This window comes from Sphingopyxis witflariensis (genome assembly GCF_002205635.1).
In the GTDB taxonomy this organism is placed as follows: Bacteria; Pseudomonadota; Alphaproteobacteria; order Sphingomonadales; family Sphingomonadaceae; genus Sphingopyxis; species Sphingopyxis witflariensis.
Genome location: NZ_NISJ01000004.1, coordinates 224,570 through 327,953, shown reverse-complemented (window position 1 = coordinate 327,953; position 103,384 = coordinate 224,570). Strand labels below are relative to the sequence as shown.

Below are 103,384 nucleotides of genomic sequence, written 5' to 3'. Positions count from 1 at the left end.
ACACCACCATGCCGATCTCTGGTGACTGGGGCCGCACGCCAATAGCCCACAGCCCCAGCAATGCGATCTGACAGCCGATCATCACGGCGCCCACCCGCCGCGATCCGCCACGGTTCACGGCTATCCCGATGCCGCCCACCACCAGCGTGGAGATGAGCAGCATCGGGTATATCGCAACCGCTATGGCGTAGGCTTCCGAGAACATGGGGTCACTTTGACGGCGGCGGGGGAGGCGGCGGATCGGTGCCGAAGCCCTGAACCTGCGGGTTCATTGCATCCGCGATGCTCTCCAATGCGACCGCAATACGCTCAAGCAGTTCGTCTTCTTTCTTCATGGCTTTTCTCCTTTTCGATTGCTTCACCCCGATGTCCGAAGGATCGCCCATCATTCCACGACCTCGATGGAGAACCACGACAGGCCCGCCGCGACGGTAATCGAGGTGTCGGCCTGCATCTGGAAATTCGCTTCGAAGTAATCGCCAGCGGTAACGGTCAAAACGCCCGTCCCGACACTGACACTTCCCGCGCCCGTGGGGCTGGCGACAACCTGATAGGCTTGGCCGTCGTAGCCCGCGCCGTTCTTGTTGATCGCAAGCGCCGCGAATTCATTGTTCGTGCCGTTGGAATAGCGAACCTGCGCGCTCAGGCGGACTTTGGTCACACCAGAAGGAACGGTCAGGCGGGTGTTGTTCGTGACATTATCGTGGAATGCATCGGTGTCGTAGACCTCTGCATCCCAAGCGACATTAGCGCCCCCTGCATAGTTTGCCGTCGTTTGGTCCGCGTTTTTCTTCACCAACGCGCCACGGAACGGAGGGAGCGTCGGGGCGGCGACTGGATCTTCCGCAGTGATCGGGTCGATGGGGTCCAGCCCGAGCGATAGCGAAGCACGATCGATGTCAACCACACTCGCCGGGGAGAATGCTGCCTCCGCCGAGTAAACGTTGACGACAAGAGATGTCGCCGCAGCATCAACAAGGTGCGTCACCGTGAACACAGCGAAGCCATCGCCCCTTACCGGCCCTTGGCTGACCGTCGTGCTGCCGCTGTCTACAATCTCGATACGGCCCGCGTTTGTCTCGGAAGCCACCGGAATGTGCATCCACACCGCAAAAGTGACGTAGCGCCCGCGCAGGGCTGGCATATCGGCAGCAGAAGCTGCGGTGATATAGATATACCCCAGCCCTGCGGTGCTCGTGATCGTGGCTGTAGCTGCGTCGGGGCGCGTCTCGAAACGCCCCGCCGTAGTCTGCTGGGTCAGGGTGATGTTGCCCTTGGACCATGTGTTGAAATCGGCGTAGCTGCGCCAAGCCTTCATCAACCGACCGGGAACAACCCCGCCAGCGTCCTGTGCGCCCCGGCTTGCCCGCATCACGCCCCACACGACATCGGCCCACAACTGCGATCCAGCCGCGTTCGGGTGCGTGCTATCGACGAGCAAGTTAGCCAGAGGCGTGGAGGATTGCAGAAAAGCATCGTGGACGTTGATGACGCCCCATCCGCGACGAGCCGCCAGCGGGAACAGCAGTTCAAGACGGCGGCGCATGAAGCCGTCATCGGTCCCGGCTGGGTTGGAGCCGTTGTTGTTGATCGTTGGGTTCTGCCCGATCATTACGACCGGCACGTTGGGAAGCCCCTTGTCGAGACGGTCAGCAATGGCGTTGAACCACGACAACTGGCGGATAGTGGCAGAGGTGTACGGCCCTACCCCCTGAATGTCCGCATTGTGGCCGTAGGACAGCATAACAGCATCAGGCGTCGGAGTGACCACCGCAGCCGTGAAGTCAGTACCGGCAAAGCGGTTGGCGATCGATCCCGCGACAGCCGCAGCCCAAACCGTCAGCGTGCGTGTGCCAGTGCCCGTTTGAATCGTCGTTGCAGCGGCATAGCTCGACTCCGACCAATAAAGAATCTTGATCGTCCATTCCGGGTACGCCGCAGCCACACTCCCGCTGAACAGCAGGTAAATCCATTCGCTGGTTTCGTCCCCGGTGCTGTCGGTGAGGATAACAAGGTTCGCGTCTGCGCTTTGGCTGTCGAGCTTGGAAAGGATGCGATTGAACTGCCCAAGGGCAATTGCGCTGCCAACGCTGCCCTGTAGTGCGTCAATCGCGTCCTGAATGGGGCCAAGTTCGCTGCCGGTGACAAAATCGTCATACGGGTCATCATCGGAGATGACTTCGCCGCGGTCTGACACGACCCGAACGCGGATATCCTCCGGATCCTGCGCGAAGTAGATCGGGATCACCTCTGCGCCAGCCGGGACGATATGGGGGTTAGCAATCGGCGTCGAAAGATCGTCGGTGCTGTAGATCGAAATCTTGGTGGTGGTGCCCGACAGGTAAAAGAAGATCGACGCGCCATCGGAGATGCCGTTGGTGTCGATGACCCGGTTGGGGATGTAGTTATATCGTGCCATGATTGCCCCATAAAAAAAGGCCCCCGAAGGAGCCTTGAGTGTGGTAAGTGGTGGGAATGCGTTACGCCGTCTCGCGCGCCGCCATGCTGGCGCTCATCTGGTACAAGTTTGAATCAGTTATCTTTATTCTGACCTTGGGGCACAGCCACGGCTACGTTGGGTGAGACGTCGTTTGCTGCGTTCAGGAATTGCGCAAAGCGACTTATCTCGCCCGACAATGCGGGTTCCGCCGCCGCAACCGTGCGGAGCCGATCGACATAGGCCTTCGTTTGTTGTGGTGACGCCTGCTTCGGCGCGCGAGCCAACCACGCCGCGAAGCGCGGTGAGGCAAGCAACTTGCCGGTCAAGTACGTTGCGCCGGTCGTCAAGATGAGGCCGGGAAGATTGCCAACCCCATATCCACCCGCCCCGATCAGACCTTGTGCAGCGATGGCGCCGCCCGTGTTAGACGTATTGGCAAAGCCAGCCGAATCCTTGACGCTCTCGGAAATGCGAGAAAGGCGATCAAGGGACTGCCGAAGCTCGGTGTTGCCGAACATCAGCGCCTTGGCCTTTTTGCTCATCCCGTTCCAATTGGTCAGGAACACGTTTGGCGAAAAAACGTCTCCCTCTGCGTTCTGGGCGCCTTTGCGCGCGTGCCCCATGCGATCGATGAGGGTCGCAACCATATCGCCACGTTCGCTTGGAGAAGCCCCAGACAGGACGGTTTTTAGCCGCGCAAAGCCGCCCTTTCCGCCAGCTGCCATCGTCTCAATGGATTTAACAATGTCCTCGCCTGATTTCCCGGAACCGATGATTGGCTCCCACGCGCCGTCGATATCATCGATACGGGCTTTCCACAGGCCATCAGCGCGCTTGAATAGCGTTGCTGCCTTGCCCTTACCGGCTGCGCGCAATCCTCCTTCGAAGTCTGTAGCAAGAGCGTCGAACACGCGCGTCATGGTCGCCTTTGCCGGGGTAGCGCGCAACTCAACATTGCTTGCAGCCTTGCCCGCAAAGGACCGAGCCGTTTTGAGGCCATCGATCGACATGGCTGTGTTCTGTTGAAGGCTGGCTTTCAGCTTGGTCAATTCGTTGATAAGCGGCTGATTGATCTCCGCTGTCTCCGAGAGCTTCGCAATCTCCTCGTCGATCTGTCGAATGCCCTGGTTAGGCTTGATCTTGACGCCTGACGCCTCTTTTTTTGCGGCGTCATAAATTCGACCAATGCGCTGGCCATCGCGCTCGATACCCGCCCGCGCGGACTGCCGGAACGCTTCCCCGGCTTCGTCGGCTGGCATTGCGCGGCCAGAGCGCGCGGCTACACCCTCTACAGCCGATCCGAATGTCGCCCCTTGCTCTTTCGCAGCGGCGCGGATCGGGGCGCTCCCAATGGGAGATTGTGCCATGCCGCTCGTCATGCGATTGGTCACGGTACCCCCGACGTTCGCGGGGAGGGCGCGCACTTGCTCCTGCTGGAAGTCTTGCAGCAGGGCATTGCGCTCTGCCTGCCTTGCCGATGGCGCACCGCGAGCGGGAATGGCCCCCACAATCTTGCCAGTCCCAGCTCCAGCCAGTGCGCCAACACCCGAGCTAAGGAGCGCGTTCGTTGCAGAATCGCGTAGCCCTCGCCCTTCACCCGCGCCAGCTACACCGCCGATAACGGCGCCCTGCTGCGCGAATTGACGCACATTCTTTGCCTGCCCCAAAACACCGGCAGGGGCGAGAATACCACCCGCCAACTCGGGCAACACGCCAGCTTGCTCGCGGCTGATCTTTTGAGCGGCGCGCTCGATATCACGTTCTTTTTTGTAGCCCTCCGAAAAGTCTCCGCCGGTCAGAAGGCTGTGAACGCCAGCGCCAAGCCCTGCGATTTCATCCGACAGCCCGAGCGATATACCGCGGTACAAGCCCGCTTCCCCGCCGGTAGCGTAATCCATGCCGCCTTGGTCTTTGAGAGCCTGTTCCGCTTCCCGCTCGCTGACGTTATCGACGATCTCTGAATAGCCGCTGTTCCAGCTTCCATCAGCGTTCAGGATGCCAATGCGCTGGCCTTGCTCATCATAGGCCCATTTCTGGCCATCTGGCAGGGGGCGAATTGGCCGACCATTGCCGTCAGCGGCAGGATTTAGGACACTGGCCATAGCGCCGCCCTGCTGATCTTCCGTATCTGAAAGACCCGCCTCAGCGAGTGCCGTGTCGATCATTGGGGCGGCGGAACCCGCTTTTAGACGGGCCGCCTGTAAAAGCACCTTCAATTTGCGCGACTTTTCCGCAACCACAGCGTCACTATCGCCAAGGACCGGAAAGTAGCTTTTGCGATACCCCTCAAGCTGCTCCTTGGTATAGGCAGCGCCAGTGCCAAGGGTCAGCGCTGAATCCAGCACATCGAGCTGGTTCGCTTCCACAATCTGCCGGTCGTCGCCTGTCAGGTAATTTGCGGCCGTATCGCCAGCGATCGTGCGCACCGCTTCAACCCCAAATGTGGGACGCGAGCCTTTATGCTGCCCGAGAGCGCGGACGCCATCGGCAAGCCGGGTGGTGAGGAACGCCGCTGTTTTTTCATCGCCGCTCGCATCAACGCCACCGGTTGCTGCAAGCTTGGCTTGCTCAAGGTCAAATTTTGCCTGATCTCGCGCTGCAGCGGCGTCTGCCCTTGCATCATCCCGAGCCGCGTTGGCGTCAGCGACAGCATCACGCTCCAAAGTTCGGGCGTCAGGCACCTTCGGGCGCCCCACGATGATACCCGGCGTGGTCGGCTGCATCGGACGCGGAGCGGCTACCTGCCCGCCGCCGTTAAGCTGCGCCAGCAATGCCGGGTCGGTGACTTTCTGCATTATTGATTGCCCCCAGCTTCATACCATTCGCCATTGCGCTGCACGTAGGTCTTGCCGCCGATTTGCTTGCCGACCTGAATACCCTGTTGCCGCATCCACTGTTGCGCCGCCTGCTGCCCGTTCGGGCCGAGTGACGATTGAATGCGCGCCAAATCCTCAGGGGCGATCACCTTGCTTGTCATCGCCTGTTGGATGATCGGGGCGGCCTGCTCTTCGGAAACGCCGCCCTGTGCGGGCTGCTGGAGAGGTGCCGGCCCACCAGCACCGACCTGTGCCAAAGCTTGGGGGTCGCGCGTGTTGACGAGCATCCCACCTTCGGGAATCACCTGGTACTTCGGCTGGTTTATGTCGATGAATTCCTTCGCCAGCTTCGCCTTGGACACCACGCCCTCGCGAAGGTCGAAGCGTCCCATATATTGCGCGAACTCAGGGCCAAGCTGCTGAACAGTCGCGTCCCACTTTTCCGGCGTGTCAGCCATCAAAGCGGCCTGCCCGATAACCTCGATGCCCTTTTCAACGCCCTTGCGGGTCTGTTCATCAAACCTGAAATATTCATCCGGGGCGACGCCAGCCAAGTCCATCAGGGCTTGCGCGTCACCGCCCGCCGCTGCTCGACGGGTCTGCACAAGCTGTTGCTGTTGCGCCTGCTGTGACTGCTGCTGCTGGACCTGCATCGCCATGCGCGGGTCATACTGCGCGAGGTTCTGAACGACGTTCGGGTCATTGGGATTGGCAACCAATGCCCGCAAGGCGTTGTCGGTTTCCTGCTCACGACGGCGCTGTTGCCCCGCCTGCATACCCTGATTGAACGCCCCGCCGATGTCGAAGCTTTGCAGCGCGTTCCAGTTAATCTGCGTCATTTTCAAGCTCCGCGATGCGATCTTCGATTGCCTTGGCGCTCTTGGCCCAGCCGGGATTATCTTTGCGGGCGGCCAACTTCCGTTTCAGGATAGCCAGCTCCTCTTTCTGGTCGTCGGTCATCAGTAGATCTGCCCTGCTCTGAGGCCGTAAGCGTTGGTCCCGCCACCGCCGAAGCTGCTCCCAAAGATATTGCCGACCGCCCCGCCGATGCTGTTCCCGATGCCCGACCACATATTGCCCGTGGCATTGCCCTGCGCGATCGCCGCGTTTGCGGCTGCTGACGACGCGCTGTTGTTGTTGGCGGTGGTCTGATTGACAAAGTTTGTGGAAACGCCCGCCTGAGCGCTTGCAGCGCCAACGCCGACGCCCTGCTGTGCCATAAGTGCGTTCAGGTAATTGCCGAACTCACCGCTGGCGATGTTCTGGCCGTAATTGAGAGCGGCCTTCGCGGCAGCCCCCGACTGTCCGACGCCCCGGCTGGCATAGCTGTTATCTAGCGCCCGTGTGCCTTCACCAAGGCGGAACTGGTAGCCAGTCGAATTGCGGTAATTGTCGAAAGCGTTCTGATATTGCTGCTGCTGGTTCTGCGGTGCCGCCTGCGTCGTGACGTTTGCCGCCGCGTATTGGGGTTGCGGCGCGTATTGCTGACCATCGCTCCACGAGAGATCGCTGATAGGCTCGCCGTTCCACATCCCGTTCTGACCACGGAAAAGAGCATTTTGGACAGGCTGGCCAGCGCCATTAACAGGGCCGCCATAAGTTGGAGCGGGGGACTGGCCGACGACGGGAGCCGGACCACCAAGGCCAAGCAATGCGTTGATCGCTCCGCTCGCCTGCGTCCCCGTGTTGACGAAGGGAGCAAGCGTCGCCTTGTTCTGTCCGTAGATATCCGCAGCGAGCGCATTGTTCGCCGCGGTTGTGTCGGCTGCTGTCTGTGCCGCTTTATTCGCCGCCTTCTTCTGAGCCTTGGCTCCGATAGCAGCTCCGCCGATCCCGGCAGCCGCAGAGACGCCCGCCGCAATGGCTAGGCCAGTTGCAATCGCCATATCAAAACACCTTCATGTAACTATGCTCAAGCACTCGGAAGCCCTTGCGAGCGTAAAGCTTGCCCGTCGTTTCGGGATTGACCGCCTCAAGGGTGATCATCGTCAAGGAATGCGCCCCAGCTTCGCGGACAGCCGTTTCCAGCGCATCGAGAAGTCGCAGACCATTCCGTCCCTCACTCCACCAGAAAAGCTCCTGCGCCGCCTTGTGAGAGCGATTGAAAGGGTGATCGAACAACACCGCCCCCGCCATGCAGTTCTCACCGACCAGACAGATTCCATTCTCGATCAACCCCGCAAGCAGCGAGGCAACGCTGTCGGGGCAGAAACCAACTTCGACCCCGGACCTGTCAGCAAACTTCCGCCCCATCTCGACCATCACCGGAATGTCGTCGAGCGTGGCGGGGCGGATCACGGTATCGGGTTCGCGTAGCCGGGAGGACGGACAGGCCCACCGTTGTTTGACCCTGCTGCGGGAATCGTGACGGCACCCACAGAATGAATGTCACCGCCCTGAACCGGAGGCGCAGCCGGATCGATGGTGAACGCATATGTCACCGCGCCGCCCGCCCTTGAGGGATCGCTGTAATACACCCGGATAATGTCACCGGAGACGCCGCCGCTGACGTTAGTGTCGCCAACCACGGGAACAGTCGGGTTCAGCGTCGGATCGCCATAAATACGGTCGTGATCTGCGATCGTCACCAAGCCCGTATTGTCCGCCGTGATAAGCGTGCCGACCGGATTGGCCGGATAGCTATTCACCAGCGACGTTTCCGCGCGGGTTTCATCGGTTGCCGCTTGCGCATCGCTCGCCGCCGCATCTGCTGCATCTGCTGCCGTCTGAGCATTATCAGCAGCGGTTTGCGCTGCCGTGGCTGCTGTCTGTGCCGCCCCTACAGTATCGATCGAGGCGAACAGCTCCTTGACCGTCTGCTGCCAGTCGGTTTGAAACTGGATCGTGGGGACGCCCCTTTCGTCCACAATAGGAACCCCGCGCTGGAATAGGTTGATCCGCCTCATCGCGAACGCCCTCCCCCTGCTGCGTTCGCCTCAACTGCCGACAGACGGAAGCCCACCGGATCGGTAACCCGAAACTCGAACAGCATCCCCGGATCGTCGAACATGCCCAAAGCGCGCCATTCTACACGCTCGCGATATCCGCCCTGTTCACCAAGGCTGGTTTCCTCCCAATCCCCCCAGGTGTTGCCAGCATCCCGGCTGTCTCGCATTTCAATCAGCGGATCCGCGTAATCGCCCGACAGATATTCGGTGGTCCCAACCTCCGCAGAAAGCCGCAGGTTGTTGATAATGGCAGTGGCAGCGAGGCGCGAACCGGCACGGAAACGGCGTTCGAACACGCCCCCCGCATCGATATAGCCTTCCAGCTTCCATATCTTGCCCGTCTCGTCGTCGCCAAGTCCCGGCCCTGCCCGCCAGTTGGCCCGACCATATGATTGACGTTCGTTCCATTCGTTGGTCGTGACATCGAGCAGCATCGTATTTTCGTCGTGACGCTGGCAAACGAACTTGTGGCGCTCATCTTCGATCAAAAACAGCCGGTGCGTCGTCGAAGCATTCGACCGCTCGACAATGCCGTCATCAGATACCGCCTGCGGCACATCGGCTAGACGGTATGTGATAGCGTCCCTGCCGATCATGAAAATGGTGTTATCGGTGCGAACGACGCAACCTGTGGCAATTACCCCCTGCTCGTAAACGCGCTGCTGAATTGGCGTATAGGGCAAATCGGGATCGTTAGCCGGCGCCCAAGGCTCGATGCTTTCCGACCCGAAGAAATAGATGACACCGTCCATAACGGTCACATCGCGAAGGGAATCCGGTTCACTCTCTGCCGTAGCAAAATCGAGAGGATCGATAGTCCGCGCATCACCGATGGCCGAGAACCACCAACTATCGCTATCAACCCGCAGGAATATCCAATACCCCGCCGTATAAGCCACCGTGACGACGCCAGCGCCATCAGGAAAGGCGATTGGCTGGTAATCGGTCCCGTTGTAGCTGTAGGCCGTCTGTCCGCGCCCACAGACCACTTCCGTGTCGGACGCGACGATGTAGGCAACACCCGAACCGTCAACGATCCCGATCAGCGTCGAATTGCGATAGAAGCCGCTGCCGCTGATGACGAAGCGGTCACCGCTAAAAACGCCGTCTTTCTGGAGGACTGCCCGAACCGGACCCGTCCCCACTTCGGCGACCTCAACCAGCGCCTTGTGCGACTGCATCACAATGCCATCGGGGCCGGATTGCTCGACGAACATATTGATGACGGGAAGCTCAGGCAGATTGCCGCGCTTCCGGCTATAGGCGCCCTTGCCGTAGTCTAGCGCAGGCATCAGTAATAGCTCGGAGCGGTGGCATCCTGTGTGGAGCCAAGTTTCAGGGAGAGGCTGCTTTCGAAGCGAGCAGCACGCTTAGCCGTTTGCGGCCCGATTTCACCACCGAAGCCTTCGGCAAGATATGCGGCAAGGGCAGCGGCTAGGCCCTCGCGGTCACGGCCAGCTAATGGTGCATCGTCGTCAAGGGTCAGCGCCGTGAGATTGACCCATGCGCCATCCCATATCCAGTTGACCCAACCGCCATTGTAAACCGATATCACCGCAAGATCGCGCGGCGTCTCCGTCTCATCCTCAACCGTAAGCGGGAGGGTGACGGTAAATCCATCAGCAAAAACGCGCTCGCCGGGGTTGGCGTCGTAATCGCTGTCCTGATAAACATCCTTGAGGCGGCCGAACATGCTGCCGGAAACCCAGCCCTCATACATGCCCTGCAAGGCGGACAGGCCTGCGTCTGCCTCTTTCGAGGACGGCATACGGCCCAACGGCACAATGCGCGCCTGTTGCAAGGCGCGGGTGATGATATCTCGACAAGTTACCATCACCCGTCCCCTACTTATTCAGGCTTTTCGGCCGCTGGGGCCTCTTCGTCCTTCGGCTCTTCTTTGGCCTTCGGATCGGGCTTCGGAGCCTTGGCCGGCTCCTTACCGTCGCCAGTCGTGTCGAAATGCGAGTTGCCAGCGAACTTCGCTTCCAACCCTTCCGGCACGGTGACAGACTTGCCCTTGGGGAAAATCACCCCGAACGCTTCGAACTCATCAGGGATGATTTCGTTCGGGTTGTTCTGATCGCCAATGAACTTAGCTTTCACGTCCGTTCTCCTCAGACTGCGGCGACGAACGGATAGGCAACGCCCGGCTCTTCCACGACGTAGCGAACGATGAGGTTCATCGTGCCCGCCGTGCCTGCGCCGGTCGCGAGGCCGGTGACTGCCACCGGACCCATGCCCACGTTCTTGCCCATGATCGTCGAAAGGGCCGTGCGCTGCGGGACATTGGCGACGGTGGTGATACCGTCGAACAGCCCGTCACCGTCACCAGTGATGCCGATGTCACCCACGAACACAGCCGTGTGGATGACCTCGGCGCCAGTCACCACGGCATAGTCGGGCAGATACCCGAACTCGATGGTGTCGGCGTTTGCGGTGATCGGCAACGTGACCTGGAACCGCATGACCTTTTCGTCATTCCCTTCGCCATGGGAGGCGATGGGAGTTTTCTGCGTGATTGCGAAACCTTGGATGTTAGCCATCTGTCAGTTCCCTTCCTTAACTGTCGGCGCTGGCGGAAACGTAGCCGGTGACCACGCTGCGCTGCTTGCCGTTCTGGTGGATCTTCTTGACGCCCAGCAGCTCCTCGATGCCGACGCCCTTGCGGAAGTCGTAATCGGTGAGACGCGTCTTGCTCTGCGGCATCTGGCCCCATGCGATTGCAATGGCGCCGCCACCGGCAAGGTAAGCAGGCTCGACATCCGAAGGACCGGCACCGACACCAGCAAGGACAGGGATTTCCTTTTCCTCGCGGATGATGACGCCGCGGACCAAGAGGTCACCGCCCTGAAACAGCGGGTTGCCCTTGCCGACGCCGCGCTCGCGCGCATCGCGGTCGATCTGCGAAATCGTCGCGTCGTTTTCCAGATCGCGGAAGGTCCGCGAACCGACGAACAGCACGAACCATTCTTCACCAGCCATCTGGTCGTCTTTGTACGGCGTGATGTCGGCGTCGCCGGCAATGCGCTTCATCTTGGTGACCCAAGCATAATTCGCCTTGTCGTTGGTCGTGTCGATGTTGGCGAGCGATGCCGAGTGATCGTTCGTCGAACGGTTCGACAGATCCTTGCCGAACAGCACGCGATCGGTGTTCAGACCAAGCCATGCGTCCTTTTCTGCTTCCGTTGCGGTCGCATAGGGGACGCTCGACAGTGCTGCGTCGTTCTGGGTCATCGCGCCAAATTCGCGGATGATGTCAGCGCGAAGCAGAACCGATTCCCATTCCTTGAGAGCCGGTTTCGCGGCGTCGAGAAGATCGATGTCGGTCTTGAACTGCGTGGACTTCGGAACGATCACAGCGTTACGGCGCCAGTCGATCGACACCGGCATATTGCCGCTGCCCAGATCCTCTTCGTTGCCTTCAAGAACCTGCGAACCCGAGACGCCCGAACCCGTCAGCTTGCCGACGAACGGAACGATGATCGTCTTGCCCGCTTCGCTCTGGAGTTCATACATCGTGACGATGATGTTATCCATGCCGTTGCCCATGTAGGGCGAAAAGCGCGAGGCGCGGGTATATTCACGGAAATACTTTTTCCGCCACCGGGTGATTTCCAGCCCGGAGTTGATGAGAGTTTCCATCGCTTATTTCCTTGCGAATGTCTCCGCAAAGATCTCCTCATCCGATTGAACAGGCTCGGTCGCGGCAGGCCCTGCGGACGGCGCGCTAGCGAGGCTTCGGGGAGGAGGCTTTGCAGGAGATGGATTGTCGGACGGCGTGGGCGCGGGCGTCAGCCCTGCTTGCGCCTGTTTCCACGCCATGAATTGGGTGAAGTCGTCCTGAGTGACGTTGGAAGCGATCTGGTCGCGCTGGTATTCCTTCACGGCATATCCCACGGGATCGCCGCTCTCTCGGACCTTCGCGTTGAAATGGGGGTCTTGGTTGCACTTCTCGAACGCCCACTGTTTTGCAGCGGTCGTCAATTCTTCCCCATATTGGTTCTGCGCGAACCGGTCAGACATCTGGAGCTGCGTCTGGTAAATACGCTGCTCGAAAGTCTGAGCGAGAGCGGATGTATACCCTTCCGGATCCTCGAACATGTCGGGGATCGGCTGGGGCTGAGCGGCGGGCTGCGCTTGGCGCATCCGTTCGATTTCCGCTTGCAGCTCTTTCCGCTTGTCGCGCTCGTCAAGGACGGCCGCGAACGGGACGAATCCCGGTTCAGGCTTTGCAGGCTCGGGTGCGGGTTCAACCGCAACAGGTTCCGGTGCTACTTCTGCGGGCGTTTCAACAACTGGCTCTGCCGGTTGCTCGATCGTTGCCGCGTCGTCGTCCTTGCCGATTTCGGCCAGAAAATCTTCGTCTTCCATGGTTACTCCGTGCCTATTACGCTGGCATAGCGAAGCGCCCGGGCAGCGGCGGCCTGGTCAATGATGCGTTCAATGACAAACGAATCGCCCGTTCCTTAAAAGGCCCCGGCGGCGGGGATGACTGCGCCAAACTGGAATGCGTTGGCGGCGTTCTCTAGCTGCTGCCCCTCTGCCTTCGCCTTGTTGAGCGCGGCGGTCGCGGCCTTGTTTGCGGTGTCGGCTTCCTTCTCTGCCATCTCGGCGGAAAAGGCGGCTTCCTGCATCTGTGCTTGCGGTGCCTGGCCCTGCGCGGCTTCCTGCTTGCGGGCTTCGCGCTTCTCGATAAGCTCGCGCTTCTTTGGCAGGTTGCTGGCTTCCAGAAGGTCGTCGAACGGCACTTCCTGCGGGCCGTAGGTCTGCGCCAGCTTCACAAGCTCGGTGAACTGTTCCTGCTGGACGTTCGCCGTATCGGCTACAGCGTCAATGATGATGTCCATATCCATCGCGGCGGGGCGATTCTTTACCTCAGTCACGATCTGCTGCATCCCAACAGTCGGCCGACCGTCAGGACCCATCACGATGCCCTGGACCTCTTGCACGACAGGCTCGTTCACCGTCATGAACTTGGCAGCGCCAACGTCATCAGTAACGCGGATCGTCTTTTGCTCGGTCCAGAACTGCTTGATGCGGCACCAGAAGCCGCGATAGACGCGAAGTTCCAAGTCCTCGATCCCGCCCAATGCCGGGGTAAGCTCAGTCAATCCCGCCTGCTGGCGAACCAACTGAGCGCGACCACTGGCATCACTGGTACCCTGACCAAGCACAGCGGGGTTCGGCCCCATGCGCTCCAGTTCGGACTTCGATTCCTGCAAGAGATTGATCTGACCCATCTGCATTTCGGCAGTGGAGGTGGGTTCATATCCCATCGGGATGACACCATCAGGTTTTGCGGCTTCCTGACGGGCCACATCAGCGGCGACGTCGGCAGAAAGGTCCGTCTGTCGGATCTGGCGGCTGTTGACCATGTGCAGCAACCGCGAGCGGCGCATGTTGATCTCGTCCTGGATCGGCAGCATAGACTTGACGATGCCGTAGCGGGCATTGTCGCGATCGACGAAACAGCTTTGCGCTATGATCGGATTGCTCGGGGCGCCTTTCTCGTCATGATACGGGCTCGGCCCTTCCTCAAGGATACCGCCGCCCCAGAACACGACACGCTGCCATCCCGGCGCCTGAATATATAGCTCGCAGACAAGAACGCGGTTGCGCTTCTCGTCGCCCCACATGTTCGTGGGCTTGTCCTCATCATCCCACTGCATACCAGCGGGCGAGATGGCTTTCGGGTCGATGTCAGCATCAGGGTAAAGCCCCTTCACCGCATCGACATACATCCACTTGGCGACGCCCATGTATCGGGCGTCCTCGAAATCAGGGTCGCGGCTGTGCGGATCGTAGATAAATTCGCCGTGACGGATGATGCGCGCGATCGGGTCTAGGTCTTGATCAACCTCAATGATGACAGCGGCAACGCCGGTAATCAGATATGTCTTAGCCGCGGCAAGGCGGGTTCGCTGCCACCGGGCCTTCTCTGCGCTATACCGCAATGCGTCGGTGGCAACCTCTGAGGCGTCCTGATCCTCTGCATTGCGCGGGAAGGCTCGGGGATCGGTCTGCCCCTGCTCCAGCACACCCAACACACCATTCACAGCCGGGGCAATGCGGTTGATGTAAATTTCCGGCTGTTTGCGCTGGCGGAGAACTTTTACCTGTTGGCTCGTCAGCTGCTTGCTGTCGTAATAGTCCTGCGCGGTGTCCGCTGCCTTGCGCGCTTCGTCCGTCGCATCACGCGATTCACGATAGAGGCGCTTGACGCGTTCCAATTCCATCAGAGCCACCCCTGCGAACTGGCAATGCCGCTATCGATGACGAAACGAGCCATGGCGCGCTTCAATGCGAGGCGCTCGCCTTCGGATGGGGTTGGCGTGTCAGCGTCATCTACCTGCCCCTCGAAGAATGCTGCGGAATTGATGATGATCGTCTGCGCTGCGGGAGCAAGGCGCTCGAACTCGTCATTGGCGGCGGATTTGATATGATCGCGGCGATAGGCACTGGTCATGTCTATCTCCTACGCCGTGCGCCAATCGCCTTCGGTGCGGTCTGGTGTTGCCCACATGTCTTTGGGTTTCGGCGGGCCGTCTGCTTTTGGCTTCCAACCCGACCGCCGTAATTCCTCGACCGCGTATCTCAGCGCATCGATCGTGTGGTTGTTCTTGTCCTCAAGGACCGACATCACTTCTTCGGTCTGCGGATCAACCTTGTAGCTGTAATCGCGAAGCTCGGCGGCGACGTGCCTGCAACGAGGGTGAACCACGATGTCGAACATCTTGAGGAACTGGACGCCATCCTCCAGCGACCCCGGCCCCTTGACCGCCTCGGTGATCTTGAACCCCTGCCGCTTCATGTAGCTGACCGTCTCGGGCCGTGCATTGTCGGCACGGATGAGGCTGGTCAGTGCTCCAGCGATGCCGGGGCGGCGGTTGTCATTGCTCCAGCGCGGGTTGCCGTATTGATCCTTGTAATCAGCAGGACAGTCGCCAGCGAACAGCGCGGGCGTCTCGTCGATCTCGCAACCAACCTCAACCGCCTCGGCATCAACGAACAGATTGCGACCCACGATGTAGCAACGAACCAAGGCTGTCGGATCTTGAGCAAAGCCCCAGTCAGCGCCAAACCTGTACAGCGCATCCTTGGGCGTCTCGAACTTCTCGACCTTCCAGTCGCGAAACACGCGAGCCACCGAGTTGTGGCTGTAATCGCCGCCCCATACGTGATTATACTTCTCGATGTCGCGGTCGCGGTCATCTTCCATGTCCGCCGTAAGCTCTGGCGGCATCCACGGATTGGCGTCGTAATTCACTTCGACGATAGTGCTGTTCGATGGCGGGTTCGGCCCTCGCAGCAATGCATCAACGGGATCGGTGGGCTTGTTCGGGTTCCAGCTGAACCACAATTCGCTTCCCGGCTTGCGGATCGTCGGGCGGAGCAGGTCAAGCGAGCGCTGACTTAGCGACTGTGCTTCCTCAACCCAAGCAACGTCAAAACCCTCAAGCGACTTGATGCTGTCCGCCGTGTGGTTGAGCATCCCCTGGAATATGATGATGCCGCCGCCGGGCGTCCGTATCTCCGCTTCAAGCACCTCAAACCGATCGCTCAACCCGTGCTTGCGTATCTTGTCCTCGACCAGCAGCTTGACGCTGTTCTTGAGCGACTTCTGCACCTCACGAAGGCAGGCGGCGCGAAACCCTAACTGCGAGTTGGCCCGTGCTACCAGCATCTCCGCGAAGAAGTGGGACTTGCCGGAGCCGCGGCCACCATGCGCGCCCTTGTAGCGGGCAGGCGCCAGCAGCGGTGCGAACTTACGTCCCGCCTTCAGCGCTAGTGTCAACGATTGTCCATTCTGCCTTCTCGGCCTTCACAGCGACAGGGCCACCGTCCTTGCCGGTAAGCTCAGTGCCCTTGATCTCGCGCCAGTCATCAGGGAAGCGCGCAGCCATCGAGCGCGACCAGACAGACGAATTGAACTTGTCCGCGGTCAGCCCGACTTGGCCTTCATCTTCCCACCAACGCTGCGAAAGTTCCTTCGCTCGCGTCATGGCGTCCAAAAACTCTATGTGTTCTGCCATCCAGTTGTGGATCGTCTGCTTGACGACACCTAACTCTGTGGCGATCCATGTAAGCGACTTACCAGCTTTGCCGTATTCGATAACGGCGTCACAATACTCGGGATCGTAAGCGGTCGGTCGGCCACCTGCCATAACGACCTCCATGAATATGACCCGCCGCGATCAGTGCCGACCTGTTTGCCGTGAGGCTTGGTGTGTGTGTCGGTTGATGCGGCGGGAACCGGCTGCGGAAAGGAGCAACGCGCCGGAATCAAAAAAGCCCCAGCGCGATTGCCGGGGCCTTGTGACGCAAAGCGCCATGTTGGTTTTCATGCGCTAACCGGTTTTGTCGATAAGTTCAAGTCTTTTTTGCCACCCTATCGATCACCGCGATTGCCAATTCGATCTTCTCCTGATCGCCAGTCCGTGGGCTGTGAGCGAGCAGGCGATCGAGCCACACGGGGCCTTCGTCAAAGTGACCGTCAAGCACCAGCTCATCAAATGCGCTTCTTTCGCTAGTCCCCTGCAGTCCGATGATATCCATCTGGCGCTTGAGCCATTGTTCGGATTTCAGGTTTCCATCGCCTGACGACCCGCTGCTATCTCCCAAGGTGCATCCGATGCGGCCAACACCAAGCATCGGCCAATAGGCTCGGTACAAAGCGCGGGCCATGTCGAGGCGAAGGCGGGCGGCCTGCGACGGGCGCCCATCCTCTCCCCGGCCCAGCAAACCTGTTTCGAACGCCCTCCCTACAGGGTCATGCCCGTTCGACCGGTAGCGGCGGGCCCGTTCTACCGCCTTGTCATTGCCTGCGGTGCGGGTCGGAACCTTTCCCGCCCTTGAAATCTGACCTGATGGCGTCCGTTTAACTGCCTTACGCGGCCTGCCCTTGCCCATAAACCCAACCTCTGTTATTGAGAATGCGTCCAGCCGGACAGCAGGAATTGAACAGCGCGCCCTACCGCCGTGGGGCGCGCTTTTTCATGCGTAGGCTTTCGACACTTTCGCCAGTTCGGTCCGCAGCGATGCGATTTGTTCGACCATCAGGCTTTCGAGCGTGGAGATATCCGAACGCAGCGCCGATATCTCGGAAGGCTCTTTCAGTTCCCCGAACGCCTCGGCACGGACGGCAGACACCATTGCCGGGGATGCCCCGGATTCATCAGCCACCTTTTTGTCTGACCAACCTTTGGCATAATGCCCTGTTTCGGCATCGAAGTGTTGCGACAAGAGGGTGAACATCTTGGCCTGCGATTTAACAGCTGCGGTTGACGGCTCTGATGCCATGATATTTCCTTTCGATGGTTTGCGGATGCAGTCAGGGCAGACATGCGGATCCAGTCGCCACCCCGATTGTTTGAATTTCTTGTCTATGGCCTCGGGCGGCATGTTGACCCGCAGCCCCAGTTGGCCACTCTTGCGGCATCCTGAGCAAATCAGGTGCGCCGTGATCGTCGGACCGCCGATGCCTGGGCGCGACACCATCGACCTACCGTGCGCGCCTTGCCGATAGCTGTGCTGTGCGTGTCTCAATCGTCATCCTCCACGATCGACACTCGCCCCTCGTCCAGCCACATCAAATCCCACGGCTTGCCGTCAGCGTCGCAGCCATCACGGGCAACGGCCACCTCGGGCGAGCGCCAAAGCCATTCTGTGCGGGCGACGATCTGGCCGATGACGCCGGAGGTTCCGCATTTTACGCGGGCGCCGATTTCCTTAAGCTCCATTATGGATAACCCTCCCTGCTTCGATCATGGCGCGGTAGATATTCTCAGTGGCCAGCGACCATGCTTCCGGCGTCGGCTGATCGTGGCGCTCGATAATCCCGGCGCTGATCATGTCCTGCGTCGGTTCGATGGGTACGATAGCGTAACCCGCATCTGCGAGGGCGGAGATGATGGGCGCGGCGAGGTCCTGCAGGTCGAACAAGCCGCCATCCACGATGCACTTGCGGAGATCATTACTCACATAGACGGCGTTGCTTTTCAGGCCGTCAGCGATTGCCCGCGCGATTGTTTCGGTGATGGTCATGCGAAGAATCCGCCGGGGATGAGCAGGAACAGGATCAGCGCGCATTGGACGAGCGAGATAGGAAAACTAATGTTAGGCTCATTGCGGGGCTTTCCGTGCATCACGGCGCCGAGGCATAGTTTGAGGATCAGCCAGACAGCCGCGACCCATTGTGGCCATTGCCAACTTTCGGTGAAGTCCATCTTCAATTCTCCTCTCGGTAATGGGTCATGGATACGAAACGAAAATCTTGTCGGAGCCGGGGAGGCGGTATTGATAGGACCATCCACACCGTCGGCGTTCATATCGCTCCAGCCAAATCCATGTTTCTTCGAACTGCATCGGAATCCATGCGATCTTGCTCTTCCAAGGGCCGTCGCGGTCATGGGTCACTTTCATTCCTCAATCCTCCAGTGGGTCAGTCGGTGTAGCCGGGGTGGCGGTCAGGGTGCATCGCTCGAGCGCAGTTTTGACATCAGGTCGCGCATCATCGCGGCGACCTCGAGCTGTTCGTCGTCCGGCTCCTCACGGTAAGGAGCGGGCAGGGCTTTGCGTTCGCCGGGGTCCGCTGCTGACTGGTTGCGCCGGATCGCCGCGGTAAGTTCCTGGCTGTCGCGAATGATTGCCGGGACAATCTTGGCCGGATGGTCGCAAATCTTGCGGGCCGTGTTGCAGGCGCTCAGGAATGGGCCGATCGGGATATCCTTGATCTCGGCCCAAGCGGCGATCAGCCAAGTCCTGCGCTCATCGCTCCCCATGCCCGATGGCGCGCATAGCGTCAGACACCGGCCCAGCTCCTCGAGAGCCGTATCCATGTCCAGCGGCTGCCGATGCGAGAAGCTCCCGAGCGCCAGCGACTGCATCGCGGGTCGAAGGGGAATGATGTTGTCCTTGTCGTCCATGTCCGGGGTGCCATTTCTCTGCGTTTTCGATCCATTTGCGGAAAGCTGCCTGCCAGTCCCTCGAGGTCCGGCCCTTGTCGGCAGCGTGGTCGCGGAAGGTTGCTATCTCCCGCTCGAGGCGACCGGGGGGCCAACCATCGACGACGCGCTGCGCTGCCGGGGTGAGCAGGGGCTGCCAATCTTCAGGAAGGGATTTGAGCGGAGCGCTTTTCCGGGCTTTGGGCGCACAAGAAGCTTCAGCTTCTTGTATGGTTCCATGGTTCAATGGTTCTTTTATGTCCCGCTGCTGTCCCGCTGGTGTCTCGGCTGCTGTCCCGCTGGTGTCTCGGGCCATGCTTTCCAAGTCCTGATATTTGTTGTAATTGCAGACGGTTATGACAAGTCGTCCGTGTCCCGCTTCCGTTTCGACCATTGTCTCGGTTTTCAACCGGGCAACGAACCGCTCAACGGCGCTTTTTGACATGTTCCATGCCTCTGCGAGCTGCCGAACAGATGCACAGAGTTGCCCGCGCTGGAGGGTGATGACCTTGCCGCCAACATCGAAAGGTGTGGGTCTCCATGCTGCTCGAGCGACCAGCCAGAAGAACGCGCGAAAACGATCCCCGTCCTTTAAAAGAGGGTGCTCGAGCGCCTCGCGTTGCATGGTGATGAAGCCGCTCACGCCCACCCCCACGCTTCAAGCGTCTCGGCGACGTCTTCAATAGATCGGCAGACAGACACCTTGTGGCCAAGGACGATCAGCCATTCATGACAAGCCTTCTGGTCATCAGAGACGCGACCGCTCTCCGACTTCACTTCGATAAATCCAATCTGCCCCTTAGGCGCAAAAGCGATCAGGTCAGGGAAGCCAAGCTTAAGCCCCTGTCCCTTGAGTGTGTTCATCTGCTGACCGCGGGCTTTGCTATCCCCAGCGAGGACGGCGCCGTTCGGAACGTGCACACTCTCAATCCCGCGCACGGCGAGATATTGGCGTATCATTCGCTGGACGCCGGCCTCTTTTATCATGCTGCCACCGCAAGCAATTCCCGCCGCTCGCGGTGTGCGCGGGCCTTCTCTTCCATCTCGTCATGCGTGATGGCCTGGCCTGCCCAATACCAGTATGCACCGATAGGAGCGGGAGTGCCGTCCTTGTGGCAGCGATAGATAGGGCCGTAGGCTTGCAGATATGCGGCCTCACCGGAATGGCCCGCGGCGATCGCAGTGCCAGCGGTGCGGGGCGAGAGATTCCAGCCAGGCTTGCGCGCAGACTGGATTCCGAGCTTTTGCGCCCGAGCCTTTGCTGCATCACAGGATCGGCCAAGGTGGGCGCCGATCTCGGTGAAGGCCATCGTGCCGTAGTTCGCACGAAGAAACGCGTCATCCTCTGGCGACCATGGGGTGCGGCGGCCTATGACCATCGCCAGTTCTCGGCGCCAGCGCGCTATCGTTTCCCGGCATACCTTGTACTGGACCATCAACTGACGCTCGGAGCGTTCAGAGCCGTAGGTGGCGAAGTCGGCGGGGATCGGGATAGGAAGTGTCATCCTCCGACGCCCTCCCGCATACGGTCCAAACGCCAGTCGCGACGGGACATGAAACGCCCGTCAGGTGCGCGCGGGTTGGCCGGGGCCTTGGGGAATCTCCACATGCGGAGGCGGAAGATGAGGCGGGCGATCATGCTGCCCTCCGAGCCACAGCGACCAAGCCGCCGCGAATTTCATGCAACTTCGCCGCTTCCTGCGGAACGATCGCGACGCCGCCTGGGCTGGCAGGGTGACGGGCCTTTTGATATTCGTGCGCGAAGTCGCCAGCGTGGGAGGCCACCGCATCAAGGTCGCCCTCTTCGGGGCCATTCGTGCCGACATGCTTGCCCGACGGCTCAGTGCAAAGGCTTGTCAGGCTGTCGGGGATGACCCGGCAGACCAGCACGAAATCTGCCAGTGCCATTGCGACCGGCGGCGACCGGCGCCAGCTCTGAATTGTCGGGACAGGGATGCCAGTCTCGGCCGCGATAACCTTGGCGGTGAGGCCGTGGTCACGCTCAGCAAGGCGCAACATGCGCTCTTGGTTTGACAGAACATCTTGTTTTGTTCCGTCACGGTCACGCAAGATCATGTCGCGCTCCTTGGCTATCAGGGTGGGCATGGAAAGGCAGATGGAAGAAGGGGCGGGCAACGCCGTTCACCCCGATGAGGACCAAGCGCGGCTGATTGGCGAGATACTCGCGGAGTTCATCGCCGGGCTGGGGCGCGATCGGGCCATGTTTCCCGGCGCGCTGGTTGTGATTACCCCTGCCGACCGGGGGGGATTGGTCGGCAGGGGCGCTCAGGGGCGACCCAGAGCAACCGGAGGTCATGTGAGAAGCGGGGACGCATTGACGCGCCCCCGCCCTCCGTTCATCGTGCGGTTGTCAACACCAGCACGAGGGGAAGAAGAATGGCCGATCAATCGGTGCGCGTCATCGGAGACAGCGGAAGCCCAGAGGCCGTCGCTTACAGGCTTTGGGAGAGGTTGCGGATCGACCATGACCGCCGGAATTCGCTTGAGCAGGACCTTGGCCTGTTCACGAACTGCCTCAAAGCGGCTAAATCCCAGAGCTACGACGTCAGCCAACCTACTTGACCCCCGCCCGGTCCAGCGCCGCGTTGATCTGATCGCGCGGCGTCTGGCCGGTCACAAAGGCGAAGAAGGCTTCGGCCCGCTCCACCACTTGCGCGTCGTCCGCGTTCGGGCTGTTGGCGAGAGTCAGGCAGGCGAGGGCAATCTCGCGATCCTCATGGGTGCGCATAGTCTTTTCTCCAGTGGTGTGTTGATCCCGCGTAGTCATGGCTATGCGGCCAATGCTTGTGTGCGAGGCCAGAGCAGCGTCGGGCGATCCGTGGCAGGGACGAAGCCCGCCCAATCGAGAGGAAGCGTCGGGTCAATCTTGTGGACGCGCGACAGAACGGAATTGGCCCAATGGTAGCCAAGCGCGTTCGGGCATATCGTGAAGTTCAGGTCGGGCGCGCATTCGGCGACGCGATCAACGACGCGCGCGGCTTTGAAGTGGGCGTGATGGTCATCGACCGGGATGAACCACTCACCGGCGTCATGGTAGCTACCGAGCAGGGCCAGAAGCTCGCGCGTCGGATAACGCCATTCGCCTTTGATTTTGCGGTCATCGGTCGCCGCGAGCATTTCACGTTCGCGCTCGTCTCCCCGAAAGGTGATGCCGACCATGCGGGCAGCGCATGGGGTTGCGGCGCTGAACGTCTGCAATCGGGTGCGCGGGCTTCCAGACTGGCCAATCTTGATCGGCCCGCCGGGAAGGTCGAGTTGCACAACGTAGCCGAAGCGAAAGCCCTTCATGCCGACGCCCTCGCGTCAGCAACAACCTCGCTGATCGAGGACGCATCAATTTTGCCATCCGTCGCGGCCTCAACCTTGAGGGCCAAGTGCGGCGGCCATTTTCCGCTGCTCTTGATCTGGGAGAGGCGGGCCTTGGAGACGCCGACCGCGGCACTAAGCGCCGTAAGGTTCATGGCGTCAGGGCGAGCTAGGTAATCTTCAAGCGTCATGGATATTCGTTTAGACCATCTAAACGTCAGCCACAAGCATTTTTGTTTAGGCAGGCGAAACGACATTGAGCGCGAAGGCGATTATCCTTGGTGGATGACCGCCCCATTCCACGACTGGTATTTGAAAGAATGGCTTGCCACCCTGCGCAAGAAGCAGGCCGACATCGCGCGCGATCTCGATTGGAACAAGGCGCGGGTGAGCCTCATGCTTCGAGGCGAGCAGCAATACACGCGGGACTCGATCAACGAGCTGGCAGCCTATCTAAACATCCGCCCGCATGAGCTGTTGATGCACCCCGACGACGCTATGGCCCTTCGCCGGCTGCGCGAGGATGCCATCAAGATCGCGTCCGAAGCACCCCGCGACGATGCAACGGAAGTGTCGAGCGGCCAGCGCAAGCGCGCCGGATGACCCCAGACAACCACGAAGAGAACGAACAGCGCCCTGGCTATGAAGGCCACTGGGAAAAAATCTTCAATGAGCACCCGGACATGTCTTCGGATTCACGAAGGATAAGGGCGCTTATTCAGGCCGATCACAATACGCAGCGATCGATTGCCGAGCTTCGCAGAAAGCTGGGGGCGGCCCAGTGGAAAATTCACAGGCTAAGGAACGCCACGACTTCCTTGCTTGGCCCAGTGTTATTAGGCGGCATATGGGCGTTCTTCACTGCCCTTGAGCGTGCCGAAGGGGTGTGGTCAAATCTGTTTGTTTGGGGCGCCGGGGCATTTGGGTTCTACTGGCTACGTGAGATTGGCAAAGAGTTTGATGACGTGACCCGCGATTAGCCTCGCTCAACCTCGCGAGAAACTGCTTTCCTACAATATACCAGTGCCCCACACCCGACGAGCCGAGCGCGTCGGGCAAGCCATTGATTCGCAAGCGCCGATCAATTTTGTTTCGTTGATCTAAACTTTTCTCTTGCGCATTTCGTTTAGTGTGTCTAAACATACTCCATCAGCCGAACACCGGCACCGATGGAGCATCAAGATGTCACACAAGGTTGTCCGCACCGCCACGATGGAAGGTTCTTACGGAACCGAACAGGCGGTCGTCACTGTTCAGACCGCTGGCCGCTGGAAAGGCCGCTTCTTCACTCGCGGCTCGGGCTACGCTGGTCGCGTTGCCTATGCGACCCAAGAGCGCGCTGAGCGCACCGTCGAAACCAACCGGATGTTCCGTGGGTGGGCAGCGTGAGCGCCCGCCCCGACATCGATTGGCTGCTTGGCGCGACCGATGAGACTTTTGGCGTCCAAGTTTGGATCGCCCGTATCGAAAACCTGAAAGCCCATTTCAGCCTCATCCAGAGCTGCCTGCCTAACGATAACGCGTGGCTCATTAATCAGGTCGGTGCCGCGATGGCAGAGGCTGATCGCTACATAGCGAGCGCCATTCCCGCCGACGATAAAGCTGAGGAGTTGGCAGCATGAACGCTCCCATCACCCGCATCACCCCTGAACTGACCAAGGCATACGCAGTCAACCGTGCGGCGATCGACCGTTCGCTGAGCTACGAGCGCGCCCGCCAGTCGGCAGCATCGCTCAGCCATGACGAGCAGATCGCGCTTGCCATCCACCTGATCGACTATCTCGATGGCGTTGACGACGACGCTCGCAATGCCGCGGTTGATGCGATGGGGCAGTTGGCGTGAGCGCCCCGGCATCATGGAGCGCTGGCGTACCTTTCCCCCGCGCGACCTACGAGGGTGGCGGCTGGAGTGATGGCCGCCTCGGGCAGGCCTATGACCTCATTGCTGCGGTGATTGAGGATCGCGGCGAGAAGTCTTTCGGCCACCCGCTGCTGTCGGAAATCGAAGCAATGGACGCGGAAAGGGCGATCGCATGACCGCGCAGCACACCCCCGGGCCGTGGGTCATCGAAGATGGCTGGCTCCAGAACGAGCGCGGCCCCTTCATAGACGGTCAATATCTCAGCGTGTGCATGTCAGCGACGCGGTTGGCCGATGGCAACCTGATCACCGCCGCACCGGACATGAAGGCCGCGCTGGAGCATATTTTGGCCGGCGCTCTGTGGCTTCCCCGGTTCGCCGAGGAGGAGGCCCGCGCAGCCCTCGCAAAGGCTCGCGGAGAGGTCGCATGAACGGCGGCGCCTCACAGTTCGCGCGCGTTCTCGCAACGCTTCCTTACGACACACCTCTTGCTGATCGCTGGCACCAGCTTGGCGAGGATATCGAACAGCATGGTCGTGACATTGATGAAGCTCGTTCCGCCCACCGTTCCGACTGTCTTGCTCGGTATGGGGAAGATATCTTTGGAGACGGGAAGTGACGGGCGCTACCCTAAAGGGTCGGGCTGGCGGGCTTCGCCCTGAGCCTGCTGCGCAGTCTCAGCCAGAGGCGCTCATCCCTAGCGCGGTGCATGTTGCTGCCGCCAAGGTGATTTGCCGTTCGGGCAGGTTCGAGACTGGCCAAGGAACGTGCGCGATGCTGTGCATGGAGTTCCTTGGCGACCCTCGCAGGAACGGCTGCCCGCACGCTCTGAAAATCCACGGGAAGCTTGCTCTCGCCGTTCTGGAGTGCTCTCAATGACTATCCTCGCGCTTGATCATCTGATCTTCGGCAGCGGCCATGGTATGCGGTCGCCCTTCTGGGACAACCGTTTCTACTGGCTTGGCGGGGAGCTTTACACCTTCTCGGCTGGTCTGGGGGCGCAGCTTCACAGCGTTCAGTGGACCCACCCGAAACCGGGCGAGCGCCGCAAGATATGCGGGCAGGAATTCCGCCCGTTCTCCAGCTATCGGCGCTGGGGTCGGGTCATGGTGTCGTGGGCGTGGATGGGGCAGCCGAAAGACATGGGCGAGGCCCAGATTGCGATCCGCGCATTGGGGCAGGCTCTCGGCAATCCGGACGCGTTCTATTGGCCGCCTGCAAAAGCGATGAGCGCTCGGCAGAGCCAAGACCGGAACGGGCTTGGTCCGAAGGACGCCAGCGCGGTCGTCGCAGACGATTTACCCAACACCCCCGACCTTAGCACCCCTCTTTCATCAGGGAGTATTGAACGATGAGCGATCTTCTGCCGTGTCCGTTTTGCGGTGCCCCCGCTGAGCGCTTCACCCTAGGCGAAGGCGAGCCAGACAATGCTGGCGGCGATGTCATCACCTGCACCCGCTGCCAAGCCTCCAGCCATGTTGAGTTCGGCCGCAAGGAGAACCTTGTGGACTGCTGGAATACGCGCGCAACTGCCGTGACTAGCGATCTTCGCGAGGCATTGGAAGGCATCATCCATTTCTCCGACGCGGTTGCCTATCGCGATGACACTCTCTCGGTGTCGCTGCGGCAGTGGATCAACCGCGCGGAAACGCTCCTTTCGGAGCAACCGGCATGACCGCTTACACCGACGCGCTCGAAGCATGGAACCGCCAGTGCCATTCCGACGCCCTGCGCGAGATGCAGATCGTTCCCGCAGAGGAAATGCAGCCTGAGACGATTGTCGGCGTCCACGTCGGCTGGGTCGTTCCGATGGCCTTCCTGCTGGCGATTACGCTTGTGGTGATTTGGGCATGATATGCGCTCAAGCACTCCATACGCGGACGGTAGCGACTTTACCACGACGGGCCAGCCGATCGATTGGCTTGACGAGGGCTATTACAAGGTCCGGCTGCACGGCGGAGGCCCCTGGGTTCCCTGCTACGTCACGCTCGAAGACGGCGACCGCGATCCCGACACTTGGGAATTGCTCAGCGACCAATGGCTTTCGGCCATCTGGCACCCGCGCACCGACTCCCCCGACGCCTTTTCAATCAATCCGCGCCGCTTGTTCAACCGCGCGCGCCGCATAACCCGTGAGGAATATTTATGGCTGATCTCACTCCGAACTATCCCCCGGCTGTCGCTAGCGCCGTGATTGCCGTCATGCGTTCGCTCGGCACGCTCGCCAAGGGCAACGAGAACAAGTTCGACAAATACGATTACGCCAGCATCGACGACTTCATCCACTTTGTGCGCGGGCATTGCATCGCCGCTGGCCTGTTTATCGAGCCGAACGAGGCAGCCGAGGCGAAGCTGGTTGATGTAGCCAAGAAAGACGGCAAGCCGATGGCTATGTGGTGGTCGCGCTTCGCTTTCTATCTCGTCCACGAAAGCGGCGAGCGCGCGGGGCCGATATTCAAGACCGTGATGGTTCAGGCCAACGGCGCGCAAGCTGCCGGGTCAGCGCAGTCATACGCGATGAAGCAATTCATGCGCGGTCAGTTCATGATCCCTACCGGCGACGCCGACGACCCCGACAAGATCAGCGTCGATATCAGCGCGCAAGGTCAATCCGAGACCGATTTGCAGCGACAGGCTGGCCGCATCCGCCGCTCGATCCTGACCGCTCAAGACCTCAATGAGCTGGGGCTGGCATGGTCGGACAACAGCGTCAACATCGACCATATCCGGCGCGTCTCTGACACCGCCTATGACTTCCTCGTCAGTGAGTATGAAAAGCGCAAAACCGTTCTGGAAGCGGACGCATGACCGAGGCAGAAGCCAGCACCGAGAAGCTATGGCGACGCGCCTACAACATGGCGCGCTCCCAGCAACGTCGCGCGCTTTACGCGACCGATCCCGTCTGGCGGCTCACCAAGCTAAAGGACAATTGGGAGCGCCGCGAGCGCAAGCGCCGGGGTCTGGCCTGATGGGCGCGCCGGTCAAACACCTTCGCATGAAGCCGAAATACTCGCCCGTGATGAACGCGGCGGAGAAGCGGCACAAGGCGTGGATCAAGTCGCTGGCCTGCATTGGCTGCGGCGTGGTTGGCCGGTCGGACGCTCACCATACCCTGCTTTCCGTCCCCGGCAAGCGCTGGCGGCGAGATCATGAATACCTGATCCCGGTCTGTCCTGACTGCCACCAAGGCAAGAACGGCATCCACGGGATCGGCAACGAGCTGACATGGTGCGAGCGGAATAACGTGGACATTCGCGCCGCGTCAAACCTTCGCGCCGAGAGCATCGAATTGGGGATTTTGACATGCCTCACCGCATAATCAACAGCCAGGATGATCTTGACGATTTCACTCGTCTCGCGAGCAACCTTGCCAGACCCTTCACAGTCGAATGGCAGTTAGGCCGCGACCGCTCGCTTGACCAGAACCGCCTTCAATTCCTGTGGGCGCGTGAAGCTGCCGAGCAACGCGGCGACATGACCGCCGACGAGGTTCGGTGCGAGTGGAAGCTGATTCACGGGGTTCCGATCCTGCGCGAAGAAAGCGCAGAGTTTCGCGAGATATACGACGCCGCGATCAAGCCCCTGCCATACGACAGGAAGATCAAAGCCATGCGCTTCATCCCGGTCACCAGCGAAATGAAGGTGCCGCAGATGGTCCGGTATCTCGACACGATACAGCGCGAGTGCGCCCAGCAAGGCGTCCGCCTGACCGATCCAGACCCCGACCTGAACACATATCACGCGCGCTACCGCGCCAAGGAAGCCGCCTAGTTTCAACCCCGCCGCGTGCGCGGAAACCCGTCGGCGAGGCACGCAGCCCCCACTCGCCGACGGTAGAAAGATTTGACCATGACGTTTTTATCCATGCTCGGCCTGATGAAGATCGAGGACCACAGCCGGATCAAGCTCAAGAACGACGGCCTCGAAGCCGACAAGCGCCGGCTGAACGCGAAGATCGAGGAACTGACGACGAAGAACGGCAAGCAGGCGGTCGAGATTGCCCGGCTGCTCCCCGACGCCGAAGCCCACCGCGCAAAGAAGGCGAAGGACGCGGCGTATGAAGCGACGCGCGTTCGTCCGTCGCGCGCGAAGTCATCGGCGCAGGCATCCAACGATGCTGCACCCAAGGCGAAGAAGGGGGTGCGGTCGTGAGCGCGCAGCACACTCCGGGGCCTTGGCTGGTGTCAAGCGGAAGCCCGCAGCTCGTCGGTTGCGACGGCTTCTGGATCGCCTCGACCATGGGAATCAAAGGGCCTGAGGGCGAAGCCAATGCCCGCCTTATCGCTGCCGCACCTGAATTGCTTCAAGCTACTGCCGCGTGTTTCGCGCTTCTTGCGACCGACGCTCGATATGATGGCAGCGAATGTTTGGAACTGGCGCGCACCGCCATCGCGAACGCGACGGGAATTCCGTCATGACCCGCGGCCCCCAACCCGGTCACGCCGTCATCAGCGGCGGCAAGTCCTATCACATCACAAGCTCGGGAGATTACGTGCCCTATGATCCGGTGAAGTATCATGCGGGGAGGGAACGCAGCCGGTGGGAGCGAAATGGCGTGCGGGCCGACAAGCGGGAGCAGGTTTTGTGATCCGGGGCGGGCAGGGCCTTGCTCTCGCGACGGCGCTTCTAGTGTTGTCCGGATGCGCGCCGAGCGATGCGCGGGACGTCATCATCACCTATGATCGCAATGTCGAGGCGGTGGCGTTCAAGGAATGCATGGCGGCGCTTCCAGAAGGCCCGACGGCGACCCAATACAACGACTGGGACGAGGTGGTCGATAAGTGCAGGGACTATGCCTACGGGCAGGCGAAGCGTTGCGTCGGCACGGTCGAGGGCTGCGGGTTCTACGGCATGACGCCGGACGCCCCACAATCCCCGGACTCTCCCCATGGATAGCCCCCATCTCCTATCGCTGGCGGGGGAAGGCACGCGCCCTTTTGGTGGCTCACCAAGGACGGGGACTTGTGCGTCCGCGATCACTATCGACGGCATTACAGCTCGCGCAAATCGAAGCGAACGCGAGACCTCGTTATCGGTCCCGGTGACAAAATCGTTCTTCGGACAGCCGAAGGAGACGCTGTTTTCGCTTGGCGGCTTTCCCGATACCGCCGAGACGGACAGCAGGGCGTCGAATGCAGCCTCTTCCGAAACGAAGGCCCGATCCTCTCGTCAGTCCTTATCCGACAGGCTGACGCCATCGCTGATTTCGTCTGGCCTGGTATGCGGCATTACACCTTCGTCGATCCGCAAAGCGTCCAATCAGCCAATCCGGGGGCTTGCTTTCGTCATGCCGGTTGGCGGCGATGTCCCGAAACCACGAAGCGCGGGCTACTTATCTTCGAGCGCTTGCCCGCCTGATGCCCGCGCCTCTCAATCCCACAGTCAGACAGAGAGGGGGGAGGCGTGAGCAAGCGCCCGAAGATCACCAGCGCCTATGCCATCGTGGACGTGATGAAGGGCCGTAAAGCCCTTGCCCGCCACCTCGCCAAGCATGGCCCGGTCCGCGTGACCATCGTTGCGGAACTGACCGAACCCTACGGATCCGACGACGGCACCAGCATCGAATTCAACGCCAACGTCATTTCCATCACACCGGAGACCCCCGCATGACCCATTCTGACAAAGCGCCCACCGCTGAGGCGAACGAAGAGCGCGGCGTGTCCATATTGTCCCTACGGGCAATGCTGGAATATGATCCAACTACTGGGCTTTTCATCTGGCGCGAGCGAGGGGAGGGCCTCATTTCCCACGAGGCATCTCGCCTTGGCTGGAATGGCCGATGGGCTGGCAGCGCGGCATTTTTGACAGCCACGCGTCAAGGATATTTGAGCGGGTCGTTGGCAAGCAGGCGCTTCTTCGCGCACCGCGTGGCGTGGGCAATCCATCACGGCACATGGCCCAATGGCCAGATAGATCACATCAATGGCGACAAGGCCGACAATCGTATCGCGAATCTGAGGGTCGTTGATTCAGTTGAAAACCAGAGGAATGCCAAGCTTCGTTCCACCAACACGTCGGGAGTCATGGGCGTGTCGTGGTCAAGGAGAGATCGACGTTGGAACGCCCGGATAACCATTGCGGGTGTTGGCCGTCACTGTGGCGCATTCGTCAATTATGAAGATGCGGTTGCAGCTCGTCTGGCGGCAGAGAAGAGGGTTGGTTTTCACCCAAATCATGGTCGCATCCACTCAATTAAGGACGCCAACAATGGGAACTGACGATCAAATTGCGATGGCGCGGCGTTGCGCTGCGAAATATTGGCAGACCGGAGACCCCAGTGACGAGGCTGCGGCGCGCTCGATCCTGTCCGGTGAATGGGACGATCAGGCTTACACGCAAGCCGCCCTCGCCGCGATCATCGAGACGCAAGAAGCGGACGCGAAGCTGGCCGAGTGGGCGCACATGGTTCCTCCCGACGGAGGAACGCCGACGCCAGAAGAATGCGCGCTCGCCGAAACTATCGCCACTGCCATCCGCGATGGCCTCCACTACGGAAGGATTTCCCATGACTAAACCGCCCGAACCCGTGGTGACGGGGGAGTTGAAGCCGTGTCCGTTTTGTGGCGGGCCTGCGCAAATCCAGCTCGATCATGGTCGGAACACGATTGGCGTCGGGTGCACGAAATGCACCTGCTGTCTCGTTCCGTCGTGGGGTGGCGACGATGCCGAATATTGGGCCGTCAAAACATGGAACACCCGGACAGCCCACTCCCTCCCCGGAGACGTCGGGACAGGCTGGGTCGTCGGAAACAGCAGCGGGACGAAATGGAGGTGCTGGGGCAGCGTTGGCCCCGACTGGACTGACGACCGCGACAAGGCCACCCGCTATGCTCGCCGGATCGACGCCGAGCGCGTTCACGCCGAGGACGACGATGCTTGGCGGGTTGAACCTTTTGCCACCCTCGCACCTTCGTCACCCCGCCTCAGGGAAGTGTTGGAAGATATCAAGGGATATGCTTTCCATATACCGGGATGCGCGCACTTTCGCCTTGAGAACGGCCCGCATGGACTGCGGCACAGCGTTTGCGACTGCGGATTTGTCGAGACCAGCAACGCCGCCGCCGCTCTCACCCCTTCGGCGCTACCGGAGTGCCCGCACGAAGCATGGGAAGATCGCGGAGGCGCAAATTGCTGTGTCGATTGCGGCATATGGTTCGAGGATGCCACCCCTTCGGCGCTGTCCGGCGATGCGCGAGAGGCGCTAGACTGCGAGGGCCTTGGGGATGCGCTGGGCGTCCTTTCGCACAAGCTGCGTATGTCGGGCTTCCTCGCGACCGAAGATGGACACGCTGCCTACGAAAAGGTCGTGGCGGAATTTCAGGCGCTCTCGTCGAAGAAAGGCCCGCGCCATGGATAAGCAGCAAACGAAGCCCGCAGAACTGGAGCGCCTGCAAGAGTGGGCGCGCGTCGGCTTGGCCCTGCATATCGCAGGCAACGCGGTGATCACCATGCGGTATCCAGAAGTCGCCCTCGCCGCCGCCCTCCCTTCCCATCAAGGAGCCGGTGATGAGTGATATCGTCGAACGTCTCGTTGATCCTCGATACTGCGGGCAAGAGGCCATGCGATCCGAAGCCGCCGAAACCATCGTCGCCCTCCGCGCCGAGGTCGAAGCTGCGAAAGCCGATGCCGCACTGGCGCGACAAGGTTACGCGACCGCATACGCTGAGTTCGACAAGAAATGCCGCACGATCAACCGACTGGGTTGCGAAAAGTCAGCGATGAAAAAGGCGTTGGAGAAGATCGCAGAGAACGACGCAGATGGGCTGCACATGTACACGCCGCAAGCGATGCAGGCCGTTGCGGTCGCCGCCCTCTCAACGACGGAGGCGAAATGACCAACCTCGCACAGCAATGGACAGGGGAGGGGGTATGACCTTTCAGTCGATCGCCTCGAAATTCCGCCGGGCGCTGCGCAACGAAACTGGCGTCAGCTTCACCAACGACCAGCTTCGCCTTATGGCTGAGGCCGGATTTCTCGAACATGCTGCCCGACTGGAGGCTCAAGAACTGTGTCCCGTGAAACATCGCCCTTCGAATTTGGCGGCTTCTGGCTCGACAAGAGGCGAGATGGCGCGTCCCCCCATATCTGGCAAATTGCCCGCTACGATGGATCCACTATCCTTTATCGCAGCACTCGGAAGCGCGAACTAGAGGATGCGAAAGCGATCCTCATTGCTCACGCCGCCAAAGCGCAGGCCAAGGGCAAGCAGGACACCGACACGGCCATGGTTGCCCCGCTGCTGCACCTCTATTGGGAGGAGCACGGCAAAGGCGTCATTCGCCCCGGCCAGATTGCCAGCTCGATCCGCCAGTTCATCGGCTTCATGCTGCAAGACGAGATCGGCGCCATGGCAACCGTGAGCCAGTTGACCCCGCAGACGCTCAAGCGCTTCCGCGAATGGCGGATGGGGCCGCACGAATATGCGGTGCCGTGGGATGGCGAGGTCATCAGCCACAAGTCGAAAGGCGTGAAGGGCGAGAGCGTCCAGCGCAACATCGACGATATCCGAGCGGCGATGCACCACCATGAGAATGAGAACCGCATCACGGCGCCGCGGATTCAGTCGGTGCCGGATGAACTGCGAAGCCAGCCGCGCGACCTGCTGCTTGATCTGCAACAACTTGGCGCGATGATCGGCTTTGCGCGAATGCTGCCAGACAAGGATCTATACCGCTTCATCCTGCTGATGATGGCGACGTGCGCGCGGTCCGAGGTGGCGGCGCTGTTCGATCCTGGCACCCAATATAGCCCCAAGACGGGCATCATCGACCTGCACCCTGCGAACCGGCTGCGCTCGCACAAGCGCAATACGCTGGTCCCGGCGATCGATCCGTTCAAGGTCGTTCTCGACGAGTGGGTGGCCGCAGGAGCGACGCCGGCGAAGTCGCGCAAGAAGACATGGAACACGATGCGCGCCGCGCTTGATCTGCCCGAAGAGATACTGCCGACGACGATCCGGCACACGGTCGCGACCATGCTTCGCAACGATCCCAAGACGCCGACAAACCTGATTGACGAGTTCATGGGGCATGTCGATCTGGACCCGACGACGCTGCGCTATGCGAAGCTCAGCACAAAATATCTCGCCGAAATAAAACCGGGGCTGGCCAAAATCTGGAAAGGCGCTATGCGGGAGGCTGACCGATGGGCCTCTGACCATTCTCTGACCATCCCGCAGCGCGGCGTTAAACTTTCTGTTGTGACGCGAGGCAGGAAATGCTAGGAAATGTAGGCAGGGAACCCAATTCGGGGGCGCTTAGCTCAGTTGGTAGAGCATCTCGTTTACACCGAGAGGGTCGGCGGTTCGAGCCCGTCAGCGCCCACCACCGGGAAGCTGCCACGCGGCGGTGACAATGCCGTCACCAGCCTTGGCCTCTTCCGTCAGATTTGCCACAACGCCGTCGGGAGCCAAGGCCTGTTGCAGCGTCGTCGCGCCTGCGCCGCTGAGGCTGATTGGCAATGGGCCGCGCCGCGCCGCCCAGCGTAGCAGCTGGTAATTGGCGGTTGAGCTCTCAGCAATCTTGCCGTCGGCAATTGTCACCGATGGCAGCGGCAGCGTCGGCGGAACAAGTTCGATCGCCCAGCCGGGCCGGGCGGCGCGCATCCGCTCCTCAAGGGCGCGATAGGCGCCGAGACCGGCGTCGGGCAGGCGCACCGCGCGCACCGTTGCGCGCTTCTTTTCATTGTCGACCGTCACGGCTTTCGCATCGACCCCGGCGAGCAGGGCAAGGTCGCGGCTGATGTCGGCATTGTCGCGCTCGGCGCGCGCGGCGACGTCACGCAACCGCGCCATGTCGTTGCGTGCTGCGGCGAGGTCGACCGCCGAGCCGATCAGATATTGGTCGAGCGTCACCTGCGCGTCGCGCTTCAACCGGCGTTCGAGCGCCGCCTCGACCTTGGAATCGGCGCCGGGTTGGGCGGAGCGGGTCAGGATGGCGGCTTGGACGATCACCGGGGTTGCAGTCGCATCGACGTTGAGGTCGGTGATGCGGGCGGAGGCGGGGAAGACGTCGCCGACGGCGGCGCGCGCCTGCGCCTGCACGGTCGCTTCCCACGCGATCTGGCGCAGCGATATGCCAAGTGGAATCGCCAGCAACAGGAAGGAGACGACGATCATCAGCGTCTGCCGCCGCGTCTGGTCGGGCGAGAGGCTGGCCGAAAAACCGTAAGCGCGCGCTACGATCGCCGCTGACAGCGCGATCGTCATGAAGTTGGTGAAGAACAGCATCAGCGCGCCGCCGAAGATGCTCCATTGCCCGGTCGCAAGTCCGAAGCCGACGACCGCGAGCGGCGGCATCAGCGCGGTGGCGATGGCGACGCCGATGATCGTGCCCTCGCGCCCGCGTACCACGGCATAGGCCCCGGCGAGCGCCGAGAAGAGCGCGACGCCCAAGTCGAAGAGCGTCGGCTGGGTGCGCGCGGCAATCTCGCTTGTCACGGCCTGGATCGGCGAGATGGTGACCACGATGACGACGAGCAACAGCGCCAGCAGTACCCCGCCGAGCAGGGTGCGCACGCTTTCCTTCATCCACGCAAAGTCGCCAGTCGCGATGGCAAAGCCCAGCGCCATGATTGGCCCCATCAGCGGTGCGATCAACATCGCGCCGATGATCACCGCGACGCTGTTCTGGAGCAGGCCGAGGATAGCGATCCCCGCCGCCATGCTCGACATGAAGGCGAAACGCGGCGACCAGGCGCCGTCGGGACGGATTTTGGCGATCACTGCGGCCTGATCGATGTTCGCGACCTCTTCGGCCCAGGTTTCGCGGAAATGCACGATACGGCGTAGCAGCGTCCAGCGCCAGTGCCGCGCTGTTCCGGCGACGGTGGCGGGTTGTATGTTTTCGCTTGGTGTCGATGGCATCGGGCCGGTTCCTGTCATCGTGAAATGTGCTTGCGCGATCAGCGCAGCGTCTGTTCCAACGTCTCCACCGCGTTCTTGGCTTCGGCGAGCCGCATTCCGGTGAGGTCGCGCATCCGCTTGATCGCCTCGATCTTGCGGCCGCGGCGAATCAGGTCAAGAAGTTCGGTGTCTTCGATAGTTTCGCTGTTGATGTGGACGCGCGTCCACGACGCGTCAGCCTGCGTCTGGCCCGGTGGGCGTATGGCCGATGGCGGGGCGATGCGCGGGGGACCGGTGAGGTCGCGCGCTTCGCCGCCACGGCGCCGCGCCAGCATCAGGCCGGCACCGCAAAGAAAGCCGAGGGCGAAGAGAAGAAGTCCGCTCATCGCCCTCGTTTAGCATCAGGCCGCGAGTTTGCGCAGCACGTAATGCAGGATGCCGCCGTTCATATAATATTCGACTTCGTTCGCGGTATCGATGCGGCAAAGCGTCTCGAAGCTGAAGGTCGAACCATCGGCGCGGGTGACATTCACTGTGACCGACTGGCGCGGTTTCAGGTCCGCGACGCCGGTGATGGTGAAGGTGTCGTCACCGGTCAGGCCCAGCGTTTCGCGGGTCTGGCCATCGACGAACTGCAACGGCAGCACGCCCATGCCGACGAGGTTCGAACGGTGGATACGCTCGAAGCTTTCGACGATGACGGTACGGACGCCGAGCAGGTTGGTGCCCTTTGCCGCCCAGTCGCGCGACGATCCGGTGCCATATTCCTTGCCCGCGATGACGACGAGCGGGGTACCGTCGGCCTTGTGACGCATCGCGGCGTCATAGATCGGCATGACGTCGGCGCCATAGCGCGACATGCCGCCCTCGATGCCGGGGACCATTTCATTCTTGATGCGGATATTGGCGAAGGTGCCGCGCATCATGACGTCGTGGTGGCCACGGCGCGCGCCATAGCTGTTGAAGTCGGCCTTGTTGACCTGATGCTCCATCAGCCACTTGCCAGCGGGCGAGTCGGCCTTGATCGAGCCGGCGGGCGAGATGTGATCGGTGGTGATCGAATCGCCGAGGATCGCGAGCGGCTTGGCGTCGATGATGTCCTTCACCGGCGCCGGGGTCATGCTCATGCCCTCGAAATAGGGCGGGTTGGCGACATAGGTCGAACCGGCGCGCCACTGGTAAGTGTCCGAACCTTCGACCTCAATCTTCTGCCAATGTTCGTCGCCGCGATAGACATGCTCGTAGCGCGCCTCGAACATGTCGCGATCGATGCACGCTGCCATCGTGTCGGCGACTTCCTGGTTGGTCGGCCAGATGTCCTTGAGGAACACGTCCTTGCCCTGCTGGTCCTGCCCGATCGGGGTGGTGGTGAAATCTTCGGTGACGGTGCCCTTGAGCGCATAGGCGACGACGAGCGGCGGCGAGGCGAGGAAGTTGGCGCGCACGTCGGGCGACACGCGGCCTTCGAAGTTGCGATTGCCCGAGATGACCGAGGCAGCGACGATGTCATTGCCGTTGATCGCTTCCGAAATCGGTCCGGCGAGCGGGCCCGAGTTGCCGATGCAGGTGGTGCAGCCATAGCCAACGAGGTTGAAGCCGACCGCGTCGAGATCGGCGGTGAGGCCGGCGCGATCGAAATAGTCGGTGACGACCTGCGACCCCGGGGCCAGCGATGTCTTGACCCACGGCTTGGGCTTCAGGCCCAGGGCGTTGGCCTTGCGTGCGACGAGGCCCGCAGCGACCATGACGCCGGGGTTCGAGGTGTTGGTGCAGCTGGTGATCGCGGCGATCACGACGTCACCGTCGCCGATGTCATGGCTGGCGCCTTCGACCGCGACGCGCTTGATGCCGTCATGCTTGTAGACGCTGGCGAGATCGGCGTTGAACACATCGTCGACTTCGGTGAGGATAACCTTGTCCTGCGGGCGCTTGGGGCCCGCGAGCGACGGGACGACGGTGCTCATGTCGAGGGTTAGCGTGTCGGTGAACACGGGGTCGGCCATATCTTCGGTCAGCCACAGGCCCTGCGCTTTCGCATAGGCTTCGACCAGCGCGATATTTTCCGCGGTACGACCGGTCAGGCGCATATAGTCGAGCGTCTTGTCGTCGATGCCGAAGAAGCCGCAGGTCGCGCCATATTCGGGTGCCATATTGGCGAGCGTCGCGCGATCGGCGAGCGACAGCGACGACAGGCCGGGGCCGAAATATTCGACGAAGCGGCCGACGACGCCCTTGGCGCGCAGCATCTGGGTCGCGGTGAGCACGAGGTCGGTCGCGGTGACGCCTTCGTTGAGCTTGCCGGTGAGCTTGAAGCCGACGACTTCGGGGATGAGCATCGAGACGGGCTGACCCAGCATCGCGGCTTCAGCCTCGATCCCGCCGACGCCCCAACCGAGCACGCCCAGGCCGTTGATCATCGTCGTGTGGCTGTCGGTGCCGACGCAGGTGTCGGGATAGGCGACCGTGGTGCCGTCGGCGTCATTGCTCGACCACACTGCCTGCGCGATATGTTCGAGGTTCACCTGATGGCAGATGCCGGTGCCCGGGGGGACCGCCTTGAAATTGTCGAGGCTCTTCGATCCCCATTTCAGGAAGTCGTAGCGCTCGCCATTGCGATAATATTCGATTTCGACGTTCTGTTCGAACGCCTTGGGGTGACCGAATTCGTCGACCATGACCGAGTGGTCGATGACGAGGTGGACGGGAACCAGCGGGTTGATCTTCGACGTGTCACCGCCAAGCGTTGCAATCGCATCGCGCATTGCGGCGAGGTCGACGACGCAGGGAACGCCGGTGAAATCCTGAAGCAGCACGCGCGCCGGGCGATACTGGATTTCGCGGTTTGAATGGGGATCCTTCTGCCAGTCGACCAGCGCCTGGACGTCATCGGTCGACACGGTGAAACCGCCATCCTCGAAGCGCAGCAGATTTTCGAGCAGCACCTTCATCGAGAAGGGAAGCCGCGATACGTCGCCGAGCTTTGCCGCCGCCTTGTCGAGCGAATAATAGGCGTATGTCTTGCCGCCGACGTCGAGCGTCGAGCGGGTACCGAGCGTGTCGTTACCGGTGGTCGTCATAGGATTGCAGTCCCCATGTTGGCGCGGCGGGGAATGACCGTCCGGTGCCCGGCCAGGAGAGCGGGGCCAACGGGAGTCGCACGCGCGGTGATTGTTGGCGCCGCCTTACGCTCAGGTCATGGAAATGCAAGGGGCTGGGGGCGGGCTTTCGGCTACAGTCGAGGCAATCCGTCCATGATCGCGGTGAGCGCGAGCGCATTTTCGCGTTCCATCGCGCTGTGTCCCGCGTTGGTGATCACATAGGTCGCGGGTTCGGCCCCCACGCCGCGCAGCGCGGCGACGAGGCGCGATGCCTGAGTCAGCGGGCACACCTCGTCGAAACGACCGTGGACGATGTGGATCTGGATCGCGGCGAGGATATGGGCATTGTCGAGAAAATGGCCGGGCTCGAGAAACAGGCTGTTCGCAAAATAATGCGCCTCGATCTGCGCGAAGCAGAGCGCGAAATCGGCGTCGCCGAATTTTCCGGTCGCGGCGGATTCGGGGATCATGTTGGAGATGGTGCCCTCCCACAACGACCAGGTAAGCGCGGCGGCCTGCTGGCGTTCGCGTTCGGCGTCGTTCGCCGGAACCATATCAAAGATCGCCTTGTACGACGCCATCACATCGCCGCGCTCGGCCGGGGTGAGGACCGCGAGCAGCGCGCGCCATTCGTCGGGATAATGGATATAGGCGCCGGGCGCGGTGAGGGCAAAAGGCGCCTCTTCGAAGGTCGCGGCATTGCCCTGATAGAGATAGTGGAGATCCTCCGGCGCGCCGAGGAAAATGCCGCGCAGGATCAGGCTGGCGCAGTGCCGCGGACAGGCGATGGCATAGGCCATGGCAAGCGTGCTGCCCCAGCTGCCGCCGAAGACATGCATCGGGCCGTCGATGGCGAGCGCGTCGCGAAGTTTGTTGATGTCGCCGATCAGGTCGGCGGTGGTGTTGTGGCGGAGCGCGACTGCGGGCCCTGCCGCTGCGACATTGGGTTCGCTCTTGCCGCAGCCGCGCTGGTCGAACAGGATGATGCGGTAGCGTGCGGGATCGAAGAAACGCGCCATTTCGGGCGAACAGGCGCCGCCGGGGCCCCCGTGAAGGACCATGACAGGCTCGCCATCGGGCGCGCCATATTCCTCCCAATAGATGCGGTGCGCCGGGTCGGCATCGACGGTGAGATGGCCGCTGCGAAGCGGCTTCGCGGCGGGATAGACCCAGTCATCGCCGATCTTGCTCGTGTGCTGCAGGCGCGAGAAATCCATGGTGCATTTGCTCCGGTTGCGGTCCGCCCTATGGTCGGGCGGGCGGTCGGTCGATGCTCAGCAGTTCGACGGTGAACAAAAGCGTCGCATGGCCTGGAATCGGCCCACGGCCGGCCGGGCCATAGGCCAGCTGATAGGGAATGGCGAATTCGAACTTGTCTCCGACGCCCATCAGCGTCACGCCTTCCTGCCACCCCTTGATCACGCGATTGAGCGGAAAGGTTGCGGGCTCGCCGCGCCGGACCGAACTGTCGAATTCGCTACCGTCGACAAAGGTGCCGACATAATGAACGGTGACCGGATCGGTCGGGCCGGGACGGGCGCCGCTGCCGTCCCCGGCGATCTGGCGCCAGCGCAGTCCGCTGGCGGTCGTCCTCCAGCCGGCGCCGCCATGGCGTTCGGCGAGCGCCGCCATCTGGCGGTTGAGCCACGCGGTTCCCTGTGTCGAACTGACTTCCTGCGTGACGGGCTGTTCGGTGGCGGTGGCGTCTGCGCCGACCAATGCAAGCCCTGCGACAGCAAGGGATAGGCATGTCAATGAAGTTGCGCGCACAATGTCTCCTGTAAATGCTGCTTATATATTTATATCAAGACGTTGCCGAACCGAACAGGCAAGATTTTATTCGTTTCCATCACCCTGCGATGATTACCGCAGCAAGATGATTTCAGCCGACGACGGCATTCGCCTTGCTTTTTGATGCTCGGTGGACCGGGCAGGAATCGTTGGCATGCGTACAAAATCCGCAATCTTCCCGCCAATATTCTTTTCCTGAATATTCGGGCTCAAACCGTTCGGAGCCTTGCCTCCGCGATCAATGGACGGGGCGATTCGGCCAGCGGACCCGTTCGCATCGCGCTTTGGGATCGACGCTTTTGACTGCCAGCGCCCGGCGTAATGCGGGGAGTGCCGTCACCGCCTCGCGAAGCGCGTTGATGTCGATCTTGCCGCGCGCCAGCTCCCTGTCTCCGCCCAGCCGGTCCGACGGGCGGATCAGCGTCCAGTCGAGCGCATCATAGCCGTCGGCATAAGCGAGCAGATCGCCGAGCGGCAGTTCGCCATGGCCATTCTTCATGTCATGTGCGCCATAGGGAAAGACTTGGGTCGAGAGCGCGGTGCTTCCGATGATGCCGTGAGGCTTGACGGGGAACGGCCGCTGCATCTGGATCCACGCCACGTCGGGAAGGTCGGTATCCAGCCCAATTCGAAGCTCCACGTCGATCGCGCGGGGTTCTACCACGGGCTGGCTTGCCGGTTCCCAAATATAGGAAAGTTCGACGTCGAGTGGGCGCGCGGGGCGCGAAGGATCATTGCCTTTGGGAGTCCAGCGCATGAAATCGCCCGCATCGCGCTCGCCCTCTTCGGTGAACAGCCGGGTCAGCGTGACGGTGCCGCCGGTCAGGTCGCGTGTCACCTCGCAGCGATAGCGCGAGATCAACCTATCTTCGGCGCCTGCGGGAACGGACGACAGCAACGCAAGCCATGCGAGGGAGAGATGGAATCGCATTCGGCTCGATCTCCGGTCAGCGCAGGTCGCCGGTCAGATACCAGCAGTCCTTTTTATGTTCGAAAATATAGGCGCCGGCGGCGGCATCCCGATCGGCACCCTCAACCCCGGCGAAGGGCAGGCCGCCCTGCCAATCGACGCGATATTGCTTTTCGCCAAGACGTGTGAGCGTGACCTTGCGAAATTCATCATTCGTCGCTGCGGCGGGGTTCCTGCGACTGAAGCGGTAATCGCTCGATGTGATCCGGAATTGGCCCAGATAGTCCTGGCGATCGACCCAATGGGCGGAGCCCTCGGGATCGGCGAGCTTGCCGACCTTCACCATATAATTGGTCCAGACCACCTGTTCCAGCCAGCCGCCTGAGTCGGTCGAGCTGACGTACCAGGTGAGAAATTCCTCGAAATCATCGATGCCGCAGCCCGACTGGCGCACCCGGTCGATCTCGTCGAGCGGGGTGAATTTGGTCTCGGTCGTCGTTTCGGGAGCATCGGCGGCGGCGAGGGCGGGGGGCATCAACGGCGGGGCGACGGTCATTGCCACAAGGGCTGCGGTCGCGAGCAATTTTTGCACCATAGTCTCCAGTCATTTTTGGCGATCGATCGCCGTGGATCGGTCAGGTCGAGCTCGGCCATAGCTCGGCGTCGGACGGGGGGACCGTGACGGGTATCACAGGGTGCGGAATATTGTGACAGCCAATGATATGCTTTTCCATGAGATTTTGGTGTCAGGCGCTGGCGATCCGGATCACCGTGGGCGTGAAGGTGCGGACGCAGTCGCGCCCGGTTCGCTTGGCATCGTAAAGCGCCTGATCGGCCTGTTGCATTAATTGTGACAGCGTGGCGCCGGGGGTGCCGACGCTGATGCCGATGCAGGTCGAAGGGCGAAGCGCGGCCGGGATGCGATCGGCGCAGGCGGCGAGGAGCCCGCTGCGGATCGTTTCGGCGAGCTGGCGCCCGGCCTCGATGCTCGCCCCGGGGACGAGGATGGCAAATTCCTCGCCGCCAATGCGGCCAGCAATCATCTCTGCCGGACCGACCGCGCGGACGTGCGTGCCAAAGGCGGTGATGATCGCGTCGCCGACCGCGTGGCCATAAGTGTCGTTGATTGCCTTGAAATGGTCGAAGTCGGCGATCAGCAGCGCGGCGGGAGCTTCTTCGGCGGCGCAGCGGCGCAGCGCGGCACCGGCTTCCGCCTCGAACCCGCGGCGATTGAGCAGGCCCGACAATGTGTCGCCAGCCGCCTGCAGGCGCAGTTCGGCGACCATGTCGATCGCGATCGCGACCATCAGGCTGATCGCTGCCGCAACCGATACCATCGCCTGGCTGAACTGGACGGTTGTCCAGTAAACCGACTGCTGGAAGCCGTCATAATTGTCGAAGCCGCCGCCGAGCGTCAGAATGGCGATCGGGCGGACAGTCAGATTGATCGCGGCCAGCACCGCAACCCAGAACAAGACCCTGTCGATCAGATGGGGTTTTTCGATCGGCCACAGCGCGCGAACAACCATCAGCGCGATCGCGCCCGCACCGACGCTGATTGCATAGATGCGTGCTGCTATGCTCGGTTGGCCAAGCAGGAACCACAGGAAAACGGCGAGCGACACGGACATTGCGACCATCATTTCCCGCCACGGGACGGGCAGGCCATAGCGTTTGATGATCGCGGCGGCGAACAAAGCGCCGGTGAGCAGGAAGCAGAGATTCGCGGGCAGCCGCTGCAATTCCATCGGCAGCACGGGCGCCATGTCCTGGATCAGGAAAGCGAGGGCCGTCGCGACATAGGCGCTGGCGGCATAAGCGATATAGGCTTCGCGGCGATTCAGCCACATGAGGAAGAAGGTGACGGCGAACAACAGGCCAATGGCCGGGTTGAGCAAAGAGATGAAAAACTGTCCGGTCAATGCGGCTTCCTGCAATCCCCGCCGCCATCGTAATGCGGCACGAATAACAAGAGGTTACTTTATTTTGAGGTCGAGGGGGAGTCTCTGACGATCCACTCAGGCGGTGCCGCGGGCAACCAGCCGCACCGGAATGCGCGTACCGCTGCGCGTATGTTCGTCATCCTCCAGCGCCATCGCAACCAGCGCTTCACCCGCAGCATCGAGATCGGGCTCCAGCGTCGTCAGCGCGGGGTCGGCAAGGGTGCCGGCGCGTATGCCGTCAAAACCGATCAGCGCGACATCTTCGGGTACGCGGCATCCGGCGTCTTTCAGGCCCTGGAGAACACCCAGTGCGAGCATGTCGCTGGCGGCAAAGATCGCGTCGGTTTCGGGGTGGCGTGCCAGCAGGTCGCGGACCGCGGCGACGCCCTGCGCGTGGCGATCGGCCGCCGACGGTGGCTCCGCGACGATCGGGGTCAGGCCGTGCGCGGCCAATGCGGCGACGAAGCCGTCGCGGCGTTCGTCGAACTGTCGTTGCGGCGATTGCTGCGGCCCTACGAAGGCGATGTGGCGGCGGCCCTGCGCGACGAAATATTCGCCCGCCATCTGGCCCCCGGCATCATTTTCGCTGCGCATCCAGTGAAAGGGGCTGCCCGGACTGCCCCAACAGACGAAGTCGAGGCCCGACGCCTGCGCGTCGGCGAAATATTGCCAGGCCGACCGGTTGCTGGTCGTCCCGATGACGATCATCGCGTCGGCGAGTCCCGAAGCCACGAAATCGGCGCGGAAATTGTCGGAGCTTTCCTGGAAGGAAACAAGCAGATTGAAGCCGCGGGCCGAGGTCGCGGCGGCGATGCTGCCGAGCAGCGCAAAGTAAAAAGGGTTGATCGCGCTACGGTCTTCGCCGGGGCGACAGATGGTGACGAGCGCGATCGTCTCGCTGCTTTTCAGGCGCAGCGAAGAAGCGTGACGGTCGACGACATAGCCCATCTCGCGTGCGGCGGCGGACACGCGCGCGCGCGTTTCGGCGTTGACCCCCGGGCTGCCGCGCAGCGCGCGCGACACGGTCGATTGCGACACGCCGGCGCGCTCGGCGACGTCGAACGATGTCGGGCGCAGTTGCTTGCCGGTCACATTCATTCCCCTTGTTGCGCTGTCTCTTGCGCCGGGGGGGCGGCTTGTCAATCTGGCGGGGGCGCCGCGCCGTCGCGATCAGCCCATCGGATGGCGATCGCGAGGCCATGGTCGGTGATGCTGCGGTCCCAGCTACCCTTCAACTGGCGCTCGATCAGCGTGCGGATGAAAAGCGTGCCGAAGCTGTCCTGATCGATCTGCGGCGTTTCGGGAAGGCTGGTTTCGATCCACGACAGGATGACGTTGCCGTCTTCGCGGCGCCACCCGACCGAAAGATCGCCGTGGCAGGCGAGCGCGCCATATTTGACGCTGTTTGTGACGAGCTCATGCACTGTCAATGCGAGCGCCTGCGCGCCTTCTTCATTGAGACGGACTGCAGGCCCGTTCACCCCGGCCAGTTGATCGGACGACCAGCCCGCGAGCCCCAGTTCGCGGTGAATGATCTGGCGAAGGTCGACAGTGTCGACTGCGCCGGTGACGATCATTTGCTTCGCGTCGGACAATGCGCGCAACCGGCCGTCGAACTTCACCTCGAAATCGTCGAAGTCCGATGATTCGCGTAGTGTGATGCGTGCAAGTGCGCCGATGCGGGCGAACGCATTTTTCATCCGGTGGGCCATCTCGCCGATCATCAGCTCGCGATCCTCGGCATGGCGGGCCCTTTCCTCGGCCAGCGCCTGAAAAGCGCCGATCCGACGGCGCTGGACGCGGTGCAACTGGGTCGCCAGCAGCGCGAGCGCGGCACCGAACAGGAAGATGCCAAGCGGGCGTCCGAACCGTTCGAGGAAGCGGCCATAGGAAATGCGCATCGTCCATTGATGATCGGCGACCCGAAGCCGCTGCTCGTGCGCGTCCCAGCCAAGCTTGCCGTGCCGGAACACCAGCGGCGCCGACGGGCCGTCTCCGGCATAGATTTCCAGCCCTTCAATCGCGTCGAGTTGCGACCCGAGCAGGGCGGTCATCAGGTCGTGGGTGCGAAACGGGGCGTAGACGAACGCCTCGATCGGCCGGGTATTGGCGGCGGTCGCAACCGCAGCGGCGTCCGGTCGCTCACCGGCTGGAGCGAGGGTTGGTGCGGACGGGCTGGCGTAGACAGGGACGTAGATGAGGAAGCCGGGCTGTTTGTTGCGGAGCCCCTTCTCCTGGACGAGTTGGACGATCCCGCTGGCCGCCGGTCGGCCGGTCTGCCAGGCCCGGCGCATGGCCTCGCGCCGGACGGGCTCGCTGTACATGTCATAGCCCAGCGCATAGTTGCGGCGCGGGGTGTGGGGTTCGACGAGGATGATCGGGAAGCCGATCGGCTGGTCGGTTATCGGCCAGACGGCAACGTTCCTGCCATAATTGGCTCGCAACCGTGCTTCGGCGGCGGCGGGGTTTCCCTGCCGCATCGCGAGGGCAATCCCGACGCCTTCCATCCCGGGCGTATGGATTTGCGGCTGAAGCGCCGCCAGATAGGCGCGGATGCCCGGGCCGGAGGAATTCGGAGCCGACTGATAGAGCGCCCGCACGCCTTCGAGGACCGCAATATGGTCGCGTAGCCGGACATTGGCCTGAAGCGCGACCCGGCTCGCCTGATCGGCTTCCGCAGCCTTGTTGTAGAAGAAGCTTGCCAATGCGGCCGCAATCGCCGCGAACAGAATGACCAGCCCGACGAAGCGGACCAGCAGGGCCATTAGCCGATCTGCCCAAAGGGAACGCATTGCCTGTTTTCCTGAATGATGGCTGCCGCCGCAGCGCCCCTTCGGTAGGAGTTGTTCCATGCGGCCCCGACGATGGCAAGAATATTTCGCCGAGGCCGGGCGTTGACGAAGCGGTTTGCAACGGGTTGCTGAAGGCAACCTTTTGCTTATGCTGCGATCGGGACAGCCGGGAGAGAATGGATGATCATATATGGATCGGTGGTATCGCCTTTCGTTCGTAAATTGCTGGGATATCTGGGCGAAAAAGGAATATCGTTCGAGTTGAAGGGGGTTGCCGTCGGCGACCCTGATCCGGGATTCCGCGCTGCGTCGCCGCTGGGCAAGATGCCGGCGATGGCTGACGGTGACTTCACCCTCGCCGATTCGAGCGCGATCATCCATTATCTGGAAGCCAAGCATCCCGAACCCGCACTGATTCCGGCGGACCCCCAGGAACGTGGCCGCGTCATCTGGTGGGACGAATTTGGCGATACGGTGTTCGCGGCATGCAGTGGCAAGATGTTCTTCAACCGCATCGTCGCGCCCAAATTCATGGGCCGTGCGGGCGATCTGGCCGCTGCGGCGGCGGCGGAGGCCGAAGAGCTGCCAAAATTGCTCGCCTATCTGGAAAACGCGATCCCCGATTCGGGTTTTCTGGTCGGCGATCGGTTGACGCTCGCCGATCTCGCGGTGGCATCGCCGCTGATGAATTTTCGCCACTGCGGCGCGCGCATCGACGCGGCGACGCATCCGAAGATTGCGGCGTGGAGCGAAGCGATCCTGTCGCGGCCAAGCCTCGCGCCGTGGATAGAAAAGGAAGAGCGCTTGATGGCGAAGGTGATGGCGGCTTAGGTTTCCTCGCTAATATTCGACGAAGATCCGGATTCTGTCGGCGTTGATGCCGGCCGCGCGCGCGATCTGTTCGCGGCTGCGGTCGATTACCTCCTGCACCCCTTCGGGCATAGCATCGTCGATCCCCGGTGCCGCGCGATCCTCGTCGTTGCCGGGCGCAGGGCCGACAGCGGTCGTCATTTCGGGTGCAGGGCCGATGTTGCCCTTGAGTTCCACGGCGCTCAGCGTTGCCGGCGATACCGGACCTTCGAACTGGCACCCGAAAAGCCGTCCCTTTGCCCAGATGACGACCGCCGTTATGTCGCCTGCATGCGGAAGTTCGATTTCTATTCGGTCGCCGGTCGCCAGTTCGACGTCGCTTTCGAGCAGCAGACCTGTTCCGGAAATATTGTGGATCTGAACTTCGAGGCCGGTCCCGTCATGCAGCAAGCCCGAGGCGAGAAGGCTCAATTTCCGGCGCGTGTCGAAACGTTTTTCAGCGCCGGGCGCCGATGGGAGAAAATGTCCGTAAATAGGCATAAGCGGTTGTTGAAGTCCGCTGGTTAAAAGAAGGTTAGCAGGAGCGCGGAAAGACGGCGTGTCGGCACAAAACTCAGGCGGGCTGGCCGCCTAAACTTCATCGCTCGCGATGCGGGGCAATTCGATTGTCTTCACGATCCCGATCGCGTCGAGAAACGCGGCGTCGTGGCTGACCACGAGCAACGCGCCGTCATAGGCGGCAAGGCCGGTTTCAACGGCGGTCAAGGACTCGATGTCGAGATGATTGCCGGGCTCGTCGAGGATCAGTAGCTGAGGCGGCTGTGGTGCCCCGAGGACGCAGGCGAGGCCGGCGCGGAGCATCTGGCCGCCGCTCAGCGTGCCGACGATCCGGTCGGCCGCGGCTGCACGAAAACGGAAGCGCGCGAGTGCGGCACGGCACGCGTTGTTCGTTGTCCCCGGATTGCGCGCGACGAAATTGTCGGCAATCGACAGCGTTGGATCGAGCAGGCTGACGCGTTGGTCGAAGAGCGCGAAGGGAACGAGGACGCGGACATGACCTTCCCATGGCTTGAGCGTTCCGGCGATGAGCGCGAGCAAGGTCGACTTTCCCGAACCATTGGGGCCGATGAGCGCGATCCGTTCGGGACCGGTGATGGTGAGCGACAGGTTCCGGATGACCGGCTGGCCTTCGGTATAGCCTGCCGTGATATGGTCGAGCGCGAGAATGGTGCGCGACGCGGGCAGGCCGGTCGATGGCAGGCCGATCGACAACGGATCGACGATCTCGATTTTGGCGCGCGCCGATGACAGCTGTTCTTCGGCGTCGCTGCGTTGGCGTTCGGCCAGACGGCTGTCGGCGGCGCGCGTTTCTTCGGCACGGCGTTTCATCGCGCCGAGGAGGATTTTCGGCATGCCGCCGCGCGCCGCTTGGCGGTTCCCGCGTGAATCGCGGCGGTCCTGCCGTTCGATTGCGGCCTGTGCCTGGCGCTGCGCTGCGTCGATGCGTTTTTCGGCGCCCGCGAGTTCTGCCTCCACCGCCGCCTGTTCGATCCCCTTGCGCGCGCGATATTCGCTCCACCCGCCGCCGTAGCGCACGGGGCCGAGGCCGGTGAGCTCGACGATCGCGTCCATCTCCTCGAGCAGTTCGCGGTCGTGGCTGACGATGATCGCGCCGCCGCGCCAGCCGCGCAGCAGGCCGCGCACCGCTTCGCGCCCTTCGCGGTCGAGATTGTTGGTCGGCTCGTCGAGCAACAGGAAATCGGGCGCGGCAAACATCGCGCCAGCGAGTGCGGCGCGGGTGCGCTGGCCGCCGGAGAGCATGGTCAGCGGGGTTTCGGGCGATACAGGCAGGCCAACGCCGGCGAGTGCAGCTTCGACCCGCGCCTCGAGCGTCCAGTCGGCATCGGCGATTTCATCGATGCCCGCTTCGCCGGCTTCGGCCTTGCGAAGCAGCGCGAGGCCGGCGGTGGCGCCGAACAGGTCAGCGATGCTGTCATCGGCTTCGACCTGAACGGTCTGCCGCAACATCGCGGTGGTGCCGTCGATTGATACATGGCCGGCGGAGGGCGCCAGTTCGCCGGTGAGTAGGCGCAGCAGCGTCGACTTGCCGACGCCGTTGCGGCCAACGATGCCGGTGCGTTCGGGCTGGAATTGAAGGTCGAGATCCGAAAGGACGGCGCGGCCGTCAGGCGTGGACCAGCTGAGTTGCGAGAGGGTGATGGAGGGCATGAACTTGGACTTTCCTGGCGGCAAGGCGGGGTGGCGTTGCGGTCAGCTTGTCGTTCATGGCGGATACTCCCGTTTCGGTGAGTGACAAATCTAGGGGGCCGGGCGACGCCGCGCAAGTCCGGTGCCGTCTTTCGAATGATTGCGATAGTCAGAAATGTCGCGGGTCAAAGTATCCGGCTGTCATAGGCCCATTGCAGCAGGGCCTGTCTTTGCTTTGGCCGGCAAAAGGGATCGCCGGGATTGCAGTTCTTTACAATCTGCGCGGCATGGCGCCGGAAAGCGCGCCATCGCGCGACCTGGCGGCGGTCTTCGACCGGCATCCGCCTGCCCGAATAATATCGGCAATACCATTGGAACCAGCCGCGCGGATCGTCGGGGTGGATCCACCCCTTTTCGATCCAGACGCGCAGGGGCGTGCTCGCGCGCACGCCGAAATAGTTTAGCGAGCAGTCGGGGCGATCGCCCGCGAGTTTCGCATTTTCGAACCAGCTTGCGGGAAATTCGGCGGTGCAGTCGGTCATATATTTTCCGCAGAAAACACCGAGGCTCAACATGTCCGCCGGGGTCAGTTCGGGAGCAAATCCGGGGGCGAATGCCTTTCCCGCGGGGGCCGTGCGCTCATAGCGATAGCCTTGCTGCATATGATCATTCACGACCACTTCGACGGGGCCGCTCATGCGTCAGGCCCATCGGCCCGGGGGAGCCGGGAGAGGGTCAAAGCCAGCCGATGCTCTTGAAGCGCCAGAAGAGCAGGCCCGATACCCCGAAGATCAGGCCGAGCGCGAAGGGATAGCCAAGGGTCCAGCCCAGTTCGGGCATGAATTCGAAATTCATGCCGTAAATGCCCGCGATTGCGGTCGGAACCGCCAGGATTGCGGCCCATGCAGCGAGCTGGCGGGTGATGACGCCCTGGCGTTGTTGTTCTAGCATGCCGTTGGTTTCGATCACCGAGGCGGCGATGTCGCGGAGGCCGGTGAGGCGGAATTCGGCGCGCTGGACATGGTCGAAGACGTCGCGGAAGAAGGGACGCACCGCATCGTCGATATTCGGCAGGTCATTGTCGGCGGCCAGCCGCCCCGCGACCTCCTTCATCATCCCCGCGAGCCGCTGGAAACGGATGATCTCGTGCCGCTGGGCATAGAGATGGCGGATCTCGTCGGCGTCGAGCGGGGTGTCCATCACACTTTCCTCGACCACGAGCATCCGGTCCTCGATCGCGTCGATGACAGGGAAATAGCCGTCCACAATGAAGTCGATTACCGCATGAAGCACATAGTCAGGCCCGTGCGCGAGCTTTGCGGGCAGGGTTTCGAGCCGCGCGCGGACATCGGTGTGGGTGCGCGCCGACCCGTGGCGGACGCTGACGAAGAAGTGCGGGCCGAGGAAGAAGGCGGTCTCGCCGGGCTGGATCGTGTCGCTGTCGAGATTGGCGGTGCGCGCGATGACGAACAGCTGGTCGCCATAAGCCTCGACCTTCGGCAACTGGTTCGCCTTCAGCGCATCGTCGACCGCGAGCGGGTGGAGGCCGAAGCGTTTGGCGATGCCTGCGAGTTCGGTCTTGGTGGGTTCATACAGGCCGAGCCAGAAGAAATCGCCGTCGGCACATTCCTCGGGAATCGCCTCTTCCGGGCCGATGTCGCGCACGAGTTTTCCGTCATGATACAGACGGGCGGCCATGATGGGCATCGACGCAAAGCTCCTGTCGCGGACGGATATCCGGCCGGTCATAGTCGCGAGCGTGCGGCAGGGGAAGAAGTGACGCGCACCAGCGCTTTGGCTATGGTGCACGGATGGGAAGCGCGCGCGTGAAAATCTTTTTCGATGGCGGATGCCGGCCCAATCCGGGGGCTATGGCGACCGCGGTGGTGATCGGTGGCGCCGCGCTGATCGACCATAACGCCGGAGAGGGGACCGCGATGGAGGCCGAATGGCTGGCGCTGATCGCGGCGCTGCGGCTGGCGAAGGCGCGCGGGCTGAGCGATTTTATACTGGTCGGCGATGCGCTGGCGGTGATCGAGCAGGCGATGGGGCGGGTGCCGTGCCGCGGCGACCATGCCCGCCACCTGGCGACGTTCCGCGAACTTGTCGGCCCTGGCCCCGGCCCACGCATCCGCCATGTCGGGCGCGCGCAAAATCTGGCCGGGGTCGCGCTGGAGCGCGCGATGACGCGGGCACTGGAAAGCGCCCTCATCAATCGTTAAGCGGCGTCGCCTATTCCCAAACGACACAACGACAGGCCAGCACGTTGAAACAGACCCACCCTTTGCCCGTACATCACAGCTGGGCGCTGTATGAGCGCGAGCGCCATTTCGAGCTGGGGCAAGTCCATGGCTATGACTCGCTCGATTCGCTCCCCGATGGGGTCAATGTCCTGGGCGAGGCGGGATTCGCGCGCGCGCGGCCAGGGAAATGGGAATGCGATCTCGATGATAATAACCGGCTGAGCTGGTCGGGCGAAGTCTATGATATTTTCGGCATCCCGCGCGGCGCGGCGCTTGTGCGCGACGAAACCGCGGCCCTTTATTGCGAGGGGTCGCGCGCGGCGATGGAGAAATTGCGCGCCTATGCAATCAAGCACCGGCGCGGCTTCACCCTCGACGTCGAAATCCAGCCCGCACAGGCGTCGCGCCGCTGGATGCGCCTGATCGCGGCGCCGCTGTGTGTCGACGACCGGGTCGTCAAGCTGCAGGGGCTGAAGTTTAGGGTGCCGACGGGGTGATTGGGGGCGGGTGGGCCGTTGATGATCGGGTGACTGACATCGCAGGCCGCTCGAACGCTCACCCGCGATTTCGGAGGGCCTCCAGGACCAGAGCAAAAGCGGCGGAGGGCTGTCGGCGGCTGGGGTAATAGAGATGATAGCCCGGAAAAGGCGGGCACCAGTCCTCCAGTACCCGGAGGAGCGAGCCGTCGGCGAGCATGGGCGCCACAATATCTTCCATGATCAATGCCATGCCCAGACCCGCTTGCGCAGCCTTGATGATCAGCGGGGAGGCGTTGAAGGTCAGTTGGCCATCGACGCGAACGCGGACCTCGCGACCGTCTTTTTCGAACTCCCAGGAATAGAGCCCGCCCGAGCTCTGCTGCCGGATGTTGATGCAGCGATGGCGGGAAAGGTCGAACGGCGTTTTCGGCGCAGGGTTGCACTCGAAATATGCGGGCGCTGCGACCGCAGCCAATCGGAGCTCAGGGCCGATCCGCACTGCGATCATATCCTTGGCAACCGACTCGCCGAGCCGGACGCCCGCGTCGAAGCGATCGGCGACAATATCGACAAAGCCGTTGTTCAGGCTGAGCTCAACATGGACTTCGGGATAATCCGGCAGGAGCGTTTCGAGCGCGGGCCAGATCAGCGTTGTGGCCGCATGTTCGGACGTCGTGATCCGGATCGTACCGGCGGGCTTGTCTTTGAACTCGGTCAGCTCGGCCAATCCCGCCTCGATCTCGCTCATGGCCGGGACAAGCCGTGCCAACAGCCGCTCCCCCGCGTCGGTCACCGAAACCTTTCGTGTCGTTCGGGTTAGAAGCCGGATCCCCAATCGCTCTTCGAGGCGCCGTATCGTATGGCTGAGCGCCGATTGCGAGGTGCCAAGCCGGGCAGCGGCACGGGTAAAGCTTTGTTCCCGGGCGACCATGAGGAACGCCGTCAGGTCGCCGAGATCTTCGCGCTTCATTGATGAATCCTCGATATGACTTCATCCCGATTATAGTCGCTAATCTTTCAAACGCACACGCGGTAATTTGGGGGATATTTCCAAAAGCGCGTCAAAAGCGCGGCATTTGCCCGCATAGGGAAAGGGAGCCCCGTTATGCAAAAGCGCAACCTCGGCACACTCGAAGTTTCCGCCCTCGGCTATGGCTGCATGGGCCTCGACGGCAGCTACAATGCTCCAGTCCCCCGCCCCGAAGCCATCGGGCTGATCCGTGCGGCCTTCGACCGCGGGGTCACATTGTTCGACACCGCCGAAGCCTATGGTCCCTTCAGCAACGAGCAACTGCTTGGCGAAGCGGTAAAGCCGTTCCGCGATCAGGTTCAGATTGCGACAAAATTCGGTTTCGGCATCAACCCCGACGGCAGTCGCTATGGTCTCGACAGCCGCCCGGAACATATCCGCGAGGTCGTCGATGCCAGCCTCCTCCGGCTTCGGGTCGATACGATCGACCTGCTCTATCAGCACCGCGTCGACCCTGCGGTGCCGATCGAGGATGTCGCAGGCACGATCAAGCAGCTGGTTGATGCCGGCAAGGTCCAACATTACGGATTGTCCGAAGCGAGCGCGACGACGATCCGCCGCGCTCATACTGTCCATCCTGTCGCTGCGGTCCAAAGCGAATATTCGCTGTGGACGCGCGACGTCGAACATAATGGCGTGCTGGATGCGTGCGAGGCGCTGGGGATTGGCTTCGTTCCCTGGAGCCCGCTCGGCGCGGGCTTTCTGACTGGCGCGATCGATGCCGCGACGCCGATCGACGCCAGCGATTTTCGCGCCATGTCGCCGCGCTTCACAACCGAGGCTCGGGCAAGCAACATGGCGCTTGTCGATCTGATCAAGGCCGTCGCCCGACGGAAAAACACCACACCGGCCCAGATCGCCCTTGCGTGGCTGATGGCGCAGCGGCCGTGGATCGTCCCCATTCCGGGCACGACCAAACTCCATCGGCTGGAGGAGAATTTGGGTGCTGCAGACGTGGAATTGACCGCGGGCAACCTTCACGAAATCGACGAGGGGGTGTCGCGCATCTCCGTGGAAGGCGCCCGCCTTCCCGAAGCCGTGTTGGCGATGACAGACAAGGATTGAGCAGCATGCACGAAGATCAGAAATTGCCTGTGGGGCGGCGCGCATTTCTTGGCGCCGCCGGATCGTTGGCTGCGGCGCCGTTGCTGGCGACCGCAACCGCCTCGGCATCGGCGCGCGAGGCAAATAGCGCAGGCAAAGGGCAGCGAACATTGGGTTCGCTCGAGGTCTCCAGCATCGGGCTTGGCGTCCAGAATATGACGCGGACCTATCAGACAACCATTCCTCGTCGGCCGGAGATGCTCGCCATCATCCGCGCCGCCTATGACAATGGAGTCACATTCTTCGATGCCGCCGAAGCCTATGGCGCGCATGAGGTGGAACGGCTGCTCGGCGAGGGCGTGGCCGCCTTTCGCGACAAGGTCGTGATCACCTCCAAATTCGGATGGAACATCGATCAGGAGACCGGGCAGCGTCGCCCCGGCCTCAACAGCCGACCCGAGCATGTCAGGGCCGTAGTCGACGGCATGCTCAGGCGGCTGCGGACCGACCGGATCGACCTGCTCTATCAGCATCGTGTCGACCCCGAGGTGCCCATCGAGGATGTGGCCGGACTGATGAAGGAACTGATGGCTGAGGGCAAGGTCTTGCACTGGGGCATGTGTGAGATGGGGCCGCAGACGCTGCGCCGGGCGCACGCCGAGCAGCGCCTCACCGCGATCCAGAATGAATATTCGCTTCTGTGGCGCGGGCCCGAGAAATGGGTGCTGTCGGCATGCGAGGAACTCGGCATCGGCTTCGTGCCGTGGAGCCCGCTTGGCGTCGGCTTTCTGGCCGGTGCGATCGACGCCAACACGCGTTTCGCGCCCGGCGATATCCGCGGCGTCGAATCACGTTTCTCACCCGAAAACCTGCCTCACAATCTTGCGCTCGTTCAATTGGTGACGCGCTGGGGACAGCGGAAGGGCGCCGCGCCGGGACAGGTCGCGCTGGCCTGGTTGCTGGCGCAAAAGCCGTGGATCGTGCCTATTCCCGGCACGACGCAAATGGCGCACATGCGCGAGAATGCGGGCGCTGCGGCTGTTCGCTTTACGTCGACCGAACTGGCCGAGTTCACCGCCGAAGCCGATGCCATCGCGGTTCGCGGCGCGCGGTTGCCCGATAATGTTTTAGCCTTCTCCGAAGTCGAGGCTCGCCCGAGGAACTGACCTGTGCCACTCATTCGGAAGGGGAGAATGATCTGATGCGAATGATAGCTCTGGCGTGCGCCATCCTGATGTCGACTGCGGCTCTCGCCGAAACACCCGCCGCATCGCCGCCAGTCGGTTACGGCGCGCCGATCGGTACGAGCGATGCGCTTACCCTGATCCAGCGTGCAATCGAGCGAAGCCGAGCGCTCGGCCTCAAAATGGCCATTGCCGTCGTGGAACCATCGGGCGAGCTAGTTGCCTTCGCCCGAATGGATGACGTGCCCTATGGTTCGATCGAACTTGCGCAGAAAAAGGCTCGAACCTCGGCGCGCTTTCGCCTGACGACTGCCAGCGCCCAGGAGAGGGTCCAGAGCGGCCGACTGTCGCTTCTGTCCGCTGAGGGCTTCGTCGCGATTGGCGGGGGCGTGCCCATCGTTGCAAATGGTCGCGTGATTGGAGCGCTCGGCCTCTCAGGAGCCACCGCTGCCGAAGATACGGCGCTTGCCGCCGAACTGGTTGCTCAGTGATAGCGGCCGATGGCGATCCGTCCGCAATGAGCGCATTGCACGGAGAAGACGGCACAGGCCATGCGGGCCGTCGCTCGCGCTGGGCACGAGCGACGGGCCGCCCGCATCGCCGAACTAGCAGCGGCGACCGCCGCGATCGATCTCGCGGCCGAGCAGTGCACCTGCGGCGCCGCCGATGATCGTGCCTGGAACCCGGTCGCCGTAGCGATCGACTTCGCGGCCGAGCAGGGCGCCGGCGGCACCCCCGACGATCAGCCCCGTCGTTCCGCTGCCGCGTCGGCAATAATAGCGCCGGTCGCGGTAATGGCTGCGGCGATAGTCGCGGCGGTCATCACGCCGGTAGTCGCGCCGATAATCGCGCCGATAATCGCGATAGCGATCATTGTCACGGTGACTGTAATAGGAATGGCGATGGTGTCGGTCGCGCGCTTCGGCTTCGGCGGGCAGTGCGGCGAAGGCGCTGGCGCCGATCAGCGCGGTCAATGCCAGTTTCTTGAGCAGGAACATTTATCTTCTCCGTCTTCCCCCTTCGGATCAGATTAGAAATGCAAAGATGGCGCTTCGCTGAACTGTCCGCTGCTCCAAGCTCCGGGCGCTTCGGTTCGGCGAACTTTCGGGGCGGCTTGCCGCGAGGTTCGTTTCTCTTGCGCCGCGCCATGCGCTGCCATCGGAAAGCTGGACCCCGATCAAGTCGGAGGTGACGATGAAATGGGCGACGTTGAACTGGGGTGAGACCGGGTTTTGCGGTGGGCGGGGCATCGGCTATGGCGCTGGCGATGAACGACGGACCCATCCTCTACAGCTTTCGCCGTTGCCCCTATGCGATGCGGGCGCGGATGGCTTTGCTGGTGAGTGGCACTTCCTATGAGCATCGCGAGGTCGTGCTGCGCGACAAGCCGGCGGCGATGCTGGCGGCGTCGCCCAAGGGGACGGTGCCGGTGCTGGTGCTGACGGGCGGGGCGGTGATCGACGAGAGTGTCGACATCATGCGCTGGGCGCTGGCGCAGGGCGACCCCGAGGATTGGCTGGCGCGGGGCGATGCGGCGCTGGTCGCCGAGTTTGACGGGGCGTTCAAACATCATCTCGACCGCTACAAATATGCCGGGCGCCATGGCGTCGATCCGCTGGAACATCGTTCGGCCGGGCTGGCAATGCTGGCGGAGCGGCTGGACGTGCGGCTGGCGGAGCAGGACTATCTGGACGGCGCGAGGCGGGGGTTCGGCGATGTCGCGATCTTTCCGTTCGTGCGCCAGTTCGCCGGTGTCGATCCGGCGTGGTTCGGAGGCCATGCGCCGCGGCGCGTGCGCGATTGGCTGGCAGGGCTGGTGGAGTCGGATTTGTTCGCGCGGGCGATGACCAAGGCCGCGCCCTGGGCCGCGGCGGGCGCCTGAACGACGAATATTGGGACGATCGGATCGTTCGGACCGAAGAAAACACCGCTTTGGCCGCATGAAAGGTTGACGTGCCCGCGCCTTCGCCGCAGGCGGGACGCCACAGACGTCGAAGGCGCCAAACGGCCAGCCGCGCCTGATTCTCCCCGCCTAATTGCTGAAGGCTCTGGCCCCCATATGAAGTTTTTCAACCGGTTCGCATCGTCCGCGCACGATCTGGCTATCGACCTTGGGACCGTGAACACGGTCGTCTATGTTCGCGACCGCGGCATCGTCCTGAATGAGCCCTCGGTCGTCGCGCTGGAAACGCGCGATGGCGTTCGCCGGGTCAAGGTCGTCGGCAATGAAGCCAAGCTGATGATGGGCAAGACCCCCGGCAATATCGAGGCGATCCGTCCCTTGCGCGACGGGGTGATCGCCGACATCGACGTCGCCGAGCAGATGATCAAATATTTCATCGACAAGGCGCTGGGCGGACCCAGCCGCTTTCGCCAGCGCAGCAATGTCGTGATCTGCGTGCCGTCGGGATCGACGATGGTCGAACGCCGCGCGATCCGCGACGCGGCGTCCAATGCCGGCGCGGTCACGGTCAAGCTGATCGAAGAGGCGCTGGCGGCGGCGATCGGTGCCGGGTTGCAGGTCGCCGAGCCGGTGGGCGCGATGGTCGTCGATATCGGCGGCGGGACGACCGAGGTTGCGGTGCTGTCGCTGAGCGGCGTCGCCTACAGCAATTCGGTGCGCGTCGGCGGGGACAAGATGGACGAGATGATTTCGTCCTATATCCGCCGCAAACATAATCTGATGATCGGCGAAATGACCGCCGAGCGCGTCAAGCTCGCCATCGGTTGCGCCACCGCGCCCGAGGGCGATGGTATGGTGATGGCGGTCAAGGGCCGTGATCTGGTCAACGGCCGGCCGGCCGAGGTCCAGGTTTCGGAGGCCGAAATCGCCGAGGCGCTCGCGGAGCCGGTAGGGCAGATCATCAGCGCGGTGCGCGCCGCGCTCGAGCATACGCCGCCCGAATTGTCGGCCGACATCATCGACGAAGGCATTACGCTGACCGGTGGCGGGGCGCTGCTGCGCCGTATGGACATTGCGATCGCGCGGGCGACGGGGCTGGATGTCCGGGTGTCCGACGATGCGCTGATCTGTGTCGCGATGGGCGCGGGGCGGGCCTTTGAAGATCCCGCCTATCGGGGTGTGCTGCTCGCGGGCTAAGCGCAATAGGCGGTGATCGCCGCGAGGTGGCGCGCCTTGGCCTCGTCATCCAGAAACGAGCCGGTGAAGCTGTTGCGCGCGAGTGTGATCAGTTCGGCGCGCGACAGGTCGAGGGCATCGGCGATCGCCTGATAATTGGCGTTCACATAGCCGCCGAAATAGCTGGGATCGTCGGAATTGACCGTGGCGACCAGCCCTGCGCCGAGCATGACCCGGAGTGGGTGCGCGGCGAGATCATCGACAACGCACAGCTTGAGGTTCGAGAGCGGGCAGACGGTGAGGCATATGCCCTCGGCCGCGAGGCGGCGGGTGAGCGCGGGATCTTCGAGGCTGCGGTTACCATGGTCGATGCGGTCGACTTTCAGCAGATCGAGCGCTTCATGGACATAGGCGGGTGGGCCTTCCTCGCCTGCGTGCGCGACGATTTTGAGGCCGAGGCTGCGGGCGCGGGCGAAGACGCGTTGGAACTTTGACGGCGGGTGGCCGACTTCGGAGGAGTCCAATCCCACGCCGTCGATGCGATCCAGATAGGGGAGGGCTTCGTCGAGGGTTGCCTCGGCGTCGGCTTCGCTAAGGTGGCGGAGGAAGCACATGATGAGCTTTGAGGTGATGCCGTGGCGCGTCTCTGCTTCGTCGAGGGCGCGGGTGATGCCCGCGATGACGGTCCCGAAGGCGATGCCGCGCACGGTGTGGCCCTGTGGATCGAAGAAGATTTCGACGTGGCGGACATGGTCGGCGTGGGCGCGCGCCAGATAGGCGGCGGTGAGGTCGTGGAAATCCTGCTCGGTGTGGAGGACGCCCATGCCCTGATAATAGATGTCGAGGAAATCCTGAAGGTTCGCGAAGGCGTAGGCGGCGCGGACCTCCTCGACGCTGGCGAAGGGGATGGCGACGCCGTTGCGCTGCGCGAGTTCGAACATCAGCTCGGGTTCGAGCGAGCCTTCGATATGGAGGTGCAGTTCGGCCTTGGGCAGGCCGGCGATGAAGGCGGTGCGCTCGGCGGCGGAGGTGAAGCCTTCAGCCATGCGGCGGTTCCTCTTCGCGCAGGATGATCGCGGCCTCGGGCTTGTGTGTGCGGATTTCCTCGATCGTCAGCCCGTTGATTTCGTGCGGGAAGATCAACCAGCGGTCGGTTTCGTGTACGAAGAAATCGGGGCGGAGGTCGGTGACGTTGCGGCGCGGCTTGAAATAGACGGTCGCGATGCGGATGTCGCGCGGCATATTGTGGCGGCAGCGTGCCTTGAGCTCGGCGATGAAGGCGCGGATGCTGCGGCCGCTGTCGAACACATCGTCTATGATCAGCAGGCGGTCTTCGGGGTCGAGGGTGTCGATCAGATAGCCGAGTGCGAACACTTTCACCTCGGGATCCTGACGGTCGATGCCGTGGTAGGAGGAGGTGCGGATGGCGATGTGGTCGCAGTGGATCTGGTGATAGTCGAGCAGTTCCTGCACCGCGATGCCGACCGGCGCGCCGCCGCGCCAGATGCCGACGAGGTGGGTGGGCTTGAACCCGCTGTCGACGACCTGCATGCCTAGCCGCAGCGAATCGGCGAGCAGGTCGTTTGCGCTGATGTAGATTTTGTCGTCGCTCATGTGACCGACATAGGGCCTGGCGGACGGCGACGAAAGGGCGCGGGTGAGACGAACAAGGATGATTGCGATCGCCGCGCTGGCGTTGACCGCGTGCGGGCCGAAACCGCCGCTGCGCGTCATGGCGTGCGATGCCGCGCCCGCGGTGCCGGTGACGGTATCGGGCGAAGCGGCGACCGCGACGCTGACCGTGCTGACCTATAATCTGGAGGGGCTCGGCTGGCCGGCGCGCAAGGGGCGCGCGCGCGAGTTGAAGGCCATCGGCGAACGGCTGGCGGCGATGCATGGTGAAGGCACCGCGCCCGATGTCATATTGTTCCAGGAGATGTTCAGCAGCGCAGCGAAACGCGCGGTCGCCGCGAGCGGCTATCCGGCGATTGCGCCGGGGCCGCGCCGGACGACGCCGCCCTCGCTGTCTGGGCAGGACAAAATCCCCGGCAAGGCGAAGCCGCTGAAGGGCGAGGCGGGGATCCGGCTGCTCGGCGGCGGGCTGGCGATCGCGTCACGCTATCCGATCGTCGACACCGCGCTCGATGCCTATGGCCTGCGCGCCTGCGCCGGGCTCGACTGCCTTGCGAACAAGGGGGTGATGCTGGCGCGGATCGCGATGCCCGGAGTGCCGACCCCGGTCGATATCTATAACACCCATATGAATTCGCGCGGCGCGTCGGGCGTGTCGGAAGCGCGCAACCGCGAGGCGCATGCGCGGCAGGCGGTCGCGGCGTCGGAGTTTATTGCGCGGACGCAGGATCTGGCGTTTCCGCTGATCTTTGGCGGCGATTTCAACATGCGTCATTCGGAGCCGCGCTGGGAGGAATTCTCGCGCTATCACCCGCTGACTCTGGTGCACGAGGTCTGCGTCGATCCGGGCGCGGGGTGCGACGTCAAAATGTCGTGGGACGGCGACGCACCGTGGATGGACACGCAGGACCTGCAATTTTTCGCCGATGGCGAGCGGCTGACGGTGCGCCCGATCAAGGTCGAGGCGATGTTCGACGGCGGGCCGCGCGGGCCGCAATTGTCCGACCATGACGGCTTCCTCGTCACTTATGAACTGCGCTGGCCGACGGCGATGCAGGCGAAACCGGGCTGTTGATCGCGACGCGGAGAATTTGAGCGCAAGAAACGGGGCGCGGGCGGGTGCGGCGGCTGGCAGGGCGCGGGCATGATATATGACATGGACATGAGCGCGCGGATCGCGGCGCTGGACCGGGATGCGGTGGCGATGGCGCTCGACCGTGACGGCTGGGCGGTGCTGCCCGGATTGCTGAGCGACGACCAATGCGACGGGGTCGCGGGGCTCTATGACCGCGACGCGCTGTTTCGCAGCCGGGTGCATATGGCGCGGCACGGGTTCGGGTGCGGCGAATATCGCTATTTCGCCTATCCGCTGCCGCCGCTGGTCGGCGCGCTGCGGGGCGAGCTATATCCGCGGCTGGCGCCTATCGCGAACCGCTGGCACGAGCGGATGCGGATGGATGTGCGCTTTCCCGCCGACCATGCCGAATTTCTGGCGCGCTGCCATGATGCGGGGCAGGCGCGGCCGACGCCGCTGCTGCTGAAATATGGACCGGGCGATTATAATTGCCTGCATCAGGATCTGTACGGCGAGCATGTGTTTCCGTTGCAGGTTGCGGTGCTGCTTTCCCAGCCCGGTAGCGATTTCGGCGGCGGCGAATTTGTGCTGACCGAGCAGCGGCCGCGGATGCAGTCGCGCGCGGCGGTGGTGCCGCTGGGCAAGGGCGATGCGGTGGTGTTTGCGGTCAATGTGCGGCCGGTGAAGGGGAGTCGCGGCGATTATCGGGTGATGATGCGGCACGGGGTGAGCGAGGTGCGGTCGGGGTCGCGGCACACGCTGGGGGTGATTTTTCACGATGCGGGGTGAGGGGGGGATTGGGCCTTGGAGCTTGATTGTCGCCGTCATTGCGAGCGGAGCGAAGCAATCTCCAGCTATCGGCCTCAGTCGGGTTCGATGGCTGGAGATTGCCGCGTCGCTTCGCTCCTCGCAATGACGATTTTGGGTAAGTCTCGCAGGGGGATGTTTACTTTCTTGCAGCCGCGCTTTGGTCGCGGATGCCTTTGAACTCCGACCCGTCTTTCCAGGTCGGCCAGCGGGCCGAATTCGCCAGTTCCTTGCCGATCGTATAAGTGATCGCGATATCCTCGACCGCGCCGGTGAGGTCCCAATTTTTGTCCCACGCGTCGCAGGCCTGATGATAGCATTGGCCGGTATAGGCATCGACCCACGCCTGCCCCGCAGGTTTGCCGCCCTTTGCGAGGTCGGAGGCGCCCGCGATGCCCATGAGGAGCAGCACGGGGACGCCCCGCTTGGCAAAGCTGAAATGGTCGGCGCGGTAGAAGAGACCCCGTTCGGGGAGGCTTTCGACGCTGACGGTGCGGCCCTGTAGCGCGGCGTGGCGCGCGAGATCATCCTCCAGGCTGCCCTGCCCCTTGCCGACGAGGATGACGTCCCTGGCCTTGCCTGCGGTCTGGAGGATGTCGAGCGTCAGGTTCGCGACGGTCTTTTCGAGCGGATAGAGCGGCGCATTGGCATAGGTTTCGGAGCCGAGCAGCCCGCGTTCCTCGGCCGACCAGAGCGCGAAGACGAGGCTGCGGTCGGGGGCGGGGGCGGCCTTGAACAGCCGGGCGATTTCGAGGAGGCCGGCGGTGCCGAGAGCATCGTCATTGGCGCCGGCGCGGTAGATGCGTCCCGCGGCGTCGGGCGGGCCTTCGCCATAGGCGTCCCAATGGGCGCCGAACATCACCACCTCGTCGGGGCGCTTGGCACCGGTGATTTTGGCAAGGACATTGCGGCTTTGCACGACGTCGTGGCTCACCGGGATCGCGGCGTCGAAGGTCACGCCGGGCAGCGTCACCGGGCGGAAGTCGGCACGGCGCGCGGCGATGCGCAGCTTGGCGAGATCGAGCCCTGCGCTGGTGAAAAGCCGCTTCGCCATATCGCCCGACAGCCATCCCTGCAGCGCGAGGCTGGTGACCTTGTCGGGCGCGCGCACAATATCGAAATTTTCGCCGCCGCTGCTTTTGACGACATTCCAGCCATAGCCGACGCCGTCGGTGTCGTGGACGATCAGCGCCGCGATCGCGCCGCGCCGCGAGGCTTCTTCGAACTTATAGGTCCAGCGGCCATAATAGGTCATCGTCCGGCCGCCGAATTTATCCGCGACGGGCTCGCCCTTGATGGCGGAGAAATCGGGGTCGTTGATCAGGAAGACCGCGACCTTGCCCTTCAGATCCTGACCCTTGAAATCGTCCCACCCGCGTTCGGGGGCGGTGACGCCATAGCCGACGAAGACCAGCGGCGCCTTGGCGACGGCGGCGATGTCGGCGGGCTGGAGGGTCGAGACATAGATATCCTCGCCCTGCGTCAGCGGCTGGGCCGTGCCCGCGCGATCGAATTGCAGCGTCGTCGGCGCGCCGAGGCGGGTGTGGAGCAGCGGGACGGGCTGGGTCCAGCCGCCGTCGGCGCCGCCGGGTTCGAGCCCCAGCGATTCGAACTTGCCGATCAGATAGCCGATCGTGCGGTCCTCCCCCGCCGTTCTCGGCGCGCGGCCCTCGAACAGGTCGGAGGCGAGGGTGCGGACGGTGGTGGTGAGATTGGCGGGGTCGATGGCGGGGTGCGATGGGGTTTGGGCGACGGCGGGCGCGGGGGCCGTGGTTTGGGCGGTGGCGGGTGTCGCAAGCGCGGCGAGGATGAGGGTGGCGGTAAGGCGCGAGGACATGATGATTGGCTCCCGGTTGAACGAGGGTCTGTCTAGCATGGCGGGTTGGGTTGGTGAAATGATGAGGGGTGTTTCGTTCTAGCGGGCTGCGCTTCTGCCCACCCCGCTGCGACTAGGCCCGGCTGGCGCCGGACCAAGTCTCGCTGCCCCTCCCGCTTGCGGGAGGGGATGATGACAATAACCATATGGGTTATTTTCTATTGACATCGTCACGCTGATATGGCACAAGTATCACATCATGAAGAATTGCGAGTCGGGCCGGTGCCCCGTTGTCGGGGGTGTTCCGGCCCGACTGCGTTTTGGGGTGTGGCGATATGGATGATCCGGTGATTCAGGGCGGATGCGGTCGCACGTTGATGGAGCGGCAGCCGCAGGACAAAAATGTGACCGAGGAACAGCGGCAGGCCTTTCTCGATGCGCTTGCGGGCAGCTGTAATGTGCGCCGGGCGGCGGCCGAAGCGGGCTTTGCGCCGTCGACGGCGTATAAGATGCGCCAGCGCGATGCGGCCTTTGCCGCTGCGTGGCAGGCGGCGATCGAAACGGGCTATGTGCGGCTGGAAACCGCACTGGTCGAGCGGGCGATCCTGACGATCGAGGCGTCGCGCGACGATGCGCCCGATGCGCCGCCCGCGGTCGGCGCGATGACAGTGGCGCAGGCGATCGACCTGATGAACAAGCATCGCGCGAGCATCGAGGGAGGGCGGGCAAAGCGCGTGCGGTTGAACGCGCGCCAGCGGCCGACCGCCGAGGAAACCGATGCCGAGATACTGCGGCGGATCGCGGTGATCGAGCGTCAGCGTGCGAAGTCGGACGAGCGGGGCGGCGATTGATGGCGCGCTGGATCGACCAGCTGAAGCTGGGCGAAGGTGAGACCATCCTCGACCGGATCTTGTCGCTGTCGCCCGAGGAGCGCGCGCGGCTGATCGGTGAGATGCCGCGCAAATATGTCCAGGAATTGGAGGAGCGCTGGTACACCTGGGCGCATGACGGGCAGCGCGAGCCGCCGGGCGACTGGCCGGTCTGGCTGATCCGCGCGGGGCGGGGTTTTGGCAAGACGCGCGCGGGGTCGGAGTGGGTCAGCGAAGTGGCACGGCGGATGCCGGGTGCGCGGATCGCGTTGGTGGCGGCGAACGAGGGCGACGGGATTCGCGTGATGATCGAGGGATCGAGCGGGCTGATCGCGGTCGCGCGCGCCGATGAAAATCCGCGCTGGCGATACCGGCTGCGCGAACTGCATTTCGACAGCGGCGCGGTGGCGACGCTGTTTTCGGCCGAGGCGCCCGAAAATCTGCGCGGGCCCGAACATCATGCCGCCTGGTGCGATGAACTTGCCAAATGGCGCCATGGCGATGCGTCGTGGGACAATCTGATGATGGGGATGCGGCTGGGCGAAAATCCGCGCGTGCTGGTGACGACGACGCCGCGTCCGGTGCCGCTGATGACGAAGATCGAAAAGATACCGGGGCGCGAGATGACATTGGGGCGGACGGCGGAAAATCCGCATCTGCCGCCGAGTTTCGTGACCCATATGATCGCGCAATATGGCGGGACCCGGTTGGGGCGACAGGAGCTCGACGGCGAGATGCTGGAGGATGTCGAGGGCGCGCTGTGGACGCGCGGGCTGATCGAGCGGTGCCGGGTTGATGCCGATAGCGTCGGCAAACCGGTGCGCGTGGTGATCGGGGTCGATCCGCCGGCGACGTCGCATGGCGATGCGTGCGGGATCGTGGTGGCGGCCTGTCTTCGCGACGGGCGGCTGGCGGTCCTTGAGGATGCGAGCGTCGAGCGCGCTTTGCCGGGGGAGTGGGCGCATGCCGTCGCCGCGGCGGCGGCGCGCTGGGGTGCCGACCGGGTGGTCGCCGAAAGCAATATGGGCGGCGAGATGGTCGGAGCGGTGCTGGCGCAGGCGAATATCGCGCTGCCGGTGCGGGCGGTCCACGCAAGCGTCGGCAAAGCGCGGCGGGCCGAACCGATCGCGCTCGCCTATGAGCGCGGGCAGGTCGTGCATGCGGGGGTGTTTACCGAGCTGGAGGATCAGCTTTGCGGGTTTCAGCTGGGCGGCGGCTATGCCGGGCCGGGGCGCTCGCCGGATCGGGCGGACGCATGTGTCTGGGCGCTGGCGGAGTTGCTGGAAGGGCTGCGCAAGGGGCGGGCGCCGGGGGTATCGCGGGTTTGAGCGGGCGAGGGGATGATCCGTTTGATCCTCCCTGTGCCGAAGGCATGGGGAGGTGGCAGCGCGCAGCGCTGACGGAGGGGCATTTGCGCTACCCTTGCAGCCCCTCCACCACGCCCTTCGGGCGCGGTCCCCCTCCCCATCGCTGCGCGACAGGGAGGAGCATTCCGCCGACCCACGCTGCTCTGACGGGTCGGCCTCTCACTATTTGCGACTGAGGAGAACATCATGAACTGGTTTGGCCGAAAGGCCGCGCAGTCCCCTGCGCGGCCTGCTTTGTCGCGGGTATATGGGACGTGGTCTTCGCCCGCGCCGCTCTCTTATGAGGCGCAACTGCGCGAGGGGTATTTGGGCAATGCGATCGTCCAGCGGGCGGTGAAGCTGGTCGCCGAGGCGGCGGGCAGCGCGCCGTTGGTGGCGAGCGATCCGGCGCTGGCGGCGCTCGTGTCGGCGACCTCGGGCGGGCAGGGCATTGTCGAGACTTTGGCCTCGCAATTGCTGCTGCATGGCAATGGCTATGTGCAGATTTTGGGGGATGGGGCGGGGGCGCCGGCCGAGCTTTTCGCGCTGCGGCCCGAGCGGGTGACGGTCGAGACCGACGCGCGCGGGTGGCCGGTGGCCTATCGTTACAAGGCGGGCGGCGCGGGGGTGGTGCTGCCCGCCGAGGATGGCGCGGGGCGGACTTCGGTGGTGTATGTGAAGGCGTTGCACCCGCTCGACGATCATTATGGCGCGGGATGTCTGGGCGCGGCGTCGGCCGCGATCGCGGCGCATAATGCGGCGGCGGTGTGGAACCGGGCGTTGCTCGACAATGCGGCGCGGCCTTCGGGCGCGCTGGTGCATGATCCGGGCGACAAGGGGATGCCTTTGTCGGCGGAACAGGTCGATCGGCTGCGCGAGGAATTGGCCGAGAGTTTTGCGGGCGGGGCGAATGCGGGGCGGCCCTTGCTGCTCGAGGGTGGGCTGCGGTGGCAGGCTTTGTCGCTGTCGCCGGCCGAGATGGATTTTCTGGCGCTGAAGGATTCGAGCGCGCGGGAGATTGCGATGGCGTTCGGGGTGCCGCCGATGCTGCTCGGGCTGCCGGGGGATGCGACCTATGCCAATTATCGCGAGGCCAATCGGGCGCTCTGGCGGCTGACGGTGTTGCCGCTGTGCGCGAAGATTTTGGGGGCGGTGGCGCAGGGACTTTCTGGCTGGTTCGAGGGCGCCGAGCTGCGCGTCGATCTGGATAAGGTGCCGGCGCTGGTCGAGGACCGGATGGCGCTGTGGCGTGAGGTATCGGCGGCCGACTGGCTGACCGCCGACGAGAAGAAGGCGCTGCTGGGCGTCGATTAACCCGGAGATAGCGACATGGATGAGGAAGAGGCGCTGGCGCGGTTGATCGCGCTGGCGGGGACGAGTGCGGCCGGAGCTTCCGGTGCGCCCGATGCGGCGTTGCTGCGCGCGGTGGTCGAGGAGGCGAGCGAGCTGGGGGCGCGGCGGGCGTTGGCGCGGCTGGGGCTCGCCGATGCGGCGGCGCGCGACGATATGGTCGACCTGCGCCAGCTGCTGGGCGCCTGGCGCGATGCGAAGACGAGCGCGTGGAAGGCGGCGGTCGACTGGGCGGTGCGCGGGATGCTGGCGGCGCTGGTCGTCGGGCTGGCGGTGAAGCTGGGCCTGCCGGGGTTGCTGCGATGAGGGTGGCGGCGGCGGCCTTCGAGCACCGCGCCGAGGGCGTCCGCTTCGCGGGCTATGCGTCGGTGTTCGACCGGGTGGATCGCGGGGGCGATGTGGTGCGGCGCGGGGCTTTTGCCGCGAGCTTGGGTGCAGGGCGCGCGGTGCCCTTGTTGTGGCAGCACCGGCCGGGGGTCGTGATCGGCGCGATCGAGGCATTGGCGGAGGATGCGCGCGGGCTGCGTGTTGTTGCGCGGGTGACGCACGCCGTGGCGGCGGGGCTGGTCGCGCGCGGGGCGCTGACGGGATTGTCCTTCGGGTATCGGGTGAGGGCGGCGCGCGGGAACAATCCGCGCGAATTGCTGGCGCTCGATCTGGCCGAGGTGAGTCTGGTGGCGATGCCGATGCAGCCACTGGCGCGGGTGATTGCGGTGGATTTTCAGAAGGAGTGACAAGCATGGAAGTGGATATCGAAGTGAAGGCGGATGCGCTCGATGGGGCGTTTGATGCGGTGCTGGCGGCCGAGGCGGTCGGTGAATTGAAGGCGTCGGTGGCGGCGCTGAAGGCGCAGGTCGATGCACAGGCGGTCGCGGCGTCGCGGCTGCCGCTCGACGGGGCGAAGGCGGCCGATCCGGCGCGCGATGCCTTTGTCGAGCGTTACCTGAGGCGCGGGATCGATGCCGGTGTCGAGATGAAGAGCCTGTCGGGGGCGTCGGGCGGCGAGGGCGGCTATGCGGTGCCGCGCGAGATCGACGGGACGATTGCGGCGACATTGAAATCGCTGTCGCCGATCCGGTCGATCGCGACGGTCGTGCAGACGGGGTCGAGCGGCTATCGCAAGCTGATCGCGACCGGCGCCATGGGCGCGGGCTGGGTCGGCGAGACCGCGGCGCGGCCCGAGACGACGGCGCGCAGCTTTGCCGAGATCGTGCCGCCGTCGGGCGAGCTTTACGCCAATCCGGCGGCGAGCCAAGCGATGCTGGATGATGCGATGTTCAATGTCGAGGATTGGCTGGCCGACGAGCTGGCGCGCGAATTTGCGGTCGCCGAGGGCAGCGCGTTCGTGAGCGGCAATGGCACGAACCGGCCGAAGGGCATATTGTCCTATGCGACGACGAATGAGGTCGACAGCGTGCGCGCGTTCGGAACGTTGCAGCATCTGGCGTCGGGCGCGGCGGGGGCTTTTGCCGCGGCGAACCCGCAGGACAAGCTGGTCGAGCTGGTCCACTCGCTGAAGGCGCCTTATCGTCAGGGCGCGTCGTGGGTGATGAATTCGGACACGCTGGCGCGCATCCGCAAGTTCAAGACCACCGACGGCGCATTTCTGTGGCAGCCGGGGCTGGTCGAAGGGCAGGCGGCTACCCTGCTGGGCTATCCGGTGGTCGAGGCCGAGGATATGCCCGATGTCGCGGCGAACAGCCTGTCGATCGCGTTCGGCAACTTCCGCGCCGGCTATCTGATCGCCGATCGCGGCGAGACGCGCATCCTGCGCGACCCGTTCAGCAACAAGCCCTTTGTGCATTTCTATGCTACAAAAAGGGTCGGCGGTGCAGTGATCGACTCGCAGGCCATCAAGCTGATGAAATTCGCCGCCAGCTGACACGGCGCTGACGTGCGATGGGCGCCCGGTCCGACCCCCTATCCCTTTCGGGGCCGGGGCGGGCGCCAATTGCGGATTGTCATTCCGCTCTTCCGACAAATCTATCATTTTCTGGAAAGGATGGCCTTGCCATGCCGACTCCTTTTTTCGCCGATATGGTGCGCGAGCTGTGCCAGGAGGGCGGGACCGGACCGCTGACGCCCGCGGGCGCGGTTCCGGGGCACCGCCGCTTTGCTGACGCCGTGCCCGTCGGCGTCGCCTTTCACTATACCATCGCCGGGATTGCCCATCCGGGTCAGTGGGAGGTTGGGACGGGCCAGATCGATGGGGGCGGCCGACTCGTTCGCGAACAGGTCATGTCGTCGTCGAATACGGACGCGACGGTCGATTTTGCGCCGGGGCTGAAGACGATCGCGCTGACCGTCGCGGCCCGCTGGTTCGCCGCGAGCGAGGCGGCGGATGCCGCGCTGGCCAGCGCGATCCAGACCAGGCAGCCGCTGTCGACGGCGCATGCCGGCGCGTCGGTTGGCGCGTCCGAAGACCTGTTGACGGTGCGACGCGGCACCGGCTGGGTGAATATCCCGCTGGCGACGCTGCCGTTTCGCGATGCCGACGGCCGGCATGTGCTGAGCGGCGGATTGTCGGCGCAGAACGGCAGTGCGGCAACGCCGTCGATCGGCTTTGCCGGAGACACCGATACCGGACTGTTCCGGCCGGGCGCGAATATGGTCGCCACCGCGACCGCTGGCGCCGAGCGGGCGCGGATCGATGCCGCGGGCAATATGGGAATCGGGACAAGCAGCCCGACGTCGCGTTTGCATGTTGTCGGCGGTGGCGCCGCCGGGCCGGTCCATTGCGATGTGTCCTATGCAAGCATCGGCGACACCACGACGGCGCTCCGCAGCAGCCTCAATGGCGGAGCGGGCGGCGGATATCTGTCGGGCTATTCCAACGACGCGAATCTGGCGCATAATTGTGAATTCATCAGCGGCAGTGGATGGATCGCGCGCGGCGCCGTCGCTTCGCGCCACACGCAGGAAGGCGGCGCGCATAGCTGGTTCGGCAATGCGGGACTGACGGCGCATGGCAGCTTTGTGCCGACCGAACGCCTGCGGCTGGAGGTTGGCGGCACGCTGCGCGCGGCATCGGACAATAGTCAGGCGCTGGGCGGCGCGTCCTTTCGCTGGGCCGTCGTCTATGCCGGGACCGGCGCGATCAATACGTCGGACGCGCGCGAAAAGGCATGGCGGGGCAGCGCGACGCCGGCGGAGATGCGCGCGGCACGCCGGATCATGGACGAGCTGGGCTTTTATCAATGGAACCATGCCATTGCGGCAAAGGGCGTGAACGGCGCGCGGCGGCATTTCGGGGTTCGCGCGCAGGCGATATGGGCGATCATGGCGGCAGAAGGGCTGATCGATCCGCTGGATGCGGACGGTCGCCCGGGCGATACGGCCTATGCTTTTTTGTGTTGGGACGAATGGCTGGACGGAACGGACGGTGCGGACGGCGCGGACGACCCGGCCATCCGGCGCGACCGGTTCGGAATTCGGCCGGATCAGCTGGCACTGTTCCTGATCGCCGCGCAGGAGCAGCGAATTGCCGCGCTGGAGGCGGCGGCATGATCGGCGGATCGGCGCTGGCGGCCCGCGCGCTGGGCGATGCGGCGGGGCGCGATCTGGCAAGCGAATGGGGCGGACCCGAACCGGGCGCCGGGCGCGGGCCGATGCAAGGGATGCGGGTCGCCCGCGACCCTGCCCGCCGCGCAACCGTGCGCAAACCCTGAATGCGAGAGAGGAGCGGCCATGGCGATGATGGTGAAGGATCCGGATGCGCGGATCGATTTCGAATTTGATTGGGGCACTGCCTATCCCGACGGGCAGGCGGTCGTAGCGAGCAGCTGGACGGTCGTACCGGATGGAGCGGGCGGGGTGATCGTCGCGGCGGCCGCGCACGACCTGATGCAATCGACCGCGACGCTGTCCGGCGGGATTGCGGGCCATGTCTATCGCGTCACCAACCGGGTGACGATGAGCGACGGGCAGATCGATGAGCGGTCGTTGACGGTTCGGGTGGAGGAACGATGATGGCGCAAAGCCTGTTTCCGGGCGACGCTCCGGTGAGCCTGAACGAAGCGCGCAGCTGGTTGCGGCTGGGCGCGACGATCGACGATGCCGTCGTCGCGCAGATGGTCCGCGCCGCGACGAACATCTGCGAGGCCTTTGTCGGCCAGTGGTTGATCGTGCGTGCGGGCGAGGAGATTTTGTCCTTGCAGACCCGCGCCGTGCCGTTGAGCGCTCGCCCGGTGATCGCGGTGGATGGCGCGGCCTTGTTGCGGGCCGATGGCGGCGAACGCGAATTGGGCGAGGGCGACTATCGGACGGTGATCGGCCGCGACGGCACCGCCTTTGTGACCGTCCATGACCCGGGCGACGCGATACGCGTGCGCATCGCCTATCGCGCGGGAATGGCCGAGGGAGCCAATGACATTCCCGAGGCGATCCGCCAGGGCATCGTCCGCATGACGCAGCATCTGCACGATGCGCGCGACGGGGCGGGTGAGGCCCCGCCGGCGGCGATCGCCGCCTTGTGGCAGCCCTGGCGGCGGCTGACGCTGGGGGGCGGGCGATGATCAGCGCCGAGCAGGCGGTGCGCGCCAAGGCGCTCGCGCAACTGGCGGCCGATGGCGAACTGGCCGGGCTGGTCCATGGCGTCTTTGACGGCGTTCCGCCGCGAGCGAGCGCGCCCTATGTGTCGGTGGGGGCGGCCGAGGGGAATGATTGGGGGACCAAGGATCGCGCCGGGCGGGAGGTCCGCGTGACGCTGACGCTGGCAGGTGTGGGGAGCAGCCTCGAGGACCGGGCGGCGGGGCGTATCGCGGTGATCGTGCCCGCTATGCGCGGTCCGGCCGATGGCTGGTCGATCGTGAGCGCGCGGATGATCCGTACGCGCTTTGCCTTCGTGCGCGACGGCGGCTGGCGGCACGAGGTCATCCTGCGTTGTCGCTGTTTGGCGGCGTGAGGATTTTTGAGTCGCGCGCGGGCGCGAGGACGAGCCCGGACTAGCCTTGCCTGTTCCCCGGCAAAAGCCGGGGCCAGTGCGATATGGCACAAGCGTCGGTTCAGCCCGCCCTGGGCCCCGGCTTTCGCCGGGGAACAGGTCAGATGCGGCCGGCGATCAATCGCCGGGCAATGTGTTCGTGTCGGCGTAATCCTTATATTTGTCGACGAAATTGGCGTGATAATCGTCGATCTGCATGTCGGCGTCTTCGGATGCGACCTTTTCGGAATCGCCGCCCGAGCGGCCGAACGCGATGACCGCGCCCCGAAAGGCGGCGCGTTCGTCGTTGCAGATGGATTTGACCGCCACTTCAAATTCGCCGGCCGGCATTTTGGCCTCCAGCGATTTCTTCACATGGTCGCGCAGACATTTGGTGAAGGCGGCGCGCGTCGTATCGACCGCGCCGGTCGGCGCGGGCGCCATGGCGGCCAGTAATATTGTCGTAAACAGCATCCTGCGACTCCCCGTTAACGCATGATTTTTCTGGTGAGGAGAATAGACGATGGCGATTGAAAATGGGAGCGCTTTTCTGCTCAAGATCGGTGATGGCGCGGCGCCGCCGACCTATCGCACCGTTGCGGGGCTGCGCACGACGCAGCTGTCGGTGAACGGCGAGGCGGTCAATGTCACGACCAAGGATTCGGGTGGCTGGCGCGAACTGCTGTCGGGCGCGGGGGTGCGTTCGGTTTCGGTCAGCGCGGCGGGCATTTTTACCGGCTCCGACGCCGAGGTGCGATTGCGCGGCCATGCGCTGGCGGGCGCGATCGACGATTATGAACTGAGCTTTGAAAGTGGCGAGCGGATGCAGGGGCGGTTCCTGGTCACGCGGCTCGACTATGCCGGCGATTATAATGGGGAGCGCAATTACACGCTGAACCTGGAATCGAGCGGCGCGGTGGTGAGCCTGTGAGCGGGGCAAACGCTTTGCGCGGCGAGGCGGAACTGCGCGTCGACGGGGCGGTGCTGGTGCTGCGCCCGAGCTTTGCGGCACTGGTCGCGGCGGAGGAAGAACTGGGACCGCTGTTCGCGCTGGTCGAGCGGGCGGCCGATGGGCGGTTGGGGCTGGGCGAGATGGCCTGCCTGTTCTGGCATTGCGTGAGGGACCGGTCCGATGGGCTGACGCGCGAGGCGGTGGGTGAGGCGGTGGTCGCGGCGGGACTGGCGGGGGCGACCCCGGCGTTGCGCGTGCTGCTGGGACAGATTTTGCAGGGGCGGTGAGGTGGGGGTGCGGCAAGTTGATCCTCCCTGTGCCGCAGGCATGGGGAGGGGGACCGCGCCCGCAGGGCGTGGTGGAGGGGTTGCTGCGGTGGCGCCAAAGGCCCCTCCGTCAGGGGCAATGCCCCTGCCACCTCCCCATCGCTGCGCGACAGGGAGGATCGATGGCCGTGAGGCAGAGTTTTTTGGCGCTGCGGCTCTGCCTTTGCTCGGACTGATGGCGCGGGTGGCGGGGTGGCGGCCCGAGGATTTTTGGGCCGCGACGCCGGCCGATGTGGCGGGGGTGCTGGCGGGGTGGGTCGGTGAGGAGGCCGAGGCGCCGCTCGACCGGGGCGGGCTGACGGCGATGATGGAGGCATTTCCCGATGGATGAGATCGACGAGATGGTGGTGGCGGTGCGCGCCGACACCGGGGCGTTTCGCCGCGACATTGCGGTGCTGCGCGCCGAACTGGACGGCGGACTGGTGTCGGCGGCCGATGCGGCGGGGCGCGGGATCGAGCGGGCGCTGAACCGCGCGATCGTCAGCGGCAAAATGGGGTTTGAGGATCTGAAGCGGATCGCGCTGTCGGTGATGGCCGATATCGCGCGTGCGGCGATTGCGAACGGGATCGGTGCGGCGATGGGCGGGGGCGGCGGATCGGGCGGTAGCGGCGGGTTGCTGTCGCTGGGGACCAGCCTGGCGATGGCGCTTTTCGGGGCGCCGGGGCGGGCGACCGGCGGGCCGGTAAGCGCGGGGCGCGCCTATCGCGTCGGCGAGCGCGGACCCGAGCTGTTCGTGCCGACCGCGAGCGGGCGGGTCGAGGCCGCGGGCGGGACGGTGCGCAACATCGCGATCACGGTGAATGTGCGCGGTGAGGCGGGGAGCGACCCGCAGCGGCTGGCGCAGACCGGGCGGCAGCTGGCGCGCGCGGTGCGGCGTGCCGTCGTGGCGGGGGAATAGGGAGAAATGGCGTGGTGGAAGGTTTTGGTTTCGAGCGCGACCCGATCGCTCCCCTCCCGCTTGCGGGAGGGGTTGGGGGTGGGCACGCGGCGGTGCATTTGCCCACCCCGCTGCGGCTAGCGAGCAAGCTCGCAAGTCTCGCTGCCCCTCCCGCCTGCGGGAGGGGAGAGGCGTGATGGGCTGGGCGCTGGCGGCGGCCGAGCCGCATCATCGACGGGGTTGGCTGAAGCGGTTCGATCCGCGTTTCTGGACGGTCGATTTCGCGCGACCGATGATGGCGAGCGTGACGAGCGACACGCCGGGGACGCTGCGGGTCGAGGCGGTATTTTATCGGAAAGAAGATCTGGCGGGGTTGATCTGGGAAAGCGAAGATCGCTGGGATCATCCTTTGCTCGCCTATGAGACGCGGCGCGATTTCCGGCATACGCAGTTGCGCTTTCGCTGGCGTTCGGGCGGGTTGAAGCCGCTCGATGCGCTGCACGGGCCGACGCTGACGATCGAGGGGCGCGATGCGGCAGGTCTCGCGCGCGCCTGGTATGTGCGGCTGTGGAATTATGCGGTCGGGACGGGCGAGGATGCGGTCGTTTCGCTCGATTTCGATGCGCTTGTCGGCGGCTTTTTGTTGCCCGGAGAAGGTGATCCGGTGTGGGCGGGCGACATCGACCGGATGTTCATTTCGCTGGCGCCGCCGGGCTATGATGGCGGCGCGGAGGTGCTGGCCGGACCGGTGGAGGGCTGGGCCGAGATGCGCGACATCACCTGTTCAGGGTCGGGATCGGTGCTGGCGATCGGCGACGTGATGATGCCCGAATTGGACCCGACTAAGGGGGGGCTGGGTATCGCGAGCGGTTATGACGACAGCTATCATCTGACCCCGGCGCGGCTGGTGCGGCAGATCGTGCAATTGGGCTATCGCGGCGATGCCGTCCATTATGTCGGGATGAGCCATTATATGCGGCTCGCGGCGGTGGGGGGTGGCTTTGTCGCCGATGTTGCGGGTGGTGCGATCAATGCGCCTTGCGCGGCTTGGCACCGGGAGTTTGCGGCGGCGTGCAGGGCGGCGGGGCTGGGGCTGATATGGTCGCTCTCTTATGAAGTTTTCGATGCCTATTGCCCCGAGGATTGGAAGCAGCGCGATGCGGCAGGGGCACCGGCGCTGACCGGATGGGAGCCGCCGTCGACCCTGCTTTCGCCCGCGAACGCCGAGGCGATGGGCTATTTGCAGCTGGTCGCGCGGGCGTTTGTTGCAATCGGGCGCGAGGCGGGGCTGGCGGTGAAATTCCAGGTGGGCGAGCCATGGTGGTGGATCGCGAGTGGTGGGCGGATTTGCGCCTATGATGGTGCGACGGCGGCGGCGCTGGGAGCGGCGAGTGTGCCGATTGCCGATGTGCGCGGGACGCTGAGTGCGGGGCAGCGGGCGATGCTCGATGCGCTGGGCGCTTTGCTCGCGGGATCGACTGCGGCGCTGGTTGCAGCGGTGCGCGATGAGGCTCCCGAACTGGTGAGCCATTTGCTTGTCTTTCTGCCGACCGTACTCGACCCCGAAGCCCCCGAGGTGAGGCGTGCGAATGTGCCGGTCGGCTGGGCGGCGCCGGCCTTCGATGTGCTGCAGCTGGAGGATTATGACTGGGTGACGGGTGGACGCGGGGCCGAGACCGAGGGCGCGCGGGCGGCGATGGTCGAACGGCTCGGCTATCCGGTTCAGGAGCAGCATTATTTTTCGGGTTTCGTGCTGAAGCCTGAGGATCGCGCGCAGTGGGCAGCGATTGCCGATGCCGCCGATGCGGCGCGGCGCGCCGGGGTGGCGCGGACGTTCGTCTGGGCGCTGCCGCAGGTGGCGCGCGACGGCTTTGTGACATTCGATGGGGAGGATGATGTGCAGGCATTTGATGCGGTGGATTTCCCGCTGGCGATCGGCCGCGAGGCGATGGTGGTGACCGAATTTTCGACCCAGATCATCGCCTCGCCATCGGGGCACGAACAGCGCGCGAGCGAATGGGCCGAGGCGCGGATGCGCTATGATGCGGGGCCGGGGGTGCGATCCGAAGCCGATGTGCGGACGCTGGCCGATTTCTTTCGCGCCCGGCGCGGCGCGGCGCGGGGGTTCCGCTTTCGCGATCCGTTCGATGGCAGCTCGGCGGCCGATGGCGGGATGCCCGGGGCCGAGGATCAGTTGCTGGGGACCGGCGATGGCAGCCGGCGGCAGTTCGCGCTGGTGAAGCGATATGGTGACGGCGACGCGGTGCAGATGCGCGCGATCCGGTTGCCGGTGGATGGCAGCGTGCGGGCGTCGGTCGACGGGATCGAGACGGCGGCCTTTGCAGTGACCGGGGGGGGCGAATTGCTGTTCGATGCACCCCCGCCGCCGGGGGCGGCGGTGCGGGCGGGTTTCCGGTTCGATGTCGCGGTGCGCTTTGCCGAGGATCGGCTGGAGGTCAGCCGCGCGACCTTTCTGGCGGGTGAGATGGCGAGTGTGCCCTTGGTCGAGGTGCGGGCGTCGTGGTGATGATGACCGCCGCGCCCGACTGGCTGCGCGAAGAGCTGGTGACGCTCGCCTGGTGCTGGCGGCTGTCGCGGCGCGATGGGGTCGTGATCGGGCTGACCTCGCACGACCGCGACCTGACCGTCGGCGGGCTCGTCTATCGCGCCGCACCGGGGATGAAGCCGTCGGCGCTGGAGACGAGCGACAGTCTGGACATGGAGACGCTGGATCTGGAGGGCGGGCTGGCGAGCGATGCGATTGCCGCCGATGATCTGGACGCGGGGCGCTGGGATGGCGCCGAACTCGAATTGTTCGTCACCGACTGGACCGGGGCTGACGCCGCGCCGGTGACGGTCGCGCGCGGGTCGCTGGGCGCGGTGGAGCGGCGTGGTGCGGCGTTTACGGCGGAGTTGCAGGGGGTGACGCGGATGCTCGACCGGCCGGTGTGCCCGGCGACCTCGCCAAGCTGCCGCGCGCTGCTGGGGGACCGGGCGTGCCGGGTCGATATGGCGCCGCGCACGCATTTTCGGCGGGTGGTTGCGGTCGCGGGGCGGATCGTGACGCTCGACAGCGCGGTGGCTGCGATGGATTTTGGAGAGTTGATGTGGATCGAGGGTGCGAATTGCGGGCTCGCGTCGCCGGTGATCGCAGCCGATGGCGCGGCGCTGCATCTGGCCGAGGGGCCGCCGCTGGCGGCGGCGCTGCCGCTGCGGGTGCGGTTGATCGAAGGGTGCGACAAACAGCTTGCGACCTGCACCGCGCGCTTTGGCAATGCGGTGAATTTTCGCGGCGAGGCGCATCTGCCGGGGAATGATTTGCTGACGCGTTATCCCGGTGGGTGAGGTTGGCGCGCGCGCCTTTGCGGCGGCGCGGGCGATGGTCGGGGTGCCGTTTCGTGCGCAGGGGTGTGATCCGGCGATGGGGGTCGATTGCGTTGGGCTGGTGTGGGCGGCCTATGCGGCGATCGGGCGGCGATTGGTGCGGCCGCGAGACTATCCTCTACGCGGGTGGGCGCGGGCGCGCGTGGCGGCGGCGCTGGAGGCGGCGGGGTTTGTGCCTGTCGATGCGGAGGCGCGCGATGGCGATGTTGCGTTGATCGCCTTTGCCGCGGGGCAATTTCATTTGGGGCTGACCGGGCCGGCGAGTCTGGTGCACGCGCATGCGGGGCTGCGGCGGGTGGTTGAGACGCCGTTTGATGCCGGGAGGGAGGATGCGGCTTTGTGGCGGCTCTGCCCACCCCGCTGCGACTAGGGCGCAAGCGCCCAAGTCTCGCTGCCCCTCCCGCTGGCGGAAGGGGAGGATAATCTTTCGGATTGGGGGTAGATTATGGCGACTTTGGTGCTGACGGTGGTCGGCGGGATCGTGGGCGGACCGGTCGGGGCGGCGATCGGGGCCGCCGTCGGCCAGCAGATCGACGCCGAGATTTTCAAGCCCAAGGGACGCGAAGGGCCGCGGCTTGCCGATCTGAAGGTGCAGGCGTCGACCTATGGCCAGCAGATCCCGCAGATGTTCGGGACGATGCGCGTCGCGGGCAGCGTGATCTGGGCGACCGACCTGATCGAACGCCGGAACAAGCGCGGTGGCGGCAAGGGGCGGCCGTCGGTGACCGAGTTTAGCTATGCCGCGTCGCTCGCGGTCGCGCTGTCGTCGCGGCCGATCCGAGCGATCAGGCGCATCTGGGCCGATGGCAATTTGCTGCGCGGGACGAGCGGGACGTTTCAGGAGCGCTGCATCTTTCGCTGGTACGGCGGCGGCGAGGATCAGGCGGCCGATCCGTTGATCGCATCGGCGGTCGGCATGGCATCGGCGAGCGCGTTTCGTGGACTCTCTTATGCGGTGTTTGAGGAGCTGGAGCTGGCGAATTTTGGCAACCGTATCCCGTCTTTGACCTTTGAGGTCGAGGCCGATGCGGGCGATGTCGATGCGGGGCTGGTTGGCGATGTCTTGCTGGGCGAGGCGGGGCGTTGCGCCGGGCGCTGGCCTTTTGCGGGCTATGCCGCGTCGGGCGACCGCGCGCGCGATGCGCTGGCGCCCTTGTTCGAGGCCGATGCGGTGCGGCTGGCGAGCCGGCCGGATGGATGGCGGCTGATGCCCGCCGCATTGGCTGGCGCGTCGGTCGCGCTGGCGGATTTTCGCGAAGCGCGGCGGGACGAGGCGGCGACCGATTGCGCCGAACGGCGGCGAGCGCCAATGGACGCATTGCCGGGCATCATCCGGTTACGTCACTATGAGCCCGAGCGCGATTATCAGCTGGGCCAGCAGGCGAGCATCGTCGCGGGCGGCGGCGTGCGGGAGGAGCGGATCGACCTGCCAGCAGTGCTGCCCGCGGCTTCGGCGCGGGCGCTGGCGCGGCAAATGGCGGGTGCGGTGGCCGACGGGCGCGAAGCGCTGGTGTGGCGGGGCGATCTTGCCGCGCTCGCGCTGCCGGTCGGCGGCGTCGTGACGCTGGCCGACGGCAGTGGCTGGCGGCTGGCAGCGCGGACGGTGCGTGCCGCCGAAGTGTTGCTCGAGCTGCGCCGCCACCAGCCATTGCCGGTCGATGAGGTCGGCGCCGATCCGGGAACGCCGGTGACCGCGCCCGATTGGCCGGACGCTGTTGCCATGGTGCAGATGTTCGACTTGCCCAATATCGGCAATCCGGCGGCGAATGTGCCGCAATTGCTGGTGGCGGGGGCGGGAAGCAACGACGGCTGGCGCGGCGCCGACTGCTGGTTCGTCGCGGCGCCCGGATCGGCGCCGGTGCCTGTTGGTACGCTCCGTCCGGCCACGGCGCTGGGGGAATTGGACGCGCCGCTGGCGGTGGGAAGTCGCGCCTTGTTCGACGATGCCAACAGCGCGCTGGTGAGGCTGGTCAATCCGTCGATGATCCTGGAATCGGTCGACGATGCCGGACTGTTCAGCGGGGCGAACCGCGCGGTGATCGGCGGCGAATTGTTGCAATTTGGGCGCGCCGACGCGGTCGGGCCGAGCCTTTGGCGTCTGTCGCGGCTGCTTCGCGGGCGCAGCGGAACCGAAGGCGCGATGACCCATGATATGGGCGCGCCATTTGTGTTGCTCGATGACCCGGCGTTGCTGATGCTGCCCGGCGACCTTGCGGGTGTGGCCGAGGGCGCGGGGGCGACGTTGCAATGGACATCGCGGAACGGAATGGCGCTGGCCGAGGTCGACGTACCCGGTGGGGCGGTGGCGCTACGGCCGCTGACCCCGGTGCATGGGCGGGTCCGACGCGATGGCGCGGGCGGCGTGAATATTGGCTGGGTGCGGCGCAGTCGCGTCGATACGGGTTGGCGTGACCATGTCGACCTGCCGGTTGGCGAGAGTCGTGCCGCCTGGCGCGTGGCGGTGGTTCCCGCCGTCGCCGGCGTCGGGCCTTGGGAATGTCTGACGCCCGAACTCCATATTCCGGCGGTGGCCATGGCGACCGTACCGCCCGGGCGGGCGATGGAAATTCGCCAGATTGGCGATTTCGCCCTGTCGCTGCCCCTCACGCTTCCGCTCACATGAAAGGATGACAGCATGACCGATATTCCCGCGACGCCGCGTTTCTCGCTGCCGCTGCTGGCGGTGGCGCAGGCGCAGAAGGAAGTGACGCACAATGAGGCCCTGTCCTTGCTCGATGCGCTGCTTCACGCAGCGATCGAGGACGGGCCGCTGGATGTTCCGCCGGGCGGGCCATTGGAGGGACAATGCTGGCTGGTCGGCACCGCGCCGAGCGGTGTCTGGGCCGGCGAGGCGGGCGCGGTCGCGATATGGACGGCCGGAGGCTGGCGCTTTGCAGCGCCTCGCGCGGGGATGCGGGTGGTGCGGCTGACCGACGGCGCCTGGCTGCGATGCGACGGCAGCGGGTGGAGCGAACCGGCAACAATTGCGGCGCCTGCCGGAGGCGTTACAGTGGATTCCGAAGCGCGGTCTGCCATCATCGGATTGATTCTCCACCTCGGCGCGCAGGGCCTTCTGAATTCGGGCTAATTTTGCACCTATTCGCGTGCAAAGTGCGACTTTTTGGCAACATATTGGCGATTTGTTGGGTTGCGCGGAACCAAAGGCACGAGTAGGACGTCTGACGAGACGTAAAGCTCAATTGAAAGGGGAATTTATTATGAGGAAGCTAGCCGTCGCCGTGGCGTTGGCCTCCACTGCCCTGGCGTCGCCTGCTCTGGCACGCGACAACTCATGGTATGTTGGTGTTGGTGGTGGTGTGATGATCGTCGAGGATATGGACCTCGATATCGGCACTATCCCAAATGCAGGCACTCTCGATCACCGTAAAGGTTACGACTTCGAAGGTACTGTCGGTTATGACTTCGGCGGTTTCCGCGCTGAAGTTGAAGTCGGCTATCGCGAAGCCGACATCAAGGGCGGCACCTTCGGTGCTCCCGGCATTCCCGCATTCGCAAATGGCGCGGGCTCGTTCACTGGCACGACGCCGCTGAATGGCGATTCGAACGTGTTGAGCTTCATGGTCAACGGCATGCTCGACTTCGGCGACGATGATGGCCTTCAGGGCTTCGTCGGCGGCGGTGCCGGTGTTGCACGCGTTTCGGTCGAGCCGGTCTTCGCCGGTGCGTTCCTTGACGATTCGGACACGGGCTTTGCCTGGCAGGCGATCGCGGGCATCCGCGCTCCGCTGACCAGCAACTGGGATGCCGGCCTGAAGTATCGTTTCTTCAACGCCGACAATCTTGACCTGGTCGACCAGGGCGGTCGCGACGTTTCGACGCGCTTCCGTTCGCACTCGATCCTGGGCACGCTGACCTACAACTTCGGTGGCGCTGAGCCGGTTCCGGTTGTGGCACCTCCGCCGCCGCCGCCGCCTCCCCCGCCGCCCCCGCCGCCTCCCCCGCCGCCGCCGCCGGTGGTGTGTGAGCCCGGACCGTATATCGTGTACTTCGACTGGGATCAGTCGAACATCACGCCGGAAGCGGCTTCGACGCTCGACAACGCGATCAGCGCCTACAACCGTGGTTGCACGGGTACGCAGGTCATGCTCGCCGGTCACGCCGACCGTTCGGGTGCAGCCAAGTACAACGTCGGCCTGTCGCAGCGCCGCAACGACGCGGTTCGCAGCTATCTGACCGCTCGCGGTATCTCGGACGGCTCGATCAGCGCAGAAGCGTTCGGCGAATCGCGCCCGGCCGTTGCAACCGCCGATGGCGTTCGCAACGATCAGAACCGTCGCGTGGAAATCACTTACGGTCCGAACTCGGGCATGTAAGATCGATTTCCATTCCCGACGGGGATGGGACGAAAAAGAGGGGCGGTGCCGCAAGGCGCCGCCCTTTCTTTATGGGCGTTGGATGACGCCGTGCGGGCCAGGGTCGCGCCGCTACGGAAGGAAGCGATCGGCGCTTGTCTTTGCGAAATTATGATATACCATGTCATTGTGGGGCATGGGGATGGTCTTGTGCCTCGACGCCGAGGCTGGCCGCCAATCAAGAGCCCGCGCGCCGGCCCGGAAACCGGGAGAGAGGCTATGCGCCGACGTCGCAGCATTTTCCGTGCCGACCCAAATGGTGACCCCGACATCAACACGACGCCGCTGATCGACGTGATGCTGGTCATGCTGGTGATGTTCATCATCACCATTCCGCCGCCGACGCACAGCGTTGATGTCACGCTGCCGACAGGGGCGAACGGGGTGAAGGTCGCCGACGAAAATCGGGTGACGATCGATACGGCGGACGTCATTCGCTGGAATGCGGAGGCGATCGACCTCGCCCAATTGGGCGTGCTGGTGAAAGAGGCGTCGGAGCGCGCCGAACCGGCGACGATCCTGCTCGAACCCGATGCGCGCGCGCGATATCTGCGCGTCGATCAGGCGATCGGCGCGATCCGGCGAAATGGCGGCAGCAAGCTCGCCTTTCCGGGCATATATGAATATCGCGGTCTGATCTGAGGCGCGCGAGCCGCGCCCCGCCGTTCAGGAGGCGGGGGCGGTTCCGGGGCGCAGGTAGCGCAGGACATAGCTGACATAGTCGGCCTTGCCGAGCGGGACGCCCATATGGCGCAGCACCGCATAGGCCGCGACGCGGTGGAAGGCGAATTGCGGCTGTGCCCAGTCGCGAAGATAGTCGAAGGCGGTCATGTCGAAGGTCATGCCATTGGGCAGGGTAAAGCTGATCGCGCGGTCGCCATCGTCGCCCAGCGCGGCGGGCTCGACCGCCGCGAGAAAGGCCAGGGCGGCGGCGATCTGTTCCTGCATGCCCGCGAAATCGGACGCATCCTCGGTAAATTCGGGAACGTCGGAAACGCCGAGGCGCGCCAGCGGCTGCAAGGCCTGCGCACAGGTGAAGCGAACCTGCGACGCGAGCGGGAACATGTCGGGCGCGAGGCGCGCGGTCGCGAACTGCAGTTCGCCGACGTCGTTGGCGGCGCTCCAATTCAGCGCCTTGTCCAATTCACCCGACAGCGCCTTGAGGCCATTCTGCCAGGCAGGGACGGAGAGATTATAGAGCAGCGACATCGGCATATCCTTCAAGGGGGAGGGTGTCTCAGGCGGCGGCGAGATTGTCCTGAAACTGGAGCCGCGCGAGGCGCGCGTAGAGGCCGTCCGCGGCGACGAGCGCGTCATGCTTGCCCTCTTCGACGATGCGGCCGTCGTCCATCACGATGATGCGATCGGCGGCGCGCACCGTTGCGAGCCGGTGGGCGATGACGATCGTTGTGCGGTCGTGCATCAATGTTTCGAGCGCGTCCTGAACGAGCTTTTCGGACTCGGCGTCGAGCGCCGAGGTTGCTTCGTCGAGTAGCAGCAAGGGCGCGCGGCGGAGCAGGGCGCGGGCGATGGCGACGCGCTGGCGCTGGCCACCCGACAGGCGGGCGCCGCCCTCACCCATGAAAGTGTCGAGACCCTGTGGCAGCTTGCGCAGGAACTCCTCGGCATTGGCGGCGCGCGCAGCGTCCCACAATTGTTCGTCGGTCGCGTCCCAATTGCCATAGCGCAGATTGTCGCGCGCCGAGGCGGCGAAGATCACCGTTTCCTGTGGCACCATCGCGATGCGAGCGCGGATATCGGCGGGGTCGGCCTCGGTCAGCGGAACGCCGTCGAGAAGGATTTGCCCTCCTTGCGGATCGTAGAAGCGCTCGGCGAGCTGGAACAGGGTCGACTTGCCGGCGCCCGAGGGGCCGACGATCGCGATCGTCTCGCGCGGCCGGATGGCGAGCGAAAAGTTGTGGAGCGCCGGGGCGTCGGGGCGGGTCGGGTAATGGAATTCGACGGCGCGAAACTCGAGTGTTCCGACGGCGGGTTCGGGGAAGGCGCGCGGCTTTGCAGGCGGGGCGATGCCGGGCTCGGCGTTGAGCAATTCGCTGAGCCGCTCGGCGGCGCCGGCGGCGCGGAGCAGGTCGCCATAGACTTCGGTGAGCGCGCCGAACGCACCCGCGACAAGCCCGCCGGTGAGGACGAAGGCGGCGATCGTGCCGCCGGTGATCGTGCCCGCGGCGACGCCCGCGGCGCCATACCAAAGCAGGGTGGTGATCGCGCCGAAGAGCAGGCCGATGACGATCGCGGTCATCATTGCGCGCAGGCGAATGCGGCGCTTGGCGGTGTCGAAGGTCGCCTCGACGGCGTCGGCGAAGCGCTTCGCTTCGCGTTCTTCCTGACCGAAAGCCTGGACGATCTTCATCGCGCCCAATTGTTCGGCGGTGGTGGCGCCGATGTCGGCGACGCGATCCTGGCTCGACCGCGAGACATTCTGCAGTTTTCGCCCAAGCAGCACGATCGGCATGATGATCACCGGGATGCCGAGCAAGATACCGCCAGTGAGTTTGGGCGAGAGCGAGAAGAGATAGGCGATGCCGCCGATTCCCATCACGAGGTTGCGCAGCGCCACCGATACGGTGGTGCCGACGACCTGTTCGATGATCGAGGTGTCCGATGTCATCCGCGAGGCGATTTCGGACGGACGGTTTTCCTCGAAGAAGCCGGGGGCGAGGCTGAGCAGATTGCGCTGCACCGCCTGGCGAATGTCGGCGACGGTGCGCTCGCCCAGCCAGCTGACGAAATAGAAGCGCAGCGCGGTGGCCGCAGCGAGCAGCAGCACGATGATGTAGAATAGCCGGAAATGCGGCGCGACGTCGCCGCCGCCGGCGACGAAGCCGCTGTCGATCATTTCCTTGAACTGCCAGGGAATGGCGAGGGTCGCGAGCGCGGCGACGCTGAGCGCGACTGCGGCGATCAGCACCTGCAGCGGATAGCGGCTGGCATAGTGCCAGATCATGCGCAGGCTGCCGAGCTTGCGGCGGCGGGGCTCCGGCGCTTCGGTCGCTGCGGGGAGGGCGGATGGTTCGGATGTTGTCGCCATTGCGATCGCCCTAGCAGCCGCGATGATGCGGCTCAACGTCGCAGAATGGCGCGGGGCTTCAAAGATTATGAAGGGGAGCGCGATTATCGCGCTCCCCTTCTGCATTAACGGTTGTCGAGTTGCGCCCGCACCGCGCGGAGTCCCGCCTGTGTGATGCGGTACGGTGCGCCGCCGTGCGAGGCGATGAAGCCGCGCCGTCGCAGCCGGTTGAACAGCGGCAGGTCGGTCTGCGCGAGGACAAAATCTTCGCGGGTGAAGCAGAGCGCCTCGACGATCTGACCGTTCTCGCTGCGCCGATGGCGGATCATGCCGCCCTGCGCCAGCACATGGAGGACGCGCTGCTCCGCTTTCGAAATATTCATGGGATATGTCCGGGATATAAAGCAACAAAGGCGCGCGGACACAGAGGTCAGCACGCTCCAGTCATCCCGTTTTCGCCGGGATGTTAGCGGTTGCCCGCAATCTCAGACATAAAAGGCTCCAGCGGCGCAAAGGTGCGTCGATGCGGCAGATTATGGGCAAATATTCGCGGCTGCAACGATTTTGATGCATTGCACAATAAAACCGACGCCCTAGACTGGTGCTAACAAGCAGGCGCCAAAGAGCGCCGCTGGGGGCAACGCAAGGAACGAATATGCTCTATCACGCCTTTGAAATGCAGAAGAACTGGCTCGCCGGTGCGAGCGCGCTCGCGACCGCGGGGGCACAGGCGATGCAACATCCCGCGAATCCGCTCGGTTATTTCGGCGGCAGCCCGATGTTCGCGTCGGCGCTGGAGGTTTTCGCCCATGCCTCCGCTCCGCGCGGCAAGCCCGGCTTCGACCTCTTCGAAACGATCGTCGATGGCGAGACGGTGCGGGTGACCGAAACGATCGAGGCGCGGAAGCCCTTTGGACAGCTGAAGCATTTCCAGCATAAGGGCACGAAGGGCGCGCCCAGGCTGTTGATCGTCGCGCCGATGTCGGGCCATTATGCGACGCTGCTGCGCGGCACGGTCGAGCGCATGCTGCCCGGTCATGACGTGTGGATCACCGACTGGCGCGACGCGCGTAATGTGCCGCTGGAAGCGGGCAAGTTCGACCTCGACGATTATGTCGATTATCTGATCGGCTGGCTCGAGCATATCGGCCCCGGCGCGCATGTGCTGGCGGTGTGTCAGCCGTCGGTGCCGAGCCTTGCCGCTGCGGCGATCATGGCGGCGGACAAGCATAAGTGCCGTCCCGCGACGCTGACGATGATGGGCGGGCCGATCGACACGCGCGAGGCACCGACCGCGGTCAACGAACATGCGATGACGCGGCCGCACGCCTGGTTCCAGGAAAATGTCATCGCGACGGTGCCGGCCTATTATCCCGGCGCTGGTCGCCGGGTCTATCCGGGCTTTTTGCAGCTCGCGGGTTTCATGTCGATGAACCTTGGCAATCACATGATGAGCCATTGGTCGATGTTCAAACATCTGGTCGATGGCGACGGCGAAAGCGCCGACAAGACCAAGGAATTTTACGACGAATATCGCGCGGTGTGCGACATGACGTCGGAATTCTACCTGCAGACGGTCGATGTCGTGTTCCAGCGCCATCTGCTGCCGAAGGGCGAGATGCTGCACCGCGGCAAGCCCGTCGATCTGAATGCGATCGAGGATATTGCGATCCTGGCGATAGAAGGCGAGCGCGACGATATTTCGGGGCTGGGCCAGACCAAGGCGGCGCTGACGCTGACCAAATCGCTGCCCGCAGCGAAGAAGCAATATTTTATGGCGGAAACCGTCGGCCATTATGGCATTTTCAATGGCCGCAAATGGCGTGAGGATATTGCGCCGGTGGTCGAGAAATGGATCCGCAGCAACGGGGGATGAGGCGAAGCTGTTCCCCGCGAAAGGCGGGGTCCGGAACGCTGCGACGTGAGGTCTGCTCATTCACGCCTTGGGCTCCGGCCTTCGCCGGGGAGCGGGAATGGTCGAAAGCGACCGATAGTCGACCTGACGACCCCGTTCGCATCGAGCGAAGTCGAGACGCCCCTCGGCCCGGCGCTATGTCGATGGGTGTCTCGACTTCGCTCTACACGAACGGAAATATCGGACGGTCTGAAAGCGACCGATAACAGACATTAACCGATGCGATGTATCCCGTCCAAATCATACTCTATACAGGGGCATCAAATGGCATGGGATCGTAGAGAAGCCATCGCGCTAGCATCAGGTTTAGTAGCTGCTTCCGCGCTAACGGGTCGCGCCGAAGCCTGCGCCATTACCACGCTGCCATTTTCAGCGATGTCGATTGATCGCCAACGCATGTCGTCCAAGCTGGAAGCCTTGCGTCATCACTGGAACAACAACAGCATCGACAAGTTCTTTCGTCAAGATTGCGATCCGAGCGTAGTCGTCGATTTTTATGTCGACGGAAAGGGTGGCCGCTGGGGAGCCGCCAACGCCATTGACCTCCTCCACGAATGTTTTCCCAAGATTCTGGGTGACTTCAGCGGTCACATGTTCGACCCGTTTCAGCCGCTGGTCTACTCCATGGCCGTTTTTGAAAAGGGTTCCGATACGCCCCCTCATCCACCCGGCGACCTTCGCTGCGGGCGATCCGATTTTCCTCCGGTCTTCGTCATCGCCATGGGGTTCAAGACGGACCGGGGTCTTCAGGAAACGACGCTGAGTCGGGGTCAGGAGATTGTGTCCGGCCTTACTTTTCGCGCCAGTCTGGACTTCGATCAGCGCTTTTATCGGCCCGCGTAGGAAACGTCCGATTCTCACCCCATGACGGACGTTCAACCCGCCTGATTTGCTCAATGCCAGGGCGATGTCCGCACGCCCCAGTAGATAAGATAGAGCAGCCCCGCCCACAGCAGCAGGATGACAGCCATGCCCACGCGGCTCGAGGGGCGCTCGCTCGCCGCCTCGGCGGCGCCGTGGAGTTCGGCCCAGAGGGGCGCGTGGATCAGGCGGCGCACCGCCCATAAGCCCAGCGGCACGATGATGAGATCGTCGAGCCAGCCGAACAGGGGAATGAAATCGGGAATGAGGTCGATCGGCGAGAGCGCATAGGCCGCGACGGCGATGGCGAGGAGGCGGGCGAGCCAGGGCACGCGCGGGTCGCGCGCGGCGAGCCATGCGGTATGGGCTTCGATAGCGAGGCGGAGGCCGAGGTCGCCGATACGTTCGGATAAGGATTTGCCGGTCATCGTGCGCACCATAAATAGTTTGTTCGTCATTGCGACCCCGGCGAAGGCCGGGGGGAGCAAACTCCAGCCTTTGACCATGTACAATCACGATAGTTGGAGATTGCCGTGTCGCCTTCGGCTCCTCGCAATGGCGATGTTGCGGGATGGCGGTCTTGGCTTATGATCGCATGATGGCCATCCAACTGAAAAGCGCGCGTGTCGAACGCTGGCCCGTTGCCGGGGCGTTTGTGATCAGCCGCGGCGCCCGGGCGCATGTCGATGTCGTCGTCGCCGAGATCGAGGGGGAGGGCGCCGTCGGGCGCGGCGAGGGGACGCCCATCTATTATCATGGCGAGGATGCGGCGGGGTGCCGCGACCAGTTGCTGCGCGTGGCGCCGCATATCGCCGACATGGGCGCGGCGGAGGCGCGCGCGGCGGTGCAGGAATTGCTGGCACCCGGCGCGGCGCGCAATGCGCTCGACTGTGCGCTTTGGGATATGGAGGCGCGGCAGCGGGGGCTTCGGCTGTGGCAGCTTGTCGGGCTCGACAGTGCACCGACCGCGCGCGTCACCGCCTTTACCATCTCGCTCGGCACCCCCGGCGCGATGGCCGAACAGGCGGCGACTGCCGCTGCCGACGGCTATCGCCTGCTCAAGCTCAAGCTGACCGGCGACGAGGATCGGCTGCGCGTCGCCGCGGTGCGAAAGGGCGCGCCCGAAGCGCGGCTGATCGTCGATGCCAATGAAAGCTGGGGGGAAGTCGATATTTTGAGCGAGGCCGAGGCGCTCGCCGACATGGGGGTCGAAATGATCGAACAGCCGGTGCCGGTCGGCGCCGACGCGCTGCTCGACCCCATTTATGCGCCGCTGCCCTTTGTTGCCGATGAAAGCTGTCACACCGCCGCCGATGTCGCGCGGATCGGTGCCTTTTACGACGGGGTGAATATCAAACTCGACAAGGCGGGCGGGTTGACCGAGGCGTTGCGGCTTGCCGATGCCGCCGATGCGGCGGGGCTGTCGATCATGGTCGGCTGTATGTTGTGCACCAGCTTGGCCATTGCGCCGGCCTTTGTGCTGGCGCAGCGGGCGCGCTGGGTTGATCTCGACGGGCCGGCGCTGCTGGGGCGCGACCGCGATGGAGGGTTTGAATTTCGCGAAGGGCGGATCGGGCCGCCTGCGGGATGAAGAAATCCTCCCTGTCGCGAAGCGACAGGGAGGATCAAGTATCAGAGCGCCACTTTGGCGTGCTCGCCGAGTTCGCCTTCTTTCATCGTCATGCCGGTGGCGAGCTTGAGCATGCCCTTGATGCCCGGATCGGCGGTCCAGATTTCGGCGTCGTCGAGATCGAAGCGCAGCAGGACCAGCTTGGGGTCCTCCTTTCCGCCCGGATACCAGGCGGCGATTCCGTTATTCCACAGCTTGTCGAGCACCACAGGGTCGGGCTCGCGGCGCAGCGTTCCCGAAATGCAGGCGAACAGGTCGTGCCCCTTTGACGCGAACTGCGCCATCGCGGGGCCGCCGCCGGAGAGCCGGTTGTCGGTCGAAGTGAAAAACCAGAAGGCACTGTGCGCATCCTTGTCGAGCTGTGCGTTCATTGGAATGCTGTGTTCGCGCTCGCCGGTCTGTCCCACCATGACATAAGGGCTGTCAGCCAGCGCCTTCCAGAAGTGTTTTTTGATGTCGTCGCTCATCGGAAAGTCCTTTCTTCCCTCGATATATGAATAACGCGGCGATGGCCCGGACGTTGCCCGCTTCAGCGCGGCAGCGGCTCCTTGTAGCTGACGACTTCATATTCGATGCCGTCAGGGTCGAAGAAATAGAAGCGGCGGCCGGGTTGATAATCGCCGTGGTTGAAGGGGATGAGTCCGGCGGCTTTCACCCGCGCCTCGGTCGCGTCGAGATCGTCGACCTGCACCCCGACATGGTTGAGCGGCTCGCCCTTGGGATAGCGCTGGTCGGCATGTTCGCCATCGGGGCCGGTGTAGAGCGCGATATAGGCGCGGTCGCTGCCGACGTGGATCGTGTGGCCGCCGTCGCGTGCGGGGCCGTTCCAGCGCTCGTGCCAGCCGAAGATGGCGATCATCAGCGAGGCGGTGCGCGCCGGGTCGCTGACGGTCAGATTCACATGTTCGATGAAGGGGTGGGTCATGTTGCCTGCTCCTGATTCGGGTTGACGCAAGTCTTTTGCAAGCTCAAGTCAGGTTTAGATCAAGAGGAGATGTGGTGGGTTGGATTTTCGACCCGTCATTGCGAGCGAAGCGAAGCAATCTCCAGCTATCGACCTAGCGAAGGGGCGATAGCCGGAGATTGCCGCGTCGCCTCCGGCTCCTCGCGATGACGGGAGGAAGAGACAATGCATCGGCGCGATCTGATCCCCATTGGCGAGCTGGCGACGCGAACCGGCGTCGCGGTGTCGGCGATCCGTTTTTACGAGGCGAAGGGGCTGATCGCGGCTTTGCGCACCAGCGGCGGGCAGCGGCGTTTTCTGCGCGCCGACATCCGCCGCGTCTCCTTCATCCTGATCGCGCAGCAATTGGGATTGAGCCTTGAGGAAATCGCGGCCGAACTGGCGCGCCTGCCCGCCGGGCGCAATCCCAATGCCGCCGACTGGACACGGATCAGCACCGGGCTGCGCGCGCGGATCGATGCGCAGATCGTCGCGCTCGCGCGCACCCGCGAATTGCTCGACAATTGTATCGGATGCGGTTGCCTGAGCCTGAAAAACTGTGGGCTCTATAATCGCGCGGACAAGGCGGCACAGCGCGGCGCAGGGCCGCGCTATCTGCTCGGCGACCGCGCGATGGAGATTGCGGAGGTCGGGTGATCCGGGCCCGGCACGCGCTCGACAGGCGAGGAAAGCTGATGTTATGCAACGATATCAGCCGTCAATCGGCGTACCTCCGGAGAGGCCCTATGGTGAAAATATTCTACCCGATCCTGCTCGCTGCCGCCACGGTATATGGGGCGCCCGCCGTCGCCGGGGCGCCGTCCCCTTCCCCGCTGATCGGTAGCTGGGCGGTCGACACCGCTCGCCTGACGATGCCGCCCGAAGCGCGGCCGAAGAGCGTCACCATCACCTATGACGATGTCGGCGGCGGCAAGTGGCGGACGAATGTCGAGGTCGTGCTGCCCGACGGAAAGAAGGTTCAGGCAATTTCGACCTATGTTCCCGACGGCAGCGCAACGCCGGTCGAGGGCAATCTGGAGGCCGATGTGGTGGCGACTCGACTGCCCGAGCCCGGCGTGATGGTGACGGCGCTCGCGCTCGGCGGGGTGCCGGGATCGATGCGCACCTATACTGTGGCCGCCGACGGCAAGACGATGACCGAGACGGTTGTCTATTTCAAATCCGGAGGCGTGCCCGCGATGCGGACGAATCACTTCAACCGTGTGCGCTGAGGCGGATTGACGACCGGGCTGCTTTCGGGGTGGGAAGCGGACGCACCAAATATTCGTCATTCCCGCGAAAGCGGGAACCCAGTGTGGGATCAAATTACGTCTGCTCTGGGTCCCCGCTTTCGCGGGGATGACGAAGCAGAAGGAGTGTGTCGGCCGGTTTCGGCCACGAGCCGAGCTTCGTTCCTTCGAAGGAAGTCCGGTCAGGCCGCTGCCAGTTTCTCGAGCTCGGGCGCGCCGGCGAGGCAGGGGCCGAGGCGTGCGCCGATCGTGCGGAAATGGTCTGAGGCACCATGGGCTTCGACCGCTGCGGCGTCGTCATAGCATTCCATGACTTTGTAAACGCCGGCGTCGTCGGTGCGGAACAGGCGGTAATAGCTGTTGCCGGGTTCGTTTGCGTGAACTGCGGCGGCGAGTTCGGCGAAGACGGCTTCGAATTCACCTTCCTTGCCGGGTTGGACGCGCAGTGTTGCGATGATGCCGATGGCACTCATGTCATTCTCCCTATGGATCAGGCTTTGAGGTCGGGATCGACTGTCCAGCCGTCCTCGACCTGCACGCCGAAGCTGTTCAAAATCATCGATACTTGCGTATATTGGCCGACCGTCATGACGAGGTCCATGCGGCCCTTGTCGCCGAGCGGCGCGAGTGCGGCCCAGCTCGTATCGGTGACGAAATGGTCGCTATTGAGCTCGTCGGTCGCGCGGAGCATTGCGCGGTCGAGGTCGTTCCAGTCGGGTGCGTCAGGACCGGCCTTGATGCGGTCGATCTCGATTTCGGTGAGGCCGCAGTCGAGGCCGATGCGCTTGTGCTGGGTCCATTCATAGCCCGAGCGGCAATTATAGCCGGTACGCAGGATGATAAGCTCACGGTCGCGCGGGCTGAGGGCGCTGCGCTTCGAGAGGATATAATTGCCCCAGCCGAGGAAGGCGGTCAGCGCCTTGGGTGCGTGGGCGAGGGTGCGGAAGATGTTGAGAATCCGCCCGCCCCCGACCCTGCCACCATCGGTGGCAAGGAAGGGGGTGAGTGCGGCGCGCTGGTCGGCATCGAGATGGTCGAGGTCGACCGGCTCGATGCGCGGAGCGTCCAGACGCATCAGAAGATCTCGAACAGACCCGCCGCGCCCTGGCCGCCGCCGATGCACATGGTGACGACGGCATATTTGACGCCGCGGCGCTTGCCTTCGATCAGCGCGTGGCCCGCGCAGCGTGCGCCGGTCATGCCGAAGGGGTGACCGATCGAGATCGAGCCGCCGTTGACGTTGAGCAGCTCATTGGGGATGCCCAGCTTGTCGCGGCAGTAAAGCACCTGCACGGCGAAGGCTTCGTTGAGTTCCCAAAGGCCGATATCGTCCATCTTGAGCTCGAAGCGTTCGAGCAGCTTGGGGATGGCGAAAACGGGGCCGATGCCCATTTCGTCGGGCTCGGTACCCGCAACCGCCATGCCGACATAGCGGCCCAGCGGGTTCAGACCGCGCTTTTCGGCGACCTTGGCTTCCATCACGACGCAGGCCGACGAACCGTCCGACAGCTGGCTGGCGTTGCCCGCGGTGATCGAATTGCCTTCGCCCATCACCGGCTTCAGGCTCGACAGACCTTCGAGCGTGGTGTCGGGGCGGTTGCACTCGTCCTTGTTGGCGGTGACGTCCTTGTAGGAAACTTCCTTCGTTTCCTTGTCGACGATCGCCATCGTCGCCTGGCAGGCAATGATTTCGTCGTCATATTTGCCCGACGCCTGCGCGGCGGCGGTGCGCTGCTGCGACTGGAACGAATATTCGTCCTGCGCTTCGCGGCTGATGCCGTAACGCTTGGCGACGACCTCTGCGGTGCCGATCATCGGCATGTAGATGTCCTTGTGCATCTTGATCAGTTCGGCGTCGGTTTCAAAGAACAGCTTGCCGCTGCCGCTGACCTTTGAAATGCTTTCGACGCCGCCGGCGACGCAAATATCCTGGCGATCGACGATGATCTGCTTTGCGGCGGTCGCGATCGTCATCAGGCCCGACGAGCACTGACGGTCGATCGACATGCCGGGGACGGTGACGGGCAGGCCGGCGCGCAGCGCGATCAGGCGCGCGACGTTCGAGGTCTGCGAGCCCTGCTGCATCGCGGCGCCGAAGACGACATCGTCAATCTCTGCGCCTTCGAGCCCGGCGCGCTCGACGGCGGCCTTGACCGACCAGGCGCCGAGCGTCGGCGAAGTGGTGTTGTTGAACGAACCGCGGCCCGCTTTGGTCAGCGGAGTGCGGGCGGTGGAAACGATGACGGCGTCACGCATGATGAACTTCCTTTTTGGTCAATCTGAACAGGTCTTTGCCGGGGAGGGCGGGATCAGACGAAAAACTGCGTGATCCATTCGGCGATCAGCGCAGGCTTTTCCTCGCCTTCGATCTCGATCGTGATTTCGTTGGTTTGTTGCCATTGACCCGGACGTTTTTCGTCGAGTTCGAGCAATTTAATGTGGCTGCGGACGCGCTTGCCCGAGCGGACGGGCGCGAGGAAGCGGACTTTGTTGCCACCGTAATTGACGCCCATTTTGACGCCCGAGACCTTGGGGCCGTCGGTGCTGGCGCCGAGCATCGGGATCAGCGACAGGGTCAGGAAGCCGTGAGCGATGGTGCCGCCGAAGGGCGTCAGCTTGGCCTTTTCGACGTCGATATGGATGAACTGATGGTCGCCGGTGGCGTCGGCGAATTTGTTGATCATCTCCTGATCCACCAGCACCCAATCCGAGGTGCCGAGATGCTCGCCGACCTTGGCTTGCAGTTCCTGTGGCGTGATTCCGCCCATCGATCTTCCCCTATGCAATCTTGTGAGGCGCGGTTTCTAGGCCGGTCGGGCGTCAAAGCACAAGGGCCAAGCTTTCGCGCTACAGCGCCGTAGCGTCAGGCGGGCTTGGCGGCCTTTGTGGCGCTCGGCTTGGCTTTAGAAGACTCGGCATAGGGCATGATCATCGTGCCATCGGGTGCGGCGGTGAAGGTGGTTTGCGTCGGATAGGCAAATTCATATCCTTCTGCCGCCATCGCTTCGAACAGGCGGATGCCGATGTCGGTCCGCGCCGCCGCGACGACGTCGAAATCATCGCTGAACACGTCGAAGAGCAGCTCGAAATCGAGGCTCGAGGGACCGAAGCTCAGGAAGCTGGAGCGGATGAATTCATGCCCCCCGGCCTCGACCTGCGCCTGAAGCAAGGCGGGCAGGTCGCGCAGCATCGCGGGGGTCGTCTGATAGATGACGCCGATCCGGAAGGTGATACGGCGGCGGTGGAGGTTGGCGAAATTGGTGATTTCCTTGCCCAGCAAATTGGTGTTCGAAATCACCAGCAATTCACCGTTGAGCGAGCGCAACCGCGTACTCTTCAGTCCGATGCGCTCGACCGTCGCGGTGCTCGTGTCATATTTGATCGTCTCGCCGACGCGGAACGGGCGGTCGAAGATGATCGACAGCGACGCGAACAGGTCGGAAAAAATCCCCTGCGCCGCGAGGCCGATCGCGATGCCGCCGATACCGAGACCAGCGACCAGCCCGGTGACATTGACCCCCATATTGTCGAGGATGACGATCGCCGCGATCGCGAACAGCGCGACGCTGATCAGCAGGCGGATGATCCCCATCGCATTGGCCAGCGTTTCATTATGCCCGTCGGCGGCGCGGCGCTGAATCAGGCCGATGATGATTTCGCGCGCCCAGATCGCGACCTGCAACACCACCGCGACGGTGAAGACGAACTGGACCGTCGCCATGATGATCGCGGGTGGCTGTGCATAGCTGGCGACCAGCCGGATCGCGATGATGGCGAGAACGGTCGATTTGGTCTTGTGCAGGACGCGTCCGACAATGTGGGTCAGGGTGAACTGGCCTGGCGCGGCCAGTGCCCGCTTGAGCGCGAAGCTGCGGATCATCGACAAAAGGAAATAGATGGCGAGACCGGCGCCCACTGCAATGGCGATCGCCAGCCAGTGGCTGTGTACCCAGGAGACGCCGCTGTCCCAGAGCAGACGCAAATCCTCTAGCGGATCGGTTGCGGCGAGGTTTTTGGCTGCTGGGGTTTTCGCAGCGATATCGGTGGCGGCGGCAAGAACAGGGAAGGTCACATCGGTCCTCTTGGGCAGGATCAGGCAGAACGCAGCAGCGCCTTGTGCCGGGGATAGGTCAAAAACATCGGTTCGTAACGCGAAAGATGGTCGCTGGCGCGGATATGAAAGTGGAGCGCCCGGCCGCCGGGATGGTTCCGCCTCAACCCCGATTCGAAAAGCCGGCCCGGTTCGAAAAGCCGGGACGTGCCGGAACCTGTGCCGGACGCGCCATCAGCGGACGCCAGCCCGATTCCTGCTCGCGGCGGCGGCAATAGGTGTAGAGGCCCATTTCTAGCGCGAGCATCATATAGATGAAGGGCTGGAATGCGATGCCGACGAACAGCGATCCGACCATATAGACGATATGGCCATGCTGGAGCGCGGTGGCGAGCGGGGCGATCCATTGTTCCTCGGCGCGGCGCGTCTTGAGATAGCGACGGCGCAAGCGTTCCATCTGGGTCAGCCCGCTGATGTGCAAAATCAGCCACAGCGTCAGGCCGGGATAACCCTGTTCGCCCAGCATTTCGAAATAGCTGGAGTGGTAGGCGCGCGACTTTTCCTCATAGACGATCGCTTCGGAATCCTGGGGCGCATTGGGATTATAGCTGCTCGCCGCCTTTTCGACGCGGACATGGTTTTGGAGATAGGCCTCGAAGCCGCCACCGAGGGGGTTCTCCTTCGCATAGTCCCACGTCCAGGCCCACACTGCGACGCGGGTCGAGGCCGACTGGTCGGATTTGTGATCGCGAATCGTTTCCATGCGCTGGGTAAAGCTTTGCGGCAGGAACGGGATGGCGGCGACGGCGAGCAGCCCGGCGCCCGCAATATAGAGGAAGCGGTGCTTGACCGCGCGCAGCGACAGAATCGCGAGCACTGCAAGGCATACGAGCCCGGTGCGCGCCTGTGTCCCAATCGGCAGCAGCATGCAGGCGAAGCAGAGCGCGAAGCAAAAGAGCGAAACGCGCCAGTCGGGGGGAAAGATGGTGCCATAGCGGCGATACCAGAGGATCAGCGGGATGATCGAAATCCCGACCATCGACATGATCGACCCTTCGTAAAGGCCGTAATTTTCGTTGAGCAGCAGTTGCAGTTGGCCATAACCGCCGCCGCCCGCGACGGTTTTGAGCCCGCCCGCGATCGCGATCGACGCCGCCGACAGCAGCATGATCAGCGTCAGCGCCTCTATGCGAAGCTTGGTGCGCAGGGTCAGCGGCAGGAAGATCGCCCAGACGAGTGCCTTCCACACCCAGCTCCATTTATCCTGTGCCTCGACCGGGAAATCGGCCATCATCGTCGTCATGCCGCAATAGGCGAGCAGCATGACGAGCAGCAATTGCCGCCCCGACCAGCGCGTGTCGCGCTTGTCATCGGCAAACAACCAGCCGCCGATCGCGAGACCAAAGACGATCAGCGAGATCGGGATCGAGTTGATCAGGAAATAGCTGAGCCGCTGCGGCGCGACGATGTCGATGTAGCAAAAGCACAGGACGAACAGGAACGGTCGGCGAAAGCCGAGCCCGATGAAGGCGAAGAGAAAGGCGACGAAGGCGATGTCACGCATCGGGGGGCGTGTCCCTGTTCGTCATTTCGGCGTCGCGGCGCTGCTGCCACAGCTGGCGCGGGCTGACCTCATGGTCGAGATCGTCGCGGTGGAGCAGGCGCCAGAGCGCAATCGCCATCAGCACATGAGTCAGGGCAATGGAAAGATTGTCGACCATCGGTTCCGGTAACGCCTTGCTTTCTCTTGCGAACTCAACGATCGCCGCAACGGCTTTAAGCGAATGGGGTTGACGCGGCGTTAAGCCTTCTATGTCAGGGCGGCTAGCCCATGACACGCATTTTACATGTTCTCGACCATAGTCTGCCCGCGCACAGCGGCTATACGTTTCGCACGCGCGCGCTGATGAAGGCGCAGGTGGCGAAAGGGTGGGAGGTCGCGGGCGTCACCGGGGTGCGCCACCCCAATCCCGGACCGGATGGCGAGACGGTCGACGGGCTGACCTTTTATCGCACTCCGCCGATCGCGCCCGCGCGCGCGCCGATTCGCGAGTGGCGCGAGATTGGCGCCTTTGCGGACCGGATCGAGGCGCTTGTCCAAGAGTGGCGGCCCGACATACTTCACGCCCATTCGCCGGTGCTTGACGCCATGGCGTCGCTACGCGTTGGCAAGCGGCTCGGCATTCCGGTGATTTATGAAATCCGCGCATTCTGGGAGGATGCGGCGGTTGGCAACGGCACCGGGACCGAGCGCAGCGTGCGCTATCATCTGACGCGTTGGCTGGAGACGCGGGCGGTGAAGTCGGCCGATGCGGTTGCGGTGGTTTGCGAGGGGCTGCGCGGTGATTTGATCGCGCGCGGCATCGATCCGGCGAAAATCACCGTGTCGCCGAACGGCGTCGACCTTGAGCTGTTCGGCGATCCGACCCCGCGCGACGATGCGCTTGCCGAAACGCTGGGGCTTGCGCCCGACGACGCGATGATCGGCTATATCGGCAGTTTCTATGACTATGAGGGGATCGACGATCTGATCGCCGCCATGCCCGCGCTGGTCGCGGCACAGCCGGCGGCGCAGTTGCTGCTCGTCGGCGGCGGGCCGATGGAGGCGGCGCTGAAGCAGCGGGCGGCGTCGTCGCCGGTTGCACGGCATATCCATTTCGTCGGGCGGGTGCCGCATGATCAGGTCGAGCGCTATTATTCGCTGATCGATATCCTTGCTTATCCGCGAAAAAAGATGCGGCTGACAGATCTTGTCACCCCGCTCAAGCCGTTGGAGGCAATGGCGCAGGGCAAGCTGGTCGCGGCGTCCGACGTCGGCGGACACCGCGAATTGATCGAGGATGGCGTCACGGGCAGCCTGTTCGCGCCTGACGATCCGGCGGCGATCGCGGCGACATTGGCGGCACTGCTGGCTGATCGCGACATGTGGGATGCGCGCCGCCGCACTGCACGGATTTTTGTCGAGGCTGATCGTAACTGGTCATCAAACATTTACCGTTACGAGCCGGTTTACCAGCAATTGCTGCGCCGCTCTGTGGCCTGACGCGATCGAAGCAAGGCGCCGCTGCGGCGCCGACGGATTTGGAACGATATGGAATACGCCAGCGAAAACTCCGATACACCGATGTGGAAGACGCTGCTGCGCAGCCTGCGCCCGGCCATGCCCGCAGTGATTGGCGCTGCGGCGCTGACCTTTTTGTTCGCTGCGGTGATGCCCTTTTCCTGGGTCGCCGGGATCAGCTGGAATCTGTACCTCGACCGACTGTCGGACCTTTTCGTCCAGCCGATCGGCAATGGCGGCCGGCTCGCGCTGGCGCTCGGTATGGCCGCTATCGCCGCACTGATCGCTGGCATCGTCGCGCTGCTTGTCGCGAAGCCTGAGGAAAACGGATTTTCGGCGCTGCGTCGCCACAAGCGCCGCCGGGACGAGCGCGAAGCGGCTTATGACGACGCCCTGCCGCGCCGTCGTGCCGATTTGCACCCCGACGATCCGCCGCGCCCGCCGATTCGCGCCGGACGCGACCTGCCCGCCGAAGGGCTGGGACCATTGATCATGCCCCTCGCCAATGAGGCCTATGATGACGTCGACATCGCTTTCGCCGACCCGGCGACGGACGAATATGACTATGGCGACGAATTGATGCTGGCCGATCTTGCTCCCGCCGAGCCCGCCCCGACGGGCGACGAGCCCTGGTTGCAGCCCGCCGAAATGGCGACGGCGTCCGCGGCGGTGACGCCTGAGCCCGTCGACAACAGCCTGAGCGCACTGGTCGCTCGGCTCGAGGCGGGGCTGGCGCGCCGCCGCGAAGCCGAGCCTGTCGCAGCTGCCCCGGCCGCCATTGCGGTGCCCGATGCACCGATCACTGCACCGAACGTCACCCAGGTCGATTTCGCGCTCGAGGCGGCGCTGGGCACGTTGCAACGCATGACTCGCCACGCCGCGGGCTGACCGCCGCTTAATCCTCCACGGTCAGCATTTCGATTCGCAGCAGTCCGGGTTCGCCGGCCTCGACCGCAACATCGGCGACGATATGCCCCGGCAGGGCCCATTGGGTCCTGCTGAGCCGATCCTGCAGCGCGCTGCGCAGCGCCGCTGCCTCGCCAACCGCATAGGCACAGTCGAACAGATGGCGCGCACCGACGAAATTGGCACTCGCCCACGGACGCAGCGTCGATATTCCCAGCGACAGCCCGTGCGGAAGCTCGCGCGCGAGCAGGCGGCGGAGGCGTCGGTGCTGGCATCCGGGGCGTGGCGGCGGCGCAGGCGACCAGCGCATCATGCGCCGACTCCCATCGCGTTCCGCGCCGCGCGTGCGCGGCGGTCGCCCAAGGGTTCGGCGCGCCCGGCGCGCTGCTCGGCACGCCATGTGTTCATGAAATGTTCCGCACGACAGATCAGGCGACGACCGGGTTCGCGGCCGCCCCGCAAATCGGCGACCAGCCGCGGATCGGATACTGCGGCGCGGCCGAAGACGCTGGGCGGCATCGCCGATTCTTTCAGGAAAGCCTCGATCCGTTGCAGCAGGCTGCGTTCCATTTTCTTCTCCCCATCCGACATGTGATCGGGCGACTCGCCCAATAGGATATTTCCTATCAGAAGACATGATTTCCTACTTGTCTAGGAAAAATCCTCTTGCTAGTAAGAAATGGAAAGGACCGCCCTTTGCCCGATAATTTTCAGGACCCGCGCGCGGCGCTTGATCGCCTGCTTCAGGACAAGGGCATCGATTATGCCCATCTGTCGGCGAAGATCGGGCGCAATCCCGCCTATATCCAGCAATATATCAAGCGCGGATCGCCGCGGCGGCTGGCTGAACAGGATCGCGCGCGCATTGCCGCCTATCTGGGCGTGTCCGAAGCGATGCTGGGCGGCCCGGTGCAACGAGTCGCGACGCCGGCGCGGTCGCGCGGTCCCGGCATGATATTGGTGCCCAAGCTTGCGATCGGAGCCTCGGCGGGGCCGGGGGCGAGCATCGACGGCGAGGCGGTCGAAGGCGAGGTCGCGTTCGACCCCAAATGGCTGCGCGGGCTGGGCGCCGACCCGCGCGCGCTCAGCATCATCCGGGTCGAGGGCGATTCGATGGCGCCGACGCTGAACGATGGCGATGACATCATGGTCGATGGCGGCGATGCGGCGGCGCGGCTGCGCGATGGCATTTATGTGCTGCGCATGGACGATGTGCTGATGGTGAAGCGCGTCGCGCGCGCGCCGGGACCGGGCCGCGTCTCGGTGATCAGCGACAATGCCCATTATAAAAGCTGGGATGATCTGCCGATGGCGGCGGTTCAGCTTGTCGGCCGAGTCGTGTGGACCGGTCGGCGCGTGCGCTAGGATTTAATTCGGCGCCGCCATTGCGGCTTCGATCTCATGCTCCAGCACCTCGGCGCGCTGGCACTGCTCGGCATCACCGCGCTGGCATTTTCCCGCCGCCTTGTCGCGCTGACGCGACAATTTGCCGACCTGTTCTTCGCGCTTGCGCATCTCGCGGCCGCGGTTGCGGTCGGCTTCGTCCTGGCTGGTGGTCGTCCAGTCGGCGACCTGCCCGACGGCCTTTACCGGCGCGGTGACGACGGTCTTTACGGCGCTGAAGCAACCGGTGAGCAGCGGCGCTGCCAATATTGCGATAATCATGGCGCGCATATTTCAATCTCCCGGCGACTGGCGCTTCATCGCATAACCGCCCCGATCTGAACAGATGATTGCGACAGGCGCCCTCTTCTTGCGGCAATCTGTCATATCACTGAAATAAATGGTTAAAGTCGCGTTTACCAACATCGCGTAGGTCCCGGCGCCGAAGAAGGACCAAAGTATGAAGAGTGACCGATGACCTCCAAAAACATCGCCTTTGCCCCGTCGGCCGGCCATGCGGCAGCGATCGGGAAGGACGCCCATCTGTCGCAGGTGATCGACCTGTTTCGCGGCGACCCGCAATTGCGCGTACTTGCCGTGCTCGATCCGGCGGGCGCGCCGGTCGGCATCATTCGCGAACAAAGGGTACGCGAACTTCTCTTCTGCCCCTATTGGTTTTCGCTGATGCAAAATCCCTCGATCGGCGGGTCGATCGCCACCATGATCGAGCCATGCGTGACCGCCGATCTGGCGCAGTCCACGGCCGATCTGCTTCGCATCATGTCGCGGTCGCAGGGCCATGACAGCCTTGTGCTGGTGAAGAATGGGCGATTCGCCGAGACGCTCGACAGCGGTCAACTCGCCCGACTGGCAATGCTGCGCGAAGTCGAGATCGCACAGGAGCGCATAGCGCGTGCGGCCGCGGTCGATGATGCGGGGCGCCGTTTTCAACAGGATATCGCCGGGCTTTCGGCGACGCTTTCCGACATGGCGGGCCAGGTCGAGGTGGTGGCGCAGCGATTGTCCGATCGCGCCCAGCGAACAGGGGGCGATGCGGTGACGGTCGCGGGGGCATCGGCACAGACTTTGGCGGGGCTGCGTGAACTGGGCGATCGCGGCCATGCGCTGGCGATGACGATGGCGAAAATTGTCGAAGATGGGTCACGGGCGCGTGCGGTCCGGCAGGATGCGCAGCGGAAGGTCAAAGAGGCCGGCGAGCGGGCTGTGGCGCTGCAGGCCGCCAGCCAGTCGATCGAACAGATGCTGGCGCTGATCATCGACATGGCGAGCCGCACCAATATGCTTGCGCTCAACGCGGGGATCGAGGCCGCGCGTGCGGGCGATGCGGGCCGCGGCTTTGCCGTCGTCGCGTCGGAGGTGAAAGCGCTCGCCAACCAGACACGGTCGGCGGCGGGCGACATCACCCAATATGTCGACCATATTCGCGATATCGTCGGCCAGGTGACGGCGGGTGTCGTCGATGTCGAAAAGGCGATCGATGCGAACAATGGTTTCTCCGACGCGATCGACCGTGCCGTCGACGGGCAGAGCGCGACGACCCTGATGATCGCCAGCTATGTCGAACAGGCGGTGTCGGCCGGCCGCGAAATCGACAGCCGGGTCCAGGAAATCGGCCGGGGCGCTGGGGCGGTCGGCGATGGCGCGACGATGCTGGGGCAATTGTCCGCGGCGCTGACGCAGGCGGCGCAGTCGCTGCACCAGCGCGCGCGGCATTTCGTCGAAGCGGTGGCCGCGGCCTGATTTTGCGGCGTGTCCGCAGGCACTTGCCGCGCCGTATCGCCCTGATAGGATGCCGCCTGCGCCGGCGGCGCATGGCCGCCAGCGGGGAGGAGGGTCATATGACGAATATGCAAAAGGGTCTGGCCGAGTTTATCGGCACATTCTGGCTTGTCTTTGGCGGCTGCGGCAGCGCGGTCCTGGCGGCGGGCTTTCCCGAACTCGGTATCGGCTTTTTGGGCGTGGCGCTGGCGTTCGGCCTGACGGTCGTGACGATGGCCTATGCGATCGGCCATATCTCGGGCTGTCACCTCAATCCCGCCGTCACGGTCGGATTGTGGGCGGGCGGGCGTTTCGACGCGCGCGACATCCCGCTTTATGTCGTTGCGCAGGTCGCGGGCGCTATCGTGGCGGCTTTCCTGCTTTTCTATATCGCCAGCGGGAACCCGGCCTATGATCTCGCGACCAATGGCCTTGCCGCCAATGGCGTCGGTGCAGGGTCGCCTGGCGGCTATGATCTGATCGCTGGCGTCACGATCGAAATTCTGCTGACCGCTTTCTTCCTGTGGGTGATCATGGGATCGACCGATGGACGCGCACCGGCGGGTTTTGCCCCCATCGCCATCGGGCTCGCGCTGACGCTGATTCACCTGATCTCGATCCCGGTGACCAACACCTCGGTCAATCCGGCGCGCAGTACCGGCCCGGCGCTGGTCGTCGGTGGGTTGGCGCTTCAGCAATTGTGGCTGTTCTGGCTGGCCCCGCTTGTCGGCGGTCTTGTCGGCGGCTGGCTGTATCGTACGGTCGGCGCCGATCGCGTGGCCAAACCCGACATCAAGGGCGATTAATGTCAGTGCGCCGGCCGGCCGGTAAACTGTCGGCCGGCGCCTGTCTTCTTATTTGAGCAGGTCGATTGCGAACGCGCGGACTTCGTCGGCTATGTCGGGCCGTTCGAGCGCGACCGCGAGATTGGCCTGGATATATCCGGCCTTCGATCCGCAGTCATAACGCGCGCCGTCGAAGGTCACGGCGTGGAACGGCTGGCTGCCGATCATTGTCGCCATCGCGTCGGTCAACTGAATTTCGCCGCCCGCGCCTTT

The 103,384-nt window shown here is 63.7% G+C and carries 138 protein-coding genes and 1 tRNA gene (2 of these 139 cut by a window edge); 71 read left to right on the top strand and 68 right to left on the bottom strand.

Annotated features, from left to right (window positions below; genetic code table 11):
• The 25 genes from CDQ91_RS10460 to CDQ91_RS10350 all read right to left on the bottom strand — a co-directional run.
• Positions 1-205, bottom strand: partial view of a hypothetical protein gene (locus CDQ91_RS10460; RefSeq protein ID WP_088472640.1) — the beginning only. It extends 290 nt beyond the left edge of the window; 205 of the gene's 495 nt are visible here — the first part of the coding sequence; it begins with the start codon at positions 203-205; its stop codon lies off the left edge, out of view.
• Between the two features lie 4 nt (positions 206-209).
• Positions 210-335, bottom strand: a complete 126-nt coding sequence (locus tag CDQ91_RS21870; RefSeq protein ID WP_272897611.1) for a hypothetical protein — start codon at positions 333-335, stop codon at positions 210-212.
• 50 nt (positions 336-385) lie between these two features.
• Positions 386-2,419, bottom strand: coding sequence for an SGNH/GDSL hydrolase family protein (locus CDQ91_RS10455; protein WP_088472639.1), 2,034 nt, complete (start codon positions 2,417-2,419; stop codon positions 386-388).
• A gap of 113 nt (positions 2,420-2,532) precedes the next feature.
• Positions 2,533-5,235: a hypothetical protein gene (locus CDQ91_RS10450; protein WP_088472638.1), complete on the bottom strand. Its 2,703-nt coding sequence runs from the start codon at positions 5,233-5,235 to the stop codon at positions 2,533-2,535.
• Entirely contained in the window at positions 5,235-6,095 is an 861-nt protein-coding gene (locus CDQ91_RS10445; protein WP_088472637.1) for a hypothetical protein, read from the bottom strand. The genes CDQ91_RS10450 and CDQ91_RS10445 overlap by 1 nt, the downstream gene beginning before the upstream one ends.
• A complete protein-coding gene (locus tag CDQ91_RS21865) occupies positions 6,082-6,216 on the bottom strand; it encodes a hypothetical protein (RefSeq protein WP_272897610.1) in 135 nt (44 codons plus the stop codon). Before CDQ91_RS21865 ends, CDQ91_RS10445 begins: the two co-directional genes overlap by 14 nt.
• Positions 6,216-7,142: a hypothetical protein gene (locus tag CDQ91_RS10440; RefSeq protein ID WP_088472636.1), complete on the bottom strand. Its 927-nt coding sequence runs from the start codon at positions 7,140-7,142 to the stop codon at positions 6,216-6,218. Before CDQ91_RS10440 ends, CDQ91_RS21865 begins: the two co-directional genes overlap by 1 nt.
• A gap of 1 nt (position 7,143) precedes the next feature.
• Complete coding sequence (locus CDQ91_RS10435) at positions 7,144-7,554, bottom strand: GNAT family N-acetyltransferase (protein WP_088472635.1); 411 nt, start codon at positions 7,552-7,554, stop codon at positions 7,144-7,146.
• Complete coding sequence (locus CDQ91_RS10430) at positions 7,551-8,162, bottom strand: hypothetical protein (protein ID WP_088472634.1); 612 nt, start codon at positions 8,160-8,162, stop codon at positions 7,551-7,553. The genes CDQ91_RS10435 and CDQ91_RS10430 overlap by 4 nt, the downstream gene beginning before the upstream one ends.
• Positions 8,159-9,496, bottom strand: coding sequence for a packaged DNA stabilization protein (locus CDQ91_RS10425; RefSeq protein ID WP_088472633.1), 1,338 nt, complete (start codon positions 9,494-9,496; stop codon positions 8,159-8,161). The genes CDQ91_RS10430 and CDQ91_RS10425 overlap by 4 nt, the downstream gene beginning before the upstream one ends.
• Positions 9,496-10,038, bottom strand: coding sequence for a hypothetical protein (locus CDQ91_RS10420; RefSeq protein ID WP_088472632.1), 543 nt, complete (start codon positions 10,036-10,038; stop codon positions 9,496-9,498). The genes CDQ91_RS10425 and CDQ91_RS10420 overlap by 1 nt, the downstream gene beginning before the upstream one ends.
• 14 nt (positions 10,039-10,052) lie before the next feature.
• Positions 10,053-10,307: a hypothetical protein gene (locus tag CDQ91_RS10415; protein WP_088472631.1), complete on the bottom strand. Its 255-nt coding sequence runs from the start codon at positions 10,305-10,307 to the stop codon at positions 10,053-10,055.
• Positions 10,308-10,318: 11 nt separating this feature from the next.
• Positions 10,319-10,747 carry a hypothetical protein gene (locus tag CDQ91_RS10410; protein WP_088472630.1) on the bottom strand — a complete coding sequence of 143 codons (429 nt, stop codon included), beginning with the start codon at positions 10,745-10,747 and terminating at the stop codon, positions 10,319-10,321.
• 16 nt (positions 10,748-10,763) lie between these two features.
• On the bottom strand, positions 10,764-11,846 hold the full coding sequence (locus CDQ91_RS10405) for a phage capsid family protein (protein WP_088472629.1): 1,083 nt from the start codon (positions 11,844-11,846) through the stop codon (positions 10,764-10,766).
• A gap of 3 nt (positions 11,847-11,849) precedes the next feature.
• The gene (locus CDQ91_RS10400; RefSeq protein ID WP_088472628.1) at positions 11,850-12,575 is read right to left on the bottom strand and encodes a hypothetical protein; all 726 of its coding nucleotides are present in this window, start codon (positions 12,573-12,575) and stop codon (positions 11,850-11,852) included.
• A gap of 95 nt (positions 12,576-12,670) precedes the next feature.
• Positions 12,671-14,440 (bottom strand): portal protein, encoded by a 1,770-nt coding sequence (locus CDQ91_RS10395; RefSeq protein ID WP_088472627.1) that lies wholly within the window; start codon positions 14,438-14,440, stop codon positions 12,671-12,673.
• Complete coding sequence (locus CDQ91_RS10390; protein ID WP_088472626.1) at positions 14,440-14,670, bottom strand: hypothetical protein; 231 nt, start codon at positions 14,668-14,670, stop codon at positions 14,440-14,442. The genes CDQ91_RS10395 and CDQ91_RS10390 overlap by 1 nt, the downstream gene beginning before the upstream one ends.
• 9 nt (positions 14,671-14,679) lie before the next feature.
• On the bottom strand, positions 14,680-15,999 hold the full coding sequence (locus tag CDQ91_RS10385; RefSeq protein ID WP_088472625.1) for a PBSX family phage terminase large subunit: 1,320 nt from the start codon (positions 15,997-15,999) through the stop codon (positions 14,680-14,682).
• Positions 15,971-16,369: a hypothetical protein gene (locus CDQ91_RS10380; protein WP_144036749.1), complete on the bottom strand. Its 399-nt coding sequence runs from the start codon at positions 16,367-16,369 to the stop codon at positions 15,971-15,973. The genes CDQ91_RS10385 and CDQ91_RS10380 overlap by 29 nt, the downstream gene beginning before the upstream one ends.
• A gap of 205 nt (positions 16,370-16,574) precedes the next feature.
• Entirely contained in the window at positions 16,575-17,114 is a 540-nt protein-coding gene (locus tag CDQ91_RS21020) for a hypothetical protein (protein WP_144036748.1), read from the bottom strand.
• An 84-nt stretch (positions 17,115-17,198) separates the two neighbouring features.
• Positions 17,199-17,702 carry a hypothetical protein gene (locus CDQ91_RS10370; RefSeq protein WP_088472622.1) on the bottom strand — a complete coding sequence of 168 codons (504 nt, stop codon included), beginning with the start codon at positions 17,700-17,702 and terminating at the stop codon, positions 17,199-17,201.
• A 44-nt stretch (positions 17,703-17,746) separates the two neighbouring features.
• Positions 17,747-17,944: a hypothetical protein gene (locus CDQ91_RS10365; RefSeq protein WP_088472621.1), complete on the bottom strand. Its 198-nt coding sequence runs from the start codon at positions 17,942-17,944 to the stop codon at positions 17,747-17,749.
• Positions 17,934-18,248 (bottom strand): hypothetical protein, encoded by a 315-nt coding sequence (locus CDQ91_RS10360; RefSeq protein ID WP_088472620.1) that lies wholly within the window; start codon positions 18,246-18,248, stop codon positions 17,934-17,936. The genes CDQ91_RS10365 and CDQ91_RS10360 overlap by 11 nt, the downstream gene beginning before the upstream one ends.
• Positions 18,245-18,430 (bottom strand): hypothetical protein, encoded by a 186-nt coding sequence (locus tag CDQ91_RS21700; protein WP_088472619.1) that lies wholly within the window; start codon positions 18,428-18,430, stop codon positions 18,245-18,247. The genes CDQ91_RS10360 and CDQ91_RS21700 overlap by 4 nt, the downstream gene beginning before the upstream one ends.
• Before the next feature lie 240 nt (positions 18,431-18,670).
• Entirely contained in the window at positions 18,671-19,129 is a 459-nt protein-coding gene (locus CDQ91_RS10350) for a hypothetical protein (RefSeq protein WP_088472618.1), read from the bottom strand.
• On the opposite strand from CDQ91_RS10350, the gene CDQ91_RS10345 reads away from it, so the two are divergent.
• Positions 19,119-19,589, top strand: coding sequence for a hypothetical protein (locus CDQ91_RS10345; protein WP_144036747.1), 471 nt, complete (start codon positions 19,119-19,121; stop codon positions 19,587-19,589). The genes CDQ91_RS10350 and CDQ91_RS10345 overlap by 11 nt on opposite strands.
• A gap of 197 nt (positions 19,590-19,786) precedes the next feature.
• Here the strand turns inward: CDQ91_RS10345 and CDQ91_RS10340 are convergent, their stop codons facing one another.
• The 3 genes from CDQ91_RS10340 to CDQ91_RS10330 form a co-directional block, all read right to left on the bottom strand.
• A complete protein-coding gene (locus tag CDQ91_RS10340) occupies positions 19,787-20,134 on the bottom strand; it encodes a VRR-NUC domain-containing protein (RefSeq protein WP_201791886.1) in 348 nt (115 codons plus the stop codon).
• Positions 20,131-20,652 carry a hypothetical protein gene (locus CDQ91_RS10335; RefSeq protein ID WP_088472616.1) on the bottom strand — a complete coding sequence of 174 codons (522 nt, stop codon included), beginning with the start codon at positions 20,650-20,652 and terminating at the stop codon, positions 20,131-20,133. Before CDQ91_RS10335 ends, CDQ91_RS10340 begins: the two co-directional genes overlap by 4 nt.
• Before the next feature lie 130 nt (positions 20,653-20,782).
• Positions 20,783-21,223 (bottom strand): hypothetical protein, encoded by a 441-nt coding sequence (locus tag CDQ91_RS10330; protein WP_144036746.1) that lies wholly within the window; start codon positions 21,221-21,223, stop codon positions 20,783-20,785.
• A gap of 321 nt (positions 21,224-21,544) precedes the next feature.
• Between CDQ91_RS10330 and CDQ91_RS10325 the strand changes: the two genes are divergently transcribed.
• Complete coding sequence (locus CDQ91_RS10325; protein WP_088472614.1) at positions 21,545-21,730, top strand: hypothetical protein; 186 nt, start codon at positions 21,545-21,547, stop codon at positions 21,728-21,730.
• On the opposite strand, the gene CDQ91_RS21280 is transcribed toward CDQ91_RS10325, so the two are convergent.
• Genes CDQ91_RS21280 through CDQ91_RS10315 form a run of 3 tightly spaced genes read right to left on the bottom strand, consistent with a single transcriptional unit; the run spans position 21,723 to position 22,665 of the window.
• The gene (locus CDQ91_RS21280) at positions 21,723-21,896 is read right to left on the bottom strand and encodes a hypothetical protein (protein ID WP_158213658.1); all 174 of its coding nucleotides are present in this window, start codon (positions 21,894-21,896) and stop codon (positions 21,723-21,725) included. The two genes, CDQ91_RS10325 and CDQ91_RS21280, sit on opposite strands and share 8 nt — an antisense overlap.
• A gap of 41 nt (positions 21,897-21,937) precedes the next feature.
• Positions 21,938-22,456, bottom strand: a complete 519-nt coding sequence (locus tag CDQ91_RS10320) for a hypothetical protein (RefSeq protein WP_088472613.1) — start codon at positions 22,454-22,456, stop codon at positions 21,938-21,940.
• Complete coding sequence (locus tag CDQ91_RS10315; protein WP_088472612.1) at positions 22,453-22,665, bottom strand: hypothetical protein; 213 nt, start codon at positions 22,663-22,665, stop codon at positions 22,453-22,455. Before CDQ91_RS10315 ends, CDQ91_RS10320 begins: the two co-directional genes overlap by 4 nt.
• On the opposite strand from CDQ91_RS10315, the gene CDQ91_RS10310 reads away from it, so the two are divergent.
• The 27 genes from CDQ91_RS10310 (at position 22,664) to CDQ91_RS10185 (ending at position 33,662) form a co-directional block, all read left to right on the top strand.
• Positions 22,664-23,077: a helix-turn-helix domain-containing protein gene (locus tag CDQ91_RS10310; protein ID WP_144036745.1), complete on the top strand. Its 414-nt coding sequence runs from the start codon at positions 22,664-22,666 to the stop codon at positions 23,075-23,077. The two genes, CDQ91_RS10315 and CDQ91_RS10310, sit on opposite strands and share 2 nt — an antisense overlap.
• Positions 23,074-23,454 carry a hypothetical protein gene (locus CDQ91_RS10305; protein WP_088472610.1) on the top strand — a complete coding sequence of 127 codons (381 nt, stop codon included), beginning with the start codon at positions 23,074-23,076 and terminating at the stop codon, positions 23,452-23,454. The genes CDQ91_RS10310 and CDQ91_RS10305 overlap by 4 nt, the downstream gene beginning before the upstream one ends.
• Positions 23,455-23,656: 202 nt before the next feature.
• On the top strand, positions 23,657-23,863 hold the full coding sequence (locus tag CDQ91_RS10300; RefSeq protein ID WP_088472609.1) for a hypothetical protein: 207 nt from the start codon (positions 23,657-23,659) through the stop codon (positions 23,861-23,863).
• A complete protein-coding gene (locus CDQ91_RS10295; RefSeq protein ID WP_144036744.1) occupies positions 23,860-24,096 on the top strand; it encodes a hypothetical protein in 237 nt (78 codons plus the stop codon). The genes CDQ91_RS10300 and CDQ91_RS10295 overlap by 4 nt, the downstream gene beginning before the upstream one ends.
• Positions 24,093-24,317, top strand: coding sequence for a hypothetical protein (locus CDQ91_RS10290; RefSeq protein WP_088472607.1), 225 nt, complete (start codon positions 24,093-24,095; stop codon positions 24,315-24,317). The genes CDQ91_RS10295 and CDQ91_RS10290 overlap by 4 nt, the downstream gene beginning before the upstream one ends.
• On the top strand, positions 24,314-24,511 hold the full coding sequence (locus CDQ91_RS10285; RefSeq protein WP_088472606.1) for a hypothetical protein: 198 nt from the start codon (positions 24,314-24,316) through the stop codon (positions 24,509-24,511). Before CDQ91_RS10290 ends, CDQ91_RS10285 begins: the two co-directional genes overlap by 4 nt.
• Positions 24,508-24,765 carry a hypothetical protein gene (locus CDQ91_RS10280; protein ID WP_088472605.1) on the top strand — a complete coding sequence of 86 codons (258 nt, stop codon included), beginning with the start codon at positions 24,508-24,510 and terminating at the stop codon, positions 24,763-24,765. The genes CDQ91_RS10285 and CDQ91_RS10280 overlap by 4 nt, the downstream gene beginning before the upstream one ends.
• Positions 24,762-24,953, top strand: coding sequence for a hypothetical protein (locus CDQ91_RS10275; protein WP_088472604.1), 192 nt, complete (start codon positions 24,762-24,764; stop codon positions 24,951-24,953). The genes CDQ91_RS10280 and CDQ91_RS10275 overlap by 4 nt, the downstream gene beginning before the upstream one ends.
• Positions 24,954-25,209: 256 nt before the next feature.
• Positions 25,210-25,689, top strand: coding sequence for a hypothetical protein (locus CDQ91_RS10265; RefSeq protein WP_088472602.1), 480 nt, complete (start codon positions 25,210-25,212; stop codon positions 25,687-25,689).
• On the top strand, positions 25,686-26,009 hold the full coding sequence (locus tag CDQ91_RS10260; RefSeq protein ID WP_088472601.1) for a Lar family restriction alleviation protein: 324 nt from the start codon (positions 25,686-25,688) through the stop codon (positions 26,007-26,009). The genes CDQ91_RS10265 and CDQ91_RS10260 overlap by 4 nt, the downstream gene beginning before the upstream one ends.
• Complete coding sequence (locus CDQ91_RS10255) at positions 26,006-26,188, top strand: hypothetical protein (protein ID WP_088472600.1); 183 nt, start codon at positions 26,006-26,008, stop codon at positions 26,186-26,188. The genes CDQ91_RS10260 and CDQ91_RS10255 overlap by 4 nt, the downstream gene beginning before the upstream one ends.
• A gap of 1 nt (position 26,189) precedes the next feature.
• Positions 26,190-26,528 (top strand): hypothetical protein, encoded by a 339-nt coding sequence (locus tag CDQ91_RS10250; protein WP_088472599.1) that lies wholly within the window; start codon positions 26,190-26,192, stop codon positions 26,526-26,528.
• Positions 26,480-27,142, top strand: a complete 663-nt coding sequence (locus CDQ91_RS10245; RefSeq protein WP_088472598.1) for an ERF family protein — start codon at positions 26,480-26,482, stop codon at positions 27,140-27,142. The genes CDQ91_RS10250 and CDQ91_RS10245 overlap by 49 nt, the downstream gene beginning before the upstream one ends.
• Positions 27,139-27,303 carry a hypothetical protein gene (locus CDQ91_RS21275; protein ID WP_158213657.1) on the top strand — a complete coding sequence of 55 codons (165 nt, stop codon included), beginning with the start codon at positions 27,139-27,141 and terminating at the stop codon, positions 27,301-27,303. The genes CDQ91_RS10245 and CDQ91_RS21275 overlap by 4 nt, the downstream gene beginning before the upstream one ends.
• On the top strand, positions 27,303-27,653 hold the full coding sequence (locus CDQ91_RS10240) for a hypothetical protein (protein ID WP_088472597.1): 351 nt from the start codon (positions 27,303-27,305) through the stop codon (positions 27,651-27,653). Before CDQ91_RS21275 ends, CDQ91_RS10240 begins: the two co-directional genes overlap by 1 nt.
• Complete coding sequence (locus CDQ91_RS10235) at positions 27,638-28,105, top strand: NinB/YbcN family protein (protein WP_088472596.1); 468 nt, start codon at positions 27,638-27,640, stop codon at positions 28,103-28,105. The genes CDQ91_RS10240 and CDQ91_RS10235 overlap by 16 nt, the downstream gene beginning before the upstream one ends.
• Positions 28,106-28,183: 78 nt before the next feature.
• Positions 28,184-28,486: a hypothetical protein gene (locus tag CDQ91_RS10230; RefSeq protein WP_144036743.1), complete on the top strand. Its 303-nt coding sequence runs from the start codon at positions 28,184-28,186 to the stop codon at positions 28,484-28,486.
• Positions 28,487-28,748: 262 nt separating this feature from the next.
• Positions 28,749-28,922 carry a hypothetical protein gene (locus CDQ91_RS21270; protein ID WP_158213656.1) on the top strand — a complete coding sequence of 58 codons (174 nt, stop codon included), beginning with the start codon at positions 28,749-28,751 and terminating at the stop codon, positions 28,920-28,922.
• Complete coding sequence (locus CDQ91_RS10220; protein ID WP_088472593.1) at positions 28,919-29,230, top strand: hypothetical protein; 312 nt, start codon at positions 28,919-28,921, stop codon at positions 29,228-29,230. Before CDQ91_RS21270 ends, CDQ91_RS10220 begins: the two co-directional genes overlap by 4 nt.
• A gap of 507 nt (positions 29,231-29,737) precedes the next feature.
• Positions 29,738-29,944, top strand: coding sequence for a hypothetical protein (locus CDQ91_RS10215; protein WP_088472592.1), 207 nt, complete (start codon positions 29,738-29,740; stop codon positions 29,942-29,944).
• A complete protein-coding gene (locus CDQ91_RS10210) occupies positions 29,941-30,552 on the top strand; it encodes an HNH endonuclease signature motif containing protein (protein WP_088472591.1) in 612 nt (203 codons plus the stop codon). The genes CDQ91_RS10215 and CDQ91_RS10210 overlap by 4 nt, the downstream gene beginning before the upstream one ends.
• Positions 30,542-30,847 carry a hypothetical protein gene (locus CDQ91_RS10205; RefSeq protein ID WP_088472590.1) on the top strand — a complete coding sequence of 102 codons (306 nt, stop codon included), beginning with the start codon at positions 30,542-30,544 and terminating at the stop codon, positions 30,845-30,847. The genes CDQ91_RS10210 and CDQ91_RS10205 overlap by 11 nt, the downstream gene beginning before the upstream one ends.
• Positions 30,840-31,691: a Lar family restriction alleviation protein gene (locus CDQ91_RS21015; protein WP_158213655.1), complete on the top strand. Its 852-nt coding sequence runs from the start codon at positions 30,840-30,842 to the stop codon at positions 31,689-31,691. Before CDQ91_RS10205 ends, CDQ91_RS21015 begins: the two co-directional genes overlap by 8 nt.
• The gene (locus tag CDQ91_RS21265) at positions 31,684-31,848 is read left to right on the top strand and encodes a hypothetical protein (protein WP_158213654.1); all 165 of its coding nucleotides are present in this window, start codon (positions 31,684-31,686) and stop codon (positions 31,846-31,848) included. The genes CDQ91_RS21015 and CDQ91_RS21265 overlap by 8 nt, the downstream gene beginning before the upstream one ends.
• Complete coding sequence (locus tag CDQ91_RS10195) at positions 31,841-32,170, top strand: hypothetical protein (protein ID WP_144036741.1); 330 nt, start codon at positions 31,841-31,843, stop codon at positions 32,168-32,170. The genes CDQ91_RS21265 and CDQ91_RS10195 overlap by 8 nt, the downstream gene beginning before the upstream one ends.
• A 174-nt stretch (positions 32,171-32,344) precedes the next feature.
• Entirely contained in the window at positions 32,345-33,559 is a 1,215-nt protein-coding gene (locus CDQ91_RS10190) for a site-specific integrase (protein WP_088472587.1), read from the top strand.
• A 27-nt stretch (positions 33,560-33,586) separates the two neighbouring features.
• A tRNA-Val gene (locus tag CDQ91_RS10185) sits at positions 33,587-33,662 on the top strand.
• Here CDQ91_RS10185 and CDQ91_RS10180 read toward each other — a convergent pair.
• From CDQ91_RS10180 to CDQ91_RS10135, 10 genes are all read right to left on the bottom strand, one after another.
• On the bottom strand, positions 33,650-35,200 hold the full coding sequence (locus tag CDQ91_RS10180) for a DUF389 domain-containing protein (RefSeq protein WP_158213653.1): 1,551 nt from the start codon (positions 35,198-35,200) through the stop codon (positions 33,650-33,652). The two genes, CDQ91_RS10185 and CDQ91_RS10180, sit on opposite strands and share 13 nt — an antisense overlap.
• Before the next feature lie 38 nt (positions 35,201-35,238).
• Positions 35,239-35,565, bottom strand: coding sequence for a ribosomal protein L7/L12 (locus tag CDQ91_RS10175; protein ID WP_088472585.1), 327 nt, complete (start codon positions 35,563-35,565; stop codon positions 35,239-35,241).
• Between the two features lie 15 nt (positions 35,566-35,580).
• Positions 35,581-38,256, bottom strand: a complete 2,676-nt coding sequence (gene acnA, locus CDQ91_RS10170; RefSeq protein ID WP_088472584.1) for an aconitate hydratase AcnA — start codon at positions 38,254-38,256, stop codon at positions 35,581-35,583.
• Positions 38,257-38,408: 152 nt separating this feature from the next.
• Entirely contained in the window at positions 38,409-39,494 is a 1,086-nt protein-coding gene (pip, locus tag CDQ91_RS10165; RefSeq protein WP_088472583.1) for a prolyl aminopeptidase, read from the bottom strand.
• Positions 39,495-39,522: 28 nt separating this feature from the next.
• Positions 39,523-39,996 (bottom strand): FKBP-type peptidyl-prolyl cis-trans isomerase, encoded by a 474-nt coding sequence (locus tag CDQ91_RS10160; protein ID WP_237245924.1) that lies wholly within the window; start codon positions 39,994-39,996, stop codon positions 39,523-39,525.
• A gap of 310 nt (positions 39,997-40,306) precedes the next feature.
• Positions 40,307-40,999, bottom strand: a complete 693-nt coding sequence (locus CDQ91_RS10155; RefSeq protein WP_088472582.1) for a hypothetical protein — start codon at positions 40,997-40,999, stop codon at positions 40,307-40,309.
• Between the two features lie 16 nt (positions 41,000-41,015).
• The gene (locus tag CDQ91_RS10150; protein WP_088472581.1) at positions 41,016-41,573 is read right to left on the bottom strand and encodes a hypothetical protein; all 558 of its coding nucleotides are present in this window, start codon (positions 41,571-41,573) and stop codon (positions 41,016-41,018) included.
• A gap of 151 nt (positions 41,574-41,724) precedes the next feature.
• Positions 41,725-42,900, bottom strand: coding sequence for a GGDEF domain-containing protein (locus CDQ91_RS10145; RefSeq protein ID WP_144036740.1), 1,176 nt, complete (start codon positions 42,898-42,900; stop codon positions 41,725-41,727).
• Positions 42,901-42,996: 96 nt separating this feature from the next.
• Complete coding sequence (locus CDQ91_RS10140) at positions 42,997-44,019, bottom strand: LacI family DNA-binding transcriptional regulator (RefSeq protein ID WP_237245923.1); 1,023 nt, start codon at positions 44,017-44,019, stop codon at positions 42,997-42,999.
• Positions 44,020-44,060: 41 nt separating this feature from the next.
• Positions 44,061-45,686, bottom strand: coding sequence for a CHASE domain-containing protein (locus CDQ91_RS10135; RefSeq protein ID WP_237245922.1), 1,626 nt, complete (start codon positions 45,684-45,686; stop codon positions 44,061-44,063).
• Positions 45,687-45,893: 207 nt separating this feature from the next.
• Here CDQ91_RS10135 and CDQ91_RS10130 point away from each other — a divergent pair, with 207 nt between their 5' ends.
• Positions 45,894-46,544 (top strand): glutathione S-transferase family protein, encoded by a 651-nt coding sequence (locus CDQ91_RS10130; RefSeq protein WP_088472578.1) that lies wholly within the window; start codon positions 45,894-45,896, stop codon positions 46,542-46,544.
• Positions 46,545-46,553: 9 nt separating this feature from the next.
• Here the strand turns inward: CDQ91_RS10130 and CDQ91_RS10125 are convergent, their stop codons facing one another.
• From CDQ91_RS10125 to CDQ91_RS10110, 4 genes are all read right to left on the bottom strand, one after another.
• Positions 46,554-47,063, bottom strand: a complete 510-nt coding sequence (locus CDQ91_RS10125; RefSeq protein WP_088472577.1) for a PilZ domain-containing protein — start codon at positions 47,061-47,063, stop codon at positions 46,554-46,556.
• Between the two features lie 90 nt (positions 47,064-47,153).
• On the bottom strand, positions 47,154-48,752 hold the full coding sequence (locus CDQ91_RS10120; protein WP_088472576.1) for an ABC-F family ATP-binding cassette domain-containing protein: 1,599 nt from the start codon (positions 48,750-48,752) through the stop codon (positions 47,154-47,156).
• Between the two features lie 164 nt (positions 48,753-48,916).
• Positions 48,917-49,429, bottom strand: a complete 513-nt coding sequence (locus tag CDQ91_RS10115; RefSeq protein ID WP_201791885.1) for a hypothetical protein — start codon at positions 49,427-49,429, stop codon at positions 48,917-48,919.
• Positions 49,430-49,466: 37 nt separating this feature from the next.
• Entirely contained in the window at positions 49,467-50,438 is a 972-nt protein-coding gene (locus tag CDQ91_RS10110; RefSeq protein ID WP_088472575.1) for a magnesium and cobalt transport protein CorA, read from the bottom strand.
• A 119-nt stretch (positions 50,439-50,557) separates the two neighbouring features.
• On the opposite strand from CDQ91_RS10110, the gene CDQ91_RS10105 reads away from it, so the two are divergent.
• On the top strand, positions 50,558-50,953 hold the full coding sequence (locus CDQ91_RS10105; protein WP_237245921.1) for a reverse transcriptase-like protein: 396 nt from the start codon (positions 50,558-50,560) through the stop codon (positions 50,951-50,953).
• 44 nt (positions 50,954-50,997) lie between these two features.
• On the top strand, positions 50,998-51,471 hold the full coding sequence (locus tag CDQ91_RS10100; RefSeq protein ID WP_088472573.1) for a hypothetical protein: 474 nt from the start codon (positions 50,998-51,000) through the stop codon (positions 51,469-51,471).
• A 58-nt stretch (positions 51,472-51,529) separates the two neighbouring features.
• Here CDQ91_RS10100 and CDQ91_RS10095 read toward each other — a convergent pair whose 3' ends face one another.
• Positions 51,530-52,423: a LysR family transcriptional regulator gene (locus CDQ91_RS10095; protein ID WP_088472572.1), complete on the bottom strand. Its 894-nt coding sequence runs from the start codon at positions 52,421-52,423 to the stop codon at positions 51,530-51,532.
• A 135-nt stretch (positions 52,424-52,558) separates the two neighbouring features.
• Here CDQ91_RS10095 and CDQ91_RS10090 point away from each other — a divergent pair, with 135 nt between their 5' ends.
• Genes CDQ91_RS10090 through CDQ91_RS10080 form a run of 3 tightly spaced genes read left to right on the top strand, consistent with a single transcriptional unit; the run spans position 52,559 to position 55,202 of the window.
• Positions 52,559-53,548, top strand: coding sequence for an aldo/keto reductase (locus CDQ91_RS10090; RefSeq protein WP_088472571.1), 990 nt, complete (start codon positions 52,559-52,561; stop codon positions 53,546-53,548).
• Between the two features lie 5 nt (positions 53,549-53,553).
• Positions 53,554-54,693 (top strand): aldo/keto reductase, encoded by a 1,140-nt coding sequence (locus tag CDQ91_RS10085; protein ID WP_088472570.1) that lies wholly within the window; start codon positions 53,554-53,556, stop codon positions 54,691-54,693.
• A 35-nt stretch (positions 54,694-54,728) separates the two neighbouring features.
• Positions 54,729-55,202 (top strand): GlcG/HbpS family heme-binding protein, encoded by a 474-nt coding sequence (locus tag CDQ91_RS10080; protein ID WP_088472569.1) that lies wholly within the window; start codon positions 54,729-54,731, stop codon positions 55,200-55,202.
• 114 nt (positions 55,203-55,316) lie between these two features.
• On the opposite strand, the gene CDQ91_RS10075 is transcribed toward CDQ91_RS10080, so the two are convergent.
• On the bottom strand, positions 55,317-55,709 hold the full coding sequence (locus CDQ91_RS10075) for a glycine zipper 2TM domain-containing protein (protein WP_088472568.1): 393 nt from the start codon (positions 55,707-55,709) through the stop codon (positions 55,317-55,319).
• Between the two features lie 269 nt (positions 55,710-55,978).
• Between CDQ91_RS10075 and CDQ91_RS10070 the strand changes: the two genes are divergently transcribed.
• Positions 55,979-56,593, top strand: a complete 615-nt coding sequence (locus CDQ91_RS10070; RefSeq protein WP_088472687.1) for a glutathione S-transferase — start codon at positions 55,979-55,981, stop codon at positions 56,591-56,593.
• 177 nt (positions 56,594-56,770) lie between these two features.
• Positions 56,771-57,811 carry a rod shape-determining protein gene (gene mreB, locus CDQ91_RS10065; RefSeq protein WP_088472567.1) on the top strand — a complete coding sequence of 347 codons (1,041 nt, stop codon included), beginning with the start codon at positions 56,771-56,773 and terminating at the stop codon, positions 57,809-57,811.
• Here the strand turns inward: mreB and CDQ91_RS10060 are convergent.
• Positions 57,808-58,836, bottom strand: coding sequence for an adenosine deaminase (locus CDQ91_RS10060; RefSeq protein WP_088472566.1), 1,029 nt, complete (start codon positions 58,834-58,836; stop codon positions 57,808-57,810). The two genes, mreB and CDQ91_RS10060, sit on opposite strands and share 4 nt — an antisense overlap.
• Entirely contained in the window at positions 58,829-59,404 is a 576-nt protein-coding gene (locus CDQ91_RS10055; RefSeq protein ID WP_088472565.1) for a phosphoribosyltransferase, read from the bottom strand. Before CDQ91_RS10055 ends, CDQ91_RS10060 begins: the two co-directional genes overlap by 8 nt.
• 58 nt (positions 59,405-59,462) lie before the next feature.
• Here CDQ91_RS10055 and CDQ91_RS10050 point away from each other — a divergent pair, with 58 nt between their 5' ends.
• Together CDQ91_RS10050 and CDQ91_RS10045 are read left to right on the top strand one after the other, a co-directional pair.
• The gene (locus CDQ91_RS10050) at positions 59,463-60,497 is read left to right on the top strand and encodes an endonuclease/exonuclease/phosphatase family protein (protein WP_088472564.1); all 1,035 of its coding nucleotides are present in this window, start codon (positions 59,463-59,465) and stop codon (positions 60,495-60,497) included.
• 87 nt (positions 60,498-60,584) lie between these two features.
• Positions 60,585-61,286: a 2OG-Fe(II) oxygenase gene (locus CDQ91_RS10045; RefSeq protein ID WP_088472686.1), complete on the top strand. Its 702-nt coding sequence runs from the start codon at positions 60,585-60,587 to the stop codon at positions 61,284-61,286.
• A gap of 157 nt (positions 61,287-61,443) precedes the next feature.
• Here the strand turns inward: CDQ91_RS10045 and CDQ91_RS10040 are convergent, their stop codons facing one another.
• Entirely contained in the window at positions 61,444-63,141 is a 1,698-nt protein-coding gene (locus CDQ91_RS10040) for a M28 family metallopeptidase (protein WP_088472563.1), read from the bottom strand.
• A 314-nt stretch (positions 63,142-63,455) separates the two neighbouring features.
• Between CDQ91_RS10040 and CDQ91_RS10035 the strand changes: the two genes are divergently transcribed.
• The 11 genes from CDQ91_RS10035 (at position 63,456) to CDQ91_RS09990 (ending at position 71,588) form a co-directional block, all read left to right on the top strand.
• On the top strand, positions 63,456-63,971 hold the full coding sequence (locus CDQ91_RS10035; RefSeq protein WP_088472562.1) for a hypothetical protein: 516 nt from the start codon (positions 63,456-63,458) through the stop codon (positions 63,969-63,971).
• Positions 63,971-65,317: a DNA-packaging protein gene (locus tag CDQ91_RS10030; protein ID WP_088472561.1), complete on the top strand. Its 1,347-nt coding sequence runs from the start codon at positions 63,971-63,973 to the stop codon at positions 65,315-65,317. Before CDQ91_RS10035 ends, CDQ91_RS10030 begins: the two co-directional genes overlap by 1 nt.
• A gap of 225 nt (positions 65,318-65,542) precedes the next feature.
• Positions 65,543-66,649, top strand: coding sequence for a phage portal protein (locus CDQ91_RS10025; protein WP_088472560.1), 1,107 nt, complete (start codon positions 65,543-65,545; stop codon positions 66,647-66,649).
• A gap of 15 nt (positions 66,650-66,664) precedes the next feature.
• Positions 66,665-66,991, top strand: coding sequence for a DUF6127 family protein (locus CDQ91_RS10020; protein WP_088472559.1), 327 nt, complete (start codon positions 66,665-66,667; stop codon positions 66,989-66,991).
• Positions 66,988-67,419, top strand: coding sequence for an HK97 family phage prohead protease (locus CDQ91_RS10015; RefSeq protein WP_088472558.1), 432 nt, complete (start codon positions 66,988-66,990; stop codon positions 67,417-67,419). Before CDQ91_RS10020 ends, CDQ91_RS10015 begins: the two co-directional genes overlap by 4 nt.
• A gap of 5 nt (positions 67,420-67,424) precedes the next feature.
• Entirely contained in the window at positions 67,425-68,567 is a 1,143-nt protein-coding gene (locus CDQ91_RS10010) for a phage major capsid protein (RefSeq protein WP_088472557.1), read from the top strand.
• A gap of 131 nt (positions 68,568-68,698) precedes the next feature.
• A complete protein-coding gene (locus CDQ91_RS10005) occupies positions 68,699-70,192 on the top strand; it encodes a tail fiber domain-containing protein (RefSeq protein ID WP_088472556.1) in 1,494 nt (497 codons plus the stop codon).
• Positions 70,189-70,353, top strand: coding sequence for a hypothetical protein (locus CDQ91_RS21260; RefSeq protein ID WP_158213651.1), 165 nt, complete (start codon positions 70,189-70,191; stop codon positions 70,351-70,353). Before CDQ91_RS10005 ends, CDQ91_RS21260 begins: the two co-directional genes overlap by 4 nt.
• Before the next feature lie 19 nt (positions 70,354-70,372).
• Entirely contained in the window at positions 70,373-70,654 is a 282-nt protein-coding gene (locus CDQ91_RS10000) for a phage fiber-tail adaptor protein (RefSeq protein ID WP_088472555.1), read from the top strand.
• A complete protein-coding gene (locus CDQ91_RS09995) occupies positions 70,651-71,199 on the top strand; it encodes a head-tail connector protein (RefSeq protein WP_088472554.1) in 549 nt (182 codons plus the stop codon). Before CDQ91_RS10000 ends, CDQ91_RS09995 begins: the two co-directional genes overlap by 4 nt.
• Complete coding sequence (locus CDQ91_RS09990) at positions 71,196-71,588, top strand: DUF3168 domain-containing protein (protein WP_237245920.1); 393 nt, start codon at positions 71,196-71,198, stop codon at positions 71,586-71,588. Before CDQ91_RS09995 ends, CDQ91_RS09990 begins: the two co-directional genes overlap by 4 nt.
• Before the next feature lie 156 nt (positions 71,589-71,744).
• Here CDQ91_RS09990 and CDQ91_RS09985 read toward each other — a convergent pair whose 3' ends face one another.
• Positions 71,745-72,080 carry a hypothetical protein gene (locus CDQ91_RS09985; RefSeq protein ID WP_088472553.1) on the bottom strand — a complete coding sequence of 112 codons (336 nt, stop codon included), beginning with the start codon at positions 72,078-72,080 and terminating at the stop codon, positions 71,745-71,747.
• Between the two features lie 49 nt (positions 72,081-72,129).
• Here CDQ91_RS09985 and CDQ91_RS09980 point away from each other — a divergent pair, with 49 nt between their 5' ends.
• The 11 genes from CDQ91_RS09980 to CDQ91_RS09930 all read left to right on the top strand — a co-directional run bounded on the left by CDQ91_RS09980 (position 72,130) and on the right by CDQ91_RS09930 (position 82,161).
• The gene (locus CDQ91_RS09980) at positions 72,130-72,537 is read left to right on the top strand and encodes a phage major tail protein, TP901-1 family (protein WP_088472552.1); all 408 of its coding nucleotides are present in this window, start codon (positions 72,130-72,132) and stop codon (positions 72,535-72,537) included.
• The gene (locus CDQ91_RS09975) at positions 72,534-72,845 is read left to right on the top strand and encodes a gene transfer agent family protein (RefSeq protein WP_088472551.1); all 312 of its coding nucleotides are present in this window, start codon (positions 72,534-72,536) and stop codon (positions 72,843-72,845) included. Before CDQ91_RS09980 ends, CDQ91_RS09975 begins: the two co-directional genes overlap by 4 nt.
• A 202-nt stretch (positions 72,846-73,047) precedes the next feature.
• The gene (locus CDQ91_RS09970) at positions 73,048-73,215 is read left to right on the top strand and encodes a phage tail assembly chaperone (RefSeq protein ID WP_237245919.1); all 168 of its coding nucleotides are present in this window, start codon (positions 73,048-73,050) and stop codon (positions 73,213-73,215) included.
• The gene (locus CDQ91_RS09965; RefSeq protein ID WP_088472549.1) at positions 73,208-73,783 is read left to right on the top strand and encodes a tail tape measure protein; all 576 of its coding nucleotides are present in this window, start codon (positions 73,208-73,210) and stop codon (positions 73,781-73,783) included. Before CDQ91_RS09970 ends, CDQ91_RS09965 begins: the two co-directional genes overlap by 8 nt.
• Positions 73,784-73,958: 175 nt before the next feature.
• A complete protein-coding gene (locus CDQ91_RS09960) occupies positions 73,959-76,289 on the top strand; it encodes a DUF2460 domain-containing protein (protein ID WP_088472548.1) in 2,331 nt (776 codons plus the stop codon).
• Complete coding sequence (locus tag CDQ91_RS09955; RefSeq protein WP_237245930.1) at positions 76,289-77,107, top strand: DUF2163 domain-containing protein; 819 nt, start codon at positions 76,289-76,291, stop codon at positions 77,105-77,107. The genes CDQ91_RS09960 and CDQ91_RS09955 overlap by 1 nt, the downstream gene beginning before the upstream one ends.
• Positions 77,100-77,516, top strand: coding sequence for a C40 family peptidase (locus CDQ91_RS09950; protein WP_237245918.1), 417 nt, complete (start codon positions 77,100-77,102; stop codon positions 77,514-77,516). Before CDQ91_RS09955 ends, CDQ91_RS09950 begins: the two co-directional genes overlap by 8 nt.
• A 75-nt stretch (positions 77,517-77,591) precedes the next feature.
• Positions 77,592-79,769, top strand: a complete 2,178-nt coding sequence (locus tag CDQ91_RS09945) for a phage tail protein (RefSeq protein WP_088472547.1) — start codon at positions 77,592-77,594, stop codon at positions 79,767-79,769.
• Between the two features lie 12 nt (positions 79,770-79,781).
• A complete protein-coding gene (locus tag CDQ91_RS09940; RefSeq protein ID WP_088472546.1) occupies positions 79,782-80,234 on the top strand; it encodes a DUF2793 domain-containing protein in 453 nt (150 codons plus the stop codon).
• Positions 80,235-80,364: 130 nt separating this feature from the next.
• Positions 80,365-81,480, top strand: a complete 1,116-nt coding sequence (locus CDQ91_RS09935; protein ID WP_088472545.1) for an OmpA family protein — start codon at positions 80,365-80,367, stop codon at positions 81,478-81,480.
• A 258-nt stretch (positions 81,481-81,738) separates the two neighbouring features.
• Positions 81,739-82,161 carry an ExbD/TolR family protein gene (locus CDQ91_RS09930; RefSeq protein ID WP_088472544.1) on the top strand — a complete coding sequence of 141 codons (423 nt, stop codon included), beginning with the start codon at positions 81,739-81,741 and terminating at the stop codon, positions 82,159-82,161.
• Positions 82,162-82,185: 24 nt separating this feature from the next.
• Here the strand turns inward: CDQ91_RS09930 and CDQ91_RS09925 are convergent, their stop codons facing one another.
• The 3 genes from CDQ91_RS09925 to CDQ91_RS09915 form a co-directional block, all read right to left on the bottom strand.
• Positions 82,186-82,728, bottom strand: a complete 543-nt coding sequence (locus tag CDQ91_RS09925; RefSeq protein WP_088472682.1) for a DUF1993 family protein — start codon at positions 82,726-82,728, stop codon at positions 82,186-82,188.
• 28 nt (positions 82,729-82,756) lie between these two features.
• Positions 82,757-84,568, bottom strand: a complete 1,812-nt coding sequence (locus CDQ91_RS09920) for an ABC transporter transmembrane domain-containing protein (RefSeq protein WP_088472681.1) — start codon at positions 84,566-84,568, stop codon at positions 82,757-82,759.
• A 104-nt stretch (positions 84,569-84,672) separates the two neighbouring features.
• Positions 84,673-84,930 (bottom strand): YjhX family toxin, encoded by a 258-nt coding sequence (locus tag CDQ91_RS09915; RefSeq protein ID WP_088472543.1) that lies wholly within the window; start codon positions 84,928-84,930, stop codon positions 84,673-84,675.
• Between the two features lie 272 nt (positions 84,931-85,202).
• On the opposite strand from CDQ91_RS09915, the gene CDQ91_RS09910 reads away from it, so the two are divergent.
• Positions 85,203-86,423: a polyhydroxyalkanoate depolymerase gene (locus CDQ91_RS09910; RefSeq protein WP_088472542.1), complete on the top strand. Its 1,221-nt coding sequence runs from the start codon at positions 85,203-85,205 to the stop codon at positions 86,421-86,423.
• 303 nt (positions 86,424-86,726) lie between these two features.
• On the top strand, positions 86,727-87,305 hold the full coding sequence (locus tag CDQ91_RS09905; RefSeq protein ID WP_144036739.1) for a hypothetical protein: 579 nt from the start codon (positions 86,727-86,729) through the stop codon (positions 87,303-87,305).
• Between the two features lie 50 nt (positions 87,306-87,355).
• Here CDQ91_RS09905 and CDQ91_RS09900 read toward each other — a convergent pair whose 3' ends face one another.
• Positions 87,356-87,751: a YkvA family protein gene (locus CDQ91_RS09900; RefSeq protein ID WP_088472680.1), complete on the bottom strand. Its 396-nt coding sequence runs from the start codon at positions 87,749-87,751 to the stop codon at positions 87,356-87,358.
• A 170-nt stretch (positions 87,752-87,921) separates the two neighbouring features.
• Here CDQ91_RS09900 and CDQ91_RS09895 point away from each other — a divergent pair, with 170 nt between their 5' ends.
• Entirely contained in the window at positions 87,922-88,914 is a 993-nt protein-coding gene (locus tag CDQ91_RS09895; RefSeq protein WP_088472679.1) for a dipeptide epimerase, read from the top strand.
• A 41-nt stretch (positions 88,915-88,955) separates the two neighbouring features.
• Here the strand turns inward: CDQ91_RS09895 and CDQ91_RS09890 are convergent, their stop codons facing one another.
• Together CDQ91_RS09890 and CDQ91_RS09885 are read right to left on the bottom strand one after the other, a co-directional pair.
• The gene (locus CDQ91_RS09890; RefSeq protein ID WP_088472540.1) at positions 88,956-89,420 is read right to left on the bottom strand and encodes a pyridoxamine 5'-phosphate oxidase family protein; all 465 of its coding nucleotides are present in this window, start codon (positions 89,418-89,420) and stop codon (positions 88,956-88,958) included.
• Between the two features lie 62 nt (positions 89,421-89,482).
• Positions 89,483-89,878, bottom strand: a complete 396-nt coding sequence (locus tag CDQ91_RS09885; protein WP_088472539.1) for a VOC family protein — start codon at positions 89,876-89,878, stop codon at positions 89,483-89,485.
• Positions 89,879-90,082: 204 nt separating this feature from the next.
• Here CDQ91_RS09885 and soxR point away from each other — a divergent pair, with 204 nt between their 5' ends.
• Positions 90,083-90,553 (top strand): redox-sensitive transcriptional activator SoxR, encoded by a 471-nt coding sequence (soxR, locus tag CDQ91_RS09880; protein WP_088472538.1) that lies wholly within the window; start codon positions 90,083-90,085, stop codon positions 90,551-90,553.
• Positions 90,554-90,642: 89 nt separating this feature from the next.
• Positions 90,643-91,128: a hypothetical protein gene (locus CDQ91_RS09875; RefSeq protein WP_201791884.1), complete on the top strand. Its 486-nt coding sequence runs from the start codon at positions 90,643-90,645 to the stop codon at positions 91,126-91,128.
• Positions 91,129-91,328: 200 nt separating this feature from the next.
• Here the strand turns inward: CDQ91_RS09875 and CDQ91_RS09870 are convergent, their stop codons facing one another.
• The 7 genes from CDQ91_RS09870 to CDQ91_RS21470 all read right to left on the bottom strand — a co-directional run bounded on the left by CDQ91_RS09870 (position 91,329) and on the right by CDQ91_RS21470 (position 96,918).
• On the bottom strand, positions 91,329-91,619 hold the full coding sequence (locus CDQ91_RS09870; RefSeq protein WP_088472537.1) for a putative quinol monooxygenase: 291 nt from the start codon (positions 91,617-91,619) through the stop codon (positions 91,329-91,331).
• Positions 91,620-91,636: 17 nt separating this feature from the next.
• The gene (locus CDQ91_RS09865; protein WP_088472536.1) at positions 91,637-92,221 is read right to left on the bottom strand and encodes a carboxymuconolactone decarboxylase family protein; all 585 of its coding nucleotides are present in this window, start codon (positions 92,219-92,221) and stop codon (positions 91,637-91,639) included.
• Positions 92,221-93,402: an acetyl-CoA C-acyltransferase gene (locus CDQ91_RS09860; protein ID WP_088472535.1), complete on the bottom strand. Its 1,182-nt coding sequence runs from the start codon at positions 93,400-93,402 to the stop codon at positions 92,221-92,223. The genes CDQ91_RS09865 and CDQ91_RS09860 overlap by 1 nt, the downstream gene beginning before the upstream one ends.
• A gap of 53 nt (positions 93,403-93,455) precedes the next feature.
• Entirely contained in the window at positions 93,456-93,914 is a 459-nt protein-coding gene (locus CDQ91_RS09855; RefSeq protein WP_088472534.1) for a MaoC family dehydratase, read from the bottom strand.
• Between the two features lie 95 nt (positions 93,915-94,009).
• Positions 94,010-95,218 (bottom strand): mechanosensitive ion channel family protein, encoded by a 1,209-nt coding sequence (locus tag CDQ91_RS09850; protein WP_237245917.1) that lies wholly within the window; start codon positions 95,216-95,218, stop codon positions 94,010-94,012.
• Between the two features lie 142 nt (positions 95,219-95,360).
• Positions 95,361-96,761 carry a putative O-glycosylation ligase, exosortase A system-associated gene (locus CDQ91_RS09845; RefSeq protein WP_088472533.1) on the bottom strand — a complete coding sequence of 467 codons (1,401 nt, stop codon included), beginning with the start codon at positions 96,759-96,761 and terminating at the stop codon, positions 95,361-95,363.
• Positions 96,754-96,918 carry a hypothetical protein gene (locus tag CDQ91_RS21470; RefSeq protein ID WP_164499247.1) on the bottom strand — a complete coding sequence of 55 codons (165 nt, stop codon included), beginning with the start codon at positions 96,916-96,918 and terminating at the stop codon, positions 96,754-96,756. Before CDQ91_RS21470 ends, CDQ91_RS09845 begins: the two co-directional genes overlap by 8 nt.
• 110 nt (positions 96,919-97,028) lie before the next feature.
• Between CDQ91_RS21470 and CDQ91_RS09840 the strand changes: the two genes are divergently transcribed.
• Together CDQ91_RS09840 and CDQ91_RS09835 are read left to right on the top strand one after the other, a co-directional pair.
• Positions 97,029-98,240 (top strand): TIGR04063 family PEP-CTERM/XrtA system glycosyltransferase, encoded by a 1,212-nt coding sequence (locus tag CDQ91_RS09840; protein WP_088472532.1) that lies wholly within the window; start codon positions 97,029-97,031, stop codon positions 98,238-98,240.
• 48 nt (positions 98,241-98,288) lie between these two features.
• Positions 98,289-99,146 carry a hypothetical protein gene (locus tag CDQ91_RS09835; RefSeq protein WP_088472531.1) on the top strand — a complete coding sequence of 286 codons (858 nt, stop codon included), beginning with the start codon at positions 98,289-98,291 and terminating at the stop codon, positions 99,144-99,146.
• A 7-nt stretch (positions 99,147-99,153) separates the two neighbouring features.
• Here CDQ91_RS09835 and CDQ91_RS09830 read toward each other — a convergent pair whose 3' ends face one another.
• Together CDQ91_RS09830 and CDQ91_RS09825 are read right to left on the bottom strand one after the other, a co-directional pair.
• On the bottom strand, positions 99,154-99,477 hold the full coding sequence (locus CDQ91_RS09830) for a hypothetical protein (protein ID WP_164499246.1): 324 nt from the start codon (positions 99,475-99,477) through the stop codon (positions 99,154-99,156).
• Positions 99,474-99,734 (bottom strand): hypothetical protein, encoded by a 261-nt coding sequence (locus CDQ91_RS09825; protein WP_144036738.1) that lies wholly within the window; start codon positions 99,732-99,734, stop codon positions 99,474-99,476. Before CDQ91_RS09825 ends, CDQ91_RS09830 begins: the two co-directional genes overlap by 4 nt.
• 126 nt (positions 99,735-99,860) lie before the next feature.
• On the opposite strand from CDQ91_RS09825, the gene CDQ91_RS09820 reads away from it, so the two are divergent.
• Positions 99,861-100,529 (top strand): S24 family peptidase, encoded by a 669-nt coding sequence (locus CDQ91_RS09820; RefSeq protein WP_088472529.1) that lies wholly within the window; start codon positions 99,861-99,863, stop codon positions 100,527-100,529.
• 3 nt (positions 100,530-100,532) lie between these two features.
• Here CDQ91_RS09820 and CDQ91_RS09815 read toward each other — a convergent pair whose 3' ends face one another.
• Positions 100,533-100,838, bottom strand: coding sequence for a hypothetical protein (locus CDQ91_RS09815; protein WP_088472528.1), 306 nt, complete (start codon positions 100,836-100,838; stop codon positions 100,533-100,535).
• A gap of 183 nt (positions 100,839-101,021) precedes the next feature.
• Here CDQ91_RS09815 and CDQ91_RS09810 point away from each other — a divergent pair, with 183 nt between their 5' ends.
• Positions 101,022-102,308, top strand: a complete 1,287-nt coding sequence (locus CDQ91_RS09810) for a methyl-accepting chemotaxis protein (RefSeq protein WP_237245916.1) — start codon at positions 101,022-101,024, stop codon at positions 102,306-102,308.
• Between the two features lie 98 nt (positions 102,309-102,406).
• Positions 102,407-103,132, top strand: a complete 726-nt coding sequence (gene aqpZ / locus CDQ91_RS09805; RefSeq protein ID WP_088472527.1) for an aquaporin Z — start codon at positions 102,407-102,409, stop codon at positions 103,130-103,132.
• A 48-nt stretch (positions 103,133-103,180) separates the two neighbouring features.
• On the opposite strand, the gene galU is transcribed toward aqpZ, so the two are convergent.
• Positions 103,181-103,384, bottom strand: partial view of a UTP--glucose-1-phosphate uridylyltransferase GalU gene (gene galU, locus CDQ91_RS09800; protein ID WP_088472526.1) — the 3' end only. The gene runs 660 nt beyond the window's last position; the window shows 204 of its 864 coding nt (coding positions 661-864); its start codon lies beyond the right edge, outside the window; its stop codon occupies positions 103,181-103,183.

What these genes read in the sequence shown, in the direction of transcription:
- CDQ91_RS21870 (WP_272897611.1), bottom strand. Translation starts at nt 335, where the DNA reads ATGAAGAAAGAAGACGAACTGCTTGAGCGTATTGCGGTCGCATTGGAG.
- CDQ91_RS10455 (WP_088472639.1), bottom strand. Translation starts at nt 2,419, where the DNA reads ATGGCACGATATAACTACATCCCCAACCGGGTCATCGACACCAACGGC.
- CDQ91_RS10450 (WP_088472638.1), bottom strand. Translation starts at nt 5,235, where the DNA reads ATGCAGAAAGTCACCGACCCGGCATTGCTGGCGCAGCTTAACGGCGGC.
- CDQ91_RS10445 (WP_088472637.1), bottom strand. Translation starts at nt 6,095, where the DNA reads ATGACGCAGATTAACTGGAACGCGCTGCAAAGCTTCGACATCGGCGGG.
- CDQ91_RS21865 (WP_272897610.1), bottom strand. Translation starts at nt 6,216, where the DNA reads ATGACCGACGACCAGAAAGAGGAGCTGGCTATCCTGAAACGGAAGTTG.
- CDQ91_RS10440 (WP_088472636.1), bottom strand. Translation starts at nt 7,142, where the DNA reads ATGGCGATTGCAACTGGCCTAGCCATTGCGGCGGGCGTCTCTGCGGCT.
- CDQ91_RS10430 (WP_088472634.1), bottom strand. Translation starts at nt 8,162, where the DNA reads ATGAGGCGGATCAACCTATTCCAGCGCGGGGTTCCTATTGTGGACGAA.
- CDQ91_RS10425 (WP_088472633.1), bottom strand. Translation starts at nt 9,496, where the DNA reads ATGCCTGCGCTAGACTACGGCAAGGGCGCCTATAGCCGGAAGCGCGGC.
- CDQ91_RS10420 (WP_088472632.1), bottom strand. Translation starts at nt 10,038, where the DNA reads ATGGTAACTTGTCGAGATATCATCACCCGCGCCTTGCAACAGGCGCGC.
- CDQ91_RS10410 (WP_088472630.1), bottom strand. Translation starts at nt 10,747, where the DNA reads ATGGCTAACATCCAAGGTTTCGCAATCACGCAGAAAACTCCCATCGCC.
- CDQ91_RS10405 (WP_088472629.1), bottom strand. Translation starts at nt 11,846, where the DNA reads ATGGAAACTCTCATCAACTCCGGGCTGGAAATCACCCGGTGGCGGAAA.
- CDQ91_RS10400 (WP_088472628.1), bottom strand. Translation starts at nt 12,575, where the DNA reads ATGGAAGACGAAGATTTTCTGGCCGAAATCGGCAAGGACGACGACGCG.
- CDQ91_RS10395 (WP_088472627.1), bottom strand. Translation starts at nt 14,440, where the DNA reads ATGGAATTGGAACGCGTCAAGCGCCTCTATCGTGAATCGCGTGATGCG.
- CDQ91_RS10390 (WP_088472626.1), bottom strand. Translation starts at nt 14,670, where the DNA reads ATGACCAGTGCCTATCGCCGCGATCATATCAAATCCGCCGCCAATGAC.
- CDQ91_RS10380 (WP_144036749.1), bottom strand. Translation starts at nt 16,369, where the DNA reads ATGGCAGGTGGCCGACCGACCGCTTACGATCCCGAGTATTGTGACGCC.
- CDQ91_RS21020 (WP_144036748.1), bottom strand. Translation starts at nt 17,114, where the DNA reads ATGGGCAAGGGCAGGCCGCGTAAGGCAGTTAAACGGACGCCATCAGGT.
- CDQ91_RS10370 (WP_088472622.1), bottom strand. Translation starts at nt 17,702, where the DNA reads ATGGTGTCGCGCCCAGGCATCGGCGGTCCGACGATCACGGCGCACCTG.
- CDQ91_RS10365 (WP_088472621.1), bottom strand. Translation starts at nt 17,944, where the DNA reads ATGGAGCTTAAGGAAATCGGCGCCCGCGTAAAATGCGGAACCTCCGGC.
- CDQ91_RS10360 (WP_088472620.1), bottom strand. Translation starts at nt 18,248, where the DNA reads ATGACCATCACCGAAACAATCGCGCGGGCAATCGCTGACGGCCTGAAA.
- CDQ91_RS21700 (WP_088472619.1), bottom strand. Translation starts at nt 18,430, where the DNA reads ATGGACTTCACCGAAAGTTGGCAATGGCCACAATGGGTCGCGGCTGTC.
- CDQ91_RS10350 (WP_088472618.1), bottom strand. Translation starts at nt 19,129, where the DNA reads ATGGACGACAAGGACAACATCATTCCCCTTCGACCCGCGATGCAGTCG.
- CDQ91_RS10340 (WP_201791886.1), bottom strand. Translation starts at nt 20,134, where the DNA reads ATGATAAAAGAGGCCGGCGTCCAGCGAATGATACGCCAATATCTCGCC.
- CDQ91_RS10335 (WP_088472616.1), bottom strand. Translation starts at nt 20,652, where the DNA reads ATGACACTTCCTATCCCGATCCCCGCCGACTTCGCCACCTACGGCTCT.
- CDQ91_RS10330 (WP_144036746.1), bottom strand. Translation starts at nt 21,223, where the DNA reads ATGATCTTGCGTGACCGTGACGGAACAAAACAAGATGTTCTGTCAAAC.
- CDQ91_RS10325 (WP_088472614.1), top strand. Translation starts at nt 21,545, where the DNA reads ATGGCCGATCAATCGGTGCGCGTCATCGGAGACAGCGGAAGCCCAGAG.
- CDQ91_RS21280 (WP_158213658.1), bottom strand. Translation starts at nt 21,896, where the DNA reads ATGCGCACCCATGAGGATCGCGAGATTGCCCTCGCCTGCCTGACTCTC.
- CDQ91_RS10320 (WP_088472613.1), bottom strand. Translation starts at nt 22,456, where the DNA reads ATGAAGGGCTTTCGCTTCGGCTACGTTGTGCAACTCGACCTTCCCGGC.
- CDQ91_RS10310 (WP_144036745.1), top strand. Translation starts at nt 22,664, where the DNA reads ATGGATATTCGTTTAGACCATCTAAACGTCAGCCACAAGCATTTTTGT.
- CDQ91_RS10315 (WP_088472612.1), bottom strand. Translation starts at nt 22,665, where the DNA reads ATGACGCTTGAAGATTACCTAGCTCGCCCTGACGCCATGAACCTTACG.
- CDQ91_RS10305 (WP_088472610.1), top strand. Translation starts at nt 23,074, where the DNA reads ATGACCCCAGACAACCACGAAGAGAACGAACAGCGCCCTGGCTATGAA.
- CDQ91_RS10300 (WP_088472609.1), top strand. Translation starts at nt 23,657, where the DNA reads ATGTCACACAAGGTTGTCCGCACCGCCACGATGGAAGGTTCTTACGGA.
- CDQ91_RS10290 (WP_088472607.1), top strand. Translation starts at nt 24,093, where the DNA reads ATGAACGCTCCCATCACCCGCATCACCCCTGAACTGACCAAGGCATAC.
- CDQ91_RS10280 (WP_088472605.1), top strand. Translation starts at nt 24,508, where the DNA reads ATGACCGCGCAGCACACCCCCGGGCCGTGGGTCATCGAAGATGGCTGG.
- CDQ91_RS10275 (WP_088472604.1), top strand. Translation starts at nt 24,762, where the DNA reads ATGAACGGCGGCGCCTCACAGTTCGCGCGCGTTCTCGCAACGCTTCCT.
- CDQ91_RS10265 (WP_088472602.1), top strand. Translation starts at nt 25,210, where the DNA reads ATGACTATCCTCGCGCTTGATCATCTGATCTTCGGCAGCGGCCATGGT.
- CDQ91_RS10260 (WP_088472601.1), top strand. Translation starts at nt 25,686, where the DNA reads ATGAGCGATCTTCTGCCGTGTCCGTTTTGCGGTGCCCCCGCTGAGCGC.
- CDQ91_RS10255 (WP_088472600.1), top strand. Translation starts at nt 26,006, where the DNA reads ATGACCGCTTACACCGACGCGCTCGAAGCATGGAACCGCCAGTGCCAT.
- CDQ91_RS10250 (WP_088472599.1), top strand. Translation starts at nt 26,190, where the DNA reads ATGCGCTCAAGCACTCCATACGCGGACGGTAGCGACTTTACCACGACG.
- CDQ91_RS10245 (WP_088472598.1), top strand. Translation starts at nt 26,480, where the DNA reads ATGGCTGATCTCACTCCGAACTATCCCCCGGCTGTCGCTAGCGCCGTG.
- CDQ91_RS21275 (WP_158213657.1), top strand. Translation starts at nt 27,139, where the DNA reads ATGACCGAGGCAGAAGCCAGCACCGAGAAGCTATGGCGACGCGCCTAC.
- CDQ91_RS10240 (WP_088472597.1), top strand. Translation starts at nt 27,303, where the DNA reads ATGGGCGCGCCGGTCAAACACCTTCGCATGAAGCCGAAATACTCGCCC.
- CDQ91_RS10235 (WP_088472596.1), top strand. Translation starts at nt 27,638, where the DNA reads ATGCCTCACCGCATAATCAACAGCCAGGATGATCTTGACGATTTCACT.
- CDQ91_RS10230 (WP_144036743.1), top strand. Translation starts at nt 28,184, where the DNA reads ATGACGTTTTTATCCATGCTCGGCCTGATGAAGATCGAGGACCACAGC.
- CDQ91_RS21270 (WP_158213656.1), top strand. Translation starts at nt 28,749, where the DNA reads ATGACCCGCGGCCCCCAACCCGGTCACGCCGTCATCAGCGGCGGCAAG.
- CDQ91_RS10210 (WP_088472591.1), top strand. Translation starts at nt 29,941, where the DNA reads ATGACCCATTCTGACAAAGCGCCCACCGCTGAGGCGAACGAAGAGCGC.
- CDQ91_RS10205 (WP_088472590.1), top strand. Translation starts at nt 30,542, where the DNA reads ATGGGAACTGACGATCAAATTGCGATGGCGCGGCGTTGCGCTGCGAAA.
- CDQ91_RS21015 (WP_158213655.1), top strand. Translation starts at nt 30,840, where the DNA reads ATGACTAAACCGCCCGAACCCGTGGTGACGGGGGAGTTGAAGCCGTGT.
- CDQ91_RS21265 (WP_158213654.1), top strand. Translation starts at nt 31,684, where the DNA reads ATGGATAAGCAGCAAACGAAGCCCGCAGAACTGGAGCGCCTGCAAGAG.
- CDQ91_RS10195 (WP_144036741.1), top strand. Translation starts at nt 31,841, where the DNA reads ATGAGTGATATCGTCGAACGTCTCGTTGATCCTCGATACTGCGGGCAA.
- CDQ91_RS10180 (WP_158213653.1), bottom strand. Translation starts at nt 35,200, where the DNA reads ATGCCATCGACACCAAGCGAAAACATACAACCCGCCACCGTCGCCGGA.
- CDQ91_RS10175 (WP_088472585.1), bottom strand. Translation starts at nt 35,565, where the DNA reads ATGAGCGGACTTCTTCTCTTCGCCCTCGGCTTTCTTTGCGGTGCCGGC.
- acnA (WP_088472584.1), bottom strand. Translation starts at nt 38,256, where the DNA reads ATGACGACCACCGGTAACGACACGCTCGGTACCCGCTCGACGCTCGAC.
- pip (WP_088472583.1), bottom strand. Translation starts at nt 39,494, where the DNA reads ATGGATTTCTCGCGCCTGCAGCACACGAGCAAGATCGGCGATGACTGG.
- CDQ91_RS10155 (WP_088472582.1), bottom strand. Translation starts at nt 40,999, where the DNA reads ATGCGATTCCATCTCTCCCTCGCATGGCTTGCGTTGCTGTCGTCCGTT.
- CDQ91_RS10150 (WP_088472581.1), bottom strand. Translation starts at nt 41,573, where the DNA reads ATGGTGCAAAAATTGCTCGCGACCGCAGCCCTTGTGGCAATGACCGTC.
- CDQ91_RS10140 (WP_237245923.1), bottom strand. Translation starts at nt 44,019, where the DNA reads ATGAATGTGACCGGCAAGCAACTGCGCCCGACATCGTTCGACGTCGCC.
- CDQ91_RS10135 (WP_237245922.1), bottom strand. Translation starts at nt 45,686, where the DNA reads ATGGCCCTGCTGGTCCGCTTCGTCGGGCTGGTCATTCTGTTCGCGGCG.
- CDQ91_RS10130 (WP_088472578.1), top strand. Translation starts at nt 45,894, where the DNA reads ATGATCATATATGGATCGGTGGTATCGCCTTTCGTTCGTAAATTGCTG.
- CDQ91_RS10125 (WP_088472577.1), bottom strand. Translation starts at nt 47,063, where the DNA reads ATGCCTATTTACGGACATTTTCTCCCATCGGCGCCCGGCGCTGAAAAA.
- CDQ91_RS10120 (WP_088472576.1), bottom strand. Translation starts at nt 48,752, where the DNA reads ATGCCCTCCATCACCCTCTCGCAACTCAGCTGGTCCACGCCTGACGGC.
- CDQ91_RS10115 (WP_201791885.1), bottom strand. Translation starts at nt 49,429, where the DNA reads ATGAGCGGCCCCGTCGAAGTGGTCGTGAATGATCATATGCAGCAAGGC.
- CDQ91_RS10110 (WP_088472575.1), bottom strand. Translation starts at nt 50,438, where the DNA reads ATGCCCATCATGGCCGCCCGTCTGTATCATGACGGAAAACTCGTGCGC.
- CDQ91_RS10095 (WP_088472572.1), bottom strand. Translation starts at nt 52,423, where the DNA reads ATGAAGCGCGAAGATCTCGGCGACCTGACGGCGTTCCTCATGGTCGCC.
- CDQ91_RS10090 (WP_088472571.1), top strand. Translation starts at nt 52,559, where the DNA reads ATGCAAAAGCGCAACCTCGGCACACTCGAAGTTTCCGCCCTCGGCTAT.
- CDQ91_RS10085 (WP_088472570.1), top strand. Translation starts at nt 53,554, where the DNA reads ATGCACGAAGATCAGAAATTGCCTGTGGGGCGGCGCGCATTTCTTGGC.
- CDQ91_RS10080 (WP_088472569.1), top strand. Translation starts at nt 54,729, where the DNA reads ATGCGAATGATAGCTCTGGCGTGCGCCATCCTGATGTCGACTGCGGCT.
- CDQ91_RS10075 (WP_088472568.1), bottom strand. Translation starts at nt 55,709, where the DNA reads ATGTTCCTGCTCAAGAAACTGGCATTGACCGCGCTGATCGGCGCCAGC.
- CDQ91_RS10070 (WP_088472687.1), top strand. Translation starts at nt 55,979, where the DNA reads ATGAACGACGGACCCATCCTCTACAGCTTTCGCCGTTGCCCCTATGCG.
- mreB (WP_088472567.1), top strand. Translation starts at nt 56,771, where the DNA reads ATGAAGTTTTTCAACCGGTTCGCATCGTCCGCGCACGATCTGGCTATC.
- CDQ91_RS10060 (WP_088472566.1), bottom strand. Translation starts at nt 58,836, where the DNA reads ATGGCTGAAGGCTTCACCTCCGCCGCCGAGCGCACCGCCTTCATCGCC.
- CDQ91_RS10055 (WP_088472565.1), bottom strand. Translation starts at nt 59,404, where the DNA reads ATGAGCGACGACAAAATCTACATCAGCGCAAACGACCTGCTCGCCGAT.
- CDQ91_RS10050 (WP_088472564.1), top strand. Translation starts at nt 59,463, where the DNA reads ATGATTGCGATCGCCGCGCTGGCGTTGACCGCGTGCGGGCCGAAACCG.
- CDQ91_RS10045 (WP_088472686.1), top strand. Translation starts at nt 60,585, where the DNA reads ATGAGCGCGCGGATCGCGGCGCTGGACCGGGATGCGGTGGCGATGGCG.
- CDQ91_RS10040 (WP_088472563.1), bottom strand. Translation starts at nt 63,141, where the DNA reads ATGTCCTCGCGCCTTACCGCCACCCTCATCCTCGCCGCGCTTGCGACA.
- CDQ91_RS10035 (WP_088472562.1), top strand. Translation starts at nt 63,456, where the DNA reads ATGGATGATCCGGTGATTCAGGGCGGATGCGGTCGCACGTTGATGGAG.
- CDQ91_RS10030 (WP_088472561.1), top strand. Translation starts at nt 63,971, where the DNA reads ATGGCGCGCTGGATCGACCAGCTGAAGCTGGGCGAAGGTGAGACCATC.
- CDQ91_RS10025 (WP_088472560.1), top strand. Translation starts at nt 65,543, where the DNA reads ATGAACTGGTTTGGCCGAAAGGCCGCGCAGTCCCCTGCGCGGCCTGCT.
- CDQ91_RS10020 (WP_088472559.1), top strand. Translation starts at nt 66,665, where the DNA reads ATGGATGAGGAAGAGGCGCTGGCGCGGTTGATCGCGCTGGCGGGGACG.
- CDQ91_RS10015 (WP_088472558.1), top strand. Translation starts at nt 66,988, where the DNA reads ATGAGGGTGGCGGCGGCGGCCTTCGAGCACCGCGCCGAGGGCGTCCGC.
- CDQ91_RS10010 (WP_088472557.1), top strand. Translation starts at nt 67,425, where the DNA reads ATGGAAGTGGATATCGAAGTGAAGGCGGATGCGCTCGATGGGGCGTTT.
- CDQ91_RS10005 (WP_088472556.1), top strand. Translation starts at nt 68,699, where the DNA reads ATGCCGACTCCTTTTTTCGCCGATATGGTGCGCGAGCTGTGCCAGGAG.
- CDQ91_RS21260 (WP_158213651.1), top strand. Translation starts at nt 70,189, where the DNA reads ATGATCGGCGGATCGGCGCTGGCGGCCCGCGCGCTGGGCGATGCGGCG.
- CDQ91_RS10000 (WP_088472555.1), top strand. Translation starts at nt 70,373, where the DNA reads ATGGCGATGATGGTGAAGGATCCGGATGCGCGGATCGATTTCGAATTT.
- CDQ91_RS09995 (WP_088472554.1), top strand. Translation starts at nt 70,651, where the DNA reads ATGATGGCGCAAAGCCTGTTTCCGGGCGACGCTCCGGTGAGCCTGAAC.
- CDQ91_RS09990 (WP_237245920.1), top strand. Translation starts at nt 71,196, where the DNA reads ATGATCAGCGCCGAGCAGGCGGTGCGCGCCAAGGCGCTCGCGCAACTG.
- CDQ91_RS09985 (WP_088472553.1), bottom strand. Translation starts at nt 72,080, where the DNA reads ATGCTGTTTACGACAATATTACTGGCCGCCATGGCGCCCGCGCCGACC.
- CDQ91_RS09980 (WP_088472552.1), top strand. Translation starts at nt 72,130, where the DNA reads ATGGCGATTGAAAATGGGAGCGCTTTTCTGCTCAAGATCGGTGATGGC.
- CDQ91_RS09965 (WP_088472549.1), top strand. Translation starts at nt 73,208, where the DNA reads ATGGATGAGATCGACGAGATGGTGGTGGCGGTGCGCGCCGACACCGGG.
- CDQ91_RS09960 (WP_088472548.1), top strand. Translation starts at nt 73,959, where the DNA reads ATGGGCTGGGCGCTGGCGGCGGCCGAGCCGCATCATCGACGGGGTTGG.
- CDQ91_RS09955 (WP_237245930.1), top strand. Translation starts at nt 76,289, where the DNA reads ATGATGACCGCCGCGCCCGACTGGCTGCGCGAAGAGCTGGTGACGCTC.
- CDQ91_RS09945 (WP_088472547.1), top strand. Translation starts at nt 77,592, where the DNA reads ATGGCGACTTTGGTGCTGACGGTGGTCGGCGGGATCGTGGGCGGACCG.
- CDQ91_RS09940 (WP_088472546.1), top strand. Translation starts at nt 79,782, where the DNA reads ATGACCGATATTCCCGCGACGCCGCGTTTCTCGCTGCCGCTGCTGGCG.
- CDQ91_RS09935 (WP_088472545.1), top strand. Translation starts at nt 80,365, where the DNA reads ATGAGGAAGCTAGCCGTCGCCGTGGCGTTGGCCTCCACTGCCCTGGCG.
- CDQ91_RS09930 (WP_088472544.1), top strand. Translation starts at nt 81,739, where the DNA reads ATGCGCCGACGTCGCAGCATTTTCCGTGCCGACCCAAATGGTGACCCC.
- CDQ91_RS09925 (WP_088472682.1), bottom strand. Translation starts at nt 82,728, where the DNA reads ATGTCGCTGCTCTATAATCTCTCCGTCCCTGCCTGGCAGAATGGCCTC.
- CDQ91_RS09920 (WP_088472681.1), bottom strand. Translation starts at nt 84,568, where the DNA reads ATGGCGACAACATCCGAACCATCCGCCCTCCCCGCAGCGACCGAAGCG.
- CDQ91_RS09915 (WP_088472543.1), bottom strand. Translation starts at nt 84,930, where the DNA reads ATGAATATTTCGAAAGCGGAGCAGCGCGTCCTCCATGTGCTGGCGCAG.
- CDQ91_RS09910 (WP_088472542.1), top strand. Translation starts at nt 85,203, where the DNA reads ATGCTCTATCACGCCTTTGAAATGCAGAAGAACTGGCTCGCCGGTGCG.
- CDQ91_RS09905 (WP_144036739.1), top strand. Translation starts at nt 86,727, where the DNA reads ATGGCATGGGATCGTAGAGAAGCCATCGCGCTAGCATCAGGTTTAGTA.
- CDQ91_RS09900 (WP_088472680.1), bottom strand. Translation starts at nt 87,751, where the DNA reads ATGACCGGCAAATCCTTATCCGAACGTATCGGCGACCTCGGCCTCCGC.
- CDQ91_RS09895 (WP_088472679.1), top strand. Translation starts at nt 87,922, where the DNA reads ATGGCCATCCAACTGAAAAGCGCGCGTGTCGAACGCTGGCCCGTTGCC.
- CDQ91_RS09890 (WP_088472540.1), bottom strand. Translation starts at nt 89,420, where the DNA reads ATGAGCGACGACATCAAAAAACACTTCTGGAAGGCGCTGGCTGACAGC.
- CDQ91_RS09885 (WP_088472539.1), bottom strand. Translation starts at nt 89,878, where the DNA reads ATGACCCACCCCTTCATCGAACATGTGAATCTGACCGTCAGCGACCCG.
- soxR (WP_088472538.1), top strand. Translation starts at nt 90,083, where the DNA reads ATGCATCGGCGCGATCTGATCCCCATTGGCGAGCTGGCGACGCGAACC.
- CDQ91_RS09875 (WP_201791884.1), top strand. Translation starts at nt 90,643, where the DNA reads ATGGTGAAAATATTCTACCCGATCCTGCTCGCTGCCGCCACGGTATAT.
- CDQ91_RS09870 (WP_088472537.1), bottom strand. Translation starts at nt 91,619, where the DNA reads ATGAGTGCCATCGGCATCATCGCAACACTGCGCGTCCAACCCGGCAAG.
- CDQ91_RS09865 (WP_088472536.1), bottom strand. Translation starts at nt 92,221, where the DNA reads ATGCGTCTGGACGCTCCGCGCATCGAGCCGGTCGACCTCGACCATCTC.
- CDQ91_RS09860 (WP_088472535.1), bottom strand. Translation starts at nt 93,402, where the DNA reads ATGCGTGACGCCGTCATCGTTTCCACCGCCCGCACTCCGCTGACCAAA.
- CDQ91_RS09855 (WP_088472534.1), bottom strand. Translation starts at nt 93,914, where the DNA reads ATGGGCGGAATCACGCCACAGGAACTGCAAGCCAAGGTCGGCGAGCAT.
- CDQ91_RS09845 (WP_088472533.1), bottom strand. Translation starts at nt 96,761, where the DNA reads ATGCGTGACATCGCCTTCGTCGCCTTTCTCTTCGCCTTCATCGGGCTC.
- CDQ91_RS21470 (WP_164499247.1), bottom strand. Translation starts at nt 96,918, where the DNA reads ATGGTCGACAATCTTTCCATTGCCCTGACTCATGTGCTGATGGCGATT.
- CDQ91_RS09840 (WP_088472532.1), top strand. Translation starts at nt 97,029, where the DNA reads ATGACACGCATTTTACATGTTCTCGACCATAGTCTGCCCGCGCACAGC.
- CDQ91_RS09835 (WP_088472531.1), top strand. Translation starts at nt 98,289, where the DNA reads ATGGAATACGCCAGCGAAAACTCCGATACACCGATGTGGAAGACGCTG.
- CDQ91_RS09830 (WP_164499246.1), bottom strand. Translation starts at nt 99,477, where the DNA reads ATGATGCGCTGGTCGCCTGCGCCGCCGCCACGCCCCGGATGCCAGCAC.
- CDQ91_RS09825 (WP_144036738.1), bottom strand. Translation starts at nt 99,734, where the DNA reads ATGGAACGCAGCCTGCTGCAACGGATCGAGGCTTTCCTGAAAGAATCG.
- CDQ91_RS09815 (WP_088472528.1), bottom strand. Translation starts at nt 100,838, where the DNA reads ATGCGCGCCATGATTATCGCAATATTGGCAGCGCCGCTGCTCACCGGT.
- CDQ91_RS09810 (WP_237245916.1), top strand. Translation starts at nt 101,022, where the DNA reads ATGACCTCCAAAAACATCGCCTTTGCCCCGTCGGCCGGCCATGCGGCA.
- aqpZ (WP_088472527.1), top strand. Translation starts at nt 102,407, where the DNA reads ATGACGAATATGCAAAAGGGTCTGGCCGAGTTTATCGGCACATTCTGG.